The sequence below is a fragment of the Erythrobacter neustonensis genome (assembly GCF_001663175.1).
In the GTDB taxonomy this organism is placed as follows: Bacteria; Pseudomonadota; Alphaproteobacteria; order Sphingomonadales; family Sphingomonadaceae; genus Erythrobacter; species Erythrobacter neustonensis.
This window is the reverse complement of sequence record NZ_CP016033.1, coordinates 1,642,133-1,752,650: the sequence shown is the minus strand read 5'-3', so window position 1 is coordinate 1,752,650 and position 110,518 is coordinate 1,642,133. Positions and strand designations below refer to the sequence as shown.

Here is a 110,518-nt window from a genome sequence, read left to right as displayed (position 1 = left end):
GGCTGTCAGTTCCTTGAGGTCTGTCACCGGCAGGCCGCAGTGCCCCTCCCCCATCGCCTGTGTGAGCGCGAAGGACACCCCTGCCCTCACCCGCACCATGGCGGTCTTCTCGATCCCGAGCTTCTCTGCAATGGTGTCGGCGGTTCTGAATCCGATGCCCCGAATGTCGCGCGCCAGGCGATAGGGATTATCGCTCATCACCTGGACGGCATCGGCGCCATAGGTCTTGAATATGCGCACAGCTCGGGCTGTCCCGACACCATGGCTATGCAGAAAGACCATGATCTCGCGAATAACCTTCTGATCCGCCCAGGCGGTAGTGATCTTCGCAGCGCGCTTCGGACCAATCCCTTCGACCTCGCGCAACCGCTCTGGACTGGCCTCGATGACGTCAAACACATCCTTGCCGAACAACCTGACCATGCGTTTGGCATAGACCGGCCCAATGCCCCGGATCATGCCCGAGCCCAGATACTTCTCGATCCCTTCGATCGATGAGGGCTCCGATGTCTTGAGAAACCTGGCCCGGAACTGGAGCCCGTGGTGGCGATCATTGACCCACTCGCCGGAGGCGGTGATCCACTCCCCGGCTGAAATCATCGCAGCATGGCCCACGGTCGTAACCAGATCACGATGGCCACGGGCCTTGACGCGCAGGACACAAAATCCGCTCTCGTCACTGTGGAATGTGACCCGTTCCACATGCCCGACCAGCACTTCGGTCGCAGGGGACGCTGCCTGGTTCATCGCAGCTGCCGAGGCTCCTCGATTTCGTCAGCGTCCCCCGTCGCCTCATGGACCTCCTCGCGGATGATCTTCTCCGTGATCTCTGCAAGATGCAGGGTCAGTGCGTTACTCAATTCCTCAAACTCGGGCCACAGGACGCCGTTCACGAAACTGGCCGGCGCGCGGATGAGCACGCTCTGGCGATGCATGCGCCGATAACGAAAGGGCCGGATCCCGTACCGCCTGCATAGGGCTGTAAACAGCTGGCGGGACCATAAATCAGGGATCGAGAACTTGAACTCTTCCGCACGCTCTTTCTTGCTGGCCGTGTCAAACTGCTTGCGAATGCGTTCCGCCGCGGCCCCCGCGGCCGCCCTCTCCCCCGCCGTTGCTGCCCCTGCATAGAGCGCCTCGATTTTGCGAAGCCTGTCTCGCAGGCGCTGTTCCGAATCCATACCTTCCTTCATTGTGGCCTCGGGCGTACTGGCCACATGCGCCCTACCCTCACCCTGCGGAAAAGCCCCGCAGGCCAGGTTTGCCCCGTGTCCTTCAGCGCAAGCGCCGCCCGATACGACGCCGCCGATGGCATTTTGTCGGTCTGATCTGTGGAATTGGCGAGCATGCGATGCCTATAGCATCGACATTCTGATCCAGCACGGCAAGCTCAGCCGAGATCGCGGATGCGGCAAGGCAGCTTCCACGGGTTTCTCGCTGAAAGCGGAAATTCGCAAATCGAGCCCATTGCGGACGCGGCTCAGGTTCATCAGCTTGCCATAGCTTAATTGTTAGACTTAAAGGAACTTTCAGATCCTTAGGGGCGGAGAGGCAAGATATGAGGTGGTTTGCGTCGACAATCGCGCTCACAGGATACGTCCTATTCGTTCCATCCGTGTTCGCGACTGGTCAGCGCATTCAGCCCGTCCATCCTGAGCGTGAACGCATGTCGGAGGTGGCCCGACGGAAGGCTGTGGTTGATGATCTCACAGGGCTGCTCTCTGGCCCCGCTGATCCGGCCAAAATCGCTACCGCACCTTACGTGGCAGACGATGGCCTATGCAAACGCGATGTCATCAGTTTGGAATATCGTCAAACGCAGCACCGTGATGGCAGAACCATAACTAAGCCGGTCCGCATCGCCAGTTTGTCCAGCCAATATCATTACCTCGGAGAAGGTTATGAGATGTCGGGCGATAAGGTGAAAGAGGCGTGCCGAACTCTCGAAGGTGTCCGTGATTATTGGGTCAATAGCGAGAGCGACCGCACCGCAGGTTTTGGCCTCCCAAGGCTCAAACAAGTCGCTGCAGCAGTTAGGGCGAAGGAACCAGTCTCACTGGACTGCAAATCGCTAAACGACACGTGGCTAGAGGCGCGCTGCGCGGCAGAGTTCCTCATGATCGCGGATCGGCCAACTTATGTAGGAAATTGCAGCGAGTCTGGCGACGACGGTAAACGAGATTGCTTTGTCTATGGTCTTGGCAACTACGACGTGACAATCATTTGGGATTGGACAAGCCGTTCCGCCATACGACCCGTGATAACAGTCAGGTTGGAGTCTGGGGCAATCATTGTCTGATCCCTTGGCAAATTTCCGATGCAGGCGCAGCCGAGCAGCTTCGATATGTCCGCTTTCCACCCATCCCCGGTCATGAGCGGGCGCGCGCCGGGATCCCGAAAGCTGCCCTTTTTGCCTGTGCTGGCCCGAGGTGGCGGAGCCTGCTTTCAAGCTGCCTAGGCACGGCAAGGGCGACGTTGCTGGAGCGACACCCGTTCTTTCTCCTTGGCCAATCAAGGCTATGGAGAATGATGATGACCTACTCTCACCTCGACCCTGCCATGCAGAATCGGGTCTCGTGGAATGCTGGCAAGACCGTCGGCACCAAGCGGCCGCTGACACAAAAGCAGATTTGGGCGATCCGCTTCTTCCTCGACCGCGAGGAGCGGCTCCGGGACCGTGCCCTCTTCGACCTTGCGATCGACAGCAAGCTGCGGGGCTGCGATCTGGTCAGGCTCAAGATCGGCGACCTCGTAGCCGGATCTGAGGTTCGCGACCGCGCGATGATCATTCAGCGGAAAACCGGTCGACCCGTGCAATTTGAAATCACCGCTGACGCCCGCTCGAGTCTGGCGACATGGCTTCTGCGACGGGGCGGCACCATCGATGATTTCGTGTTCCCGAGCAGAATTTATTCCGGCCAACCGATGAGCACGCGGCAGTATGCCCGGCTCGTCGATGAATGGGTCACCGCAGTCGGGTTGCGGCGTGAAGACTACGGCACTCATTCCATGCGGCGCACCAAAGCGGCCATGATTTACCGCACAACCGGGAACCTGCGTGCGGTCCAAATTCTGCTTGGCCACTCCAAGATCGAAAACACGGTCAGGTATCTCGGGGTCGATGTGGAGGATGCTCTTGTCCTGGCGGAGCGCATCGAGATTTGACAATGTTGGCGGCCGTCGGGCGAGCTCCGATGGCCGCATTTGTCGAGGCTGGACGTTCACCGAACCGGCAACAAATGGGTGGTTTCGCGACAGTCCGCCTTCTTGGCTGCATGAGAAAAAGCGGTCGTTCGTTGGCCTCCGATCAGCGCTTCATCGTAGATCTGGGTTGATCGTAGACACTTTCATCGACGTTGATGGACACTGACCCGTAGAAGGCTGACCAATTGTTCAGGCACTGCCACGCTGCATCAGTCGTGCCCGGCGCAACCAGCGTAAGCACCTCGAATTCGTAGCTGACATCGTATTCAAAGCTTTTCTTTTCGCGGCGGTAATGTGCAGGGTTGGCTCCACAAAAGGCCATCGCTTGGGGTAGCGTGCGCATCTCGCACTTCTGTTGGCGCGAGTTCTCGTGATCGATGGCAGCATCCTGGACCAGTAGTGCCATAATAGGAACCGCTACCGCTCCGACAAGCAAACGTAAGTTTGGGCGGCGCAACACACATATTTGGAGAAGCAAACCAACGACAAGGAGGACGGCCTCTAAACCGTTCGAAAGGTGATAGAGCCTGTCAGCAGACTCGCAGGGAGCCTTCGCGAGCTTGGGAACGTATTCGAGGGCGAGCCGCCCAGCTACATAGAGAAGCAGAGCGACGCCGGGTAGAGATGCTGCGCGAATTGCTAAAGCGGAGAAGCCTTGTAGCCGGTTCATTTGGTTGACCAATTTTAGTTTTGGCATCCTCTATCAGCTTGCAAGCCCATTTACGATGACCGGTTTTCCGCAAATTATCATGATCGAATTTCGTCGACTTCGGGCTCGATTGCTGAATGGCAGGAATTTTTCAGAAGCGAGGTAAAGCGGCCATGCCGGGGTTGAGTAGCAACGGAACAGGAAACCTACATAAGGCGCGTCCTTTCGCGCCAGCAATGCCGGTGAAGGGCAGAGCGCGGAAGGTACGCTAAACAACGCTAAGCAAGAACAAGGCGAAAACATCACGCTGCTGGCATCGCAATTGCTCGCCCGAAGGCGAATGCTCACCTGACGAGTTGCACCTCAACTCCAATGCCAGGCGGCAGCCCTCCCCATACGCGATCGCATGTCAATGCTGGCAGCGCCAGAGAGCGGGCCAGAGCAAGACAGCACCTGTCGCCGAGCGATAAGCCCTTGTCGGCCGTAAGCAGGCGAAGAGCACTCGCTTGATAAGCCTGATCTTCATCGAGCGGCACAATGCGAATTGGCAGCTCGCGTAATGCAAGCTCAACCTCGTCAGCGGGCATGCCGCCATGGATGAACGTGGTCGCAACCTCCGCCAGATTGATGGCAGACATTATGGAGGTCGGCATCAGCTGCCTCACAGCGCTGCCGCCGGGCTCATCTTTTAGAAATGCGAGCAGCGCGGACGCGTCGAGCACAACCTCGCTCATTCACCGCTCTCCGCGTGCCTGTTCGCCAGAAAGTCATCGACCGACGTGCCCGGCAAATCGGCATACTTGGCAAAAGTCGCCTTCACTTTGTCGAGCACCTGCTCAACGGAACGAAGCGTTACCTCCTCGTCGCCTACCTCTACGATCACTGTTCCGCCCTTTTCGAGGCCGAGCCGCTTCCGGATGGCAGCTGGCAGGACCATTCGGCCATTTTCCATTACTCTGACCTCGACACCCATAAATGTCACTCCAAAGGCTTCATGACATAAAATTCTCCTTAGCACATTACCCCGCGAGTGCCAAAGAATCTCAGCTATGACTATTCTTTGCTGATCAGGCGCTGCGGCGCCACTTTCCACATTGTCCGAAAGGGATCGCTCACCGGACACTTTTGGGTTGCCGAAGGGCAGACCCCCTTGCCCTCCGCAAATCCGGCTTGCCCGCCCTCTCATTAAGGTGGTACGCTTTATTTTCTCACACGGGGGCCTCATCCGTTACAAATGACCAACACCCTCATCGGATATGCCCGCTGCTCGACCGACAAGCAGGATCTCACCGCACAGCGCCGGGCTCTCATCGAACTCGGTGTGCTGGAGGACCGCATCTACACCGACCATGGCCTCACCGGCCGCAACCGCGATCGCCCCGGCCTCGCCCAGGCACTGGCCGCGGTCCGCGCCGGCGAGACGCTCGTCGTGCCCAAGCTGGATCGCCTCGCCCGATCAGTGCCCGACGCCCGCGCGATCTCCGATGAGCTGGAAAAGCGCGGCGTGAGCCTGGCGCTGGGCAAGCAGGTATACGACCCCAATGATCCCATGGGCCGGATGTTCTTCAACATCCTCGCGACCTTCGCCGAGTTCGAGAGCGACCTCATCCGCCTGCGCACCCGCGAAGGCATGAAGATCGCCCGCGACAAGGGCAAGCTCCGCGGCAAGCCTCCCAAGCTGTCCGACCTTCAGCAGCGCGAACTGCTCAAGATGCACGCCACCGGCGAATACTCGATCAGCGACCTCGGCAAGCTGTTCAAGGTCTCACGGCCGACCGTGTATCGGACGATCCGGCGAGGTGATGGTTCGCCAGCTGCAGGCGCATCACCTTAAATTATAGTCCTGCTAGCGGAGAAACTACTGGTCCAATGCCAATCGAAGTTGCCGATCTTCTGAGGATGGCTGAAAGAGGCTCTGTTTCGTCGATGCGGTCCGGAAGAGTCGATAGAGAGAGATACCAGGACGCTCCTTCACAAATTTTGCCATTCTAGACTCGGCGTCTTGCACCAAATCCTTCACCGCATGAAAATCGAAAATATCGATATTTGAATACTCAGCCAGTTTTTTAACTGCAAACGCGAGATGGTAGATGCCTTCGACGATCCAAAATGATTCAACAACCTCCTCTGAAGCTGACCGCCCAATTCGGCGAGCCTCCTGAAGTTTGATCCGTCTTTGCGCTTCAAGCTCGATGTAAAGGTTCCAAACACTTATCACGCGCAAAGCGTCCATCTCGGTTGGATCGAAAATCAGCGGGAAATACTCGCCGAAGATTCTGTCTGATGCCGTTTTAGCCTTATCGGGTTCCCCTCGGACATAAGCCAACCAGATTTGGCCAAGCTTTAAAGCATCGATGCGTTTGTTCTCCGGAATTTCAGAGTGCTGATCTCGTTTGCGATCAAGGTACCAGCCATGTGCAAGCAGGGCTGCTTCTAACCGAGCGAGAATGGGGTCATTTGACCGCAAGTCGCGGCTTCGGATCGGTGTCTGGCTATTGGTCGCTTCGGCGACCTTTGCGTATAGGCTTTTGTCCTGTGTCTCAATTATCCGAACAAGTAGTCGGATACGCTGCAAGGAATCAAAGCTGACCTTGGATGCTTGGAAGAGGGCATGAGATGTCTGCCCCCCGTTCACAACCTGAGGGTTGAGCAACTTCAGGGGTGCATTCTTGAAACCTGGCTGATAGCTGAAGCGCTCACAAACAATTGTGATGCCATTGTTGAAATACCAAAACAGACCAGCCTCATCTGAGACAGCAGTATCAAATATCCTTCGGTTAATGTCATTTTGCTCGCCCAGATATACGCGTACGTTCTCCTCGAATAGATCAGGGTCGAGCTGACTCCTTTTGACTGGGTCGGTCAGCGCCTCGATAAACTCGTCAGCACGGACGCTGCCAATAACGGCGCGAACATTGCCATCAGTACGCTCGAAGACCTGTTCCTCAATGATCCGCAGCTGGATTTCTCGCTCAGTCGAGGAGCGTCGCGAAAGAGAATCTGACAGCGCATCTAGATCCGTCTCGCGGAGCTGAATGAATTTGAATTTCGCCAGAGACGCTTCGAACCTGGCCTTCTGCTCTGATATGAGGCGCTCGCCGTTGGAGCAAAGATGCACCTCCACCTGACAGGATCCGTTCCGCACAAAGTCCCAAATATCGATGACCTTCTGCTGCAATAGCGGATTGCAGGTGCTCAGAAACCCGTCGACCTGAGCGAAGCAGTCACTGATAAAGGAATGGATTTTATCGATTTCCGTTGAGGGGAAGTTCCGGCCACTTCGAGAAAATTTTCCATGGCATTTGATCTGTACGAGGTGGATGACGCGCCTTCCGAACCTTTCATCAAGGTATACGGCATCGACACCCCTATCCTCTGCGCCATCGGTAATGCAGCCGCGAGCCTCATCGAAATCGATCCGGAGCAATGACGACAGTGCGAGAAGCGTGAAAGCTTCCCGACGATCTGTCAGGCCAAGAGCCTGCTCAATCTGAGCCGCTGCGGCATCGACGTTACCCCAATCCAGAAGTGTTGCCATAGTTTGCTAATTCCTAAATCAGGGTCGATTCATCATGGGCGCCCGATAACTTACCGACCGCGGAGAAGGAAGCTAGCGGCCACGATCATGCTGGAATAACTGACATTTGCGATTGCAGTTGGTGCGCACTCGCATACCGCTGTAGGTCTAGTAACTAGACTGACCCAGTTTCGGGACGGTCATTGCGGCGGGGGCCTTGTGGAAGCAGATAACGCTGGACTTAGGTGGGGTGTCGAGCGGCGGCTCGAATTCATCGAGTTCCGCCTGTTTTGGGAGGGTCACGTCAATCGGAGCGACCTGATAGACGCATTCGGCGTATCGGTGAACCAGGTGTTCCACAGATCTGAACCGTTACATCGCCATGGCTCCCGACAACATGGCCTACAACAAAAGCAGCCGGACCTATATCCGCTGCAGCGGGTTCCAGACCCTCGTCGACAAGGTCTACCTGAACCTGCCGATGATGAGAGGCGTGGGTTACGTTGAGGCGGATAGGCGTCGAGTGCTCGCAAGGCGAGCTGACTGCGGCGAGACCGACACTATGGTTTAGCTGAACGTAACATTTGCGCCTAGGTCGGTGACTGCCGCGCAGGTAATTCAGTCTCCTGTAGTTTTTCAAGGCCGCCTTGGAGCCTTTTTGCGGCGATGAGGAAGATTGTTCGCTCTGCCTCCAAGTGCTCCACAGCCTGTCGCTGCCCTTCTACGTCATCAAGCCGATCGGACCAAAGGTTTACGAAATGGTGCACGACACCAACCCTCCTCCGGTTGATCTCGCCAATTTCTTCAACCATGCGTTCGGGCAGTAGTCCGAGGCTGCTAATCTGCCCTTTCAATTGGCCAATCGGCAGTCGATCGACGTGATCCAACCATTTTCGGACGGCCGCCTCGTCGGGAAACTTGCTCCGGTCGCCCCTCGCTATTGTCAACGCAATCAGGGTTGTCGCTAAGTTCATCTCGAATAGTTGCGCCGCAAAGACGGCGTGCCCGAGAGATAGCATCACCTCTTCAAACTGATCGCCGTCCATATGCAAACTCCTCTTCGTTCGGCTTGGGTTTCGCGGTTTGGCAAGGCGGTAAAGCCGAACCCTGCACATGTAATTCTAGGGCAATGGGCGAGCAGCGGAAACTATATGGCGGCGCGGGGCACCGCAACCCGAACCGGAAGGCCTATGATGGGCATAGGCGGCCCGAAAGAGCGCGCCCAATGCCGGCAGACTTCCGCGAGGAGTACATCAAGACTGGCTGGGATGCCCAGTACTGGTACGGCACCAACTGGCGCGTGATGGTGAGGTGGATCGAGGAGGCCGGCGGCGATGGACTTCGGGTAGCGCGGCGCGAATGGATGCGCGCGAATGGCCGCAACAGGATCGCGCAACCGATCTTAAATGAGCGGCAATGCCTCATAGCTGCGTAAACCGCATTTTACCGGAATCGCGGCTTACCCTGACTCGAAGCAAATTTCTCTTTCACGACGCAAATGAACGGCGATCAGCGATTGCTCGAAGTTTTCCTTCAATTGACCCGCACCAGCGGCGCTTCTTTGTGGGACCCGCTTCGCACCAGCGAAGAAGGGCCGAGTCTGACGGCTTCGACCGCTACACGCCGGACCCGCCCAGCAGACCGGAAGAAAGGCATCTGACGAGAAGGGATTTTTGAAATCCCTGAAAGAAGGGAAAAAGTTTAACGCGCCTGCGGGCGCAGCGGAGCCGTCTATGAAACATGCAAAGCATTTTTGCGATCCGAAGTCGCAACGCATGATATCGCGCAGCGAAGCTAGCAAAGCTTCAACGAAAAAAGCCCGACATCGGGCTTTTTCACCGCAGCCGCCCTAGGCGGCCGCGGTAAGTTTGGGGACGCAGAGCTTCATTTCTCTGCGTCCCCAAACTTACCACTGGCCAGAAAATCGCAAGGTCGTTTACGAAATCTACATCTTTACTAGGTTATGGCGAAGCCACGGGGCCGGGCTCGGCCTCCGCCTTTTCCCTTCCCCCCCTTCATTCCGCTTTATCTTCTCATTTGTCGGGCCTTTGGGCTCGGCGCTAAAGCGCCAAGCCCTCTTTCAGCCTAGTTAATCAAGTTTGAGGTGTCGATCCCTCCAAAGCCCGATGAAGGGTATGCGCGTCCATCGTGCATGGAACTGTACCGATTGCAGTCAACACTGCGAACCTGCGATTGTCACGTTCCTGCTTCTTTCGCAAAGCGTTCAGAGCCAACTCGTATCCCTCCGGTGCGAACGGATGAGTTTTTTCACGAACCACTATCTTGCCATGTGGGTCGACGGTGAGCTTCAGATGGAGCTTCCCGTCACTGAAGGCGATTGCGAGCCTGCCGGAATTCTTATCGACCCACAATCGTCCAGTATTTAGAAAGATCGGTGCGTAAGCGTCAGTCGAGAGCACGCAAAGGAAGCGTACATTTGCCGGATCAAAGGCATCGATTCCTCCGAGAGGGTTGTAGGCATAAAGAAGATGCCAGTTGCTGGTTTGGCTGAACGTCTTGAGGGCGGAAAACTCGGGATGCGAAGGAGTAGCACCTGCCACGGTCAAAAAGTTACAGTCAACTGGTCCCTGTTTTACGCGAGCGGCAATGAGGGCTTCGGTGGCAGCGAGAAAGGCGGCGACGTCAGCATGGTGAGATTGATCTGCAGAAATATCATTTTGCATTATAGTCATATTTATTCCCTTGAAATATAGAGTTTAGAGAATAATCTAAGGATTTTTCCATCCTCACTTTATTCTCACTCCTCTAATTCAAGAAATTATCTTATTTTCTATCTGACATTTTCGGTATTTTGATTTGTCTTTTGCTTTTCATTTAAAACCCTATTTTAAGATGTTCATTTTCACTTCAAAGGGTTTAAATGCCTGATGGGCCTTTCAAAAAAGAGCCACACTGTCGCCCTCCTACTTAGGATAAAATTGGTTACTCAACTCTTCACAGTTTTGAGCTCAGTACAGAGTGAAAAGGTGCTCGGTCAGCGCTCTCGGGCGCTGTTCGCGGGCAATCATTAGCCAATGCGGCCATCGATTTGCTTGTGCAAGCAACCGAGCGTAACGTAAGGGTTTCGGTTCTAGGCCTGAGCAAAGCCAATCGACCAATGGGTTTCAACCATCGGTATCCTTGCATTTGTCACGCTGACCAGAATAATTGTCGATCGGCCCGGTGCGCCGTTTCGAAGGAACCCTGTGAACTCTTCTGGCAATTTTTGTTCTTACCGCCTGAATATCCGCCTCCTTTGCAAATTTGGCTGGTGCGGGCAGCAGGCGCAACGACGTTGCATCCATAAGGTTCAATAGGTGCCTAAGACCGGTCATTTGGTCTGGTGCTTGCGACCGTGGTAGCAATTTGACGGTGTTCATAAGTATGTTCCTGATACGATTGTGGCGGCGCCGCCGTGTGGAGACGGCGCTGCTGGAAGGGATGGCTGGATGAAGCGGGTTCAGGCGATTGCTGCTGCGTGACCCCGCTTGGGACGGAGCTGGATGCTGGGATAAGCGGCAATTTCCTCAGAATCGTAATTAAGTAGCTTGGGCATCTCAGCAACACCCGGGGAAATGCTGGCTTCGCACTTCGCTGTGCCTGGTATGGCGACCGAGCGCAGCCGACCTCCAACAAGCTGCCACGCTTTGCCAAGACGCTACCTGACCAGCACCATGGGCGACCCTCTTAAATGGGTACCGGCCCGACGCTGTATGCCGTCGCGCTGCAGGCCTCCGTGACTGTAAGGACGCGGGAGCGGACGAATTTGCCCGTCGAGCACCTTTTAGTCGCACCAATGAGCATATCGTCACCCTAGTCATACATGATCGCGCCGACGACGAATGGCGCGTGTTTGATTGGCAGCGATGGCAAATCCATCAGGCGCGCGAGTATGATCGTAAGCCCCCGGTACAGGGCCACGACGTCAGGTTCGGTATTCATACTTTATTGCTTGCAGACGATCTGCCGGAAGTCTTTTCCCTTCCACTTCTTAGATCACTTCCAGCTCACCCCTTAAGCATCTCTTTGTATGCGAGATCCTCTGCAACGATAGCCGTGACTCCCACTTCCACTCCCACCGCGTCTACTATACCTGTGCCCTGCAGCACGACCAATCTGTGCGCTCCGGTGCCGCCGCCGGACGGCTATACGATCATGCCCAAGGATCAGCAGCTGATCTGTTCGGCAAAAAAACACGGTCGAGTTCCGTCGCAATTACGGCGCAACCGAATTATTCAATTCAGTCTGCGCATCAAGAACGGCTAGACGAGTACTGTGGCCGCACTGAGTGCGTGCAGTTCGCTCCTGCCCGGCGGATGGCGCGAGGAATTATCGGGCGCTGCTCTTCCTGCGACCGACGTCGTCGCTGACTGGATCGCCTTCGCCGATGCACAGACAGACCAGTTCGGAAAGGCCAACGAACGCACGCGCGAGGCAATCGACATCGTAGAGCGATGCGAGGAAAGCGATCGGGCGGCGGTGCGCAGCGCGCGTCCGAAGGCGTTGAGGGTGTTCTAGGATTTCGAGCGGGATTCGAGGACTGTCTCGGCCGCCTGCCGCAGCTCCAGCCACCGCGCGCGCTCGTGAGGTTTGAACTCGGGCAGATCCTTTACCCGGTCGAATGCTGCCTGCAGCCGCAACATCGCCTCATCCATGGCCGCACCATCCCTTGCGCCGCCCGCCCCATTCCCGCGCGAGTCTTTCGCGCACCAGCTGGTCGCCCACCCCACCAAGCTGTGCGAGCGTTCGGCCGTACCGGTCCTTACCCTCCCGCCTGATCGTGATTTTGCGCTCGGCGAAAAGCTGCACAAGGCGGTTACGCGCGCTTAGAGCCAGCGCGCGCTCGGCCGGGCACTTGCCGTTCATTTCCGGCGCATCGATGTTCGACAGCCGGATCTTCTCCCGCGCGATCCAGACGGTATCCCCGTCGACGACGCAGGTGACCCGATGTGCGGGGGGCGGAGAGCAAACGGCAATGGCCAGAGCAACGATGATCATGCTTGTGCTCATAGCGTTGTTTCACTTTTGTTCTATAGCCGATTTGATCGGGGCTATCGGAGGCGAACGGTCCGCGACGTCATCCAGTAATGAGACAGAACCCATGCCCCATTTGGGTGTCTCCGAAGAAACTTGGGGTTCGAAGCGTGCCGAAAGCAGGTCGATTGTGCCGAGTATTCGCCAAGATCGACTTTGGTCGCGATATTCTGCGTCATGATGTGGCTAGGTATCATTACCGATCAACCGCTTAGGGAACCAACTTCGTTAGTCTGTGTTAGCATAGGTAATCGCCCGTGGGGGGTCTATTTGGGGGCTTCAGTATGTTCGCACCAAAACCGCTTAACGACACTGAGGATCAGCGCAGCGGAGAAAATGTCATCCATTCCGTCGTTTCCGATCTCGTTACTATCGCCGAGCGTTTGGCGAACATGGGGTCGATCGGCGCTGGCCATTTCGCCGCGGCTACGGCACCCTCGTCAGTATCCGCCGACCAAGCTTATCTCGTTGCCCTTGCCGAAGAAGAGTTGCGTCGCCGAAAACTGCGTGCGCGTTTCCTCCCCGCCCAGTTTTTTGGCGAGGCAGCTTGGTCGATGCTTCTCGATCTTTACGTCTCGGAATTCCGCAAGCGCCCCGTTGCGACCACCAGTGCATGCATTGCTGCCGAGGTTCCCGCTTCGACTGCGTTGCGGTGGCTCGATCTTCTGGAGCAGCGGTCCCTAGTCGAACGCTATGACAGCGACCAAGATCGGCGAGTGAAATTCATAAGGCTTTCGAACGAGGGCCGGCGGGCCCTCGAAGCGATCTTGCGTAGCTATTGAGCATTTGTTAACCTGAATTAAGTCGCAAGCACGGGCGTCCTTTCGGACGCCCGCTGGAGTGTGACATGAAGAAAGTTAGTATGGTCCAGGATTATTCGAAACGTCTGTCCAAGCTCGCTGACGAGCTTGGAGATATGGGCCAACTTGTGGCGGCCGCTCATACGCAAGCGGCGGCAGACAGCCTTGAAGAAGGTATGCAATAGCCACCTGACATACGAACACCGCCACTTTAAGGGCTGCGATGCAATCCTGAAAGCACGGATGGCATCCGAGCATATCTTGCGGTGTCAGCAAAAGGGCGTTTTTCGCAGCCGCGCTCAAGCAAGCTGGTGATCACCCAAAAGCAGCGCGTCAATTGGACGAACGACCTTGTATCAGTCAGCGACCGGTGTAGAAAAACCGCGCGCTCTCGACCCAGAGCGTGTCGGGAGGGGGGCATGGCCATTCGGCTAGGCTCCCCTTTCGTACAAGTGGCGTACAGCTATTGTGTCGACCACGACCGTTTCCGATGTAAATTGCGGATGTTGGGGATCACAGGCTTAATCCCTGTCGCGCCCACCATCTTTTCAATGACTTGGAAGAGATGGTGCAGGTTTCCCATGAAAAAACATGAAATACCCAGTGCGTGAGTGCGGCTCGCGTGTGCCGATCTACCCCGTCAGATCTGCCCACCGACGCCCTTAAACTTGGAGACAAAATTTGAGATTCGCTGAAACAGTGTAGCTTTCTTGCTTAGGTAGGGGAGCAATCGCGCCCAGGAGCCCTCGACTGCGAGTATCGCGTGGAAAAGGTCAAAAACTTGGTGACCTTGGTGAACACCAAAATGAAGGATGCGCCTCAGCCTCCGCCACTGGCCTTCACGCTTGAGGATGTGGACATAGGCAACGGTGCATCCAGTGTTGTGCTGGTCGAAACAAAGGCGCCGCCGCCAATGTCCCAAGCATCCTCGAACCACAGGTTGGCGCGGGAAACCTACATCCGCGCGGCAGTCGCAGGTAACTCCTGGTCCTGCGGCGAAAATGCCGGCCTGCACGTCGACGAATGGCGAGAGCGGTTCAACGCTATGCATACAGCGGATAGCCCCGCCACGAAGCGCCAAGGGTTTAGTCGCGCCCGGAGAAAGCTTCAGTCCGAAGGCGTAATCTTAGTAGAGGATGACATCTACATCTGGCACGATCCGGAGGTCGTGGACGCGATCAACTTGCAGAGGAACTTGCGATTCGCCAATGAAGAGGGACCGCAACGCTGATACAATCGCCTACAGTTCCGTGAAACGTGTCACACGTGTCGCGGCATTTTCACCGCCGGTCACCTGATCGGGGGTCGTCGCGACAGGCCTAAGCACGGTTAATGTTGAAGCTCCGGCCGCTGGATAAGCGAGCCGCTACCACAGTTCAGGGTGGCTGATAGTTTTGGGTTCTTTGAATATTTGGCGCGACCCCGATGATTCCGAGGCCGCGCCACAATGTAGCATCAGGCGGCGTTGCTGTACTGCGCGGATATCTCACCTTCTAGATGGCGCTGATATCGGACGAGTTGTTCGGCTAGCCCGTGCTCCGGTCGCCGCCTCAGGAAAGCCGCAATCTGCATCACCGCGGCCGTGTGATAACGGATCCCATCGCGCCCTTGGGCTTCGCACCACGCGAACCAGGTAAGCGCCAGCAACAGCGTATCCAGTTCGACGTGGTGCCGAAGCTGCTCCCACTGCTCAGGGCTCGTCGGCCGCACCGGTTCGGCCTTCGCAGCGATGAGGGCTGGCGGGACGCCCAGGCGCAGGCAGACCTGTGACAGGTGCGACCAGGATTTGCCCGCGCCTTTGATCAGCAGGCCAAGATCGATGTGGGACCGGTCCCACGGAGCGTGCTTGGCCTGTAACTGGGGCGGCAGGGCGATCCCGTGGCGCATGGCTGCCAATACGACGACGGGGACATCGACGCCCACTCCGCCGAAGGTCAGCACCTTGTGCTGCGGGCGACGCCGGATGAAATCGAGCGCCTGTTCGAGCAAGGCCCCTTCATCGGTCCAATCGGCCAGTGTCCAGCTTGCCAGCGTTCCGATGACGATCTCGCCGCTTGTCCCGATCGTGAATTCGAGCGCGGCTGCTGCGGTCACCGTTTTGATGGCGACAGCCTTTCGGCTGGACTTGGGATCGATTTGGCGATGCATGTCGAACAGGGCTTCGTCAGAGGCGAATTCGAGGTCGAAAGCGATGTAGGACTGGGTCATCAGAAGATCTCCGTGGGACCAAATTCGCCCAAGGGGCGTGCGCGCTGCAGGGCAGACCACGCCTGGTAGGCTGCAGTGAGACGGTTTCGCTCGACCCTGTAAGGGGTGGTATAAAGCTGGCTGAGGTAAAGGGTCTGAGCCTCCCCCTCGCAGCAACGGGCCTTTTCCGCGGTGGTGTCGCCCTTGCCTGCGCGCCAGATTTTGAAATAGCTTGCGACACCCTCCATCGCGTCTTCAGCAACGGCAATGGAACGCACGTCGCAGTCTGGCCTCAGCGCTGCCAGTGCCTGCGCATCGGTGGGAGCCGGCATTGGCCGCCCCTTGGACAAATGGCGAACCAATCCGCGCGGCAGGCGGGGCGAGCGCATGATGACCCGGGCCCCATGGGGGATCATGCTGGCGATATGCTCGATCGATTGCTGGCGTGACAGGTCTGGCAGGATAACGGCCGTGCGAACATCAAAGGCGGTCGAAACAGTGTCATCGGTGACAACAAAGGCGCTCGCTGCGACGGCCCGGCTGACAGGCGCCAGTTCGATGCAATCGCGCACAATGGACAATGCGCAGGTGACGGATGGTGGCAAATCGAAGGTGTTCATGAGTGTGTTCCTGATACGATTGCGGCGGCGCCCCCGTGTGGAGACGCCGCCGCTGGAAGGGATGGCTGGATGACGGAGGTTTAGGCGGCTGCTGCGTGACCCCTCTTGGGACCGAGCTCGATACCGGGATACGCGGCCCCTTCCTCACAGCCGTAATCAAGCAGCTTGGGCATCTCAGCCGCTACCCGGAGGATGCCGGCTTCGCATTTGGCTGCAGACGGCATGGCGGCCGAGCGCAGCTTGCCCCCAACGAGCTGCCACGCTTTGCCAGGACGCTGGCTCACCAGCACCACAGGCTGACCCGGCTTGAGGCGTGCCGGTTCGACGTTGTATGCAGTCGCACCGGAAGCGTTGGCGACGATCAGGACGAGCGAGCGGACGAGTTCGCCCGACGAGCGCCTTTTAGTCACACCAACGAGCAGATCCTGCTTCATCGTCACGGCCGATCGCATGACCTGCTCGAGCAGATCGTCGCCCTCTTCATGCATGATCGCGCCGACGGCGAAGGGTGCGTGCTTGATTGGCGGCGATGGCAAATCCATCACGCGCGCGAGTACGATCGCGAGCCCCCGATGCAGGGCCACGACTTCAGGTTCAGTATGCATTTTTTCTCCTTGCAGGCGATCCGCCGGAAAGGCTTTTCCCTTCCGCTTCTCAGATCACTTCCTGCTACCCCCCTTCAGAACATAGCTGCGCCGGTCGCCGATGAAGGCGAAGCCGAAATAATTGCTAATTGAAATTGCGCGGCAGAGATGGCGGGGCGGCTATCATCAAGGCGGTTTCGCGCCGCTTTAAACCTGCCCGGCGACTTCACCGGCCTTCTGCCGGAAAGCCGAATTTCGCAAACCGACCCCCTTGTGGTCATCGCGACGGCTGAAGTAGGTGAGGTAGATGGGAAACCGACTGGCTGGCATTGCGGCGACGCTTTGGTTCTTTTTCGCCCTGCTGAGCTTGTTCGTTGCCCTCGCTCTTTCGCCTATGGGATTGCGCTTACTGCTTCCAACGGCGCATCCAGCTTCGTGGATTTATCCGACGCTGCTTGTGGCTCCCCCCATTGCCCTGCTCTCGCAACGTCTGCTGGGGGCGAGGCTGTCCTCGCGCCTTCTTTGGCCGCTGACCCTCGCATTGGGCATAATGTTGTTAGCGCTCATCACGTTGATCGGTGCACTTTTTCTCGGGCACTGATTGTCCGCTAACCACCCATCTCCGGCCGCGAGCGGAGCCAATGCGCAGTCCCGAAAGCGGCATAGCGGCTTCGCGCCGCTCTCAAAAATTCCTACCGTTCGGCTATCGACCCCATAGCCGCCATCCCCGTCACCCCGCACTTGATCCGGGGTCCAGCTTCGTTCCAGCCCTTGCACCCGAATGAGGGCAGCGTAAAATTTTACGTCATCTCAACAACGACCGCGATAGTGGGGGCTGCAACATCAGGGTGAGTTTCGCCCAAGTCGAATGCGCAGCAGTTCCTAAACCCGAGCGCTGCCTAGACGTGGGTGATGTTGGAGATTGGGCGATGGTCTGGATTATGAGCATGCCGACAGGCTTCGGCGAGTTTTGGCCTAGCGGAGGTTTTGAGGATGCCGATCAATCCGGGTCCAAGGACTGGATTGCTCGGCTGAGGGCGCACATTAGCAGTCAGCCGGAAGAAGCTCAGAAGAAGTTGATGCCAAGCGGTGCACCGTACAGGTATGGCTATTTCGTCGCCCAGAAATTCAAGACCGAAATAGGGGAGCAGCCCGCAGCTGATTTGCCACCGGTAACCCCAGTCTTGGCGCATGAGGCACCGAAAACATTCAACACCGCAAAGACCAATAAAAAGCTCGGTGACCTTATCATGCTCAACAGCCGCATCTTGGCCGTAAGTGAGGGCCTCAAAGCGATAATCGAAGACCTGGAGCCTGGCATACACCAATTCTTTCCGATCGACATTGTCCAGCCACGTTCAATATACCCAACGCCATTCTATACGATCGTGATCGGTAATTATCGGAACAGCTTTCGTGATGTGGAAGCTGTGATGCCGGAATTACCGGATGGCGAACGTTACACATTTACGGAAGTTGATAAGGCGGCCGCATCAAAAATGTACTTTGATCGAAGTGTATTCGGAAGCGCGCATATCTGGCGAGAAAGAGCTTTCAACGAATTCATCATCAATTTTTCTGATGAATTTGTTCAAAGCGCCATTGAAGCAAACATGGGTTTGCCGAAGTTTTATCAAGCCAAAGAGTTTGACTGATGACGACGCGCGTTGGCCAAGGCCTCGACACCATCCTGAAAGAGAAAGGACGCCGAGAAAAAGCGAATCGAAGACAATCTTCCTAGCGAGGTCGCAATGATCTTCCCTGTGGCGAGGCGGGGCTGATAGCCGCTCGATGGCCCTTATTGGCAAGGTCTCCAATAGCCGCCATTCGCCTTCCCACCCATTTGTTGCCGGTTCGGTGAACGTCGAACCTTGACAAAAGCGGCCACCGGAACTTGCCCGATGGCCGCCAACATTGTCAGATCTCGATGCGCTCCGCCAGAATGAGAGCATCCTCCACATCGACCCCGAGATACCGAACCGTGTTCTCGATCTTGGAGTGGCCGAGCAGTATTTGCACTGCGCGCAGATTCCCGGTTGTGCGGTAGATCATCGCGGCTTTGGTACGCCGCATAGAATGAGTGCCGTAGTCTTCACGCCGCAGCCCGATCGCGGTGACCCATTCATCGACGAGCCGGGCATACTGCCGCGTGCTCATCGGTTGGCCGGAATGGATCCTGCTTGGGAACACGAAATCATCGATGTTGCCGCCACGTCGCAGAAGCCATGCCGCCAGGCTCGAGCGGGCGTCTGCGGTGATTTCGAATTGCACTGGTCGACCGGTCTTCCGTTGAACGATCATTGCGCGGTCGCGGACCTCCGATCCGGCCACGAGGTCGCCGATCTTGAGCTGCACAAGATCGCAGCCACGCAGCTTGCTGTCGATCGCTAGGTCGAACAGAGCGCGGTCACGGAGCCGCTCCTCGCGATCAAGGAAGAACCGAATCGCCCAAATCTGCTTCTGGGTGAGCGGCCGCTTGGTGCCGACGGTCTTACCAGCATTCCAAGAGACCCGATTCTGCATGGCCGGGTCGAGGTGAGAGTAGGTCATCATCATTCTCCATGGCCTTGATTGGCCACGAGGAAAGAACGGGTGCTGCCCCGATTACATCGCTCTTGCCGTGCCTGGGCAGGGTAAAAGGGGGCTCCGTTGCCGCAAGCACACACAGACAATAGGGCGGCTTTCGGGATCCAGAAGCGCGCCCGGCTATGACCGGAAGTGGGTGGTTTTCTGCCGTTCCGCCGGATTAATCTCGGCGCCAGCCTGACCTGCTCCCGCATTCAAGCGCATGAAGAAATCACGGACTGTCAATATCTAAGAGTTCGGTGACTAACTGGAACCACTCATCATTGCGCGGAGAGTGGATCGGTTCGAAAGACAAACGGCTCTCGGTGCCCAAAAGCGCCAGATACGTATATCCAATTACGAAACGCGGAGCGACCGGACAATGTGTTCCAATTGCCGTGACCTCGCCGATCCCGCCGGGCCCCGTCTGACCGAACTGCCGATGAGCGTTAGCAATCTCACTGTGCCTGACGCCCAGCTCGAAATACAATTGCGGCGGAATTGGATACGGAGTTGAACCGTAGACGACCACCCTTCCTTGAGGCCCTCCCTTCAGTTCTGTCCCTGTCGACGAAAGAACATAGTAGCCATCGTATCCTTCGCGAGAGTTGTCAGGAATGAACTCGGTAGCTGTAGCAAGGAAAATGGTATGGGACTTGGCAACAACCTCGTTGACCGGGCGACGCTCCCACTCGACGTAGCCAGTCTTGCATGTTGAGATTGATCGCGCAGCAGCAGCTGGTGTTGCCGCCACTTGAATGCATGCCAGTAATGGCGCGATGGCCCATAGAAGATGCCTGATTTGCATTGGGTTAGCATAAAGCCAAGCCGCATGACCGCAATGGGGTCGCTTTCAGAATTTCCGCTTCTGGCAACCGGGCGGGCCATAGCTGCCGGGCAGGTATCAGGATCCCGCAGCGGCGCCGCTCTTGGCCGGTGATGGGTGGTTTGCTGCCGTGCTTGCGCTGGTAAACCCATCAAACGGTTGCCGACCGCACAATCCTTCGCCAAGTCAGCGGAATGAAGCTGATGCGCAACCCGATCCGCCTTGTGCCGAGCCTGTTTCTGCTCGCCATCGGTATCGGCACATTGCTGCTCAGCCTTCCAGTCGCGACTGCCGACGGCACACACGCTCCATTCCTGACCGCGCTGTTCACTGCCACATCGGCCATCGCGGTCACCGGGCTGGTAACGGTCGATACCGGCACCTATTGGTCGTCGTTCGGGCAGGTGGCGATCCTGCTGATGTTCCAGATCGGTGGGCTGGGGATCATGACCGCAGCCACGCTATTCGGCATCATTGCCGGGCGCAGTTTCGGCTTGCATGAACGCCTCGCAACGCAGGTCGAACGCGGACGGTTGGAGCGGGGCGATGCCTTGTCCGTGCTCAAGCTGGTGCTGGGCGTGACGCTTGCGGTGGAGGCAGTGACAGCCGCTGTCCTCACCATCCGTATGGCCGCCACTTATGATATGAGCCTTGGCGCTGCTGTGTGGAACGGGGTGTTCCACGCCGTCAGCGCCTTCAACAATGCCGGATTTTCGACCCATTCCGACAGCGTGATGGGTTACCAGAGCGATCCGTTGATCCTAATCCCGATCATGGCCGCGATCACGCTGGGTTCGGTCGGCTTTCCGGTGATGCAGGACCTGCGCGACAAGCGCTTCGACTGGCGGCGCTGGTCGCTGCATTCCAAGGTTACGGTCTATGGGTCGGGGGCGCTGCTGGTGCTGGGCTTCTTCGCGATTCTGGCGATGGAATGGAACAATGACGCCACGCTTGGGCCGATGGGTTTGGGCGGGAGGGCGCTGAACGCCGCGTTCCATTCGGTGATGCCGCGCACGGCGGGCTTCAACAGTCTCGATGTCGGCGCATTCCGGGAATCGACGCTGATGGTCAATTACCTCCTCATGTTCATCGGCGGCGGCAGCGCGGGCACGGCAGGCGGGATCAAGGTGACGACCTTCGTGGTGTTGTTCGCCATCGTGCTCGCCGAAGTGCTGGGCCGCCGCGATGCTGGGCTGTTTGGCCGCCGCTTCGGTCACGAGGTCGAACGGCAGGCGCTGACCGTCACGGTGATCGCCGCCGCGCTGGTATTCGCAGCCACGACCTACATCGTCTCCATCACTGCCCTGCCGCTGGCCGAGGTGTTGTTCGAATGCATCTCCGCCTTCGCCACGGTCGGCATGTCGACCGGGATCACCGCCGATCTGCCGCCCTCCGCGCAGGTCGTGATTGTGCTGCTGATGTTTATCGGACGGGTGGGCACCATCACCTTTGCCACCGCGCTGGCGATGGGCAGCAGCCCGCAGCTTTACCGCTATCCCAAGGAGAACCTCATTGTCGGCTGACACGCGCAAACCCGTTCTGGTGGTGGGGCTTGGTCGGTTTGGCGGGGCGGTTGCCCGCAGGCTTGCCAGCATGGGCACCGAAGTGCTGGGGGTCGATACCGACCCCGAACTTGTGCAGGAACATGCCGAGCATCTGACCAAGGTGGTTGAGGCCGATTGCACCGATCCCGCCGTCCTGCGACAGCTCGGTGCCGCTGATTTCGCCACCGCCGTGGTCGGCATCGGCAGCGATATCGAAGCCAGCGTCCTGACCGTGCTGGCGCTGGCCGATATGGGGCTCACCAATATCTGGGCCAAGGCCAGCAACGCCAATCACGCCCGCATCCTTGAACGGATCGGCGCAACCCATGTGGTCTTCCCCGAAGAACGCATGGGCGAGCGCGTGGCGCATCTGCTCAACGAACGGTTGCTCGATTTCATCGCCTTCGATGATGAGTTCGCCATCGCGCGCCTTGCCGCGCCGGAGCCAATTGTCGGCCTGCCGCTTGTCACCAGCGCCTGTCGCAAGAAATACGACGTCACCGTGGTGGGTGTGAAGCGCAAGGGCGAGGCGTTCATCCATGCCGTGCCGGATACGATCATCTTTCCCGACGATGAACTGGTCGTCTCCGGCAAGATCAAGGATCTGGAGCAATTTTCGGCGATCTGATTCGGGAAGGGGCGGCTGTGTTGTAAGGCACTTTGGGGAATGGCCGATCCGGGGTCGGAACCTGAAGGTCAAAATTTTCCCGGCAGGGAGGCTAAGCCGCCAGGCAGCTTCCGCGATTGGCCATCGGCCCCGCTCATGACCGGTGATGGGTGGAGAGCCGCCGCAGGATCCTCCATCGGATTGACGGTAGACTGAAACCTTGGCGCGGCTACAATTCTGTTATGCAGCGCAGGCCCCCTCTCAAGCTCAAGATCCAGATCATGTGCGGCGACGAGATCGCCATGGGTCCGGGCAAGGCCGACTTGCTGGGCGCCATCGCCGCGCATCGATCGATCTCGGCGGCGGGGCGGGCTTTGGGGATGAGTTATCGCCGCACCTGGTTGCTGGTGGACACGATGAACCGCTGCTGGGCCGAGCCGCTGGTGGCAACCGTGCCGGGGAACCCTAAGGCGGGCGCCCAGCTGACGGCCTTGGGCGAGGCGATCCTCGCGCAGTATCGGGAACTGCAGAGCGCACTGGAACAGGCCAGCAGCGCGAAGCTTGCCGCGATCCTCGATCAGTCGCTTCTACCCGCGCCGCGAGCCGCGCAGCGAGAGAGCGGTGCGGAACGGACTAGCGCCGGAGCCTGAAAGTCACCCCCACAGTGCGCGGATCGCTCGGCGTGCCGAGGACCAGCCCGGAATTGCCCGCTTGGATCGTCAGGTTCTGAATGTAGTCCGCGTCCAGCAAATTGCGGGCGAAGATCGCGACCTCCCAACCCTTCCCGCTCGCGTCCTCGTGCCGGAAGCCGATGCTGGCGTTGGTGAGATTGTAGCCCTCGATCCATGTGAAGCGCGACAGGGTCGGGTCGCCGAAATAGCCGCTGCGCCAGTTGCTGTCGGCGTGCAGAAACACCGCGCCACCGCCGGTCGGCACCGCATAGTCGGCGCTCAGCGTCTCGGACCAGCGCGGCAGGCCGGCGAGGCGCGTGCCGGTGAGATTGCAGGCGGCGGTCGCGGCGGTCTGCAATTCGAGCGGGCATGGCCCTGCAGGATAATCGGTGTAAGTCCCGCCGCCATAGGCCAGCGCCCCGGTGAGTGTGAGCGCGCCGATCCGCAGCATCGCATCGGCCTCGACACCCCTCACCCGCACCTCCGGGATGTTGGATAGGTATCCGCGAAGCGCAACAGTCTGACTGGAGTCCACCACGGTCGCCTGAAAATCACGCACCACAGTGTGGTAGGCGGCGAGGTTGAGCGTCAGGCGGCCTTCCCAAAGGGTCGCTTTGATCCCCGCCTCCCACGTCGTGTTGCGCTCGGGCCGGACCACGGCGGTCGCCAAGGCGGGCTGGTTGTTCGCATCGAGCGGCAGGCCCGACATGTTGATCCCGCCCGATTTGAACCCCCGCGCAAAGCTGCCGTAAAGCAGCACGTCATCGACCGGCTGCCACGCGATATTGGCGCGGCCCGAGAAGCTGCCGTCACGGTCGCGCGCCGCATAGGTCTGAGGCCGCAGCACGCCGAGCTTGGCGTTGTTCAGCGCCGCGCTGTTGGTGGCGAGGCCGCCGAACACCTGCGTGCTGTAGTCGCCCTCTTTGTCCTCGTGCGTATAGCGCAGCCCGCCGGTTAGCGTGAGGCGGGGCCGGATGCGCCAATTGGCCTCGCCGAAAGCGGCGTAGCTGTTGGCGGCGAAGCGGGTGTCGCCGGTCTGGCCGTAGCCGTCAAGCAGGTTCGCAGGCACCGGCGTTGCGCTCGCACCCGTGGTCGGCCCGATCAGCCACGGCGCACCATAGAGGCCATAGACGGAGTTGGGATGCCCGGTGAGCACCTGACGGAACCAGTAAAGCCCCGCGACGTAGCTGACCGACCGGTCACCGCCCGAGGCGATCCGCAGCTCTTGACTTAGCTGGTCCTGCCGCGAGGGAATGCGCTGGATCAGCTGGATCGGCAGGCCAGTGTAATCGCGGTCGTTCGCCGCGTCCCAGTTCCAGAACCGCCACGCAGAGATCGACGTGACGGTGGCGGGGCCGATGTCCCATTCTGCGGTCGCGGCTACGCCGCCCTCGCTGGTCCTGACCGCCAGCGGCGCGTCAATGTCGGTGAGCCTGTCATAGGGATCGGTGCTGGGCGGCGCATAGCCTGCTACCGCCGCGAGCGCGGGAAACTGGCGCGCGGCGGGGCGCAGGCTCGTGCCGACGCGCAGATAGACCTGCGTGCAGCATTCGCTGCGGAAATTGGCGAAATCGGCGACCAGTCGCAGCCGGACGTCGCTCGACGGCTGCCAGAGCACCTGCCCGCGCAATGCCGCCGCGCCGAGAGTGTTCTGGTCCGCGCCGGTTCTCACATTGCGCAGCACGCCGTCGCGCCGGGTGAAGGTGCCGGAAAGGCGGTAGGCGAGCGTCTCCCCCGCAAGCGGCCCGGTCGCCGAAAAGCGCCCCTGCGCGAACATCCGCTCGCCGAAGCTGACTTCCGCATTCGCGCTCCGCGTGAAGCTCGGCGCGGCAGAGACGATGTTGATGGCGCCGGCCGTGGTGTTCTTGCCGAACAGCGTCCCCTGCGGCCCGCGCAGCACCTCGATGCGCTCGATATCCGAAAAGTCGAAAGCCGCCGTCGCGGGCCGCGCATGGTAGACGCCGTCGACATAGTAGCCGACGCCCGGTTCCAGCCCGTCATTCGCTTGGCTCACCGCCACGACGCTCGGTCCGAGGCCGCGAATGGTGAAGGCGGTGTTGCGCGGATTGGCCGAGGAATAGTTGAGGGCGGGCACCAGGGTCGTCAAGTCGCGGGTGTTGAGCGTGTAGGATTGCTCCAGCCAGCGCGCGCCCACCACCGAAAGAGCGGCGGGCACGTCCTGCGCCTTTTCCCGGCGTTGCCGGGCGGTGACGATGATCGGATCACCTGCCCCATCCTCCGCTGTCACATCTTCGGCTAAGGCCGGTGCCGAAAGCACAAGTGTGGCGCTGCCTAGCAAGCCGAGTGGAAGAATGGTGCGCAAAGGGCCCCCTGATCGCCTATCAAATCTATATCTGAAGATATATAGATAATCCGATCAGGCAATGGGGATTTGCGGCGGTTGGCCTCTCCGAACTACCAAGATACTAATGGCAGTTATGGGGTCGATAGCGGAAGTGCGGGAATTTTGCGTGGTCCGGGGATACCTGCCAGGTGGCTTTCGGAATTCCCCATCGACCGCGCTCATAACCAGTGATGGGTGGGGAATGGAATGGTGGCTTAGGCAGCAAACCTCGGCTCGTATGAAAATCAGCATGACCTCACGAGCACGGTGCAGTGCGGGACAATGGTTAGCTCCAGTCCACCCCCTTTGAGCGCTGCAGGTGCAGAGCCAGTCGCTGTTGCTGCAGCTTTCGTTCGGCCTCCTCTTTTCGCAGAGCCCGCTCCTCAGCTGCATCCAGATCGAAGCGGAGTGCCTCGACATCAGGGCCGGAAAGAGGCTTCAATCGGCTACGAGCGGCGGGATCGCTGACAATAGCCTCGGCGGCGGCTTGCTGGCCTGCGTCCTCACCCTTCGTTGTCGCCTCAAGCCATTGGTCAATGAGGGGATGGAGGCCCTTCCTCAGTTCCTGCACTCGCGGCTGTCCAAACTTGGCGGCCCTGATGCGCTTACGCTCCGCTTCCGGATCGAAGTGGTCGGTCGGGATTTCTGAAGGCTGGCTGCTGGGCAGGATCGGACTGGCTGGCCCAGCGGCAACATTATCAGCACCGCGCTGCTCTGTCGCAGTGGCGGCTCCCGTGATGCCGCTGTTCGTGCTGCTGCTGTCGCTGCTGCCGCTGTTGCCACCAGCGCTGAGAATCGACGACAACGCCTTGCGGACCTGCGGGTCCTCAATATGCATCCGCAGGGCAGCCTGTAAGCGTTTACCGGGCGACCGCAGCGCCACTGCTGTAAGACCATCGCCCCGGGAACGCATTTCGATTAACGCTGGGCGATCCTTGATCGCTTTGAGCAGGTCGTCACGCGCCTGGTTCTGCTCCCTGTGAATGGCGGTGAGGCGAGGCATGAGGTCGAGGTAGTTCGCCGCCGCGACAATCTCGGAAAGGCGGGGATCTGCCACTTTGGGCACGACCGCCTGATCCCGAAGCACGAGACGGACTTTCCGGTCGATCACGTCCTTCACGAAGGCGTCCATCTCCTCGGTGGTAAGCATGCGCTTGGGCGGGCTCGTATTGTTGCTGCTGAGGAGCTGGCGATCTTCCTGATCATCCGGTTGCAGCGCATCTGCCGGCAGTGCACTGGACCTGTCCGAATGTTGTCGTGGCACAGCAACAGCAGCTGGTTCTTCCATCGCGCGGTCGAGAACCTGCCCGAACTCTGCCCGCAGTCGGTTGGCATTGGCTTCGTAGCTTGCGGCCGCCACCTGCGATTGCCCGATTTGCGCAAGTTCGTCCGCAAGCAAGATATTCAGGCCAGCAAGATGCTCCTGCGCCTCGGCCAAGCGTTCGCGGTATGCCTGCTCCTCTTTGCGCAGGCGCTTGCTCGCCTTGCCAGCCTCGATAGCGGACAAATGCTTGAGGCAGACCTGCTTAGCCTTCTTCGCGCGCGAGGCGGTCCGGTCATATTGCTCTGCCAGCATTCGGGCGATGTGATGATGCTCAAGCGCGGCGCCCTTGCAATGTTCATAGTCTCGGATGAGGCTTTTGCTTATCTCGACCACCTCGCCTTTCGGCTTTCGCGCCGCCAGCATTCTGGTCAGCTGCTGCGTTTCGGACTCGAGTTCCTGCACCGCTTTGGCATATGCGGCTTCGAGGTGGCCTAGCCGATAGCGCCACTGCCGGGCCTCGTTCCGTTGCCCAACGGGGGTGGGTATGCCGCGCTCCTCGAGCTGAGACCGTTTGCTCGACAGGTGCTCGTCCGGTTCACGGTCGATCCCCATTTGTTCGAACGTGCGCGGATCCACCCTCCTGTTGGCGCGAGCACGTTCGAGTTCGATGTTGGTAAGCTCGGCCAATCGGACCCGCTGATGCGCCGGGTTGAAAATGGAAGCACCCCGAAGCTTTGTCTGACCGAAGGGAAAGGACGTCTTGGTGTTCCGAGACTTCGTTTTGGTATGAAGCGGGACGTCGAAGTTCCACCGACCGACGAACTGCTCCATGTGTGGCAGCCCGATTTGGGCAAGTGCCTTTGCCTTTCTCGCGCTTGTTTTGGGCCCGTCGTTTGCGCACGGGCGAAGATGATCGTGCATCGGATCAGCCGGATCGTTGACGAAGCGGGCGACGGGCCGATCATGATAGATCAGGTGGAAGTGCCAGTTCTTGTCGTTGTTGCTGTGGTCAGGCGCATGCATGACGATCATGTAGGGCAGATTCTGCTCAGCGAATGGCTTGGTTAACTCGCGCATGATGCGCAGGCGTGCTTCATGGCTCACCTCGGCTGGCAGTTCGCCCACCACACGGAATTGTGTCTGGCCACCGCGGGCATCATGGAACTTGATCCCGGTCTCCGCCTCATGCCGATTGACCTCGGCATTATAGTCTTCGCGGGTCTCGCCTTCGCGCTTGCGGCGTTGCTGTTGCCATCCATGCCGCTTCAGCAACTTGCGCAAGTCGGTGTTATTGGCGACGGCAATGTTGATCTGCTGCCCAGCCAAGGCCGTGTTGAGCGCGCCCCTTAAACTCTCCGGGCATTTGGGGTCAGCCCTGACCTTGCCCCAAAATTCAGGATTGGCGTGGGGCGCAATGGTCACACGATCCATCCCCCGCTCGTTGGCGTGCTGTTCGACGAGCAGCCAGAATTCGCGGCGCTCTTCCGGATCGTCGGATATGCTCGTGAACAGAGCCAACTGCCCGTTCTGGCCGACCGCCAACGCTTCCTGACGTTCGATATAGTCGTTGCCTCCAAGCGCGCGGCTTTCCGTGGTGTTCGATCCATCAGGATGCAGCAGTGTCTCACCTTCCCCGTCTGATTGGGCTACGGCACCTTCACGCTCGAGATATCGCGAATGCTCGCGTGCGGCTCCTGGCCGAGATCTGGTGCCCGATGGGGAGATCACCTCCTTCGAGACCTTCGAAATCGTTGAGCAGCTGAAGTGAAAGCTGGTGACGCCTTGCTGAGTGGCGGCGCGGATGGGCCGGCTGATGGGAGCCCAAAAGTTCGGGGTCAGGGCAATGGCCGAGCCCTTGGCCGTCTCGCGCGACAGATCTTCTGCGCCCCAATCAGCCGCCCAGGTCTTACGATAGGTTGAGGCCTTCCCGGTGATGTGCTGGTCGGACGTGATGCCAAGATCGGGCACCGAGCTCATTTGCTGCCCGCGCAAGGACCGGCGGGCGGCGGCGCCATCATTTCGCATCGACGTGGCCGGGGATGTAGCTGTTGTTGCTGTGCGCGCCGTTCGATTGTCCATGGGCGACCCTGACGGGGTCAGGTTGGGCCCCTGACTGTGTTGCGCGATCTTGGCCTCCATGCTGGCCAGAGCAGCACGGGCGCGGGCGATATCGTTGTCATGTTGATTGGGCATCTACCGTTCTAGGATAGACGCCCCAATTTTGAGAAGGGCCTAAGAAATATTTCCGAACTTCGTAGAGCATCCCTGCCAGCCATCTGTTGTTGCTGCTTACCGCCGGAGGCTACCCCATCGGAGCCTGCGAAGATGCGCAGCAAACATGGATGAATGACTATGCATCCCTGTTTGCAATATTGCGCCTAAAATATTCTTGTTGACGTTTATGTAGCTATATAATTCCTTAAACGCAAACGATTGATCCACATATCAAGATTAGAATTTTCATAATTGTTGTTGTTGTGTTGCGCGATAGATTTGCCGTCATTGGCAATTTTCCTTCACGCACTAAAAATCGACCCGATAAAGCCATCGCCAACCGTGCATCCCGAATTGTTGTGGTTGTTGCCCTCCTCGGTCTGATGTTGGAGCCATTCCACTCCGCTGCCAGACTAGCCGGAGATTGCAGGGCTTGGCAGACGCAGTAGAAATGCGCTGGGAGCTGAGCGGTGGCATCGACGAGAATGTCGTTCGATCGCTCAAATTTTCCTTCCAGAGCGGCAAAAAAAGAGGGGCCTTTCGGCCCCTCATGGGAATTCGGTAGGCTATCTGATATGGGTCTTCTTGAAATCTTCGAGCGCTCGCATCATCGCATCCACATCACCAAGGGTGGGCCAGATCGCGCGTAGATGTTTGGCTTTCCAAACGGTCTCGAGATATTCTTCATCGGCGAGTGGTCTTTCGATCCGCATGGGGTCGACCCGTTTGACAGTCCGGTTTAACAGGGCGCTCAAGCTGTTGATCTGAGCGTCACCAAATAGCTTTCTGATCCCTTCTTGATCCGCAAAAGACCAAAGGTATGCGCTGATGTAATCGCTGCTATGCTGGTGGCCATCAACGCCGTGAAGCACAATTGGCGTGAACCCACCGGCATCATGAACCAAGGTGACGAAACCCGGATCGAGGTTCCGCACCGTGATGTCAGCGACAAAGCCTTCCGGAACGCGATTTGAACCGTCACGGTCGTTGAAGACCCAGAGCAATTTAAAGTATGGAGTGAAGCGGGTCACGAGGCGTTTCAGTGCAGCCGCTGCTCCCGGCTTGTTGGCCGAGACCACGCATAGACCATAGGCCTCGTAACCATCGCCGCGTAATGTCTCGGCTGTCTCTGCCAACATGTTGTTGAAGTTGACGGAGCTGGCAAGTGCATTCGCGCCGCAATCAATGAGGAGGGATTGCCCGCCTTCAACTTGCGCCATCAACTTCGCCGCGCTCGCCTCAGAATCTTCGGAAATGTCGATCAGGTGAACCTTCCCTAGGACAACCCGCGCTGCTCTGTTTCCTTGATCGGCGTCCGCCACGACGATTGGTTCGTGGAGCAACTGGAAAATCGACTGGATCATCATCGACACCCAGGTCTTCCCTTCCCCACCGGCGTTCGTGAGCGGCGCTACCACACACCGCATTCGTTGCTTATGCTCCTTGGTGGTCATTTTACGCCTCCATTCAATTCGGCGTCGAAGCGATCATCGGCAGCCGGTGTGTCGAAATAGCGCTTGGTCGCTGATTGCGTCTTCGGAACAGTCGGCGGCAAGCTTGGCTCAACGCCAGCAGGGGCCTGCCCGACTGGCTGGCCGACCATTGATGCGACGTCGGCAGGTGGTGCGTCATTCGGTAGGGCTGTGAATGACGGGGTTTCGAATTCAAATTCCGAAACGACATTGTTGAAGTGCGATGCACTTATCGGAGGGATCGCGCCTTCTTTGATCAGATCTTTCCTGACCTCATTCTTGTGACGACCTTGCTGAAATTCGCGTTCGATCCGACTTCGATGACGCCTGATTCGTGCAGCTGCACCGTTTTTTCGTGGTTTCATTTTGGTGTCTCCTTTGGTTTCAAACACTGCGAACTTTGGCGTTATTGCAAAAGTTTTTATGTTTTAGGATGGAGACTCAAGAAACAACAAATGGCCGTCTTAGGGCCTTTGACCACATGGGCCAAATAGAGGTCTAGCATTTCATCAAATCAAAAAACCCGAGGATGACCATCCATTTTTGCTTCCACTCAAGACGGCCGCACTTGGGTAAAATCAGCGCCTTTTAACCAAGAATATCATTGCGGATCCAGCCGACCTTTAGTGAAGAGAAAAATCATCTATGACGAAGTTTCTGACACCGTCATGCAAACCACGCGTCGCTGGAGACGAGGCATAAAACGAGCAATTGCTCAAATTTTTTAAGCAATTGCTCAAAGCATCTACGCACATCCGGTTGAAAAAATAATTGATGAACAATCCGGTTTAGATCTTTTCGATAGCCTTCCTTACATCAAAAAACTGCTCCATAATAAGACAAGTTACTTTTTTGTCTATCTGGTCGCTTGGTGCTGCAGCTCGCAAATCCTACTAGCACACAAGTCCGAAGCCAAGAACAAATGCCCAAGGGTAGGTTTAGAAATGAAGATGAAGCATCCCCAGAAAGCGAAGCGAGCTAATGAATACATATCGTTGCATGCGGCTCGCAATCTCCACCACGGATCGCGTGTATGTGAAATCATCGGAACAGATCTCTCTCGATGGCGTCAGCCAAAAGCTAACATCAGCACTGGAATCGCCCTGAATGTCTTTGTGACCATAAATTACTCATTGAGCGAAAGCGGTATCGATAATTTTGACAAGCTTAGAAACGAAAGGTTTTGCCGTTGGCTTCGCACTAGAAGCGAGAAGATCGGACGTAAGATTATTCCCTCTTATAAATATGTAAGGGAAGGACTTCACGTGCATTGGGTAGTTCATATACCAGAAGAGCTTTATGAGGAATTCTGCGACCTAGTTCCTAGGTGGGTAACAAGTCTCGATGACAAAGCAAAGCTTCAAAGAAAATCTTCAAAAAATCATCATCAATCACCGAAGGGTTGCGTCGATATACAAAAGGTCAGATCTTCCCTTGCTGTCCGTCGATATATGCTCAAAGGAATCAATCCGGAGCACGCAGGCCGATTTGGTATTCGGAACCCCGAACCTCAGGGTGTAGTCTACGGTAGGCGCTCCGGGGTCAGTCGAAGCCTTTGCCAATCGGCTCGCAAAAAGATGGGTTACAAGCCCTTTCCCGTGCCCAGCAAGCGAGGCAACGGCAAGGTAATTGGCATAGCGTCCAGCAACTACGATGGCTTCCATCCACCAAGCGCACCGTAGAGTGGCTGGTGCGTGCAAAAGTTTGGGACACGTTTAGCCGAGCGAGGCGTCAATCACCACTGAAGGCACTTTAAGGCGCTTCGTTCTGCATACGAGGTAAACGTAGGTTCCGCTTTATTTGGCCGAACGATCGGCGGGTGGTCGATTTCGCGTGCGTCCATACTCGGGCATGAATTATCTACGTTACCTTCGTGATCGACGTCTACTGCTCTCTCGGGGGGGGGATGTGCCGGCGTCGCACCAGATTGTTCCCACCGCGGCAAGAGACGGTCTGCTGGTCTATTCTTGATCGCAGACGCGCGCTGGCGTCCCATTCCGCCCTTGCCCCGGTTCGCTGGCTGCGGCACTAACTGCCTCGAGCAAGGGAAATATCGTGAACCATCAATCGCTTTCGGCATTCATCTGGTCCGTCGCAGATCTGCTGCGTGGGGATTACAGGCAATCGGAATACGGGCGAGTTATCCTGCCCTTCACGGTGCTCCGGCGGCTTGATTGCGTGCTTGCTCCTACCAAGCCTGCCGTGGTCGAAGCCGCGGGCAAGAACCTCCCCGATCCCATGCTCACGCGGGCATCGGGCACCACATTCTTCAACCGCAGCCCGCTCGATCTTGTCAAGCTGATCGGTGATCAAGACAACATTGCCACCAATCTGCTCAGTTACATTCAGGGCTTCTCGCCCGAGGTGCGCGACATCTTCGAGCAGTTCGAGTTCGCCGCCCAGATTGATCGCCTTGCCAAGAATGGCCTGCTCTACCAAGTAACCGAACGCTTTGCGGGGATCGACCTCCACCCGGATCGGGTCGACAACAACCAGATGGGCCTCGTGTTTGAGGAGCTGATCCGCAAGTTCGCCGAAATCTCGAACGAAACCGCCGGGGAGCATTTCACCCCTCGTGAAGTGATCCGGCTGATGGTCAACCTCATCTTCGTCGAGGATGATGATGTGCTGTCCAAGCCCAGCGTCGTGCGCTCGATCTACGACCCCACGGCAGGCACCGGCGGCATGCTGTCGATCGCGGGCGAATACCTGCACGAGCACAATCCCAAGGCGCAGCTCACGATGTCGGGGCAGGAGCTGAACCCCGAATCCTACGCCATCTGCAAGGCGGACATGCTCATCAAGGGGCAGGACATCGCCCGTATTGTGCAGGGCAACACCCTGTCGGATGACGGGCACCCGGCGCAGACCTTCGACTATATGCTCTCCAACCCGCCCTTCGGTGTGGAATGGAAGAAGGTGCAGAAGGAGGTGCAGGATGAGCACCAGCGGCTCGGGCACGCCGGTCGCTTCGGCCCTGGCTTGCCACGTGTTTCGGATGGCTCGCTGCTGTTCCTCATGCACCTGCTGTCGAAGATGCGCCCCCATGCCGAGGGTGGCTGCCGCTTCGGCATCGTCCTCAACGGCTCGCCCCTGTTCACAGGCGGGGCGGGCAGCGGGGAGAGCGAGATCCGCCGCTATGTGCTGGAGAACGATCTGGTCGAGGCGATCATCGCCCTGCCCACCGACATGTTCTACAACACCGGCATCGCCACCTATGTCTGGGTGCTGTCCAACAAGAAACCCGCCGCACGCTCTGGCAAGGTGCAGCTGATCGACGCCAGCAGCTTCTGGCAGAAGATGCGCAAGTCCTTGGGCTCCAAGCGCAAGCAGATGAGCGACGATCAGATCGCCGAGGTCACGCAGCTGTTCGGGGCCTTTGTCGAGGCGGAACTGGCAACGGTGCTGGATGCGAGCGGCAAGGAGATCGCCCGCCATGTGGTGCGCGCCGGGGAAACACTGCCAACGGCACCGGAGGGCGGCAAGGTCAGGATCGCCCCGCTCTCCCGGATCTTCGACAACAAGAGCTTTGGCTATCGCACCATCACGGTGGAGCGGCCCTTGCGCGATGAGGCGGGCAAGATCGTGCTCGGCCAGCGCGGCAAGGCCAAGGGCAAGCCGCAGGCGGACAGCGCTTTGCGGGATACCGAGAACGTACCGCTGTCGGAGGATGTTGCCGCCTATTTCGAGCGCGAGGTGAAGCCCCACGCGCCGGACGCATGGATCGATCACGACAAGACCAAGATCGGCTATGAAATCCCCTTCAACCGGCATTTCTATGTCTTCGAGCCACCGCGCCCGCTGGCCGAGATCGATTCTGACCTCGCCGAGGTGACTGCGCGCATTCAGGGGATGCTCAAGGAGCTGGCGGCGTGAGCTTTCCCGCCTACCCTGAATACAAGGATAGCGGGGCGCAGTGGCTCGGGCAAATCCCAAGCGGGTGGGCTTCCATCCCGTTCGGCGCGCTCTTCCGCAGGACAAAGCGCACTGGGTTCGCGGGCGAGGAATTGCTATCGGTCTACCGGGACTACGGCGTCATTCGGAAGTCCGACCGAGACGACAACTTCAACAACGCCTCCGACGACCTGTCCACCTATCAGCTTGTCGAACCCGGCGACCTCGCCATGAACAAGATGAAGGCATGGCAGGGCTCGCTTGGCATCTCATCCCATCGCGGCATCGTCAGCCCGGCATACTTCGTGTTCTCGCCAAGACGCGAGTTCCACCCACCGTTCCTACACTACCTCCTCCGATCGCCGCCCTATGCTGCTGGGTATATGACGATCTCAAAGGGTATTCGGATCAACCAGTGGGACGTTGATCCTGATCACCTGTCGTCGCTGCCAGTGATGTTTCCCAGCCTCGATGAACAAGCCGCCATCGCCGCCCTCCTCGACCGGGAGACGGCCAAGATCGACGCGCTGGTGGCCGAACAGGAGCGCTTGATCGCGCTGCTCAAGGAAAAGCGCCAGGCAGTCATCTCTCACGCCGTCACCAAGGGCCTCAACCCCCACGCCCCCATGAAGGACAGCGGCATCGAATGGCTCGGCGAGATCCCGGCGCACTGGAGTGTCCGCCCAATCAAAAAGATGGCCACGCTGGAAAGCGGACACACCCCGAGCAGATCCAGGCCGGAATACTGGGTGGAGCAGGAATGCAAGATCCCGTGGGTGACGACGGGGGACGTGAAGCAACTACGCGACGGAAGGACGACCTACCTTCACACGACTGCGGTGAAGATCAGCTCGCTCGGTCTGGCGAACTCCTCGGCGCGGTTGCTGCCCAAGGACACAGTCTTTCTTTCCCGCACAGCATCGGTGGGCTTCAGCGGGATCATGGCCGATGACATGGCGGTGTCACAGGATTTCGCGGCTTGGATCTGTGGTGACGAGTTGCTCCCCGCCTATCTGCTGTTCTGCCTTCGCTCGATGTCATCAGTGTTCGCAAGCTTGATGATCGGCTCGACCCACAAGACCATCTACATGCCCGACATCGAGGCATTGGTAATACCGCACCCGCCAGTCGAAGAGCAGCAGCGCATCGTAGACTCCATTCTGAGCGGCAAGGAAGCATCGGAAGATCTTCTAGACAGCTGCCAAGCCGCCATCACCCTCCTGCAAGAGCGCCGCGCGGCGCTGATCTCCGCCGCCGTCACCGGCAAGATCTACGTGCGCGGGCTGGTCGATGCCCCTGCCACCGCCGAACTAGAGGCTGTATGACTGCGGAAAGCGGCGAAACTAGCCTCGAAGCAACCGTCATCAAAGGCGGCAGCGCCAAATGGTGGCTGCTCGGCACCGGCGCATTCCTCACGCTGTTCTACACCTTCTGCGGCCTCTACACCGTGCAACCCATCGGTGCCCTCCCCGAAGGCGCCACAGCCATTGTATGGCGCGAAAGCGGCGAACCCTTCTTCAATTCAGCGGATGCGCTCTGCCTCGAACGGACAGGCGGCGTATCGCTGATGTGCCGCGGCATGTCTATGGCGCAGGCTCCCACCGATCGCAGCATCCTGCGCCTGCCCTACCTACACTTCGCCTATACCATGAGCACTGGCGGACAGGAGTTCGAAAAGTAATGGACGTGGAGAAGATCATAGAGGGTCTGCCGCGCAGAACGCCCGAACAGCGCAAGCAAATGCGTCTCAACGCCATTGAACAATCGGAAAGCGCCGATCCCAAGAAGGCAGCCGAAGCGCAGCAGTTCCTGTCTGCTCTCGCCGAGATGGAGGCCACCGAGCACGCAGAGCTGATCGCCGAAGTGGCGGGCATGGAACCGGCGGCACGGGTCATCAAGGCATTCAAGGCCGAGCCGATGACCGACACCGAGCAAAAGCTGATCCAGGTTCTGCTGGACAACCCGCACTCGACATCCGGGGAACTGACCGAGAAGATCGGCTGGAAAGGCATGAGCTGGCACCTGCACTTCGGCACCATGTGCGCCAATCGCGGGGTCTATCTCGGCCAACCGCCCAAGGCGACGACGCCGAACGGCAAATTCTACACCGGCATTCTGGCCGACTTCGACAATGCCACAAGCCGCTTCACCATGAAGCCGGATGTGGCCGCCGCTTTTGCGCAGCTGGGGCTGAAGGGGAAACACTGATGCCGATCTATGCGCTGACCGAGAACGAGCTGGTGCCGGTATCGGCGACCAGCTTCAGCGCCGAAAACATCCATGAGCGGCGACACATCCAGCAGTTGTTGAAGGCCAACATCAGCGTGCTCGACCCCGGCCTGATGGTCATCGCCGAAGAGTTCGGCGACTGGGTGGACAGCTCGCGGCGGATCGACCTGCTGTGCATCGACACCGATGCCAACCTCGTCGTCGTCGAATTGAAGCGAACCGAGGATGGCGGCCACATGGAGCTTCAGGCGCTGCGCTATGCGGCGATGATCTCCGCCATGACCTTCGAACAGCTGGTCGAGACCTATGCCCGCTACCTGAACCCCGGGCAGCCGGATCATGACGATGCTCTGACCGGGGTCCTGCAATTCCTCGGCTGGGATAGCCCGAACGAAGACCAGTTCGGTCAGGATACGCGGATCATTCTCGCCTCGGCGAATTTCAGCCGGGAGCTGACCACCACGGTTCTGTGGCTGCGTGACCGCAACATCGACGTCCGCTGTGTGCGGCTTCAGCCCTACAGGCTCGCCGATGGCCGCGTGCTGCTGGATGTGCAGCAACTTATACCGCTGCCCGAAACGGCAAGCTTCCAGACTCGTATCGGCGTGAAGCGGCAAGCGGAGCGCCGGGAGCGCACGGAGCGTCACGACCAGAGGATGCAGTTCTGGTCGGAACTGGTCGCCCGCCCCGATGCGACGCACCATGGGCACATAACGCCGGGCATTTATTCATGGATTGGAACATCGGCTGGCGTGCGCGGGATCGGCCTCAACCTCTCCGTCAGGAAGCAGGACTGCCAAGCAGAGATTTACATCGACCGTGGGAGAGGCGCCGACGACGACAATCTGGCGATCTTCGATCAGCTGTTCGCCCAGCGCGAGCAGATCGAAACAGCGTTCGGCGGCGAGCTGCGCTGGCAGCGCCTCGAAAACTCCCGCGCTTGCCGGATAGCCGCGCCCTGCCCCGGAGGTTGGCAATCGCCAGAGGAAGACTGGGATCACATCCATCAGGAGCTGCTGGCGACGTGTGACGGGCTGCACAATGCGATCGCGCCCTATCTCCAACGCCTGACGATCAAGGGCTAACCAGCATGAGCCTGCACAGGGAAATCAGCTTCGAAAACGAGATCTGCGGGCACCTTGGTGCGGCAGGCTGGATTTATGAAGATGGGGCAGCCGCGCGCTATGATCGCGGGCGGGCGCTGTTTCCGGAAGACCTGCGTGAGTGGCTGAAAGACACGCAGCCCAAGGTATGGGAGTCGCTGGAGAAGGCGCATGGGGCAGCGGCGCTCGACGTGCTAGGCGACCGCCTGCGCAAGCAGTTGGATGATCGTGGTACACTCGATGTCCTGCGCCATGGGTTGGAGCTGATCGGTGTTCGCGGGCTGGTCAGCCTTGCCCAGTTTGCCCCGGCATCGGGCATGAACCCGGAGATCATCTCGCGGTATCAGGCAAACCGGGTGCGGGTGATCCGGCAGCTGCGCTATTCTCGCTCGAACGAGAACAGCATCGATCTGGGGCTGTTCCTGAATGGCATTCCTGTCGCCACCGCCGAGCTGAAGACCGATTTCACCCAGAGCATCGGCGATGCGATCGACCAATACAAGTTCAACCGGAACCCCAAGAACGAACCCCTGCTGACCTTCGCGCGCGGAGCTTTGGTGCACTTTGCGGTGTCGAACCGCGAAGTGATGATGACCACCAAGCTGGAGGGCGGCAAGACGCGCTTCCTGCCCTTCAACCAGGGCAATGACGGCGGCGCTGGCAATCCGGTGAGCCAGACCGGCCATGCAACGGCCTATCTGTGGGAAGAGGTCTGGCAGCGTGACAGCTGGCTGGAGCTTATCGGCCGTTACATGATCGCCCGACGCGACAAGAAGAAGCAGATCAGCACGGTGATCTTCCCGCGCTATCACCAGCTAGATGCCACGCGGAAGTTGCGGCAACAGGTGCGCATTGAGGGCGCTGGCGGTCGGTTCCTGATCCAGCACAGCGCCGGATCAGGGAAGACTAATTCAATTGCCTGGACCGCCCACTTCCTCGCCGACCTTCACGACGAGAACGACAAGAAGCTGTTTTCCAGCGTGATCGTGGTCTCTGACCGCAATGTCATCGACGCCCAGCTTCAGGAAGCGCTGTTCGAATTCGAGCGGACTAAGGGCGTGGTGGCGACCGTTACCAGCGACAGCGGCAGCAAGAGCGCTGCGCTCGCCGATGCGCTTGATGCGGGCAAGAAAATCATTGTCTGCACCATGCAAACCTTCCCCTTCGCGCTGGAAGCAGTCCGCGAACGGGCGGCGACCGATGGCAAGAAGTTCGCCGTGATCGCGGACGAGGCGCACAGCAGCCAGGCAGGCGTGACAGCCTCCAAGCTCAAGGCGGTCCTGTCGCCTGAAGAGGTCGCGGACCTTGGCGATGGCGGGGAAGTGAGCGCCGAGGATATTCTCGCAGCCCAGATGTCGGCGCGTGCCGCCGAAGATGTCGTGACCTATGTCGCCTTCACCGCAACGCCCAAGACCAAGACCATGGAACTGTTCGGGCGTCGACCCAACCCGCACACACCAGCAGGCGAGACCAATAAGCCAGCGCCCTTCCACGTCTATTCGATGCGGCAGGCGATTGAGGAAGGCTTCATCCTCGATATCCTGAAGAACTACACCCCCTACAGTCTGGCGTTTAAACTGGCGAGCGAGTCCGAAGCGTGGGATGAGCTAGAGGTCGAGCGCAGCACCGCCGTCAAAGGCATCATGCGCTGGGTGCGCCTCCACCCCTACAACATCGCGCAGAAGGTGCAGATCGTGGTCGAGCACTTCCGCGAAAATGTAGCTCCCCTGCTCGATGGCCAGGCCAAGGCGATGGTTGTGTTGGGAAGCCGTCTGGAAGCTGTGCGCTGGCAGATCGCCGTAGAGAACTACATCAAGTCGCAGGGCTATCGCATGCGGACGCTTGTGGCCTTCTCCGGCGAGGTGAATGACCCGGATAACAAGGGCGAAACCTTCACCGAGGCCAGTGCCAGACTTAATCCCGGCTTGAACGGGCGCGACATCCGCGCTGCCTTCACCGACGATGATTGCAAGCTGCTGCTGGTGGCCAACAAGTTCCAGACCGGCTTCGATCAGCCTCTGCTGTGCGGGATGTATATTGATCGCCGCCTTGCCGGTATCCAGGCGGTCCAGACGCTATCGCGCCTCAACCGCGCCCACCCCGGCAAGGACACGACCTACATCCTCGATTTCGTGAACAGCTCCGAGGAAGTCATCGCGGCGTTCCGGCAGTATTACGAAACCGCCGAGATCGAGGCGGCGACCGATCCCAATCTGGTCTATGACCTGCGCCAGAAGCTGGATAGCCAAGGCTACTATGACCAGTTCGAAGTGGATCGGCTTGTGGCGGTCGAACTCGACCCCATTGCCACGCAAGGCCAACTCGTTGCGGCGATTGAGCCGATCGCCCAGCGCATGCTCACGCTTTTCAACAATGCGCGCGATCGTCACGAGGCAGCCTCCGAACGCAAGGATATGACGGCGGCGGGCGATGCCAAGGAGGAGATGGATGCGCTGCTGCAGGCGCGCGGCGATATGGCGGCGTTCATTCGCATCTACGCCTTCCTGTCGCAGATCTTCGATTATGGCAGCACCGAGATCGAGAAGCGTTACCTGTTCTTCAAGCGGTTGGTCCCGCTGCTCCAGTTTGGGCGGGAGCGCGAAACCGTCGATCTATCTGGCGTCAAGCTGACCCACCACAGCTTGAAGGATCAGGGCGCGCGCCAATTGCACCTGAACAAAGATCCGGTCCATCTCCCGGCCATCACCGGGGTGGGGTCGGGAGCTGTCCAAGAAAAGGAAAAGGCGTTGCTCGCCGAGATCATCGCCAAGGTGAACGACCTGTTCGAGGGCGAGCTTACCGATGGGGATCAACTGATCTACGTAAACAACGTCATCAAGGGCAAGCTGCTTGAATCTGAGGAGCTACGGGCGCAAGCCATGAACAACAGCAAGACACAGTTCGCCAATTCTCCCACGCTCGCAGAGGAACTGGTCAACGCCATTATCGATGCCATGACCGCGCACGAGACAATGAGCCGCCAAGCCTTGAGCTCAGCGAAGGTGCGGGAGGGCCTGCGCGATGTGCTATTGGGCCCAGGTCAGCTTTACGAGGAGCTGCGCAAAACCGTGCAGTAAGGAATATGCTATGACTGCGCCAATCGAACCTTGGTCCCCCTACGGCGGCGGTGACCCGATCGTCTCGGCAGGAAGACGCACTCTCGTCTCGGCGTTCGGTGACCTTGTGCGTTGTCAGGCGGGATTCGAGCCGAATGAACTCACGGATATTTTTTCCGCTCCGGCGGATGAGGGCGAAAACGATGTATGTCGCCATCTAGTCCGAGAGGACGCGATTTTCCTGACCATGCAGTTCGTAAACGGAAGACTTTCCTCCTCCGCTCGGCCTCTAGGCGGGGGCGAGCTAACGGCGATCCCGGCTGCACATTGGGAGATAGATGATCCGTTGCCGCGCTTTGCCATCGGCGTGTTCAACGCGACCGAATGGGCAGATGCCGATGCCCCGGCGACCCACCGGATATTCGTGGATGCGAAGGAATTCGAGGAATGGCTTGCTGGCCTTAAATCCCCCGGGCCGCTCAGCGACCGGGAACTGGAAGAAGTAATAAACCCACGACTGCGGGCGGCTCGGGCGATCGCCGCACGGCGCGTGAAGCCTATGATCGATCCAAATGGAGAAGAGGCCGCTGCTGTTGTGCCCCCGTCCCTGTCGCAGGCCTTAAGGGCCGGCGACGAATATCTTACGCGCCCACAGGTCGAGGCATTGGTTAAGCTCAAGCGTAGTTCGATCTACACCAAAATCAAGGAAGACGGGTTCCCCGACAAAATCCTACTCGGCGGTCGGGCCGTCTGGCGTAAGAGCGCAGTGATCGCTTGGGTCGAAGAGAAAGCAGCCCAAGGCCGATGGCCGAAGCGCTAGCGGGGCTTGCGCCTCGGGCTGTCAATAACTTCGAGAGGTGATAGTGCGCCTTCCATGATCATATCGGCCCAACGTTGCGCAAGTTCACGCCGCCGATCAATATAGCGTGCGCGGTTATATCGCAGCTCGGTTGCGCTCATGCCCGCGGGCGCGTGAGCTAACATCAGATCGATGATCAACCGGTCGCCAAGCAGTCGCAGGTCAGTGCCCAATTCACGTTCGGCCTGCTCGTTCATGATGGTCGAAAAGCTCGAACGCCAGCCATGCGGTACATGGCGCCCCTTATAGCCCTCGCGGTTGTAAAGGTAACCGATCGCATTCTCGGTCATCGCCACAGTGCCCGCACGTGCATTAGGGAACACGAATGGGACCTTGCCGGTCAGAAGGCGAACTGCCCGCAATGTCTCGACGGCCTGCTGCGACAAGGGGATCTTGTGGTCAAACGCCTCGTCGCTGCGCAGGTGCAGCTCCTGCTTGATCTTGCCGGCAGGCACCGTCCAGAGCGCCTCGCTGACATCCGCCACGGGATTGCCCCAGTCGACACCGCTGATCTCGCGCCATTCCATATGGCGGACCATGCCAGGGCGCTGGGCTGTGAGCGCAAGAAACCGGCCCGCGAGCCGAGTCACAGGTGACGCACCCGCCCGGTCGATGTCGCCGAGCATCCGCCTGATTGCCTCAACCTCCAGCAAAGCGGGATAGCGCTTTGAGGGCGGCAGTGGCGCGAGCGCATCGTTGATATCGTTTGCGGGGTTCTCGAGCCCAGCGCCATGCGCGTTCACGTAGCGATAGATGGCAGCAACCCGCTGTTTGACCCGGCGGGCGGTCTCGATCGACCCGCGTGCCTCGATCTTCTTCAGCACCGAAAGCAGCAGCGGCTTATCGATCGCGCCCATCGGCATAGTGCCCAGATGCGGAAAGATGTCCCGCTCAAGGCTGGTGATCACATCATCGGCGTGAACCGGTTTCCACCTCGGCTTCTGGACCGCGTGCCATTCTCGGGCTGCTTGTTCAAAGGCTTGGAAGGTGCCGCTATCGCCTACCAGCTTTGCCCGCTTGGCAGAAACTCGTGGGTCGCGGCCCTCTCGCAGCAGCTTGCGAGCATCGTTGCGCTTCTCACGCGCCTCGGCGAGCGAAACGTCTGGATAGGTGCCCAAGGTAAGAAGCTGTTCCTTGCCCTCGCTCCGGTATTTGAAGCGCCACGATTTGTGATTCTTCGGCGAGACATGCAGGAAGAGCCCGCCGCTATCGGACACCTTGTAAGCCTTGTCCTTGGCTGTTGCGGCGCGAACCGCCTTGTCCGTAAGCATCCGATACCCCCAACCGCTAGAGTTCCATGTCCCCAATCTACCCCGATATGCATCTGGCTAAGGTTGAATTGGGTTGGAGCGGATTGGACGGCAAAGCCCTGTATTGTAAAGGGCCAGCAAGGATCTCTGGTGAATTTTGGACTGGCTTGGAGGGGTCGGTGGCGGAGCAGGAGGGATTCGAACCCTCGATACGCTTTTGACGTATACACACTTTCCAGGCGTGCGCCTTCGACCACTCGGCCACTGCTCCGATGCCCCCGGCGGCGCGGCCGGATCGCTGCGGCAAGGCGGCGATGCGGGTGCGTTGTGAGGCAAGCGTGGGCCGATAGCGGCGAATGCCCGGCTTCGCAAGGCGGCGCGGCGCGGCATGGGTGCGATTTGTCCGCGCCTTTTGCGCAGCGCGGCGCGGCAGCCGTCTTGCTTGGGACGCGTCCCTACAGCAGCGCCGCGTCTGCCCCCCCGCAAAACTGCGGGACGAAGGCCGTCAAACAGGGGTCTGGCGCAGGTTTGCGGGGGGTCAGGCGGGGGTCTGAAAGAGGCTAAAGGGGGTCTGGAAGGGGTCTGAAAGCGCCTGAAACACGCGCCGGGTTGTAGGTTTCACACGTGATTTTCGGCAGAAGTGCGCGGGTTTTCGGCGCGGCAACCGATGTTTCACGCAGCGGCACAGCGCACCGCCTGCCGATCAGCCTGTGCCCCATTCTAAGCCAACGACCGATTTGTAGGAAAGCCCCGCCATCGGTGCGCAAAAACCACGCTGGCGGCAGCGCGGCGGGCGTGGCAGACAGGGCGCATGATCAAGGCCATCCTCGCCGCATCGGCGGCACTCGCGCTGACGTTCCCGCTTGCGGCTGAGGAGGCCGCAAAGCTTGCCCACCCCGCCCCGTCCGAGATCGTCGCCGCTGCCCCGGCCGCGGACTGGACCGCGATCCCGGCGGAAGACCTGCTGGTCATGACCCTCGCGCCGGACGCCGAGGGCAGACCGCGCACCGTGGTGATCCAGCTAATGCCCGCGCCTTTCTCTGAAGGCTGGGTCCACAACATCCGCCTGTTCGCGCGCGCCAAGTGGTATGACGGCATTTCGGTGAACCGGGTGCAGGACAATTACGTCACCCAGTGGGGCGACCCCAATTACGACAACCCGGAAGCGACGGGTCAGGTGAAGCCCTTGCCCGAGGGGCTGAAGGTGATGGGGGAGGCGGAGTACCTTACTGCGGGCGAGCCGTTTAGGGCCTTTGCTCAAAGGAATTTGGAACTCGCCAAGCGGCGCGTCGCTGTTGATGCTGCCAACACGCGAACCCTAGCATCTGCGACAGAACTGACACGCGCCGGGAAGCCCGCTATTGGCATCGCAGTTCCTTTGCCTCCGATGGTGCTCATTCAGAAAGACAGCTATGCCCCCGGCGCGACTTTCGAGAAAGGATGGCCCGTGGGCGTGGGACAGGAGAGCCTTTGGCCCACCCACTGCTACGGCATGGTCGGCGTCGGCCGGAACTATTCCCCTGACACCGGATCGGGCGCGGAACTTTATACCGTGATCGGCCATGCCCCGCGCCATCTTGATCGCAACATCGCGCTGGTGGGCCGGGTGATCGAGGGGATGCAGCACCTCTCATCACTGCCGCGCGGATCGGGCGATCTGGGGTTCTACACCGCCGCAGAGGCCGCCAAGCGCACCCCGATTGTCAGTGTAAGGGTGGCCAGCGACCTGCCGAAGGCTGAGCAACCGCGGTTCGAATACCTTTCAACCGACAGCACAACCTTCGCGGCCTATGCCAATGCGATCGCCAACCGCCGCGATCCGTTCTTTATCGCGCCTGCAGGCGGCGCAGATGTCTGCAATATCCGCGTGCCGGTGCGGCGGGCGGCTGAGGCGGGCTAGAGCCGCTCCATCAGTTCGATCCGGTTGCCGAAGGGGTCTTGGGTGAAGAACCGGGCATAGCCTTCGACCGGCTTGTCTTCGCGGATCGGATAGCCATCGGCTTCCAGCCGGCTGCGCAAACTGGCAAGGTCATCGACCAGAAATGCCGGGTGCGCCTTGGCAGCGGCACGGAAATCGGGATCGACACCAATATGCAGCATCGCCGATTTACCGGCGAACCAGCAGCCACTGGGCGACAGGTTGGAAGGCTTGGGCACTTCGGTCATCCCGAGCAGCCCGGCGTAGAATTCGCGCGCGCGGTCTTCCCCGCCTGCCGGAATGGCAAGCTGGACATGATCGAGCCCGACAACCGCCACGCTACTGCCGTTCCGCCTGCGCCACCGCGTCGCTGGCGCGCAGCGCGGAGACGATGCGGTTCAAATGCGCGACGTTTTCGACCTCGACCTCGACATCATAGGTGACGAAGGGCGGGTCGATATGCGCCTGCATCAGCGTGATGATGTTCGCCTTGTTCTGCGCAAAGATCCCCGCCATTTCCGCGAGCGTCCCCAGCCGGTCGTAGATCGTCACCGACAGCTTGCCCGTCGCACCGCTCGACTGCTTGCCCCAGGCAAGATCGATCCAGTCGGTATCGACCCCGCTGGCCAGTTCGAGGCAGTCGATCGCGTGCACCAGCACCGGTTCGCCCTTGCGGCGGATGCCGACGATGCGGTCGCCCGGCACCGGATGGCAGCACGTTGCAAGCTCGAAGGCGACCCCGGGGGTGAGGCCGCGGATCGAGATTGCGCGTTCGCGTCGCTCCCACTGCTCGTCCTCGGCAAGGTCGGCGGTGCAGCCGGGGACGAGCGCTTCCATCACCTCGCGGTCGTCGATCTTGGCTGCGCCGATCGCGTACATCAGGTCGTCGGGCTCCTCCATCCCGAGCCGCTCGGCCGCTTCGCGGATCGCTTTCTTGCCGATCCGGGCCGGAACGCGCGCGGCGATCTCGTCGAACAGCTTGGCGCCGATCGCGGCAACCTCGTCGCGTTCCTTCATCCGCACCGCGCGGCGGATCGCCGCGCGCGCCTTGCCGGTGACGACAAAGGCGAGCCACGAGAGAAGCGGGGATGCGTGCGGGTTCTTGATGATCTCGACCACGTCGCCGTTCGCCAGCGGGGTGCGCAGCGGCATGTGCCGCCCGTTGATCTTCACGCCCGCGGTCTGGAGGCCCAGATTGGTGTGCACCGCAAAGGCGAAATCGACCGCAGTCGCGCCCTTGGGCAACTGGAACAGCGCGCCCTTGGGGGTGAAGGCGAAGATGCGATCCTGATAGATCGCCATGCGCGTGTGTTCGAGCAGTTCCTCGGCATCGTGGCTGGCATCGACGATTTCGATGAGATCGCGCAGCCAGCCTACTTCGCCATCGGGCTTGTCGCCCTGCTTGTAGGCCCAGTGCGCCGCGAGACCGAATTCGTTGGTGCGGTGCATTTCACGCGTCCGCACCTGCACTTCGACCCGCATCGAATTTTCGAACAACAGCGCGGTGTGCAAGGAACGATAGCCGTTCGATTTGGGCGTGGAGATGTAATCCTTGAACTTGCCTTGCAGGAACTGCCAGGTGGTGTGGAGGATGCCGAGCGCGCGGTAGCAGTCCTCCTCGGTCTCTGCGATCACGCGGAAGGCCATGATGTCGGTCACCTGTTCGAAGCTGACATGGCGTTCGGACATCTTGTGCCAGATCGAATAGGGGTGCTTTTCGCGGCCGTAGACCTCGACCTTGAGGCCCGCTTCGGCCAGCCGCTGCTTGATCTTCAGCGCGATGTCGTCGACCTGCCCGCCATCCTGCGAGCGCAATTGTTCCAGCCGCGCGGTGATCGTGGCGTGGGCTTCGGGTTCGAGCTCGCGGAAGGCCAGCGCCTGCATCTCGTGCATGTATTCATACATGCCCACGCGCTCTGCCAGCGGGGCGTAGATATCCATCGTCTCGCGCGCGATCCGCAGCCGCTTTTCGGGCTTCTTGATGAAGTGGAGCGTGCGCATGTTGTGCAGCCGGTCGGCAAGCTTGACCAGCAGCACGCGGATATCTTCCGACATCGCGAGCAGGAACTTGCGCAGGTTTTCGGCCGCCCGCTCGTTCTCGGGCATGGCCTCGATCTTGGACAGCTTGGTGACCCCGTCGACCAGTCGCGCCACCTCGGGGCCGAAATGGGCCTCGATATCGTCGATCGTGGCGAGCGTATCCTCGACCGTGTCGTGCAGCAGCGCGGTGATGATCGTCGCCTGATCGAGTTTCAGGTCGGTCATCAGCCCCGCGACTTCGACCGGGTGGCTGAAATAGGGGTCGCCGCTCGCGCGCTTTTGCGTGCCGTGCTTCTGGACGGTGTAGACATAGGCGCGGTTGAGCATCGCCTCATCGGCATCCGGATCGTAATCGAGGACCTTTTCGACAAGTTCGTACTGGCGCAGCATGGGTGAGAATATGTGGCCCCGGCAGCCTGCGGGCAAGCGGCATCTGCACCTGCGGCACGTTTCGGCAGCGCCGGGCTGGCGTGACCGTCACACTCTGCTAACGTTCTCAAAACTGCCGAGAGGGATTTTGACCATGCGCCTTGCGATCACCCGCCCCGCGATTGCCGCCGCCTTGCTGCTTGCCGGTGGCTGTGCCTCGGCCCAGCCCCCCGCCCCGCAATCAGCGGCGCCCCCTCTCCCACCCGAGCGCGCGGTCGTCTTTGCCGACGAATTCGACGGCGGCGTGCTCGACCGGGCCAAGTGGAATGTGGTCGGCATGGATTTCTGGGTGAACAACGAACAGCAGGCCTACGTCGACAGCCCCGACACGATCCAGTTCGCCCGCGTCGACGGCGCCGAGGACGGCGCGCTGGTGCTGCGCCCGGTCTATCGCCCCGGGGTCGATACCCGCAAGGACCGCAAGGCCGATTTCATCGCGGGCCGAATCCATTCTGCGGGCAAGGCCGAATTCACCTATGGCCGGATCGAGGCGCGGATCAAAATGCCCGATGCCGAAGGGGTGTGGCCCGCGTTCTGGATGCTGGGCGGCGGCGCGTGGCCCGACACGGGCGAGATCGACATCATGGAATATGTCGGCGAAAAGGACTGGATCGGGGTCGCGCTCCACGGGCCGGGCTATTCGGGCGAAACCCCGCTGGTGAACAAGTTCACCTTCGACCCCGGCACCGATGCGACCGATTGGCACACCTATGCGGTCGAATGGACCAGGGACGCGCTGCTGTTCGAAGTCGACGGGCGGCTGACCTACCGCGTCACCCGGCCGATGGTCGAGAATTACGGCAATTGGCGCTTCGACAATCCCAAGCACCTGATCCTCAATTTCGCGCTGGGCGGGGCCTATCCGTTCAAGACCGGCGGCATCGCCAAGCCATACAACGGCGTGCCGCAGGCGACGGTCGACCAGATCAAGGCGGGCAAGGTGGCGATGTATGTCGACTGGGTGCGGGTCTATGCCCCGCTCCCCGACACCGCCGCCCCCTGAACCGGCTCGCGACCAGGTGGCGCGCTTATGACCAGGTGGCTCTGGGCGGCAGGCTCATCAAAATCGCGTCGATATTGCCGCCGGTCTTCAGCCCAAAGATCGTGCCGCGGTCATAGACGAGGTTGAACTCGGCATAGCGGCCGCGGTATTCGAACATCTGCGCCTCGTCGGCGGCATCGAAGGGCGTGTGCATCCGCTTCCTCACGATCGCCGGGAAGGATGCGAGGAACTGCCTGCCGATGTCCTGAATGAAGGCGAAGTTCGCTTCCCAGCTGGCATCGTCGGTGCATTCCAGATGGTCGCAGAACAGCCCCCCCACCCCGCGCCCAACCTTGCGGTGCGGGATGTAGAAATATTCCTCCGCCCACTTCGAATAGCGGTCGTAATAATCTGCGCCGTGCGGATCGCAGGCCGCGCGCATCGCGTTATGGAAGGCGTGCGTGTCCTCGGCATAGGGCAGCGGCGGGTTCAGGTCCGCCCCGCCGCCGAACCACGCCTTGGTGGTGGTGAGGAAGCGCGTGTTCATGTGGACCGCGGGCACATGTGGGTTGGTCATGTGCGCGACGAGGCTGATCCCGGTGGCGACAAAGCCCGGTGCCTCCGCGCTCGCCCCGTTGATCGAGCCTGCAAATTCCTTGGCGAAGCTGCCGCGCACGGTGGAGATATTGACCCCGACCTTTTCGAACACCTTGCCCTTCATCAACCCCTGCGTGCCGCCGCCGGGATCGGGATTGCCCTCTTCTTCACGGTTCCATTGGGTGTACCGGAACGCCGCATCCGAACCCGCCTCGCGCTCGATCGCCTCGAATTCGGCGCAGATCTGGTTGCGCAGGTCTTCGAACCACGCGCGCGCGCGCATCGTGTAAGGTGTCCAGTCGGTCATACATCCCCATCCGTCAGATTGGCGCGCACCATAGGGCCTGGGGCGCCCCGCACAAGATGGGCCCGGCATTTCAAGATGGTTGCCAAGCGCCCGGTTTGGCGGCAGGGAACCGGCATGGTTCCCGCTATGTTCGCATCTTTCGCCTTTGCCGGGCACGAAATGGCGCTTGGCCCCGCGCGCGCGCTCTACTGGCCGGCCGAACGCGCGCTGCTGGTTGCCGATCTGCATCTTGAGAAAGCCAGCTGGTTTGCGCAGCGCGGGTCGATGCTGCCGCCCTATGACAGCCGCGACACGCTCGAGCGGCTGGCACAGGCAGTCAAGGCAACGGGCGCGCGGCGCATCATCACGCTGGGCGACAATTTCCATGATGATGCGGGCGCGCACAGGCTGGATGCGCATTGCACCGGGATGCTCGAAGCGCTCACCCGTTCGCTCGACTGGGTGTGGATCACCGGCAACCACGACGAGGCGCTGCCCAAGGGTTTCGGCGGGACGATCGTGCCCGAGCTTGAAGTAGGCGGGGTGATCCTGCGCCACGAAGCGCGCCGCGGCGAGACCGCGCCCGAAATGTCGGGGCACTTTCACCCCAAGCTGCGCGTCAACGTGCGCAATCGCCACATCGCACGGCCCTGTGCAGTGATGGGCCGCAGCGCCAGCGGGGCGGAGCGGATGATCCTCCCCGCGTTCGGCACGCTGACCGGCGGGCTCGATGCAGGCCATCCCGAAATCCTCGGCGCGCTGCAACCTGCGCGCCGGATCGAGGCGCTCATGCCCGCCGCTGGGCGCATCGCGCGCTTTCCGCTGTGGCAGGCGGCGGCCTAGACCTCGGCGTCCATCAGCGCGGAGCCCACCGCGATCACGCCCTCGCGCGTCAGGCTCACCAGTGTCACACGCTTGTCTGTCTGCGAAGGTTCGCGCTCGATCAATGATGCGGCCTCTAGCCGGTCCATTATCCGCAAGGCGGTGGTATCGGGCGCGCCCGAGGCGATTGCGAGGCTTTTGGTGGATACTCGCGCTCCGCCAGCGAACTGGATGAACAATTCAAGCAGCATCTCCCAGGCCGGTTCGCCAAACCATTCAGCCGCCAGATGGCGTCTGCGTCGATGCGCGGTCGCTCTCATCGCTGCTGCCACCTGCGCCAACCGCAGCGAATCCCGCTCGATCCTGCCCTCTTTGGTTAGCCAATTAGAGCTCGAATGAAGTTCGCCGGCACCCCGGTTGTCGCCTATTGCGTCTGCGAGCTTTAACAGCGTCAATCCCAATTGCCGCATCTGTCCGGCGGAGATCTGGCCCGTAAGTGCATCGAGCGCAAGATCGGGCGGAATGGACGATTGTTTTGGAAGTATCGGCTCTCCGTCGGGACCCTGCCAATTTTCGGCGAGCGTGATGAAATCGTCGGCAATACCATCATTGGCCCCAAGGCCGAGGCGGTTACTTGCAGTGGGTATGACCCCCGCCGTTTCTGGACACAGCTTCGATGCCGACGAAGTCTTCTGATGATTCTTGCGGCCCGCGGCGTGGAAAAAACTCATATCGCTTCCCCCAAGGCTGTCAGCTCCAAGCTGGCTTGGCGGGGTGGCGGAAATCCCTTTCGTCACCCTCGTTGCCTAACCGATGAACACGCTGTTAGTTCCTTGAAATCGTTGAACCGACATGCACAATTCATATTGGATAGGTGGACCCCAGTAAGAATCCCGGTGCTCCGGCCAAACTGCGCCCTTTAAAGACTCCACCTAGCGCTTCGCTCCGTTTCGCACTACATAGCCGCCAACACGAAGCCACCACAGGAGAATACCCTATATCACGTCCACCCCGGCGCTCGTTGGCCCCGCCTGTAAAAAGCGGCCCTCGATTTGATAACATGATCAACGTCCCCAAGGTCCGCGTCATCGACGATGAAGGCGAGAACCTCGGCGTGATGTTCACCCGCGAAGCGATCGAGCAGGCCAACGAGAAGGGCCTGAACCTCGTCGAAGTGTCCCCGAGTGCGGACCCGCCGGTGTGCAAATATCTCGATGTCGGAAAATTCCGCTTTGAAGCGCAGAAGAAGGCCAATCTGGCGCGCAAGACGCAGAAGACCCAGGACATCAAGGAAGTGAAGATGCGGCCCAACATCGACACGCATGATTATGACGTGAAGATGCGCAACGTCGCCAAGTTCATCGGCAACGGCGACAAGGTCAAGATCACGCTGCGCTTCCGCGGACGCGAAATGGCGCACCAGCATCTCGGCATGGACCTGCTCAAGAAGGTGCAGGACGACGTGGCCGAATATGCCAAGGTCGAAGCCTTCCCGCGGCTCGAAGGCCGCCAGATGCTGATGGTGCTGTCGCCCAAGTAAGCGGCACGGCCCGGCAGACATACCCGAAGGGCGGAGCCGCGGATGCGCAGCTTCGCCCTTTTGCTTTGGTCGCGACGAACGACATGTGGGCCGGATCAGCGCGTTACACCGTCCGATGGCGGGCGACACATCGGCGCGCAGGTCCGCTATAACCGCGCTTGCGATCCGGACGGGCGGCTATGTTGGTCCCCGCCCCGGCCTCCGTCCGGATTGCATCCCCCCTTCGTGCGCCCCGCGCTCTTGCGCCGTGGCGGCTGCGGCTGATAGGCCCTTTGCGAAGAACAAGGCGCCCGAACAGCGCGCCGGAGGGGAACACCGCCAGACATGACACCGCGCCGGATCGGGCTTGCCTTGGGGCCGCTTGTCTTTGCCGCGACGCTGATCGCCGCGCCGCCTGCCGGGATGGCGTGGGGCGCATGGGCGGTTGCGGGGCTGACCGTGTGGATGGCGGCGTGGTGGATGACCGAGGCGGTGCCGCTTGCCGTGACCGCGCTGCTGCCCTTCGTGGTGCTGCCGCTGGTGGGCGTTGCCACCGCCGAGGCGACGGCTGCGACCTATTATTCGCCGATCCTGTTCCTGCTGCTGGGCGGCGCGTTCATCGCGCTCGCGATCGAGCGCACCGGGTTGCACCGCCGGTTGAGCCTCGCCATCCTGCGCATGGTGGGGACGTCGGGCGGGCCGGTGCGGCTGCTGCTCGGCTTCATGATTGCCGCGGCGCTATTGTCGATGTTCATCTCCAACACCTCGACCGCGCTGATCATGATGCCGATGGCGCTCGCGGTGCTCGATGGCGGCGGCGGCGGCGACCGCTCCGATGGCGAGGGATTTCGGCAGGACGGTATTTATGGGGCGCTGCCGATGGGGATCGCCTTTGCCGCGAGCATCGGCGGGCTGGGCACGATCGTCGGCTCGCCCACCAATGCGATTGCGGTGGGGCTGCTCGACACGATCGCCGGCGTGCGGATCACCTTTGTGCAGTGGTCGCTTTACGGCGTCCCGCTGGTGGCTTTCAGCATCCCGCTCGCCGCGTGGATCGTCGCGCGGGTGCAGAACGTTGCCGCGCACCCCTTCGACATCGACGCCGCGCGCGCCGCGATTGCGACCCACGCGCGCTGGTCCGCGCCCGAAAAGCGGCTGGTACCGCTGTTCGCGCTGACCTTCCTCGCGTGGGTGACGCAGCCCCTCGTCGCGCCGCTGCTACCCGCCGGATCGTGGACCGACGGAACGATCGCGGTGATCGCGTCGCTGGCGCTGTTCCTGGTGCCCGACGGCACGGGGCGACCGCTGCTGATCTGGCAGGAGGCCGACCGCGCGCCGTGGAGCGTGATCTTCATGTTCGGCGGCGGCCTTGCGCTCGCGGCGGGGATGCAGGCCTCGGGGCTGGCGGCGTGGACGGGGCAGGCGCTGCTGCCGCTCGCCGACTGGCCGCTGGTGCTCGTCGCGCTTGCGGTGGTGGCGCTGGTGATCGTGGTCACCGAATTTGCCAGCAATGTCGCGACCGCCACGGGCATCGTGCCCGTCGTCGCGGCGCTGGTGGTGGCGCTGGGGGCGGACCCGGTGCTGCTGGCGCTGCCCGCGGCGCTCGCGGCAAGCTGGGGCTTCATGCTGCCTGCAGGCACCGGCCCCAATGCGATCGCATGGGCGACCGGGCGCATCCGGATCGGCGCGATGGTCAAGGCGGGTGCGCTGCTCGATGTGGCGGGGATCGCGTTGATCGTGGCGGTGGTGTGGACAATCGCAACGCTGACGTGAAATGATCGCACCGAGGCTTGAAACGATCATGCGCGCGCGATATTCCTGCGCCAGCATTGCGGTGGCAGCGGAGAGGCGTTCCTGCGGAGGTTAGGAACGGGCGCCCTGATCCTTCGCACCCTGCTCCCGCCTTCCTGGGAGCATGAGCACAAGGAAGGATGCGCCGTCATGACCGACGCCGTGAACGCTGCCACGACCCCCACCCCCCGCCGCAAACCCAAGCCCGCCAAGCGCGAGATCGGCGGCCGTCCGCTCAAGCCCTCCACCCTGATGATGGGCCACGGCTATGATCCGGTTCTGTCCGAAGGGTCGCTGAAGGCGCCGATCTTCCTCACCAGCACCTTCGCCTTCGAAAGCGCGGCGGCCGGCAAGCGCCACTTCGAAGGCATCACCGGCATTCGCGAAGGCGGTGCGGAAGGCCTCGTCTATTCGCGCTTCAACGGGCCGAACCAGGAAATCCTCGAAGATCGCCTTGCCGTGTGGGACGGGGCTGAGGACGCGCTGACCTTCTCGAGCGGGATGACCGCGATCTGCATCCTGATGATGGCCTATGCCAGCGCGGGCGACGTGATCGTGCATTCGGGCCCGCTGTATGCCGCGTCCGAAGGCTTCGTCGCCAAGACGCTGTCGCGCTTCGGGGTGACCTATGTCGATTTCCCCGCCGGGGCGACGCGCGAGGAACTCGATGCGGTGCTGGCCAAGGCCCGCGCGCAGGCCGACGCGCAGGGCGGCAAGGTCGCGATGATCTATCTCGAAAGCCCGGCCAACCCGACCAATGCGCTGGTCGATGTCGAAGCGGTGCGCGATGCGCGCGATGCGGCGCTTGCAGGCACCCCGATCGCGATCGACAACACCTTCCTTGGGCCGCTGTGGGCGCGCCCGCTCGATCAGGGGGCCGATATCGTCGCCTATTCGCTGACCAAGTATGTCGGCGGCCATTCCGATCTGGTCGCGGGCAGCATTGCCGGCGCGAAGAAATGGATCAACCCGGTGCGCGCGCTGCGCAACACGATGGGCGGGATTGTCGATCCCCACACCGCGTGGATGTTGCTTCGCAGCCTGGAAACGGTCGAACTGCGGATGCAGCGCGCGGGCGAGAACGCCGCCAAGGTGTGCGCTTTCCTGCGCGATCATCCCAAGGTCGAAGGGTTGGGCTATCTCGGTTTCATCACCGATCCGCGCCAGCAGGACATCTATGACCGCCATTGTCTTGGCGCGGGCAGCACGTTCTCGGTGTTCATCAAGGGCGGCGAGGCCGAATGCTTCCGCTTCCTCGACAATCTGACCATCGCCAAGCTCGCGGTCAGCCTCGGCGGGACCGAGACGCTGGCGAGCCACCCGGCCTCGATGACGCACCTTTCGGTGCCGCAGGCGCGCAAGGATCTGCTGGGCATCACCGACAACCTCGTGCGGATCAGCGTCGGGATCGAAGATGCCGACGATCTGATCGCCGATTTTGCGCAGGCGCTCGAAACGGTCTGACCATCATCCCCTTGCCGCCGTGTTGGCAGTGCGCCAGTGTGGCGGCAAGGGAGACAAGCCATGACCGATCGCCGCAAACCCGTTTTCCTCGTGATAGGCGCGGGCGCCGGGATCGGGGGCAATGCCGCCTTGCGCTTTGCCGCAGGCGGCTATCACGCGGTGCTCGCGCGGCGTTCGGACGAGGCGGGCCTTGCGCGCATGGTCGCTGAAATCGAGGCCGCGAGCGGCACGGCGTCGGGCACGCTACTCAACGCGGCCGAGGACGGCAGCATCGAGGAACTGGTCGAACGCACCGAACGCGACATCGGCCCGGTCCATACCGCGCTCTACAACCTCGGCGCGCAGATCGGCACCCGCGCGCTCGACCAGACGCCGCACCGCACCTTCGAGCTTGGCTGGCGGCTGGGCACCTATGGCGTGTTCCGGCTTGCGCATGCGCTGCTGCCGCACATGACCGCGCGTGCCGCTGAGGGCACGCTAGGCACATTGCTGGTGACATCGTCGACCGCCTCGGTGCGCGGCAATGCCGGGCAGCACAGCCACGCCGCAGCGATGGGCGGGCGGCGGATGCTGTGCCAGACGCTAAATGCCGAATTTGCCGCGCAGGGCATCCACGTTGCGCACGTGATCGTCGATGGCCCGGTCGATGCACCCGATACGCTGGGCAAGCTTCTGGGCGACAGTTTTGGCGCCTTCAAACAGGCCAAGGGCAAGGACGGCGTGATCGACCCCGCCGCGCTGGCCGAAACCTATTGGCATCTGGCGCACCAGCCGCGCAGCTGCTGGACGCACGAGGTGGATGTGCGCCCGTGGACCGACACGCCGTGGTGGAACGACAATCCCGACCCGCAGGTCGCCGTGACGCGCCGCCCTCAGATTTAGCGCGAAATTGATTACCCTCGCGCAGAATGGCGGCAACAGACCGCCCGTTTGCCGCGGTTTCGCTGCGTGGGGGTGCGAGAATGCCGGACAGTTTTGCAGACAAACTTGCCTTTGCCGCCATTCTGATGGTGGTGGTTATCGGGATTGCGGTGGTGCAGGCCGTTATCCGGCTGGCGCGAACCGCAGCGGCGAGACGGGCAAGCTTGACGGACGAGATTGCCGATCCCGAAAGTCTGGACCAGCAATCCGTGCGAACCTCCGGCTTCGGACGCAGGCGTGCGGCCGGAAACCTTGCGGGCGAAGCGGATCCATTCGATCAGGCGGCGGCCCCTGCCCCGGCGGCAAATCCGCTGGCAGGGATGGACGCGGCGACGCTGCTGGCAAGGATCAACGCGGACAACGCACCCCCGCCCCCGCACGAGGGCCCCCTGCCCCGCGCAATCGAGGCGGCGCGCCGGCGCCCGATCGTGTTCCGCGTGTCCGCGCCCGGGGGGCCTGACACGGACGGTCTGTCATTTTATGGCGGGCAGCCGATCGGCCCGGCAGATTTCATCTGGCCGCGTTCGCAGGGGGCAGACGGCGTGCCGCTGACCTTCATCATGCAGTGGGACTGCGCGCAACTTGCGCCGCTCGACGCGACCGGATTGATGCCCGATGAAGGGGTATTATACTGCTTTATCGACCTGTCGTGGGGCAACGGCGACGCGCAGGCGCAGCTCGAAGCCTTCCTCCACCATTCCGGTCCAACCGAAGGCTGGGCCGAAATTCCCGTGCCCGACGTTGCGCCGCCAATCTTTGGCGACCAAGGCCCTCGCTGTGTCGCCGGATGTACCGACAAGGTCGACGACGCCGCCGTTTTCGTCCCGCGCATCATGCCGCGCTTCCCCTTTGCGCCCGCCGCGTTCGATTATCCGCTCACCGCGCTCGATCCTGCGGAAGGCGAGCGATTGTTCTGGGGCGATGCATCGGCGGCGCCGCGCTTGCTCGCCGTGCAGAACGAAGGCCGCGCCGATACTCGCCCGGTCCGCGACATCGACGCGCCCCGGCCTGATTTTGCCCGCCCCTTTGCCGCATTCCCGCACGATTTCGGCGCCGTCCGGGTGCTGGCCGCGGCGATGCTCGATCAGACCCGCAGGCCCGACCGGCCCACATCGAAGCACCTGTTTTCCGATCTTTCCGACGAAGAACGCGTTGCGCGCATCAACGGCTGGCACAACGAAGCCAAGGAACTGTTCGCGCTCGGTTGCCAGCGCCCCGCCGGCACCGCGATCGAACAGCAGATTGCGGACGATGTGTGGCGCTGGGCCGAAGAACGGCAGGGAATGCTGCGCTTCGGCTTCGACAATCTCGTCGTCCGCTCGGTCGATTTGAGCCTCGGTGTCGGCAGCGCGGCAATCGGCCGGATCCCGGCGGAATGGATCGACAAGGCGATGGCGGTCCACGCGCTCGCCAGCGAATATATGGCCGACGAAGCGCCCGACCATTCGCGACCGGGCGGATATGACGAATGGCGGGCGAGGAAGGAGGCGGGCGAACTGCCGCGCGTGCGCAATACCCATGCACCCACACCGGCGCACATGTTCGGCCCGCCCAGCTACGTGCAGGGCTATGTCGAGGAACTGGTCGACGATCACCTGCTGCTGCTCGAACTGACCAGCGGTTCAGGGCCTGAGCATCATTTCGGCGAAGGCGTGCTGCAATATCTGATCAGCCCCGAAGATCTCGCCGCGCGGCGGTTCGACCGGGTGACATCCGTGCTCAGCGGTTACTGACCGGCGCGGATCAGCCCTTCCATTCGCGGCGTTCTTCGGCGGCGCGCAGCACTTCGTAGGCGGTCTGGATCACCTGGAACTGCTTGGCCGCCTCGGCATCGCCGGGTTTCACGTCGGGGTGCACTTCTTTCGCCCGCGCGCGGTAGGCTTTCTTGATCGCGTCGAAATCGGCATCGGGATCGAGGCCCAGCGCTTCCAATGCGCGCATTTCATCGGCGCTGCGCGACCCGTCGCCCGACCCTGCCCAGCCATAATGCGAGGCTTCGGAATAGCCTGCGCTTTCGGCGCGTTCGGCCTTGGCGCGCTCTTCCTTTTCGGCCGCTTCGAGCCCTTCGAAATAGTCCCAGCGCGAATTGTATTCGGCAGCATGTTTCTGGCAGAAATACCAGCGGTCGCGGCTGTTGGGGGCCTTGGGCGCGGGGCAATTGCCCGGCTCGTCGCAGCCGTGGCGGTCGCAGATGCGCACATTGGCGGCTTCCTGCGAAGCGCCATAGGGCCGCCAGCGCGGGAAACCCCAATCCATCGACCGGCGCGCGCGGCTCATCGGGGCAGGCCCTGCATCATGTCGTTGGTCGATTGTCTCACGCGCTCAATCTAGGCGCAGTGGGACCGAATGGAAAGGCGTGAGAGGGATGGAACAAGTTGCAATGTGAAATGTTGCATTGCAAAAGGACCACCGATCATGAGCCAGCAACTGACCCTCTCAAGCCTGTTTTGCGTTCTCGCGCTCGCGGGGCTGTGCGTGGTGACGGGCGTGCGCGATCTGGCGGGCATGGAGCCGCCGGTGGCGATGCAGCAGGCCGAACTTGCGCCGGGCCTGCTGCACGGCTGATCGATCAGTTGATCATCACGCTCGCGGCGCGGCGGTTCTGCGCCCAGGCGGTTTCGTTCGATGCCAGCGCGACGGGGCGCTCCTTGCCGTAGCTGACCACCGCGATGCGGTTAGGGTCGACGCCCATGCTCACCAGATAGGCCTTGGCCGAATTGGCGCGGCGTTCACCCAGCGCGATGTTGTATTCGCGCGTGCCGCGTTCATCGGCGTGGCCTTCGATCGTGAAGGTGAGCTGCGGATAGCGCGCGAAATACTGAGCCTGCGCCTGCAGCGCGGCGGCATCCTGCGAATCGATGTTGTAGCGATCTGTATCGAAATAGATTGTCGTGGCCGAACCAACGGCGCCTGCGAAATGCGCCTGCGTGCCCGGCGCGGCGGTGCCACCTGTGTCGGTGGTGGGCTGCGTCACCGGGGCGGTGTTGTCGACCGGTGCGGGCGGCAGTTCGGCGGGCGCCTTTTTCGAGCAGGCAGCAAGTCCGGTGGCCGAAGCCAGCAGCAGCATGGTGGCGATCTTGGCGTTCATGTGTGACGTCCTTTGATACGGTTGCGGGGGAAGAAAGAAGCCGCCCATTGTAACGGCAATCGGGGCCAAAAATGGGCCGGGCGGCTTACGGACGGATCGGGCCCCATGCCGGGTCCGAGGCATCGGCATAGGTCGGCAGGCGGCGTTCGTTCTGGCCGGTCAGGTCGACCTGCCAGATCGCCGAACGCCCGGTGTTCCTTTCGGTGCGGAAGAACTGGATGATCCGACCGTTGGGCGCCCAGGTGGGGGCCTCGTCCTGCCAGCCCTTGGTCAGCACGCGCATGTTCCCGCCGCTGGTGTTCATCACCGCGACGTTGAAATCGCCGGCGATGCGCGTGAAGGCGATCTGGTCGCCGCGCGGGCTCCATTCAGGCGTGGCGCAGCGGCCGCCGAAGAAGCTGATGCGCTTCTGGTTCCTGCCGTCGGCATCCATGATGTAGCATTGCTGCGTGCCCGAACGGTCGCTTTCGAACACGATCTTGGTGCCATCGGGCGAGAACGATCCGCCGACATCGATTCCCGGATTGTCGGTCAGCTTGACCGGTGTGCCGCCGGTTGCCGGGATGCGGTAGATATCGGTGTTGCCCGCCACCGCCATCGAGAACAGGATATATTTGCCATCGGGCGACCAGCGCGGGGCCATCGTCGGTTTGCGGTTTTCGGTCACCACCACCTGCTTGCCGCTGTTGATGTCATAGACATAGATCCGCGGATTGCCGTCGACATAGGAGAGATAGAGGATCTTCGAATAGTCGGGCGAATAGCGCGGGGTGAGCGCGGTGGCGCTGCCCAGCGTCAGGAAGCGGTGGTTCGCGCCGTCGCTGTCCATCACCGCCAGCCGCTTGACCCGGCGGTCCTTGGGGCCGGTTTCGGCGATGTAGGCGATGCGGCTGTCGAAGAACGGGGTTTCGCCGGTCAACCGGCTGAAGATCAGGTCCGAGCACTTGTGCGCCGCGCGGCGCCAGTCGCCCGGTGCGACCACCCAGCCCTCGCGCACCAATTGCTGCTGCAGCGCGACGTCGTAGAGATAGCAGCCGACCACCAGCCGCCCGTCGTCGCGCGCGGTGACATAGCCCTGCACCAGCATTTCCGCGCCCTTCCCGCCCCAGGTCGCATAGGTGGGTGCGCGCACTTCGCCAAAGGCGGGCTGCGGCAGGCTGTCGGGGCCGACCGGCTTGAACAACCCGTTGTTGCGCAGGTTGGCAGTGATGACGCGCGCGACCTCGCGGCCCAGCGCGCCGGTGCCCGCGTCGTTGGCGGGGGTGGCACGCTCGCGATCTGTCGCAAACGCTGGGATCGCGATGCCGATATCGGACCATGCAGCCTCGTCGGTGATGCGGATTTCGCCGTCATCGGCCCCGCTCTCGATCACCTCGACCGGGGCCTCGCGGGCTTGCGGCGCGCCCAGATCCTGCGCCGAGGCAAGGGTTGCGGTTCCGGCAAGCAGCACGGCGAGCAGCGACTTCATCACGAATTCCTATCGAAGACCAGAGTGAAGGTATTTTGGCCGGAAGGCACGGGGAACGGCACCGTGAACTTGCCGACCAGCTTGATCGCGCGCACGGCCTCCTCGCGGTGGCGGGCAACCTGCGCGCGGTTGAGATCGGTCACCCCGGTGGTCGCGCCGACCAGTTCGGGCTCGCCCGCTAGCGTGCCATCGGGGTTGAGGCGGAAACGCACGCGGGTCACCAGCAATTCGGCATCGGGGCCTTGGGGGACGCGGCCCTGCCATTTGATCTTGACCTGCCGCCCAACCGCGCTGCGCAGCGAGGCGATTTCGCTCGCCCCCACGGTGGTTGCCGGCGCGCGGGTTTCGGTGGCGGTGGCGGAAGACCCACGCCCTTCGAGGAAATCGTCGCCGATCCGGCTGCCGCCGCCGCTTTTGGGGGCGGTCTGCCGGGCGGGGGTGGGCGCGGTCTGGCGCGACGGGCTGGAAGCCGCGCTGGGCCGGGCTGCGGGCGTGCGGGATGGCTGCGGCTGCTGGCGTGCGGGCGCGGCGGTGGTAGGCCGCGGAACGGGGCGCGGTGCAGTGGTGGGTTGCGGGCGCGGCGCGGGCGCACGCTGCTGCGGCGGCGTCGGCGGAACGGGCGCGGGCGCGGGCTGAACATCCGGCGCTGGCGCAGGATCGGGTGACAATGTCGGCGCGGTCGATGCGCGGCTTTCGGCGACGGGTTTGGGCGCGGCGGACTGCATCCCGACATCGGTCGCAAGGCTCACCGTGATGCGTTCGGGAAAGACATCGACCTCGCTGCGCATCGTCTGCGTCGCGAGCACACCGACCAGCGCCACGTGCAGCACGAGCGCGGCACCGAGGCCGATCTTCTCGTCGTTGCGCAAGGCGAGCGTTCCCATCATCCTGCCTATCGCTATGGGGCCGAAACTGAACCATCGGTGACCAGCGAGATCGAGGTGAAGCCCGCACGGCCAAGCTCGCCCATCACCGCCATCACCCGGCCATAATTGAGACTGCGATCCCCGCGCAGCACCACCAGCGGCTGTTCGCCCCCGCGATTCAACACTTCGAGCGCGGCGGGCAGCCCGCCCTCGGGCACGGGGGTATCCTCGATATAGATCGTGCCTGCGGAATCGACCGAGACGGTGATCTGGTCGGGCTTTTCCTCGACCGGCGCGGCGCGGCTTTCGGGAAGGTCCACCGGCACGCCGACCGCAGGCAGCGTCACGGTTACCATGAAGATGATCAGCAGCACCAGCATCACGTCGACCAGCGGCGTGACGTTGATTTCCGCCATCGCCGCGCGGCGCGAGCGCTTGCCCTTGCGGCCGCGGCTGGAGACACCCATCCCCATTACGCGCGGTCCAGCTCGCGGCTGAGGCCCGTGTGCAGCTTGTCAGCGAAGCGTTGCAGCCCCGCCTCATAGCGGTCGACCGATCCGCCGAAGCGGTTGTAGGCGATCACCGCGGGAATCGCGGCAAACAGGCCGATCGCGGTCGCGAACAGCGCCTCGGCAATGCCGGGGGCGACCACGGCAAGGCTCGCGCTCTGCTGCGCGCCGATCTGGAAGAACGAATTCATGATCCCCCACACCGTGCCGAACAGGCCGACGAAGGGCGCGACCGAGCCGACCGTGGCGAGGAAGTTCAACCGGCCCGCCAGCGCGTCGGATTCCTCGGCGATCTGGCTGTCCATGACAGCGGCGATCCGCTGGCGCGCGGCATCGCGGTCGACCGGCTGCTTGACGGTGGATTTGCGCCATTCGTCGATCCCGGCCGCCGCGATCCGCGCGGCGGGGACTTCCTTGCGCACCTGCTTGGTCAGCAATGCCTCGCGGTCGCCCTGATCCCAGAACTCGCCTTCGTATTCGCGCGATTTCTTCGCAAGGCTGCCAATCCGCATGGAGAAGGAGACGATGATCATCCACACCCACACGCTGGCAAGGATCAGGCCGATCATCACCGCCTGGACGATGATGTCTGCCTGCAAAAACAGCTCGACCGGATCGAGCCGGGTCGGGGTGGCAGCAGGCACGGCGGCGGCAAGCAGGGCGAGCGTCACGGGGTCAGGCATCCTTGTTCATGAAAGTCGTAAAGGCAGCGCGCCATTCGGCAGGCTGGCGGCGCGGGCGGCCATCCAGGGTGATGAAACCGACGCGCAGGGTTCCCTCGCACAGCACATCCTTGCCGCGCCGCGCGATCTGGTGCATCCGGCACGAGGCTGCGCCAAGGTCGGTGCAGCGGGTTTCGATCACCACGTCATCATCTAGCCGTGCGGGCGCGCGGTAACGCAGGTTCACCTCGCTCAGCGCATAGGCACCCTCGCCGCTCTCGATCGCGGCGCGCTGGTCGATGCCGAGCATGCGGAGCAGATCGCTGCGCGCGCGCTCGAACCAGCGCAGATAATTGGCGTGATAGGTGATCCCCGACAGGTCGGTGTCCTCGTAATAGACGCGAACGGCATACAGGTGCCGCGCGCCATCAAGGACGCCGCCGGGAGGATGCGGAGAGGTCATGCAGGGTCACCTAGCGCAGCGGGGAATCGCTGCAAAGGGCGCTGTTTGCGATTTGTCGATGAACGGCAGACTATCGGGGTCAGGCGGGGTCAGCGCCGGGCGATCATCGGGCCCAGCCGCTCGCCGCCGAAGATATGCACGTGCAGATGCGGCACTTCCTGCCCGCCATGCGCGCCGATGTTCGCCAGCAGCCGATAGCCCGGCTCGACCAGTCCCTTGGCCCGCGCCACTTCGCCCACCGCGCGCACGAAGCCGCCGATTTCGGCATCGGAAGCCTTGGCGGAAAAATCGTCCCAGCTGACATAGCGCCCCTTGGGGATTACCAGCGTGTGATTGGCAGCCTGCGGGTTGATGTCCTCAAAGGCGAAGGCCCAGTCATCCTCGTAAACCTTGGTCGAGGGGATTTCGCCGCGCAGGATGCGGGCGAAAATATTGTTGTCGTCGTAGGGCTGGGTCGGGTCGATCGGCATCTATGCGCTCCGGCTGGCTTTTTCATCGAGACCCGAGACACCCTCGCGCCGGTCGAGTTCGGCGAGCACGCGATCGAGCGGCACGCGCTTTTCGCCCAGCAGCACCATCAGGTGAAAGATCAGATCGGCGGCCTCGCCCACCAGTTCGGCCTCGTCTCCCGCCAGCGCGGCGATCACGGTCTCGGTCGCTTCCTCGCCCACCTTCTGCGCGATCTTGGCAAGGCCTTTGGCATGCAGTTTCGCGACGTAGCTCGTCTCGGGCGAGGCGGCGAGGCGCTGGGCGATCGTGGTTTCGAGGCGCGTCAGAGTGTCCATGCGGGCCTTGTGGTTCAATCCCCGCGCGCGGGCAAGCCTGCCGCGCGCAAGGCCGCGTGCGCCTCGGCGATGGTGTGCTGGCCGAAATGGAAGATGCTTGCCGCGAGCACCGCGCTGGCGTGGCCCTCGGTTACACCCGCCACGAGGTGTTCGAGGCTCCCCACGCCGCCGCTCGCGATCACCGGCACGCTGACGGCATCGGCAATTTCGCGGGTGAGTTCGAGGTCATAGCCGCGCTTGGTGCCGTCGCCGTCCATGCTCGTCACCAGCAATTCGCCCGCGCCAAGGTCTGCGACCTTCAGCGCATATTCGACCGCATCGATCCCGGTCGGCTTGCGGCCGCCGTGCGTAAAAATTTCCCAGTTCCCGCGCGGCGTCCGGCGCGCGTCGACGGATGCGACGACGCACTGGCTGCCGAAGCGCTCGGCAATCTCGCCCACCAGTTCGGGCCGGGCGACCGCAGCGGAGTTCACCGCCACCTTGTCGGCTCCGGCAAGCAGCAGCGCGCGCGCGTCCTCGGCGCTGCGGACGCCTCCACCGACGGTGAGCGGCATGAAGCACACCTGCGCCGTGCGGCGCACCATGTCGAGCAGCGTCCCGCGCCCTTCATGGCTGGCCGAAATATCGAGGAAGCACAGCTCGTCCGCGCCCGCCGCATCATAGGCGCGCGCCTGTTCGACGGGATCGCCCGCGTCCTTCAGGTCGACGAAGTTCACGCCCTTGACCACGCGGCCATCGGCCACGTCGAGGCATGGGATGACGCGGATGCGGACGGTCATTGCGCCCGCTCTGCCATCGCAATCGCTGCGGCAAGATCGAGCCGCCCTTCATAGAGCGCGCGGCCCGTAATCACGCCTTCGATCCCCTCGCCCGCGTGGAGCGCAAGCATGTGGATGTCATCCAGCCCCTTCACGCCGCCGCTGGCGATCACCGGGATGTCGACCCGGCGCGCAAGATCGACCGTGGCCTCGATGTTCACGCCTTTCAGCAGGCCATCGCGGCCGATGTCGGTGAACAACAGTGAGGCGACGCCGGCATCCTCGAACCGGCGGGCAAGATCGGTGACCGGCACGTCGGAGACTTCCGCCCAGCCCTCGGTCGCGACCATGCCGTCTTTCGCGTCGACCGCGACGACGATCCCGTTCTCCCACTCCTTCGCCATGTCCTTGACGAAGTCGGGGTTCTTGAGCGCCGCCGAACCCATCACCACGCGCGACACGCCGAGGTTGAACCAGCCTTCGACCGCCGAAGCGTCGCGGATGCCGCCGCCCAGTTGCACATGGCCGGGGAAGGCCGAAAGGATCGCTTCGACCGCTGCGCGGTTGCGGCTTTCGCCCGCAAAGCTGCCGTCGAGATCGACCACATGCAGAAATTCAGCCCCCGCATCGGCGAAGATCATCGCCTGCGCGGCCGGATCATCGCCGTAGATCGTGGCGCGGTCCATGTCGCCTTCGGCAAGGCGGACGACTTGGCCGTTCTTGAGGTCGATGGCAGGAAAGACGATCACGGGAACCACTCCAGAAAGCGCCGGAGCGTGGCAAGGCCGTAGGCCTGGCTCTTCTCCGGGTGAAACTGCACACCGATAATGTTGTCGCGCGTGACTGCTGCGACCAGCCCCTCGCCGTGATCGGTCATCGCGGCGATATGGTGCGGGTCGTCTGCGGCAAAGTGATAGGAGTGGAGGAAATAGGCCTCGCCCTCCTCGATCACTGCATCGCCGCGCGCGTGGGGGAGCATCGCGACATCGTTCCAGCCCATGTGCGGCACCTTGATCGCGGGGTCGGAGGGCGCAATCAGCCGCACCTCGCCCGGCACCCAGCCCAGCCCCGCCGTCTCGCCATGCTCGAGCCCGCGGGTGGCGAGCAATTGCATGCCGACGCAGATGCCAAGAAACGGCGCGCCGCCCACGTGGACGCGCTCGGTCATCGCCTCGACCATGCCGGAAATCGCGTTCAGCCCTTGCGCACAGGCCTTGAAGCTGCCGACACCGGGCAGAACGATCCGGTCCGCGGCGCGCACCACGTAAGGATCGGCGGTAACGGTGACATCGGCGCCTGCCGCCTTCAGCGCATTGTGGACGGAATGGAGATTGCCCGCGCCGTAATCAACGAGCGCGACCACCTCACCCACCGAGCTGCCCCTTGGTGCTCGGGATCGCGCTGCCCTTTCTCGGGTCACGCTCGACCGCCTGCCGCATCGCGCGGGCAAAGCCCTTGTAGAGGCTTTCGCAGATGTGGTGATTGTTCGTGCCGTGGAGCAGCTCCATGTGGAGCGTGATGCCAGCGGATTGCGCGACCGAATGGAACCAGTGCTCGATCAGCTCGGTGTCCCATTCGCCCAGTTTTTCCTGCGTGAACTTGGCCTTCCACACCAGATAGGGCCGCCCCGAAATGTCGAGCGCGACGCGGCTGAGCGTCTCGTCCATCGGCGAATAGGCCGCGCCATAGCGCCCGATCCCGGCCTTGTCGCCCAGCGCATCGCTGATCGCCTGCCCCAGCGCGATCGCCGAATCCTCGGTGGTGTGGTGCTGGTCGACATGCAGATCGCCGTCGACATGCATCGTCACGTCGATCAGCGAATGGCGGCTGAACTGTTCGACCATGTGGTCGAGAAAACCGATGCCGGTGTGCACGTCATAGGCACCCGTCCCGTCGAGATTGACGGCGATGGCGATCTTGGTTTCGGTGGTGTTGCGGTTCACCGATCCGGTGCGGGGAGCTGTGCTGGCCATGCCCCGCGCTATAGTCTGCCGTGCGCGCAAGACAAGCGCGCGCGCATCGCGGGCGCGGCGCGGCGATTCCGGCTAAACGCGCCAAACCACTTGACCAAGTCGCCGAGTGCAGCCACCACTTGCCCCGTTATGACCAGTGATATGCCCGACAGCCTGATCCCTTATGACGAGATCGTGCAGGAAGCCCTGCGTGCGGTTGTCGGCAGGGTGCTGGGCTCGATCGTCAGCAGCGGCAGCACGCTGCCCGGCACGCACCATTTCTACATCACCTTCAAGACCGCCGCCCCCGGCGTATCGATCCCGCCGCACCTGCGCGAACGTTTCCCCGACGAGATGACGATCGTGCTGCAGAACAAGTTCTGGGATCTCGAAGTCGGGCCGCAGGGCTTCTCGGTCAGCCTGACCTTCAATCAGGTGCCCGCCAAGCTGTCGATCCCCTATGCCGCGATCACCGCCTTCGTCGATCCGGCGGTCGATTTCGGGCTGCAGTTCCAGGCCGCAGCCGACGAGCTCGAACCCGAAGCGCATGACGATGCCGAAAACGATGGCCCCGATGTCGATCCCGATGGTTCGAACGTGGTCTCGATCGATTTCGGCCGGAAGAAATAGGCGCCCGCACGATGGCCAGACGGACACGGCGCGTCAGGCGTGGCAAGGGATCGGCCGCTGCTGGTGGCGAGACTGCCGTGACCCCGGCCGGCAAAAACCGCGTGCCGCTGCCCAGCCCCGATGCGGGCACCAATCTTGTCATTGCCGATGTCGTGCTGCGCGCGGCAGGCGGCTTGCTGCGCGACCGGATGGAAAAGGGTCTGCTCTCGCAAACCCACGGCAAGTCGAGCGCGCACCGGCTGGTCGAGAAGCGCGGGATCGTCTCCAGCCTTGCACTTTACGGGGCGAGCCGGCTGGCGCGGAAGTCGCCGCTGGGCCTTGCGGTGGTGGTCGGCGGAATGGCGGCCAAGGTGTTCTACGACCGCGGCAAGCGCGCCGAGAAAACCGCGCCGCGGATCAAGCCGCCCAAGCGCAATGGCTGACCGCGCTTGATTTGACCCCCGCTGATGGTGCAACGGGCGCCATGGGCGATTCCTCACACACTTCCGATGACCGGCTGCACCGCCGGGGCCTGATGTTCATCCTGTCCTCGCCCTCGGGTGCGGGCAAGACGACGCTGTCGCGGATGCTGCTTGCGCGCGATTCCGAGATCAAGCTGTCGGTCAGCGCCACCACCCGCCCGCCGCGTCCCGGCGAGGTCGACGGGGTGCATTACCATTTCGTCAGCCCTCAGGAATTCGACCGGATGGTCGAAGAGGACGACTTCTACGAATGGGCGCATGTCTTCGGCCACCGCTATGGCACGCCCAAGGGCAAGATCCGCGCCGGTCTGAAGGACGGCAAGGACGTATTGTTCGATATCGACTGGCAAGGAACCCAGCAACTTTACCAGAAAGATCAGCAGGATGTGGTGCGCGTATTCATCCTGCCCCCCTCGCTCGAAGAACTTCACCGCCGGCTCACCGGACGCGCGACCGACAGCGCCGAAGTCATCGCCGCACGGATGGAACGTGCGCGCGCGGAAATCAGCCACTGGGACGGATACGACTATGTCATCATCAATGACAACGTCGATGTCTGCTTCGAGAAGGTTCACGCGATTCTCGAAGCCGAACGCATGAAGCGCCAACGCCAGACCGGGCTGATCCCGTTCGTGCGCGGGTTGATGGGCTGAGGCGCGCGAGCCGGCCGCATGTTTCACGTGAAACATGGCCTTAAAGCACCGGCAAAGCCCCTCTTCGGCGCAGCAAACATGGCCCGGGACGGGGTCTAAACGGGGCTGGAGGGGGTCTGATCGGGGTCAAGACTGGAGACCTTGCGCATTTGTCATAATTCATCGCAAAGCGGTCGCATTTGTCACATGAGTGAAACGTAGCGGCCATAATGGCCCCGCATCCGGCCGGTCGTCGACGGGCCTTTTGCGAAAGCTCCTGCGTTATGTCGCCCCGCGCTCCGATTGCCGCAATCCGCCTTGTCGCCGCAGGTTTTCTGCTTTCCGCCAGCCTTCCCGCGATTGCGCAAGGCACGGCCCCGGCAGTGGGCGAATCGGCCGATGGCGCAACAATTGCCGATCTCCAGCGCCAGATCGACGAATTGAAGGCGCTGGTCGGCGCGCTTCAGGCGCAGCGCGCGGCCCCTGCCGCGCCCGCGCCCGCGCCCGCATTGGCGGTGTCGCAGACCCCCGCCGCGGCCCCCTCGCCTGCACCGCTCGCCGGCCCGGCTGCCGATGCCCCCGTTACCGCCGCCCAGCTTGCCGCCGCGCCTGCGCCGGCCAAGCCCAAGGCGTGGTATGAAAAGCTGCGCCTGCGCGGTTACACGCAGATGCGGTTCAACCAGATCGTGTCGGGCGATGCCGATGCGCCGGCGGGCATTTCGCGTCTGCGCACGATCGGCGACGGCGACGTGCGCCCGGGCAACAATTTCAGCTTCCGCCGGATGCGGCTGGTGCTGCAGGGCGATATTAACGAGCACGTCTCGCTTTACTTCCAGCCCGATTTTGCCGCCGCGGTATCGAACCAGTCGGCGGGAGAGCGGCGCGAAGGCAGCGTCAGCCTGCGCGACATGTATGCCGATGTCTTCCCCTTCGATGACAAGTCGTTCCGCGTCCGGCTGGGCCAGTCGAAAGTGCCGTATGGCTGGGAGAACATGCAGTCCTCCTCGAACCGCCTCGCGCTCGACCGCACCGATGCGATCAATTCGGCGGCCTCGGGCGAGCGCGATTTGGGGATCGTCGCCTATTACACGCCCGCACGCGTGCAGGCGATCTGGAAGCGGCTCGAGGATGACGGGCAAAAGCTTTTCGGCAATTACGGTGCTTTCGGGTTCGGCGCTTTCAACGGGCAAGGGCTCAATCGCACCGAAGGCAACGACGGGGTGATGCTGGTGGGTCTGGCGACCTGGCCGTTCGAACTGGGCGGCATCGGGCTTGACGGGCAGGTCTTCGAAATCGGCGGATCGGTGATGCACAACCGCATCCGCCCCGAAGTGCGCACCGGCGGCCTCAGCGCCGCAAGCTTCAAGGACGAACGCGTCAACGTCCACGCGATCCTCTACCCGCAGCCCATCGGCGTGCAGGCCGAATGGAACTGGGGCACCGGCCCGGAATTCGTTCCCGCGACCGGCCAGATCGAGGAACGCCCGCTCAACGGCGGTTATGTGCAGGTGATGGGCAAAATCGACGAAAGCCCGCTCGGGACGATCTATCCCTTCGCGCGCTGGCAGTATTACCGCGGCGGTTTCAAGGCGGCGATCAATTCCCCGCGGCTCGAAACCGAGGAACTCGAACTCGGGCTCGAAATGCAGATCGACAAGGCGCTGGAAATCACCGCGACCTATGGCTTTGCCAAGCGCAAGGAAGCCGACGAGCGCCGCACGGGTCAGGCCGAGGGGCAGATCCTGCGCCTTCAGGCCCAGTGGAATTATTGAGGATCATCCACCGGGCCTGATGCGAAGCCGTTACTCGGGCGGAACTTCGTCAGGCCCGCGGCCCGGCTGGTCGATATCGGGCGCGGGCGGCTCGGTTTCGGGCGGGCTTGCGGGCTCGATCGGGTCATCCATCGGCGGCGGGGTTTCGATCGGCGGCGCGGCGGGTTCAACCGTATCGGGATTGGGCGTGGGTATCGATGCCATGGCTTTGCGCTCCTTTTCGGGCTTGGTCAGGAGATAAGCGCGCAAAGTGCCAGCCGGTGCCATCGCCCAGCGACATTTTGCCGCACGCCCGCGCCGCCCGGGCATGAAAAAGGGGCCGGAAGATCGCTCTCCCGGCCCCTTTTTTTCATCGCCGCAGGATCAGTGCCCGCCGCCCGCCGGATCGGCAAAGTGGTTGGGAAGCAGCGCGTTGACCACGCCGCCATCCACGGTCAGCGTATCGCCCACCACGTAATCGCCTGCGCGGCTGCACAGGTAGATTGCGGCTGCCGCCATGTCTTCGGCCGTGCCGATGCGCTTGGCCGGGATGCCGCTCGCCGATGCATCGGGCGCGTCCTTGGCGGCCTTGTTCATCTCGGAGGGGAAGGCGCCGGGCGCGATCGAGGTGACGACGATATTGTCCTGGATCAGCCGCGCGGCCATGCGCCGGGTCAGTTGGATCACCGCCGCCTTCGATGCCTGATAGGCATAGGTTTCCCACGGATTGATCCGCTGCCCGTCGATCGAGGAGACGTGGATCACCTTGGCCGGGCGCCCCTGCTTGCCGCCCGCGACCAGCAGATCGTGGAGCTTCTGCGTCAGGAAGAACGGGGTTTTGACGTTCAGATCCATCGTCCGGTGCCAGCCGGCCTCGGTGAATTCGAGATAGGGCTGGCCCCATGCCGCGCCCGCGTTGTTGATAAGGATATCGAGATGATCCTCGCGCGACTTCAGCTCGTCCGCCAGCGCGATCATCCCGTCCATCTGGCTGAGGTCAGCGGGAATACCGATCACCCGATCCGCGCCGAATTGGTCGATCGTCGCCTGCATCTGCTCGATCTTGCGCGCCGAGATATAGACCCGCGCGCAGCCTGCGGCGAGCAGGCCTTCGACGAACATCTTGCCGATCCCGCGGCTGCCGCCGGTGACGAGTGCAACGCGGCCCTGAAGGCCGAAGAGTGATTGAATGTCCATGTGATCAATATCCGCTGAGTTCGGCCACGCGGTTGGCGTGGAAATGGGCATCGCCCAGGAATTCGGCCAGAGCGCGGTCGCGCTTCATGTAGAGGCCGATGTCGTATTCGTCGGTCATGCCGATGCCGCCGTGCATCTGCACGCCTTCCTGCACCGCCAGCCGCGCTGTCTTGGCGACCTTGGCCTTGGCTACGCTGGCCATCAGGTCGGCATTGGCGCTGCCCGCATCGAGCAGTTGCTGCGCCTTGATCGTCGCCGCGCGCGCGATCTCGACCTCGGAGTAGAGGTGGCTGGCGCGGTGTTGCAGCGCCTGAAATTCGCCGATCAGCTTGCCGAACTGCTTGCGCTGCTTGAGGTAATCGACGGTCATGTCCATCGCGCCGCGGGCCACGCCCACGCCTTCGGCAGCGGCGCCCACGCGGCCTGCGATCAGCATCGCATCGAGAACGGCGCGCCCCCCGTCGATCTCCCCGATCACCGCGTCGCCATCCAGTTCGACCCCATCGAAGCGGGTGTGCGTCGCCATCGCGCTGTCGACGAGGCGCACCGCATCGTGGCTCATCCCGGCGGCATCGCGCGGGACAGCGAAAAGCGTGATCCCGTCGGCATCATCGTCGCTGCCCGAGGTGCGCGTGGCGACCACGATCATGTCCGCGCTTGCGCCCTGAATGACGAAGCTTTTCGCGCCGTTCAGGCGGAAGCCGTTGCCCGATTTCTCGGCGCGGGTGGTGATGCGGCTCGGGCGATGCTTGGCGGTCTCGTCAATCGCCACCGCGAACACGCTGTCGCCCGCGATCAGCCCGGGCAGGTAGCGGCCCTTCAGATCGTCCGACCCGTGCTTCAAGGCAGTCGCCGCCAGCACGGATGACGTCAGGAACGGCGAAGGCGTGAGATTGCGTCCGATCTCTTCCAGCACGATCCCGGCCTCGACATGGCCCATGCCCAGCCCGCCATCGGCTTCCTCGACCAGCATGCCGGTAAAGCCCATTTCGGCCATCTGCTTCCACAAGGCGTGGCCAAAGCCGTCCTTGCAGTTGCGGTCGCGCCAGTGGCGCAGGCCCTTGGCGATATTGCCTTCCTCGGCGATGAAGCCGCGCGCGGTGTCGGCGAGCATCGCCTGATCTTCGGTGTGATACAGGGGCATTGGTGTTCCCTCTCCAATTCTGTGTAACCCCGGCGCCCGGCCGGGGCGGCGTGGCCCGATGAAATCAGGCGCCCGGCAAGTCGAGGATGCGCTTGGCGATGACGTTGAGCATCACCTCGGATGTCCCGCCCTCGATCGAATTCGCCTTGGTGCGCAGCCAGCTTTTGGCAGGCTTGCCGCCATCGGTCGCCTCGCTCTCCCATTCGAGCGCGCGGGCACCGCCGACCGCCATCACCAACTCGTGACGGCGCTTGTTCAGCTCGGTCCCGGCGTATTTCATCATGTTGGGCTGCGCGGGGTGCGCCTTGCCGACCTTGATCTCGTCGAGGAATTTCTCGCCCATCGCCGCGTAAGCCAGCGCATCGACATCGAAATTGGCAAGTTCGGCGCGCAGCACGGGGTCGATCTCATCGCCGGTCCTGGCGGCATGGCGCTTCATCGCCGCGCCGATCGCTGCCGCTCGTTCGCCCCCGTCCGCGCCCGAAATCATCTCGCGTTCGTGGCCGAGGAGGTACTTCGCCACGTCCCAGCCGCGGCCCACCGTGCCCACGTAAGCGGGCACGTCGTCGCCATAGGATTTGGGCACGGTGACATCATCGAAGAAGGTCTCGCAGAAGGGCGAGGAGCCGCTGATCAGTTGGATCGGCTTGGTGGTCACGCCTTCGCTTGCCATGTCGAACAGCATGAAGGTGATGCCCTGATACTTGTCGGTCTTGTCGGTGCGGACAAGGCAGAAGATCCAGTCGGCCTGATCGGCGTAAGATGTCCAGATCTTGCTGCCGTTGACGACCCAGTGATCGCCCTTATCCTCGCCATAGGTCTGCAAGGACACAAGGTCGCTGCCCGAACCCGGTTCCGAATAGCCCTGGCACCAACGGATTTCGCCGCGCGCGATTTCGTTGAGGAAGCGCTGCTTCTGGCCTTCGGTGCCGAAATGCAGCAGCGCCGGGCCGAGCATCCAGATCCCGAAGCTGCTCAACGGCGGCCGCGCATTGATCGCGCCCATTTCCTCGCGCAGCACCTTGGCTTGCGGAGCGGTCAGCCCTGCGCCGCCATATTCCTTGGGCCACATCGGCACGGTGTAGCCCTTGGCGACACACGCTTCGAGCCATGCGCGCTGGGCATCGTTCTTGAAGGTCGCGCGGCGGCCGCCCCAGTAGATATCGTCCTCGCCGCGCACGGGTTCGCGCATCTCGGGCGGGCAGTTCGCCTCCAGCCAGGCGCGGGTTTCAGTGCGGAAGTTTTCCAGATCGGTCACGGGCCGAGTCTCCTCTCTCGTCTCTCACTTGACGCTTACGTTAGGAGCAATTCGGCAAGCGCTGCAAGCGCCGATCTTGTTACCGCGCGTGCCGTAGCGTCAGGCGCAAAGACGCGTCTTGCGCGATTGACGCAGGCACCAATCGGTCTAGTCTTGCAACCCAATAAGGGAGAGAGACAGTGACCGGAACGGGTCTGGCGGCGGGCGTGCGGAGCCCCGCCACATGAGCGCTGTGCGCGCGCCGCAAACCGGGCAGCAATTGCCCACGCGGCTGCGCATCATCCACGGCGCGGGCGCGGTGGCCTTTGGCGTGAAGGACAACGGCTTTTCGTTCTTTCTGCTGATCTATTACAATCAGGTGCTGGGGATGGATGCGGGGCTGGTCAGCCTTGCGCTGCTGATCGCGCTGCTGGTCGATGCGCTGGTCGATCCCCTGATCGGCAACCTGTCCGACCGCACCTATACCGCGTGGGGCCGCCGCCTGCCGTGGCTTTATGCCGCGCCCGTTCCGCTCGCCTTTGCCTGGGCCTATCTGTGGACGCCCCCGGCGGGCGCGGAGCCTTCGTTCCTCGGGCTTGTCGGCATTGCGATCGTGGTGCGGCTGCTGCTGTCGGCGTGCGAGGTGCCGTCGATCAGCCTCGTCCCTGAAATGACGCAGGACTATGACGAGCGCACCACGCTGTTCCGCTACCGCGCGCTGGCGGGATGGATCGGGGGGCTGGGCATGATGGTGCTGGCCTACACCGTGTTCATGCCGGGCGCGCAAGGCCTGCTCGATCCCGATGGCTATTTCGCGTTCGGCGTGTTCGGCGCGGTGGTGATGGCGGTGTCGGTGATCGGTTCGGCGCTGGGACAGCACCGGCTGCTTGCCCGTCTGCCAGCGCACAAGCCCCCGCCCTTTTCGCTGAAGACCGCTTTTGCCGAGATTACCGAGGCATTTTCCGAACGCGCGTTCCTGATCCTCGCGGCGGGCGCGGTGGCGGCCTATGTCAATCAGGGGCTGATTTTCTCGATCTCGAACTATCTCAACCTGTTCGTGTGGCAGCTCACCCGCGAACAGCTGGTGCTCTATCCGCTGGTGCTGTTCGCCTCGGTGGTGCTGATGTTCGTGGTGATCGGGCCGATGCATGCGCGCTGGGGCAAGGCGCGCACTGCCGCCTTTACCGCGGTGGCGGGCGCAGCAATCGGCTTTGCGCCTTATGCGCTGTTCCTGATCGGCGCGTGGCCGCCTGCGGGCAGCTATCCCTCCACCCTCGCCTTCTTTGCCTTCCTGCTGTTTGCCAACACGCTCGGCGTTGTCTCGATGGTGTCGGCCACGTCGATGATCGCCGAAATCGTCGAGGCTTTCGAGGAGCGCACCCACCGCCGCGCGGAGGCCGCGTTCTATTCGGGCAACTGGCTGATCCAGAAATGCGCGACCGGGCTCGGCATCTTCCTGACCGGGCAAATCATCGCCTTCTCGCAGCTTCCCGCCAATGCCGCCCCCTCCAGCGTCGATCCGGCGGTGCTGACCCGGCTGGTGCTGGCTTTCGGCGGGTCGGCGGTGGTGCTGGCGCTGGCGGCGGCGTTCTGGCTGATCCGCTTCCCGATCAGCCGGCAAGAGCACGAGGCGCGGCTCGCACGGCTGGTCCATCACCGGGCGCAGGCACACGCCAGTCCGCTCGACGAGGCGGCGCGCGCCGACCCGGAAGGCCATTCGATCGGCGCGTAATTCTTGCAGAAATGAGAGCTTGGCGGGTGCGCCACGCTCTGCCACGATCACCCCAAGATTCGATTAGACGCAAGGACGAGAGGAACTCCCCCAATGGATTTTGAACCCACCGAACGCCAGGTTTACTGGCGCGATCGTGTGCGCGATTTCATCGACACGCATATCCGCCCCAACATGGACACCTACAAGACGCAGGACGCCGCCGGTGGCCGCTGGAAGGTGATCGACATCATCGAGGACAAGAAGAAGCTCGCCAAGGAAGCGGGCATCTGGAACCTGTTCATGCCGCCGCGCAACGACAGCCACCACCATGTCGACGATACCTTCGAATTCGAAGGCCCGGGCCTCACCAACCTCGAATATGCGCTGTGCGCCGAGGAAATGGGCCGCATCACCTGGGCATCGGAAGTGTTCAACTGCTCCGCGCCTGACACCGGCAACATGGAAGTCTTCCACCGCTACGGCACCGCCGCGCAGAAGGAGCAGTGGCTGCGTCCGCTGATGAACGGCGAGATCCGTTCGGCCTTCCTGATGACCGAGCCCAACACCGCCTCGTCCGATGCGACCAACATCGAGACCCGGATCGAGCGCGACGGCGATCATTACATCATCAACGGGCGCAAGTGGTGGTCTTCGGGCCTTGGCGATCCGCGCTGCAAGATCGCGATCGTGATGGGCAAGACCAATCCCGATGCGCAGCGCCACGCGCAGCAATCGCAGATCCTGATGCCGATCGACACGCCCGGCGTGAACATCCTGCGCCATCTGCCCGTGTTCGGCTATGACGATGCCCCGCACGGCCACATGGAAGTCGAGATGGTCAACGTCCGCGTTCCGGCCGAAAACATCCTGCTTGGCGAAGGACGCGGGTTCGAGATCGCGCAGGGGCGCCTCGGGCCGGGCCGCATCCACCACTGCATGCGCACCATCGGCACCGCCGAAGAGGCGCTGGCCAAGATGTGCCGCCGCCTGCAGGAACGCGAAGCCTTCGGCAAGCCGGTCTACAAGCACTCGGTCTGGGAAGAGCGCGTCGCGCGCGCCCGCATCGATATCGAAATGACCCGCCTGCTCTGCCTCAAGGCGGCCGACATGATGGACAAGGTCGGCAACAAGTCGGCCAAGCAGGAAATTGCGATGATCAAGGTGCAGGCGCCCAACATGGCGCTCAAGATCATCGACGATGCGATCCAGGCGCATGGCGGCGGCGGCGTGTCGGACGATTACGGCCTTGCCTCGGCCTATGCCCACCAGCGCACACTGCGTCTGGCGGACGGGCCGGACGAAGTCCACGCCCGCTCGATCGCGCACATGGAATTTGCCAAGCACGCGCCGGTTCCGGGGCCCACGGCCAACGCGCTGCGCGGCGACCACGGGCGCGCGGTGAATGACACCGCCAGCTTCAGCTCGGGCGACATGGGCGTCGCGCGCTAAGCGGCAACGTCTGCCGACTGCATCCGGGGCGGCCGCCGCACAGGCGCCGCCCCGGCTAACCAACCCACATCAATGAGGACACCCATGGCAAAAGCCGCCATCCTTGAGCAACCCGGCCAGGGCCTTCGCATCGCCGAAGTCACCTATGCCGCGCCCGGCCCGCACGAAGTGCTGATCGACACCAAGGCGTGCGGGCTGTGCCATTCGGACCTCCACTTCATCGACGGGCATTACCCCCACGCGCTCCCCGCGATTCCGGGTCACGAGGCGGCCGGCATTGTCCGCGCGGTCGGCAGCGAAGTGCGCACGGTCAAGCCGGGCGATCATGTCGTTTCCTGCCTGTCGGCCTTTTGCGGCCACTGCGAATTCTGCGTCACGGGCCGCATGGCGCTGTGCCTTGGCGCGGACACCCGCCGCCAGAAGGGCGATGGCGCGCGCATTGCTTTCGGTGACGGTGCGCCCGTAAATCAGATGCTCAATCTCTCGGCCCTGTCCGAACAGATGCTGATCCACGAACACGCCTGCGTCGCGATCGACAAGGCGATGCCGTTTGATCGCGCAGCGCTGCTCGGCTGCGCGGTGACGACTGGCGCGGGGACGATCTTCAACGCCTGCAAGGTCACCCCGGGCGAAACCGTCCTGGTGGTGGGTTGCGGCGGCGTGGGCCTCGCCGCGATCAACGCCGCGAAAATCGCGGGCGCAGGCAAGATCATCGCCGCCGATCCCCTGCCCGAAAAGCGCGCGCTGGCCGAAGTGCTGGGCGCGACCCACACCGTCGATGCGATGGCGGAGGATGCCGCCAAGCAGATCATCGCGATCAGCAGCGGCGGGGTCGATTGGGGGATCGAGGCCGTCGGACGGCAAGCCTCGGCCGATCTTGCGGTCGCTTCGCTGCGCCGCGGCGGGACCGCGGTCATCCTCGGGATGATGCCGCTGGACTGCAAAGTGGGCCTTGGCGCGATGGATCTGCTTGGCGGGAAGAAGCTGATGGGCGCGATCATGGGGATGAACCACTTCCCGGTCGATCTGCCGCGGCTGGTCGATTTCTACCTGCGCGGGCTGCTCGATCTCGACACGATCATCGCCGAACGCATCAGCCTCGACCAGGTCAACGACGGCTTCGACACGATGCGCAAGGGCACATCTGCCCGCACCGTGGTGGTGTTCGACTGATGGCGGACAATCAGGCAATCGACTTCGACAAGGAAATGGTCGGCACGGTCGCAGTGACCGAGAAGGACGCGCTCGACCTGCCCGCATTGACCGCGTGGTTCGAAGAGCACGTCGAAGGCTTCGAAGGGCCGATCAGTTACACCAAGTTCAAGGGCGGGCAATCGAACCCGACCTACCGGATCGACACGCCGGGCGCGTCCTACGTGCTGCGCCGCCAGCCGTTCGGCAAGCTGCTCCCCAGCGCCCACGCGGTCGACCGCGAATATGCGGCGATGACGGGACTTTATCCCACCGGCTTCCCCGTCCCGCGGACCTATGGCCTGTGCGAAGACACGGACGTGATCGGGTCGAAGTTCTTCGTGATGAGCATGGCCGACGGGCGTAGTTTGTGGAACGGCGCGCTGCCGGGCCTCACGCCCGAGGAACGCCGCGAACATTACCACGCGCTGATCGACACGATGGCCGATCTGCACCTCAACGATCCGCAGGCGATCGGCATGGGCGATTATGGCAAGCCCACCGATTACTGCGCGCGCCAGATCGCGCGCTGGACCAAGCAGTACAAGCTCTCCGAAACCGAGCACATGCCCGAGATGGAGCGGCTGATCGCATGGCTGCCGCAAACCATTCCGCCGCAGCATGGCTCGTCTGTGGTGCACGGCGACTACCGGCTCGACAACGTGATCTTCGCGCATGACGAGCCGAAGATCATCGCAGTGCTCGACTGGGAGCTATCGACACTGGGCGATCCGATTGCCGATTTCAGCTACCTGATGCTCAACTGGTATCAGCCCGCCGACGGGCGCGCCGGGCTGTCGGGGCTCGATCTGGAGGCGCTGGGCATTCCCACGGTCGAACAGGCAGTCGAACGCTATGTCGCGCGCACCGGCTATCCCGTGCCGCCCATGGACTGGTATTTCGCCTACAACCTGTTCCGCTTGGCCGGGATCATGCAGGGCATCAAGAAGCGCGTGATCGATGGGACGGCGTCCAGCGCCCATGCCCAGGCGATGAGCGAGCGCGTGCGCCCGCTGGCGGAACGCGCTTACCAGTTCGCGCTTGCCGCAGGGATGGAGGAATAGTCTTTCCGGGCAGGCCCCTTACGGGACGAGCGCGCGTGCCTTTGCGGCGCCTGCCTGTGACCCTTCCCGCTTTGCATCATGCGCTTGCCGAGCCTGCGCGGCGCGGCTAGGCGCGCGTTGGAACAGACCGCCGGAGACACCCATGCACGAAGACCTGATCGCCGCCATCGAAGCCGCATGGGAAAACCGCGCCGACATCGCACCGGGCCACGAAGTGCGCCATGCGGTGAGCGATGCGCTCGCGCTGCTCGACAGCGGTGAGGCACGGGTCGCCTCGCCCGATGGCAATGGCGGCTGGCAGGTCAACCAGTGGCTCAAGAAGGCGGTGCTGCTCAGCTTCCGCCTCAACGACAACCGCGTGATGGATGGCGGCGCGGCGGGCGCGCCCGCGTTCGACAAAGTTCCGCTGAAATTCGCCGGATGGGGCGAAAACCGCTTCAAGGATGCAGGCTTCCGCGTAGTGCCCGGCGCAGTGGTGCGGCGCGGGGCGCACATCTCCAAGGGCGTCGTGCTGATGCCGAGCTTCGTCAACATCGGTGCCTATGTCGGCGAAAACACGATGATCGACACCTGGGCCACGGTCGGGTCGTGCGCGCAGATCGGTGCGAATGTGCATATTTCGGGCGGCGCAGGCATCGGCGGCGTGCTTGAGCCGCTTCAGGCCGGACCGGTCATCATCGGAGACGGTGCCTTCATCGGCGCCCGCGCCGAAGTCGCCGAAGGTGTGCGTGTGGGCGAAGGGGCCGTGCTGTCGATGGGCGTCTATCTCGGCGCGTCGACCAAGATCGTCGACCGCGCGACCGGCGAGGTTCACATCGGCGAAGTCCCGCCCTATGCGGTGGTCGTCCCCGGTTCGCTGCCGGGCAAGCCTCTGCCCGATGGCACCCCCGGCCCCAGCCTCTATTGCGCGGTGATCGTCAAGACCGTGGACGCGCAGACCCGTTCCAAGACCGGGATCAACGAATTGCTGCGCGATTGAGGCGGCGCGAGCGACGCACCTCCGTTCATCGCACCAGAGCACCGGCTCGTCGGCAGGTCTGAACATTCGGGCAAGCGCATGGCTTCTGTCTTTCCAACACAGGACAGGAGAATTCGATGCACACCGACCCCAACACCCCCGACGCGCCGATCGTGATCGACGATGTCGATGCCAAGGCCGGCACCAAGGGTGGCCACGTGCGTTGGGTGCTGATCATCAGCCTTGCGCTCGCCGCGATCGCGATGACGGTGATCTGGTTGACCGGCGCCTTGAGCCAGGACCCCGTCGAAAGCCAGATGAACGTCGAACGCCGCGTCGAAGCGCAGGCCGAACAGGCTGCCGACGACGGCAGCTCGATCGACGGCGTGACCAGCGACGCCGCCCCCACTGCCGCAGCGCAGTAACGCCAGGTGAGCGACACCTTCCGCAAGGGCCAGATGGTCAGCTGGTCGTGGGGCAACGGCACCGCGACCGGCAAGATCATCGACCGCTACGAGCGCAAGGTGACGCGCACCATCAAGGGCTCTGAAATTACCCGCAACGGTGGCAAGGACGATCCCGCCTATCTGATCGAACAGGATGATGGCGATGAGGTATTGAAGCTCTCCAGCGAGCTGAAGCCCGCCGCCTGACTTTGCCAAAATTTCCCGCGGAAGCGCTCTGCGGGAACGCATCTTCCGCATGATGGTTGATTGACGTTACGGAAATATCTTCCGTAGCGTCAATGATGCATGGGGAGAGCAAAAATGACCGATCTTGACGGCACCGTCCATATCGATGAAACCGCAGCGCGCGGCGCGGTGAGCAACACCGGCCTGCGTTATGTGCTGGGTTTCAGCCTCGCTTTCGCGGTTATCGCGATGAGCCTGGTGTGGATCATCCCCGCGCTCGCCCACGCGCATTGACCGGCGATCACCCCGCCGCGGCAGGCGGGGTGATCAGCGTTTCGATCGGCGGCTGACTGGCCTGGCTCGCGGCATAAGCCTCCGCCGCGCGCATCACGCGCAGGATATTGCGGCTCGCGATCATTTCGAGTTCGGCCTGCGAATAGCCGCGCTTGGCCAGTTCGGCGAACAGCAGCGGATAGCCGCGCACATCCTCGAAGCCGACCGGCCCGCTCGGCATGCCGTCGAAATCGCCGCCGATGCCGATATGTTCGGTGCCCGCGACTTTCCGGATATGGTCGATGTGATCGGCCATGTGGCTGATCGTGGTCGCAGGCTCGGGACTGGCCTTGTCCCATGCGGCCATCGCCTCGGTCACCTTGGCAGGCTGTCCCTGCCACAAGGCTTTCAGCCGCGCTTCCTCGGCCGAGCGGCGCGCGAACCACTGGCGGCGCTCCTCGTTGAGGAAGCCGGGAAGCGCGACCACCATCACGATCCCGCCGTTTTCGGGCAGGCGCGCCAATACGCTGTCGGGCACGTTGCGCGGATGGCCATTGACCGCGCGTGCGCCCGAATGGCTGAAGATCACCGGTGCGCGGGCCGCATCGAGCGCGTCCATCATCGTCGCCTCAGATACGTGGCTGAGATCGACCAGCATACCCAGCCGGTTCATTTCGCGCACCACGTCGACGCCGAACGGGCTGAGGCCGTCGAACTTCGGATTGTCGGTCGCCGCATCGGCCCAGGGCGTGTTGCTATTGTGCGTCAGCGTCATGTAACGCGCGCCCAGCGCATGCAGCTGGCGCAGTACACCAAGGCTCGACCCGATCGAATGGCCGCCCTCCATCCCCAGCAACGAAGCGATCTTGCCATCGGCCATCGCGCGTTCGACCTGATCGGCGGTGGTGGCAAAGGCCAGCGCCTGCGGGTTGCGCGCGATCAGCCGGCGGGTGACGTCGATCTGCTCGATCACCTGTTGCACCGCTTCAGGCTCATCGGGGTTGGAGGGGACATAGACCGACCAGAACTGCGCGCCGACCTTGCCCTGCCGCAGCCGGGCAAGATCGGTCTGCATCGCCGCGCCCGAGGGACTGGGTGCGATTGCGGTGGTATCCTCGAAATCGATCGTGTTGATCTGGTTGGCGAGCCGCGCGCGCAGCTGGTTGGGAACGTCGTTGTGCCCGTCGAAGATCGGCGCGGCTTCCAATGCGGCATTGGCCGTCGCGGTGGCGGCCGGATCGTCGATCGCCGGGGCCTTGGCCTTCTGCGCGGCGAGCGGGCTGGCGACCAGCAGCGCGGCGGCAAGGGCAAGACGCGAGGGCGCGAAAAGTTGCATGTGGCAAGCTCCCGAAGCTAGAGCGCCTGAAACATCAGGCAAAGGTCACGGCATGGATAGCGCGGACGCATTGATCGGACAATTGGCGCTTGCGCCGCACCCCGAGGGCGGATGGTACCGCGAGACATGGCGCGCCGCGCCGGGCCCCGATGGCCGTGCGCAAGGCACCGCGATCCTGTTCCTGCTGCGCAGCGGCGACGCCTCGCACTGGCACAAGGTCGACGCGGCCGAGCTGTGGATCTGGCAGGCGGGCGATCCGCTCGACCTGCGGTTGGCGGCAAGCGATGACGGCCCCGAACGTTCGGTCACGCTGGGCGCGCAGGTTGCGGCAGGCCAGCAATTGCAGGGCCTCGTCGCGCCTGGCGAATGGCAGGCGGCCCGCGCGGTCGATGGCGGCGTGCATGGATACAGCCTCGTGACCTGCGTGGTCGTGCCCGGCTTCGACTTTGCCGGCTTCACGCTTGCCGCCCCCGGATGGGCGCCCGGCACGGGAGCGCACGCATGATCCGCACCGTGCTGCGCTGGGTGCTCACGCTGTTCTATTTTGTCGCGGGGGTGATCCACCTTGCCAACCCTGCGCCGTTCCTCACCATCATGCCCGGCTGGGTGCCCGCGCCCGAAGCGGTGGTGTGGTGGACGGGGGTGGCCGAAATTCTCGGCGCGGTAGGCCTAGCGCAGCCCTTTTCCGAACGGCTGCGGCAATGGGCCGCATGGGGGCTGGCGGCCTATGCGCTGTGCGTGTTTCCCGCCAACATCAACCATTTCGCGATCGACATGGCGCGCAGCGATGGCGGCGGGCTGGGTCTTGCCTATCACGTCCCGCGGATGTTCGCCCAGCCGGCGATCATCTGGCTGGCGCTGTGGACCGGCGGATGCCTGCCGCTGCTGCGGCGGCGGCGCGGCGAGACGGCGTGACCCCGCCCGAGGCGATCCTCACCCTCCTCGCACGCCGCGCGCCGGGCGCAACGATCTGCCCGAGCGAGGCCGCGCGGCTGCTGGCCGGGCCTAATGGCGGCTGGCGCGCCCGGATGGACGCGGTGCATGCCGCTGCCGAGGCACTGGTCGCCGACGGCACGATCGCGCTGTCATGGAAGGGCGCGCCGGTGCCATCCGGCCCCACGCAAAAGCGGCGCGGACCCTACCGGATCGCGCGCCGCTGATGTTGCAAGTCCAATGAGCGCCGGCAGGCGCCCCGGAGGCTTACTTGAGATGCTTGGAGACCGCAGCGGTCATCTTGAACATCGAGATCTGGTCCTTGCCGATCACCGCGCCGAGCTTGTCGTCGGGGTTGATCTGGCGCTTGTCCTTGGCGTCCTGCAGGTCATTCGCCTTGATGTATTCCCACACCTTCGAAGTCACCTGAGCGCGGGTCATCGGGCCCTTGCCGATCACCGCTTCAAGGTCACCCGAAAGGGTCACCGGCTTCTGCAGTGCATTGGTCGATCCAGCCATCATCTACTCCCTTATGTCAGTGGCAGGTTGATCAGAAATCGTCGTCTTCCCAGTCCGCATCACCGTCTCCGCCGCCGGTGAAGGTGGCATGAAGCACTGCGCAGGCGGTAATCGACCCTTGCAATGATGCGAGCAGTTCCGCCCGCCCCGCGCCGGGCATCAGCACCAGCGGAAGGTCAGTCGCGAAAAGTTGAAACAGGTAATGGCGCGTCTCGCCTTCGGGCGGGGACGGCAGCAGCCATTCGGAATTGCCCTGCGCGTTCTTGCCCGCACGCGGCGGGGTTTCGCCTTCGAGCAGCTTGCCGCGCTGTCCGGCAAGGCCCCACACCAGCCAGTGACAGGCAGGGTCGGCCGCTTCGCTGCTGGCATCTTCGACGATCAGCACAAGTTCGGCCGTGCCCGTGGGCGGCGCGCTCCATTCGAGCGGCGGGGCGACCGCGTCTTCCTCGAATGCGGTAAAACTGGGATCGAGCGCCTCGCCCGAGGCAAAGGCCGGGCTGGTCAGCGCAAAGCCGCCGCGCGCCAGCGTCGCCGCAGCCCCCAGCTTCGCGATGGCGAGGCCAGAATGACGTGCGGGTGCGGGCACATGGGGTGCGAGCCAGGCGGGAAATTCGGTCATGATTCTGTAAGGTCCTTCGCCTCGTGCTAGTCCGTTCGGGCAGCGGATACGAGACTTGCCGGAGCAATTTTCGGCGGTTTTTGCGGAAAACCCTGCGAATGCAGGCAAAAAGGTCACGCTTTTCGTCTCCGAAACCGCGATTTTGCAACGCATCGCTTGCTCTTGGGCCTTCGCCATTGCATCTCGGCGAGTGTGGCCGGTCGCAGCGGCCCCGCTCCTCAACACCTGCGAGACTTGCCGGAGTTGCCCCCAGAATGACGATCGCACGCACTGCCCTCAGTCTTGTTCTTGCCTTCCAGCTGGCCGCATGCGGCGGCGGCGATGGCTCTTCCTCGACCCCGCCCCCCACCGGCGGCGGCGGCGGAACCCCCACCCCGACCCCGACATCGGCGACCTGCGGATTGAGCGCGAAGCAGGACTTTGCCGACCGCGTGCTCAACGAATGGTATCTGTTCCCCGATCTGCTGGCGACGGTGAACCCTGCATCCTTCACCAATCTCGACGATTATCTCGACGCCCGGGTAAAGCCCGCGCGCGATCTGGGCCGTGACCGGTTCTTCACCTTCGCCACCTCGATTGCCGAGGAAAACGCGCTGATCAATTCGGGCTCCTCGGCAGGTTTCGGCATCCGTCTGGCCTATGACACCGCGAACCGGCGATTGTTCGTGGTCGAAGCCTACGAGACCGCCAACGGCTTTGCCGCCGGGCTCGACCGAGGGAGCGAGATCACCGCGATCGGCACCGATGCGTCCAACCTGCAAACGGTCGCCAGCCTGTTTGCCAGCGGCGGCACCCAGGCAGTGGTCAATGCACTCGGTGCCTCCGACCCGGGCGTGACCCGCGTGCTGCGCTTTACCCAGCCGGGCGGCGCGGTGGTCGAGCGCAGCATCACCAAGACCAACTTCGCGCTCGATCCGATGTCGGACCGCTACGGCGCGCTGGTGCTCGACGATGGCGGCAAGAAGGTGGGCTATATCAACCTTCGCACCTTCATCATCGCCGATGCGGCCGACCAGCTGCGCACCGCATTCGGCCAGTTTTCCGCACAGGGCGTGACCGAGCTGATCCTCGATCTGCGTTACAACGGCGGCGGGCTGGTCAGCGTCGGGGACACTTTCGGCGACCTGATGGGCCGCGGCCGCGTGGGTCAGGTGTGGAGCAAGGAAGTGCTGCGCCCCTCCAAGTCGTCCGAAAACAGCACCCGCCTGTTCCGCAGCGAAGCCAACGCGATCGCGCCCACCAAGGTAGCGGTGATCACCACCGGGTCGAGCGCATCGGCGAGCGAGCTGGTCGCCAATTCGCTGATCCCCTATCTCGGCAGTAACATGGCGCTGGTCGGGGCCAATTCCTTCGGCAAGCCGGTGGGCCAGTTCGGGTTCGATCTTGCCTCGTGCGATCTGCGCGTGCGGGCGGTGGCGTTCCGCACGGTCAATGCCAACGATAGAGGCGATTACTACACCGGGCTTGCCAGCGTGGTGCCCAACACGTGCCGCGCGGGCGACGATATCGGCTTCCCGCTGGGCGACCCGCGCGAGGCATCGATCGCGGCGGCGCTCGGCTTCCTTGGCGGGCGCAGCTGTTCGCCGATCACCGCGACCAGCCGCACGGCGAGCGCGACCGGCGGCACGACCCAATCCGACAGCACGTTCGGCGGCGCAGGCCTGCCCGAACGCGAACCGCTCCAGCCGCGCCGCCCGCGCCCGGCACAGCACGAACTGCCGGGGCTTTACTGATCCTGCGCTGCCGGAAGGGCGGTCAAAGCCCTTCCGGCACCGTTTCAAAGGCGGGCGTATCGCCGAGGTCGACCCAGTCCTGCTTGCTCTTGGCATAGCAGTGGAAGGCGGGCTTCAGGATGCCGGTATCGTCCAGCGTGCCCGCTTTGATGAACAGCATCCCCGGCGGACTTTCGACCCGCGTGAACACCGGCGATCCGCATTCGGGGCAGAACTGCCGCCGCACCGCCGCGCCGCTGTCGCCGATGTCGTGGTAGGTCTTCAAAGTCCCTTCGAAGCTCACCGCAGCTTCTGGCACGCCGATGATGACCGACAGCGCGCTGCCCGCCTGCCGCTGGCAGTTCTTGCAATGGCAGGTCACGCACAGCAGCGGCTCCGCGTCGCAGGCATATCGCACCGCGCCGCACAGGCATCCTCCGGTGATGGTCATGGCCTTGTCTCCCCCTTGTGACCGTGCGCCTTATGGCGCTGCGGGGCCGGTGAACGGCTGGCTGGTGGTATAGCCGCAGCCCTGCAGAGTCTCCCCGTCCAAAGCGATAGTGGCGACGAACGGAAACACCCGGTCGCTCATCCCGTCGCTGCAATTGCCGGGCGTCAGCGTGGCGGTCAGGCTTTTGCCGTCGAGCGTGCCCGACAGCCCCAGCCCGCCATTGCCGGCAAAGCGGGTGACGGCGAAGGGGGTGCCGGACTGGTTGCCCGGTGTGGTCCAGACGCCTTGCGCGCCGGTCGCCTCAAGGCGCCAGAACGGTTCGGTGCCCACCAGCGTGATCGTCTCGTCCGGCGCGACCGCGTCAAAGGCCTGACCTTCGGGATCGATCCCGTCGGTCTGCGCCGGCGTGCAGGCGCCAAGCATGGCGGCGGACAGGGCGAATGCGAATGCGCGGGCGGTCATGCGGGTTCTCCTTCAACGGCTGAAGAATAGGCCGGAACCATGCCAGCGCCAAGGCATTGGGCGCGCATGGACTTTGCCCCCACCCGCGCCGCCGCGCTTGCCCGCCTTGCCCGGTTCCTTCCCGCCGCAGGGCGCCGCTATGCCGAAACCCGCAATGCCGATAATGGCCCGGCGGCCGGCGGGCGCGGCAATGTCAGCCAGTTGTCGCCGTGGCTGCACGCGGGGATCATCGGCGAGGCCGAAGTGCTCGACGCCGTGCTGGCGGCGCACGGCCCGCGCGCATCGGAGAAATTTATCGCCGAGGTGTTCTGGCGGATCTATTTCAAGGGCTACCTCGAACAGCGCCCGCAGATCTGGGCAGATTATGTCACGGGGCGCGACGCCGCGCTCGCCGCCACGGATGCCAATGCGGGCCGGCGCACGGCCTATGCCCGGGCCATCGAGGGCCGCACCGGGATCGAAGCCTTCGATGTCTGGGCGCACGAACTCGTCGAAACCGGCTACCTCCACAATCATGCGCGGATGTGGTTTGCGAGCATCTGGATCTTCACGCTCAAGCTCGACTGGCGGCTGGGCGCGGACTTCTTCCTGCGGCATCTGATGGACGGCGACGCTGCGTCGAACACGCTGTCGTGGCGCTGGGTCGCGGGTCTGCACACCAAGGGCAAGCACTATCTCGCCCGCGCGGACAATATCGCGCGCTATACTGCCGCACGGCCCGGCGGCGCGCTCGCCGCGTTCGGGCTTGCGGGCGATGATACGCCGCCGCTGACCGAGCCGCAGGACTATCCGCGCGCGATGCCGGGCCTGCCCGGCGCGGTGAGTGCGAGCGACCTTGCGCAGCCCTTTGCGCTGCTGCTGCATGACGAGGCGGCGCATCACGCCCCGCTTGGTCTGCCGGCCGAGCCCGCGCTGGTGATCGGTGCGCAGCGGGCAGAGGCGCGCTCTCCCGGTGCGATCGGCGCGCCGCTGCGCGTCTTTGCCGAAGGTGCGGTCGCCCACGGCATGGCCGAGGCGGCAGCGGCCTTTGGCTGCGCTGCGATGCAATGGCAGCCCGGCGCGCCGCTTGCCCCGCTGCTCGGCGCTGCTCGAGTGGAGCGGATCGCGGTGCCTTACCTGCCGACTGGCTGGACCCGCGATGCGCTGTGGCCCGAGCTTGCGCCGCTCGCCGCGCAGGGCCGCATCATCACGCTGCTGGGCGAGCTTGACCGGGTGACTTGGCCGCTGGCGAAGGCGGGGTTCTTCCCCGTGGGCAAGGCGGCGGGGACGCTGCTTGCCGAATGCGGGATCACCGGCAGGGCGTGAGAGGCGTCTCAACCCGGCCTTAACCTGCCAGCCCCTATGCCAAGGGCGGACCGATCATTTGCCGGGGCTCCCTCTCCCATGCTCTACCCCAACCGCATTCAGGCCGCGCTTCTGTTCGACCAGCCAGTCACGCAGCTGGCCACCATCGTCCGCGACTTTCAGCGGATCGAAGGGATGCGTTCGGGCGCGCAGTTCAATGTGCCAGAGGAAAATCCGGGCCGCTTCGTCCGCCTGTTCAACGGGGCGGAGGAACTGATGGTGACCTTCGAATATTGCGATTACCCGTGCGACACCGCTCTGTTCCGGCCCGCGCTGTCCTCGGCCTTTGTCGGGATCGCGACACCCGACATCCGCGAACGCATTGCCCGCAGCCGCAGCCACATCCTGATCGAAGTCTCGCACGGCGTGATGGCGGGGGTCGAGGACAATCCCGAGATCGCCGCGATGTTCGAAGCGATCGGCCGCCCGCGGGCGGGCGCGACCCAGGCGCAGTTCGAACGCCGGATCGCAATGCTTGCCCTGATGGGACGGATCGCGGCCGAACATGCCATGCCGCTCGCGGTGCACTGGACCCAGTCCGACATGCTGTTGGGGGGCGACCTGTTCGATGCGCTTGCGGGGAATGATGCGGTGCCCGGAGCGCTCCACATCCACCCCTTCCTGTTCGGCCCGCACCCCGCGCCGGGTGAGGATGCACTGGTCGGCATCCGCACATTCGGCGCGCGCCACTGGCTGGGGCGCGAGGTCATCGTCCAGCCGAGCGCCTTGCCCTGGGCGACCAACCTCGAGACGATCTTCGCCTTCCTCAAGATCGCGACCATGCCGGGCGGCTATGTCATTCCCGATGGCGACAGCTTCGGCCCCGAGGACCGCAGCCTGTCCTACCGCGTGCGCCACCACGACGAAGGGGCCGATATCGGTTACGCCGAGCCCGAGCCGGCCGATGTGCCGTTCTACGAGCTGATCCCGCTCAGGCATGTCGCGCACGGCTTTACCGCGCCCGATCATGTCCCCGACGCCAACGCCTTCGACGACCGCGCCTTCCCGGTGGCGGTGATGCCGCCCGATCAGGACGAGCGCATGACGCTCGCCAACGAATGGGCGGGCAAGCGGCGGATGGCCGAAGCGATCGGCGGGCGCTTCGAAGTCCGCAAGGCTGGCCTTGCCGCGCCTGCTGCGCCGCCCTCCCCACCGCCGGCGGGAGGCCCCCCGCGCACCGCGCCGCCGACGATCGGCGGGCACGGGCCGCGCGGAAGGGTGTTCGGGCGCAAGGGTTTGTAGCGCCCCCGCGCCCGGGATGTCAGATCACCTTGTCGGGCGAAGGATTGCGCCGGCCGCGTTCGGCCCTTCCCAGCACCCGGCCAAGCCGTTCTGCCATCGTGCCGGCCGCGATCCGCGCCGCAGCGTCGACATCGGCGGCCTTGCCCGTCACCCCGATCGGGCGCGCGCCGCGGGGGCGGACCTCGATCGTGCAATGCTTGTCGTCCGCGCCGTGCTTGCGTCCGTTGACGTCCGAGACATGCACCTCGATCCGCGTCAAGCGGTCCGCAAACCGTGCCAGCCGCTGGCGCACCTGCGCCTCGATCCGCTGGGCCACATCGCGGGTTCCCATCACCGAGCTGTCGGTGTTGAACTGGAACTGCATCGTGCTCATGGCATCGTCTCCTTTGGGTTCAGTAGCCTGTTGCCCAAGGGAAATATGGCGATCCCGATCCCCGCGTTCCAGCGCAATCGGGTGAAGCGTTCACGAGGCGAGGCTTTCTGCCGCGCGGCGTTCGGCGCGGGCGATATCGGCTTTCTCGCGCTCGGCAACGGTCTTGCGCGCCTGTTCGGCGAGGCCCCGCCAGGTCTTTTCGGAACGCAATTCGCGGTCGCGCACATTGTCGAGCGTTGCCTTGGCGGCAAGCGCGGCGGCTTCGTCAGCACGCTCGCAGTAGAATTCGTAGGTCTGGGCCATGTTCGGTGTCCTGCCGCGGGAGAGAGGGGGAGGCGGGATTCGGTAGGCGTCGTCGTGGGGCAGTCTTGTCCCCGAAATGAGAGCGGCGGGGCGCGCCGGAACGCACCCCGCCGCAATCGGCGCGATTACGCGGCCGAAAGGTTTACGGCGCTTTCCTTGCCGTTGCGACCGCGCTCGAGCTCGAAGCTCAGACGCTGGTCCTTGTCGAGGGTCTGCATGCCGGCTGCCTGAACGGCAGTGATGTGGACGAAGCTGTCCGACGAACCGTCGTCGGGCTGAATGAAGCCATAGCCCTTGTCGGTGTTGAAGAACTTCACGGTGCCGGTCTTGGTAGTCATAGTCTGTTCCTTTCAAGAACATCGTAAATTCCCGCCGCAACGCGCAGCGGTTTTCGTGCGTTATCGTCCGATGAAAGGAAGTCGTCGTCTGGTTTACGCCGGGGGCCAAAGGGTTGAATACCAAAAGGCCAGGCGGCGGAGCGCAAATTTCGAAGTCCGTCGCAAATTTCGACGTCAGCAAGCACCTTCTAACACAGCTTTGCCCGTTCACCTAATCGCGCCGCGCAAGGCTTGCTTTGGGACATCGGCGAGGGCGCGCGTGCTTCCCCGTTTGCCGGGCGCAACCGGATCGGGCAGACGGCCCAGGAAAGTTGACGAAAGTGACACCGTGTCACTTTGCCTTTCTCCACCCATACTCCTGTAATGTCTGCATGATTTCATCGTCCGACCAGCCGGACGGACACGGGTTTTCGCGCGCGCCATCGTCCGATCGGCCGAATTCGTCGGGGTCTTCGGGAGTCAGCGCCCCGGTGTCCACCCCCGCCCCGCTGGCGATCTTGGCCAGCAGCCCCTCGAAATCGCGCGCGTGCCGCTCCGCCATCGGTTTCAGCCGCCCGAACACCGGATTGCCGGCGAAGGTGCTCGACCGCAGCAGCGCCAGCGTCAGGCTCTCGTCGAAGCGGCGATAGGAGCCGACCTGTTCGCCCTTGTAGAACACCGGCCGCTCGACCCCGTTCAGCGCGCGTTCGAGCGCGGCGTGGGCGAGCACGTCATAGGAATGATGAAACGCCACCTCCCACGCGAGATCGAAGGGCTGGCCCTTCAATCGCGAACGCAAGCGATAGGCCGACTGCCGCGACCGCCCCACCGACTTCGCCGCCTCGCTCACCGAATGCGTCGCCGAGAGCGCGCGCAGGAACGCGGTCTGCCGTTCGAGATCCCAGCCATCGACGCGGGTGGTCTGGTGTGGAGGCTCGGCGTGAGCCCCGGCGGCGGGTCCGGGGACGGAGCGGAGCTTTGCGCGGGTTGCGGGGTGGGGCGAGCGGGGTTTCTGGGCGCGGGTCATCGCGGGAGAATGACTTAGGGTGGGGGGTGTAGGAAAGGGGGCAACTATCGTGAATGACAGTGCTTAAACTTCTTCCCTGAGCCACACGGACATTTTTCGTTACGTCCGATTTTTCTAACCCCGCCCTCTGACAAATGAGGTGCAGGAAACTCTGAAGCCCTTATTTTTTTGACCTTTCCAATCTTGAAAAACTTGAATTCTTCATTAACTTTTTCATATGATTTCTTGATTGAATTATTCCATTTTGAAAAATCCATAATCATGAAATCCTCGGAATTAGAGGCAGCATATTTGGGTGCGTCGATTGCAATTCCCACGATTTTTTGCAATCGCGGGAACTTTATTTTTGCCGAAGCGCATGCAATTTCTAGGATTTTTGTTCTAATCATTCTGTATTCATTTAGGTTCTGATCCTTTAGATCAGACTTCAATTGGAGGAAAACATATCCAAGTCGATCATAAAACGATGGCAAAAGAGTGACATTACGCGTGGTCGGGGCATCATTCTCCGGAAACGCCTTGATAGCCGCTTCAATTCGTTCTGAAATAACCCTACGGATAAATCGCGGCTCCTTCGCCATATAATGCATCGGATTTTCAGTACTAAATGGATCAGAATCTCCCAATAGAGCCCCTGACAATGCATTTTCTGCCGTCATTTGTATAAGATTATCCCAGGTCCGCGATTTCTCATTTGCCAATTTTCGTCGTCGATATGCTTCGGTCCCCCTAAAATCTTCGTATTCACCCTCTCTAATATGGACAAAGTCAAAATCAGGTCCGACACCAATTATGTGGCGCCCAGCTTTTTTGTCGTAATTTAAAAGATAGTGGGCAACCAAATCCTCTTCACCGCAATACGTGATTGCAGTATAGCGTTCAATAGCATCCAACTTTGCATTTAAGTACCAAATAAAATCTGATATTGTATCGAGTTCATTTAGTACTATTCCAAGATTCTCAGAGTCAAATACATGAAATGGATCGCGCTTGTCTATGGAAACAAAAAAGGGTGGATCAAAATTCTTATCATTGAACGGCGAATAGGCGACTGCTAAACTTCCAGTTACATTAGCGCCACTGTAGCGCTTGCACGCCTCCTTAGCGCCATGTGCGACAATAATTTTATGAACCCTCGCTGTTGGAGATATCTTTATCGGCAGCGGAATCTTTGCTTCAAGATCCAAGAACACACCACGGCCAGCTTTCAGATAGCGAGCAGCGCCAGAAGCATTCTTAGATTGTTTATCAATTACTTCTTTCCGCCATCGCGGCCATTCCACCTCGATCTTGGCATCGGTGCTTTTTAGCCGGTTACTCTCTCGGTCAAAGAAAACTAGAACGTCATTCTCAAAAACAACCAAGAGATCACAAAGCTCCTTTCCGTCATATTTCCAAGGGTTTGGGTAACTCCACAGCTTAAGGAAGCTACGCTCACAGAGTTTTGCAAGGAACTCTTCAGTGGGCGTAACGCCCGGAGATTTAGTGATTTCCATAGCGCCAATTAATTACCGAATTTCTTTGTTATTTCAATGGGATTTTCGTGTCATTCTCGATCAATGCGCCAATCACCTCTTAGTCATTGATCGTTGCACAGCACTTCGACCACTTCTTGGATGCACGCGCTTGACGACTTGTCGCAAGCGCCCTCCGCGCCTCTGTTGAATCTAAGTCTCTACGTAAAACCTTGCTAGAATGAGGGCGCACACCCCTCTCGCCCTTACGCCCCCCGCCCCACTCCGCTAAACCGTCCCCATGCCCCCCATAACCATCCTGATTGACGCCGATGCCTGTCCGGTGAAGGACGAGATCTACCGCGTCGCGGAGCGCTATCGCGCCGAGGTTCGCGTGGTCAGCAACGCGCCTTTCCGCATCCCCGACAGCCCGCGGGTGAAGCGTGTGGTCGTCTCGGACAGCTTCGATGCGGCGGATGACTGGATCGCGGAGGCGGCGGATGCGCGGAGCGTCGTCGTCACCGGCGACATCCTGCTCGCGGAACGCTGCCTCAAGGCGGGCGCGCGGGTGCTGAAGCACAATGGCGAGGAGTTCACCCCCGCCAGCATCGGCGGCGCGATTGCGACCCGCGCGATTCTGGCCGACCTGCGCGCCGGGATGGATGGTATCGGGGGCGGCCCTGCCCCGTTCGGCAAGGCGGATCGCTCACGATTCTTGCAGGCGCTCGACCGGGTGATGGTAGGAATGCGGCACCGGGCGTCCTGATCGGTCAGGGGGCGGCTCGCCTCAGTCCTGCCTGCTCTCTCCCACCACGAAGCGGTCCGTATCCACGTCCGCACCGCCAGCCTTGCGCATGCTGCGGATGCGGGACGCAAGGGCTGCGATCGACCCGCGGTAGGCAGCGCGGCGAATCAGTGTGGTCTCGCGGGACTTGCCGACGAGGGCGATCTGGTGGGCGCGCAGCAGTGCGTTCATGTCCATGGCGGAGGCCTTTGCGATTTGCGATGGGGGGCGGTTCGGGGGCGGACATGACCATGGGCTCCCGGTGGGTCCGGAAGCCCATGATGCAGCGTCAGGCCGGTGCGTCAGCTCTGCTGTTTGGCCGAGCTGTCACTGGTGCCGGCTTCCATCTGGAGATTGACGGCGTGCGCCTTGCCGCCATCGATCTGCCGGGTGTCGTAGCCGTAACGCTGGTCAGCGCGCGGCTCCTGCGCCTGCTGTTGCAGGTCGGACTTGTTGAACGACAGCGCATCGCCGCCCTTTTCGGGTGTGATCATCCCAGCGCCCTTGGCGCTGTCGTAGGACTTGATCTTGCCATAATGGGTCATGATGGTGCTTCCTTTCGTGTCCGCGCGGGCAGCCGGATATGGTCACTTGTGCACGGGGCCAAGAGTCGGACTGAAATAGCGCACCAATTTTACTTGGATGCATCGAATTTCTGTTTGACCGGTAGCCATACTGATGTGGGCATGAATTGACGATCTACAATGCAATTCTCAAACCGATTGTCGTATTTATTTCAGATTTATTGACTGCCGTTGTTATTTGATGCAGGCCAGCATCGGGCATCTCGCCCGATGGAGACATCCGATGGCCAAGGGCCAACAGAAGAAAAGCCGCGAAGCGCGCAAGCCCAAGGCGGACAAGGGACCCAAACAGAACGCCAGCCAGCCGAGCCTCAAGCCCGGCGGGATCAAGGGGTTGGAGAACATGAAGAACGCCTGACACACGAAGGGGCAGGGGTGCATCATGCACCGCCCGCCCCTCCGCGTGCTGCGAATGGCCCCCTCCCCCGGACGAGCCGGGGAAGGATCGCGCCTCAATCGTGTTCGCGGTCGCCTGCGCCGACGTAAAGCTGGTTGCCGACCTCGCGGAACTTCTCGCTCATTTCCGCCATGCCGGCCTCGGCTTCTGCCTCGGATGCGACGAAGGTTTCGATCCCGGCGTTCTGCTTCGCGGCGAAATCGCGCACTTCCTGCGTGATCTTCATCGAGCAGAACTTGGGCCCGCACATCGAGCAGAAATGCGCCGACTTCGCGCCTTCGGCGGGAAGCGTCTGGTCGTGGTATTGCTCGGCGGTTTCGGGGTCGAGGCTGAGGTTGAACTGGTCTCGCCAGCGGAACTCGAAGCGCGCCTTGGAGAGCGCATCGTCGCGCACCTGAGCGGCCGGGTGGCCCTTCGCCAAGTCGGCGGCGTGGGCGGCGAGCTTGTAGGTGACCACGCCGACCTTCACATCGTCCCGGTCGGGCAGGCCCAAGTGCTCCTTGGGCGTCACGTAGCAGAGCATCGCCGTGCCATACCACCCGATCTGCGCTGCGCCGATGCCGCTGGTGATGTGGTCGTATCCCGGCGCGATGTCGGTGACGAGCGGCCCGAGGGTATAGAACGGCGCCTCGCCGCAGGCCTGGAGCTGCTTTTCCATGTTCTGCTTGATCTTGTGCATCGGCACGTGGCCCGGCCCTTCGATCATCACCTGCACGTCCTGCTCCCAGGCGCGCTTGGTGAGTTCGCCCAGCGTGTAGAGCTCGGCGAACTGCGCTTCGTCATTGGCGTCGCGGATCGATCCGGGGCGCAGGCCATCGCCGAGGCTGTAGGCGATGTCATAGGCCTTCATGATCTCGGTGATCTCGTCGAAATGCTCGTAGAGGAAGCTCTCCTTGTGGTGGGCGAGGCACCACTTGGCCATGATCGAGCCGCCGCGGCTGACGATCCCGGTGACGCGCTTGGCGGTCAAGGGGATGTAGGGCAGGCGCACGCCGGCGTGGATGGTGAAATAGTCGACGCCCTGTTCTGCCTGCTCGATCAGCGTGTCGCGGAAGATTTCCCAGGTCAGCTCCTCGGCGATGCCGCCGACCTTCTCCAAGGCCTGATAGATCGGCACGGTGCCGATCGGCACGGGGCTGTTGCGCAGGATCCATTCGCGCGTGTCGTGGATGTTGCGCCCGGTCGAGAGGTCCATGATCGTGTCCGCGCCCCAGCGGGTCGCCCAGACCATCTTGTCGACTTCCTGCGCCACGTCGGAGGCCACGGCGGAGTTGCCGATATTGGCGTTGATCTTGACGAGGAAGTTGCGCCCGATCGCCATCGGTTCGCTTTCGGGGTGATTGATGTTGCTGGGAATGATCGCCCGGCCGCGCGCGACTTCGCTGCGCACGAATTCCGGCGTGATGACATCGGGGATTTCCGCGCCCCAGCTTTCGCCATCGCGCAGGTAATCGGCGGCAAGTTCGCGACCCAAGTTCTCGCGTTCGGCGACATATTCCATCTCGGGCGTGATGATGCCGCGGCGGGCGTAGTGCATCTGGCTGACGTTCATCCCGGCACGCGCGCGCAGCGGGCGCTTCACGACATTGGGGAACTGCGGGACGCCGCCCGAACGGTCCGGACCGAGCTGGCCGTTGTCCTCGGGGCGGACCTCGCGGCCATCGTAAGCCTCGACATCGCCGCGCGCCATGATCCAGTCACGGCGCAGCGGGGCAAGACCGGCGCTGATGTCGATGCGCGCCGCGGGGTCGGTGTAGGGGCCCGACGTATCATAGACCCGCACGCTGGGCTCGTTGCCTTCCAGATCGATCTCGCGCATCGCGACACGGATGCCGCTGCCGGTGCGCGCGCCGACGTGGACCTTGCGGCTGCCGCGGATCGGGCCGGTGGTGACGCCGATTTCGACGGGGGAATTGATGTCGGCCATGTCGCACTCTCTCTTCCGTGATGACGGACGGAGTGCGGGCGCAGAAACGCGTGCGACCGGACCACTCCCTCCGCCTGTGTTAACAGGTTCAGGTTCGACGGGTCGTGGGGTGCTTACGCCCACCTCTCAGCCTCAGCAGGCTCCCCGGGGATGGCGCCGGATTAGGACAAGGCGGGAGCCAAGTCCAGTCCGGTCAGGCCACGCCGCCCGCGGCCTGCCATGCCGCAATCGCATCGAGCGGATAGACCAGCATGATGACATTGAGCGTGAGATTGTCGCGCACCATGTAGCCTGCGACCAGTTCGCCGATGATCGCCAGGGCCACCGTCAGCCGCACTGGCAGCCTGAGCGCGAGCCAGAAGCCCAAGCCCATCCACCCGATATCGGCGGCGGAGTTAATCACGCTATCGCCCGAATAGCCGAAATTGGCAGTCACCGCGCGGAACCGGGCGATCACCATCGGCGTGTTTTCGAGCACCTCCCAGCCCGCCTCCAGCAGCACCGCGAGCGGCAGGCCCCAGCATCCCCCCTGTGCCCCGCTCAGCCCGCGCCGGACGAACAGCCACCAGCCAAAGGCATAGAAGATCATCCCGTGGATGATGTGGCTGGGCGTGTACCAGTCGGCGAGATGCTGGCTGTTGCCCGCATCGTTGATCTGGCCGTGCCACAGCTTGACATAACCGCATTCGCAGATCGGGGTGCGGCCCATTGCGAGCAGCACGAGGATCGCGGCCGCAGTTATCGCACCGGCCACCAGCCACGCCCGGCGATCGGGGACGAGCGCGCCCGTCCCCGCAAACCGCAGCCTCACTCGATCACGCGCCCGCGCACCATCACGAAATCGACCTTTTCGAGCACGGTGACATCGGCGAGCGGATTGCCGTCGACCGCGATGATGTCGGCCGAAAAGCCGGCGGCGAGCTTGCCGATCTGGTTTTCCATGCCGAGCACGCGCGCCGCGCCCGTGGTCGCGCTGGCGAGGACTTCGCGGTCGGTCATGCCCTGCTTTTTCATCAGGCCCAGTTCCTCGGCATTGCGGCCGTGCTGATAGACGCCCGCATCGGTGCCGAAGGCGACCGTGACGCCGAACTGCCGCGCGCGGGCCACAAGCGAGTTCATCAGCGGCTGCACCGCCCGGATCTTGGTTTCGACCACGGGGGTATAGACACCCTTGCCCAGCCCTTCGCTGACGCCCTCCAATGCCATCAGCGTGGGCACCAGCACCGTCCCGCGCGCCTTCATCGCCTTTGCCGCGGCCTCGTCGAGATAGGTGCCGTGTTCGATCGTGTCGATCCCGGCTTCGGCGGCCTGCTGTATACCGCGTGCGCCGTGCGCGTGGGCCATGACCTTCAGGCCGAGGCTGTGCGCGGTGTCGGCGATCGCCTTCATCTCCTCGGGCGAGAAATGCGCTTCGAGCCCGCGGCCCTGCTGTGACAGCACCCCGCCGGTCGCGGTGATCTTGATCACATCGGCCCCGTTCTGGCTGGCGAGCCGCACCTTGGCCGCGCATTCGATCACGCCGGTGCAATTGAACCCGGTATCGAGCAGCGCGTTGACTTCGGGGCGGAAGCCGTTGGTGTCGCCGTGCCCGCCGATGATCGCCAGCGCAGGGCCGGCCGCGATGATCCGCGGCCCGGGAATGATCCCTTCGGCGGTCCCGCGCCGCAGCGAAAAGGCGGTTTCCTGTCCGCTGCCCGCTTCGCGCACGGTGGTGAAGCCTGCCAGCGCGGTGACGCGCGCGTTCTTGGCCCCAACGACCACACCCCATTCGTCGGGTTCGACCGCTTCCTTCCAGAAATCGCCCCCCGGATCGCCGGTGAGATGGGTGTGCAGGTCGATCAGTCCGGGCAGCACGGTCTTGGCCCTGAGGTCGATCTCGCGGTCGGCGGTGATTGCGCCATGGCCGGGCGTGATGCTGGTGATCGTGCCATCGGTGACGAGGATCGTCGCCGGCCCGGTCGGATTGGCACCGGCATCGGTGATGACGCTGCCCGCGCGGATCGCCACAGTCTCGGCCATGGCGGGCGCGCCGATGGCAGCCAGCAGCGAAGCGCCGGCCATCAGACGCTTGCAGAAATGCTTCATGGTGTCTCTCCCCTCGTGTCTCTCGCGACACCTGATGGCGCGCGCGCGAACCCAAGGCAAGGGCGCGCAGCCTCAGAAGGTGTAGGCGACCCCCGTGCCGAGGATGAACTGGGTCGCATCGCCGCGCGCGGCGGTGAAGGGCGTGCGCGCGCTGTCCCCGATCAGGCGCGACACCCCGCCGATCCCGGTCAGCGACCAGCCGCCGTTCAAGGGGTTGCGGTCGAGATCATAGGCGAGGATTGCGGTGGAGCCGACGCGGTTCAGCCCGCCATCGGCGCGGAACTGCGGCAGACCCGTCGCCAAGGCCTGATCCGGGTTCACCGAGAAATAGTAACCGGCAAATTTGTCGTCGACGAACTCGGCGCTTGCATGCGCTTGCAAGGTGATGCCCTTGCCCACCAGCGCGCGGTAGCCCACCTGCGGTTCGACGATCAGCCCGTCATGCGCGCCCAGCACGTCGCGGCGCGCCTGCACGCCCACACTCAGCGCATCGAAGGGCTTGAACACCCCGGAAAAGCTGACCGCGACATTCGCGCCGATTTCCAGCGCGGGATCGAGCCTGCCTGCGCGCGCCACCACTTCGTCGCGGATGCGGTTGTTGCGATCGTTGCGGAAGCGGAAGGCGGGACCAAAGGCGAGCCGCGGGCCCTTGCGCGGCGCGAACGACGGCGCGGGCGAGTTGAGATCGAGCACGAAGCCCGGCCCGTTGGGGCTGATCCCCACCCCGCCGATCCGTCCCACGATCAGCGGCAAGGGGAAGGCAATGTAATCATCCGATCCGGCATAGCTCGGCACCATCGCCGCGCCGATGCCGATGGTGGCCCAGGTGCGGTCGAACACCGGCTTGGCAAAGGCGAAAGCCGCGGGCGGGGTTGCTGCCGGCGCGTCCTCGCGCGCGATTTGCGGTTCTGCCTCCCCGGCCAGTGCGGGGGCTGCGAGCGGGCCAAGGGTCAGGGCGAGCGCCAGTGATGCAAGCGTTGTGCGAAAAGGCATGGCAATCTGGTCCTGCAATCGGGGGATGATGGGGCGAAACCCGCGGGCGCCTTAAAGTTTCCGCGTGATGTTGCAACATCGCAAAACATGCCGGATTGGTGCATTCGATTGCCGTTCGTGTATGCCTCGCCTAGGGCATTGATGATGGTCGATTCACCTCCCGTTTCCGGCGCGCCAGACGCGGCACCCTTCGATGTGGTGATCGTTGGCGGCGGGCTGGCGGGCGGCTTGATCGCGCTGGCGCTGCACCGCCATGCGCCGGGCTGCCGCTTCGTTGTCGTGGAGGCGGGGCGCACGCTTGGCGGGCATCACCGCTGGAGCTGGTTCGAGACGGACATTCCGAAAGCCCAACGCGCGCTGGTCGCCGGGTTCAAGGTCAACGGCTGGGACGAAGGCTATGACATCGCCTTCCCGCGCCTTGGCCGCACGCTGCCGACCGCCTATCGTTCGCTCGCCAGCGCCGAATTTCACCGCGCGCTGACCGATGAACTGCCGCCCGAGCGGGTGATGCTGGGAACGAAGGCCGTCAGCCTCGATGAAAGCGGGGTGACGCTGTCCGATGGCACGTGCATCTCTGCGCGCCGGGTGATCGATTGCCGCCCGTTCGCACCATCGCGCCATCTATCGGGCGGCTGGCAGGTGTTCCTCGGCCAGCATTTCAAGTGCGAACAGCCGCACGGCCTCACCCGCCCGATCATCATGGATGCGGGCGTCGACCAGCTTGCCCCCCACGGCAACGGCGAAGCCTACCGTTTCGTCTATGTCCTGCCATTGTCGCCGGACGAGGTGTTCATCGAGGACACCTATTACGCCGACCAGCCGAAGATGGACGCCGCGGTGCTCAAGGGCCGCGTTGGCGAATATGCCCACCGCATGGGGTGGAAGGGCGAAGTGATCGATCAGGAGGCGGGCATCCTGCCGGTCGTTTCGGGCGGCGATTTTGCCGCGGCGAGCGCCGAGGTCGCGATCCCCGGCGTTGCGCTGGCCGGTGCGCGCGGGGGCTTCTCGCATCCGCTCACCAGCTACACCATTCCCTTTGCGGTCGCCAATGCGCTCGCCATCGCGAAACTGCTCGCCCGCCGGCCCGACATCTCAGGGGCCGAGCTTGCCGCCTTCTGCAGCGCGCGGGCCAGACGCCACTGGCGCGCGACCGCCTATTACCGCATGCTCAGCCGGATGCTGTTCGATGCTGCGGAACCAGGCAGGCGCGTAATCGTTTTCGAACACTTCTATGCGCTCAAAGGCAATCTCGTCGAACGCTTCTATGCGGGTCGTTCCACCTGGCCCGACCGGCTGCGCATCCTCACCGGGAAACCCCCCGTAGCTATCCCGCGCGCCATCCGGGCGCTGTTTTCACGCGGCACGCCGCTCGACACCAAACCCCTGGACACCAAGCTTCTCAACATGGAGACCCCGGCATGAACGCCGATGCGAAACTCAATCTTTCGGGTGCCAAGGGCGTGAACGCCGCGCTCGCCGCCCGCTATGACGGCCGCACCGCCTGCGTGATCGGCGCAGGGTTCGGCGGCATGGCGCTCGCCATCCGGCTGCAATCGGCGGGCATCGCCACCACCGTGATCGAAAGCCGCGACAAGCCCGGCGGGCGCGCCTATTTCTGGGAAAAGGACGGCTTCACCTTCGACGCCGGCCCCACCGTCATCACCGATCCCGATTGTCTGAAGGAACTATGGGGTCTCACCGGCCACGACATCGCCGACGATGTCGAGCTGATGAAGGTCATGCCCTTCTACCGCCTCAACTGGCCCGACGGCACGAACTTCGACTATTCGAACGACGAAGCGCAACTGAACGCCGAAATCGCCAAGCTGAACCCGGCGGACGTGGCGGGCTACGCGCGGTTCCTCGAATATTCCGAGCGGGTGTACAAGGAAGGCTACCTTAAGCTCGGCACCAAGCCGTTCCTCGATTTCAAGTCGATGCTCAAGGCCGCGCCCGCGCTGATCAAGGAACAGGCGTGGCGTTCCGTGTACTCGATGGTGTCGAGCTACGTCGAGAACGAGAAGCTGCGCGAGGCTCTGTCGTTCCACACGCTGCTGGTCGGCGGCAACCCGATGAACACCTCGTCGATCTACGCCCTCATCCACAAGCTGGAGAAGGACGGCGGCGTGTGGTGGGCGCGCGGCGGGACCAACCGGCTGATCGCCGGAATGGTGCGCCATTTCGAGCGGCTGGGCGGCACGATGCGCGTCGGCGATCCGGTGGTGCAGGTGCACACGCTGGGCACCCGCGCAACCGAGGTCGAAACCAAGTCCGGCTTCCGCCAGCGCTTCGATGCGGTCGCATCCAATGCCGACATCATGCATTCCTACAAGGAATTGCTGTCGGGCAGCGACCGCGGCAAGCAGATGGCCAAGAGCCTCAATCGCAAGAGCTACAGCCCATCGCTGTTCGTGGTGCATTTCGGGCTGGAGGGCACCTGGCCCGGCATCCCGCACCACATGATCCTGTTCGCCAAGCGCTACAAGGGCCTGCTCGACGACATCTACAAGAACGGCGTGGTGCCCGAGGATTTCGCGATCTACCTCCACCACCCTACCGTCACCGACCCGTCGATGGCGCCCGCGGGCCAGAGCACATTCTACGCGCTCGTCCCCGTCAGCCACATGGGCAAGATGCCGCTCGACTGGGATGAGGTCGGCCCGCGTCTGGAAAAGATGATTTTGGACGAGCTGGAGCGGCGCCTGATCCCCGACATCCACAGCCGGATCGTCACCAAGTTCAGCTATGCGCCCAAGGACTTCAAGCAGGACTTGAACGCACACATGGGCAGTGCCTTCAGCCTTGAACCCGTGCTGTGGCAGAGCGCCTGGCTGCGCGGCCACAACCGCGATGACGTGATCGACAATTACTATCTGGTCGGCGCAGGCACGCATCCCGGCGCCGGCATCCCCGGCGTTGTCGGCAGCGCGAAAGCGACTGCCGGGCTGATGCTGGAGGATCTGGCGAAGGTGCCTGCGTGAGCCTCGTCGAGGCGGTCAATGAAGGCTGGGGATGGACCGGCCTGACCGCCAAGCGGGTGGTCGCTCAGAGCCCCATGGGTCATCTTGTTGTCAGCGACGCCGACGGCGGATTCTTCTATGTCGATCCCGATGGCATGGCGATTATCGCCCTGGGCACGGAGGCCGAAGCGCAAGCACATCTCGCAAGCGACGAAGCAAAGGAACTGTGGAGTGGCGGCGCATTGGTCGAGGAGGCGAAAAGGCGTTTTGGCGAGCCGCCCGCAGGTTCGGTCTTTACAATCAAGCCCCATGCCATGATCGAGGGTCGATACGAACCGGAGAACCTTTGCCTAATGTCGCTCGTTGAACTCATTCGGTTCACCGGCGATATCGCGCAACAGATCAAGGACCTTCCGGACGGGTCGCAAATCCAGCTTAAAGTGACCGACTGATATGAAACGTCTTGCAGTCTATTGCGGCTCGGCCTCGCCCGAGGACGCGCGCTATGTCCAACTGGGTTACGATGTCGGCGCCGAATTGGCGCGCCGCGGGATCGGGGTGGTCTATGGCGGGGGCAAACTGGGCCTCATGGGCGCAGTGGCCAAGGGCGCGAAGGACAATGGCGGCGAGGTGATCGGGATCATCCCCGAAAGCCTGGTGCGCGCCGAGGTTGCCAACCACGATTGCGACGAGCTCGTCACCGTGTCGGGCATGCACGAGCGCAAGCAGCGCTTCACCGATCTGTCGGACGGGTTCGTCACCATCCCCGGCGGAGTGGGCACGATGGACGAATTGTGGGAAGCGATGAGCTGGTCGCAGCTGGGCTATCATTCCAAGCCCGTGGGCATTCTCAATGCTTTCGGGTTCTACGACGATCTGCTCGCCTTCAACGCGAAGATGGCGGCAGTCGGATTCGTCCGTCCGGCGCACCAGAACATCCTGATCGCGGCCGATGCCCTGCCCGAGCTTCTGGCGAAGATGGAGGCCTATGTGCCGCACACCCCGATCTTCAGCATGAAGTCCGAGGACCTCTAGGACGCTTCGCGATGGCGGTCGATCCAGCCACTCGCGCCGCGCTGGTCGAACATGCGCGGCTGACGATCAAGCAGGGTTCGCAGAGCTTTTCTGCCGCCTCGCAATTGTTCGACAACGAAACCCGCGAGCGCGCCTGGCTGCTCTATGCCTGGTGCCGCCGCGCGGATGACATTGCCGACAATCAGGAACTGGGCGGCGAACTCGGCGCGCAGACCGATCTTGCGGGCCGCCTTGCGCATATCCGGCGGCTGACCGCGCTTGCCTTTGACGGCGTGCCGACGGGCGACCCTGCCTTCGATGCGCTCGGCGTGGTGGCGGCCGAAGTCGGCCTGACCCCGGAAATGGCCGAGGACGTGATCGCGGGCTTCCAACTGGATGCGGAAGACTGGCGCCCGCGCACCGAGGCCGACATGCTGCGCTACTGCTATCACGTGGCAGGCGCGGTCGGCGTGATGATGGCGGTGGTGATGGGCGTCGATCCGAAGGATCAGGAAACGCTCGACCGGGCGAACGATCTGGGCCTTGCGTTCCAGCTGTCGAACATCGCGCGCGATATCGTCGAGGATGACGCCGCAGGGCGCTGTTATCTGCCGATCGAATGGCTGGTCGAACAGGATATCGAGCCCGGCCAGCACACCAAGCCGCACCACCGCGCCGAGCTTGCCGAAATGGCCGCAAGGCTGGTCGCGCTGGTCGAAAAGCACGAGGCCGCCGCGCGCGTGGGGGCAGCAAAGCTCCCGTTCCGCAGCCGCTGGGCGGTGCTGTCCGCCGCACGGATCTATGGCGCGATCGGGCGCAAGGTGCGCGCCCGCGGAGCCGATGCCTGGGCCAGCCGCACCTATGTGCCGCGCAGCGAAAAGGCGCTCTACGGCGTGCGCGCGTTTCTTTCTGCCGTGCTCAACCGCGAAAAGATGCCCGCTGGCGGGATCACTTGGGGTATCGCGGATTACCGCCCTGCCGTGCGGCCTCCGGCCTGAGCCTTTCGCACTTTCGCCGAGACGGTTTCCTTTGCAACCAAGTGGAGCTAATCCGGCGCGCATGATTACCAAGCTTCTGATCGCCAATCGCGGCGAAATCGCCTGCCGGATCATGCGCACCGCCCGCGCCATGGGTGTGGCGACGGTCGCGGTCTATTCCGATGCCGATGCCAAGGCATTGCATGTGCGAAGCGCCGACGAGGCGGTGCATATCGGCCCCTCGCCCGCTGCCGAAAGCTATCTGGTGGGCGAGAAGATCATCGCGGCGGCCAAGCAGACGGGCGCGGATGCGATCCACCCGGGCTATGGATTCCTCTCCGAGAACGCCGATTTCGCACAGGCCGTGATCGACGCAGGGCTGATTTGGGTCGGCCCCAAGCCTGCGAGCATCCGTGCGATGGGTCTGAAGGACGCGGCCAAGCAGCTGATGCGCGCCGCCGGCGTGCCGGTGACGCCGGGCTATGACGGGTCGGACCAGTCCGTCGAGCGGCTGACCAAGGAGGCCGAGGCGATCGGCTATCCCGTCCTCATCAAGGCGGTCGCGGGCGGGGGCGGCAAGGGGATGCGCAAGGTCGATGCGCCCGAGGATTTCGTGGCCGCGCTGGAGAGCTGCCGCCGCGAGGCCAAGGCGAGCTTTGGCAATGACGAAGTGCTGCTGGAAAAGTGGATCACCTCGCCCCGCCATATCGAGGTGCAGGTGTTCGGCGATGCCCACGGCAACGTCGTCCACCTGTTCGAGCGTGACTGCTCGCTCCAGCGCCGCCACCAGAAGGTGATCGAGGAAGCCCCCGCCCCTGGTATGGACGAAGCCACCCGCGAAGCGATCTGCGCCGCCGCCGTGCGCGCGGCACAAGCGGTCGATTACGAGGGCGCAGGCACGATCGAATTCATCGCCGACGCCAGCGAAGGCCTGCGCGCGGATCGCATCTTTTTCATGGAGATGAACACCCGCCTTCAGGTGGAGCATCCGGTCACCGAGGAGATCACCGGGGTCGATCTGGTCGAATGGCAACTGCGCGTGGCGAGCGGCGAGCCGCTGCCCAAGCGGCAGGAAGAACTGTCGATCAACGGCCACGCCATCGAAGCGCGGCTCTATGCCGAGGACCCGGCGAAGGGGTTTTTGCCGAGCCCCGGCCCAATTCACACCTTGTCGTTCATGCAACCATCACTGCCTGTCACCGACCCGGCCTCCTACGATTTCGAGAAACCCGCGCGCATCGAAACCGCGGTGGAAGAAGGCGACGTCGTGTCCGCGTTCTACGACCCGATGATCGCCAAGATCATCACCTATGGCGATGACCGAGAAGCGGCGCGGCGCAATCTGCTTTGGGCGCTCGATGCCATCTACGTTCTGCCAATCACAACCAACAAGCCGTTCTTGTACGAGTGCCTGTCGCTTACCGACTTTGCCGACGCCCGGCTCGATACAGGCCTGATCGCACGCCACGAAACCGAACTGACAGAGCCGCGCCCGATCACTGCGGTAGGCGGCGCCGTCGCGGCGAACACAGTATGGATGAACCGGTGGACTTACGGAGAAGCGCATTCGCACGCGCTTCAGGGGCTGACCCGCGACATGTTCGGGCTGCGTCTCAACGCGCCGCCGCGTCGAACTATCACGCTTTACGAAGGTGCCAAAGCAGTTACCGCCTCCCCCTTCGATGAGGATCGCGACGGGGGCGGTCATGCTGCACCGATGGGCGATGCCCCGAGCGATGCCGTGGTCGTAACCGAACGAGGGCGCACCTTCGTCCTGTCGTTGCGCGCCGACGGCACCGGCCAAGCCTCCGCCGCCGATGGCGCGATCATCGCGCCGATGCCGGGCAAGGTCATCGCGGTCGATGTGAGCGAAGGCCAGGCCGTCACCGCCGGGCAGCGGCTGATGGTGCTCGAGGCGATGAAGATGGAACACGCCCTCACCGCGCCCTTCGATGGCAGGGTCGAGGGGCTCAGCGTCAGCGCGGGGAGCCAAGTGCAAGTCGATGCGGTGCTCGCCAAGGTGGTACCACTCTCAGAATAGCCACTGCGTCACCCTGAACTTGTTTCAGGGTCCATTTCGCCCCACACACCTTGGCATAAAGCCGAGAGATGGATGCTGGACCAGGTTCAGCATGACGGGAGTGGGTTGTGAGCTGGGCCAAGGAACTCGAAGAACTGCGCCGCCGCGAAACATTCGCCGAGCAGATGGGCGGCGTGGACAAGGTCGCGCGGCAGCACGGGCGGGGCAAGATGGACGCCCGCGCGCGGCTCGCGGCCCTGTGCGACACCGGTTCCTTCCGCGAGATCGGCAAGATCGCAGGGTCCGCCAGATATGACGCGAGCGGCGACCTTGCGCACGTCACCCCCGCCCCTTTCCTGTTCGGCAAGGCGCTGATCAACGGCCGCCCGGTGGTCGCCACCGCGGACGACTTCACCATTCGCGGCGGCGCGGCGGACGCTGGCATCGCGCGCAAGATGGTGCAGGCCGAGCGCATGGCGCACGAGCTGAAGCTTCCGATCATCCGCATGATCGACGGCACGGGCGGCGGCGGTTCCGTCAAAACGCTCGAACAGATCGGCGCGACTTACATTCCTGCCGTGCCCGGCTGGGGCGATGTGGTGACAAACCTCGACACCGTGCCGGTGGTCGCGCTGGCATTGGGGCCGACGGCGGGCCTCGGCGCGGCGCGGACGGTGGCGAGCCACTATTCGATCATGGTCAAGGGCCTCAGCCAGATCTTCGCCGCTGGCCCCGCCGTGGTCGATGGCTTGGGCGATGCCTACAAGGGGGCTGCAGCCAATCACGAGGAAGCCAAGGAAGCCCTCGGCGGCTCTGCGATCCACACCCGTAACGGGGTGGTCGACGACGAAGTGGGAAGCGAGGCCGAGGCCTTCGCCCGCGCGCGGCATTTCCTGAGCTTCATGCCCGAATATGTCGGCCAGCCCGCGCGCCGCATCGCAACCGGCGACCCGGCGGACCGGCGCGAGGAGGCGCTGCTCAGCCTCGTGCCGCGCGAGGAGAAGCAGGTCTATTCGATGCGCCGCTGTCTCGATCATGTTTTCGACCACGGCACCGTCTTCGAAATCGGCCGCCACTGGGGCCGCGCGGCGATCACCGCATTGGCGCGGCTCGATGGCTGGCCGGTGTTCGTCATCGCCTCCGATCCCAGCTACCTTGGCGGATCGTGGGAGGCCAAGACGTCCGAGAAGGTCGAGCGGTTCGTGCGCCTCGCCGACCAGTTCCGGCTGCCCATCGTCCACCTCGTCGACAACCCCGGCTTCATGATCGGGCGCGAGGCGGAGATGGCGGGGACGATCCGCTACGGCGTCGACGCGATGAACGCGATCTATCGCGCGACGGTGCCGCTGGCGTCGGTCGTGCTCAGGCGCGCCTATGGCATCGCGGGGAGCGCGATGAGCAACGCCGAGCGGTATCAATACCGTTATTGCTGGCCGTCGGGCGACTGGGGCAGCCTGCCGATCGCGGGCGGGCTCGAGGTCGCCTACAAGTCCGAGCTGGAAGCCTCGGATGATCCGGCGGCGTTGCTTGAGGACATCCGCGAACGCCTCGCCAAGGTTACCTCGCCGTTCCGCTCAGCCGAACGGTTCAATGTCGAGGACATCATCGACCCGCGCGACACGCGCCCGCTCTTGTGCGAATTTGCCGGATTGGCGTGGCGCCGGCTCGGCGCGGATCAGGATGGTTTGCGGCGGTAGAGTTCGGCCGGGCGGAAGTTCGACACTGCCTCGCGCGTGCCGGTCGCCTCGATCCAGCCAGTGTCGATCATCCGGCGACGGAAGGCGGGCTTGTTGAGGCTTTTGCCGAGGATCGCCTCGTGCACGCCTTGCAGGTCGCGCAAGGTGAAGGCATCGGGGAGCAGCGCGAGCGCGACGGGGGTGTAATCGAGCTTGCCGCGCAGCCGGTCCTGCGCCGCACAGAGGATCGCGGCGTGATCGAAGGCGAGCGGTTCGGGCAGATCGCCCACCGGTGCCAGCATCAGATCATCGGCATCACCCACGGCGCTCGCCAGCCGCTCTTCGGGCAGCAGCGCGAAATAGGCGACGCTCACCGTGCGCATGCGTGGATCGCGTGCCGGATCGCCGAAAGTGTAAAGCTGTTCGAGCCAGCCGCCCTCGCCCGGCGCAAATCCCGCCTTGGCTGCCAGCACGCGGCGCGCGGCGGCATCGAGCGGTTCGTCAATACCGACAAACCCGCCCGGCAGCGCGAGGTGCCCGGCAAAAGGTTCCTCCGCCCGGCGTTGCAACAGCACTGCAAGGCCGGACCCAGTCACGGTCATCAGCACGAGGTCAACAGTCACGGCGAAAGGCGGGTGGCTCATGCCACTATCCATATAGCTTGACTGCTTATATGCAAATTGAATATAAGACATTCAGCGAGTCGGGGAGTCCGGTTCGCGCAATCATTTCGGGGGAGCCTCGAAGCCATGACAACCATCGATTTCGGCGTCTTTATCGGACGTTTCCAGCCGCTCCACATCGGCCACGAACATGTCATCGCCCGCGCGCTCGAACAGGTGGAACGCCTGATCGTGCTGGTCGGTTCGGCCAATGTCGCGCGCGATCCGCGCAATCCCTTCACCTATGCCGAACGCGAAGCGATGCTGCGCGGCGCCTTCCGCCATGAAGTCGCGCAAGGACGGCTGATCATCGCGCCGCTCGACGATCACCCCTATTCGGACACCGCCTGGACCGCGCAGGTCCAGCGGCAGGTTCGCGCGCTGGTGCTCGATCACGGCAACGCCCACGGCTTCCAGAACCACGGGCTGGCCGATTTCCGCATCGCGCTCGCCGGCTTCGGCAAGGACGCATCGAGCTATTATCTCAAGCTCTTCCCCGAATGGGAAAACCTGCAGATCGCCAGCCAATATGGCACCTTTTCCTCCAGCGACGTGCGAGCGGGCTATTTCCAGCGCATTGCGCAAGTGCCCGAAACGATCCTGTCGCCCGGCGTTGCTGCCTTCCTACGTGAATTTGCGCTGGGCGAGGTGTTCAAGGGATTGCTGGAAGAGGCAGAATATCTTGCCGCCTACCCCGCGCAGTGGGGGCCGGGGCCGTTCGTCACCGCCGATGCGGTGGTGGTGCAGGCCGGGCACATCCTGCTGGTGACACGCGGCTCGGCGCCGGGCAAGGGGCTGCTCGCGCTGCCCGGCGGCTTCGTCAACCCGGCCGAGCGCATCCGCGACGCCGCAATCCGCGAACTGCGCGAGGAAACCGCGATCAGCGACGGCAAGGGCCAGATCCCGCCCGCGATGCTCGCCAGTTTCATCGAGGATGCACGCACCCGCGTTTTCGATGCGCCGTCGCGCTCGCTCAGGGGCCGGATCATCACCCACGCCTTCCTGTTCCGCCTGCCCGAACGGCGCAAGCTGTTCAGCGTCAAGGGCGGCGACGATGCCGCGCATGCCCGCTGGTATCGCCTGGGCGATCTCAGCCCCGACATGCTGTTCGAGGATCACTGGGCGATCATCACCGCGATGGCCGATCTTTGATTTTCACACCTTTGCAAGGGGAGCCCTTGCAAGGCCGCACCAACCCCTGTGAGGAGTTCACAGCCATGACCGACAACCTGATCCTTGCGACCGACAGCTACAAACAAAGCCACTTCCTGCAATACCCGCCCGAAGCGCGCGCGATCAGCGCCTATGTCGAGGCCCGGCCCAACGATTTTGCGGACGAATTGCTGTTCTTCGGCTTGCAACCCTTCCTGCTGGAACGGCTCGGCAAGCCGATCGCCCTAGCAGATATCGACGAGGCCGAAGCGATCTGCACCGCGCACGGCGTTCCGTTCAACCGCGCGGGCTGGCAAATCGTGCTGGACGATCACGGCGGGTTCCTGCCGCTCGAAATCCGCAGCCTGCCCGAAGGCATGATCGTGCCGACCGGGGTGCCGCTGATTGAGGTCGAGACCACCGATCCGCGCCTGCCCTGGCTTGCTACCTTCATCGAAACCGCGCTGCTGCGCGCGGTGTGGTATCCCACCACCGTCGCGACGCTCAGCCGCCAGTGCCGGTTGATCATAGCCGCCGGGCTTGAGCAGAGCAGCGACGATCCGGCAGGCCAGCTGCCCTTCAAGCTCCACGATTTCGGTGCGCGCGGTGTGTCGAGCGGCCAGAGCGCAGGGATCGGCGGGATGGCGCACCTCGTCAACTTCATGGGCACCGACACGATGGAGGCGTTGGTTGCGGCACAGCGGTTCTATGGCGCGGAAATGGCGGGCTTTTCGATCCCCGCAGCCGAACACAGCACGATGACCAGCTGGGGCCGCGCGCGCGAGACCGCGGCGTATGAGAACATGCTCGATGCCTTCGAGGGCGAGGGGCGCATGGTCGCGGTGGTATCGGACAGCTATGATCTCGACGCGGCGCTGACCGGCATCTGGGGCGGCACCTTGCGGGACAAGGTGCTGGGCCGAAAGGGTACATTGGTGGTGCGCCCCGACAGCGGCGATCCGGTCGAAACGCCTTTGCGGGCGGTGAAGGTGCTGTGGGAGGCATTCGGTGGCACCGTCAACGCCAAGGGTTTCCGCGTGCTCGACCCC

At 62.7% G+C, this 110,518-nt stretch carries 119 protein-coding genes, 1 tRNA gene and 1 riboswitch (2 of these 121 cut by a window edge); of the genes, 59 read left to right on the top strand and 61 right to left on the bottom strand.

Annotation, left to right across the window (positions count from 1 at the left end; genetic code table 11):
• Positions 1-747, bottom strand: the beginning of a protein-coding gene (gene recD2, locus A9D12_RS08135; protein ID WP_068350828.1) for an SF1B family DNA helicase RecD2. It extends 1,482 nt beyond the left edge of the window; only the first 747 of its 2,229 coding nucleotides appear in the window; its start codon is at positions 745-747; the stop codon falls past the left edge of the window.
• On the bottom strand, positions 744-1,217 hold the full coding sequence (locus A9D12_RS08130; protein WP_230962557.1) for a hypothetical protein: 474 nt from the start codon (positions 1,215-1,217) through the stop codon (positions 744-746). Before A9D12_RS08130 ends, recD2 begins: the two co-directional genes overlap by 4 nt.
• Before the next feature lie 398 nt (positions 1,218-1,615).
• Here A9D12_RS08130 and A9D12_RS14720 point away from each other — a divergent pair, with 398 nt between their 5' ends.
• Together A9D12_RS14720 and A9D12_RS08120 are read left to right on the top strand one after the other, a co-directional pair.
• On the top strand, positions 1,616-2,299 hold the full coding sequence (locus A9D12_RS14720) for a hypothetical protein (RefSeq protein WP_197489796.1): 684 nt from the start codon (positions 1,616-1,618) through the stop codon (positions 2,297-2,299).
• 233 nt (positions 2,300-2,532) lie between these two features.
• Positions 2,533-3,165 carry a tyrosine-type recombinase/integrase gene (locus A9D12_RS08120; protein ID WP_068354053.1) on the top strand — a complete coding sequence of 211 codons (633 nt, stop codon included), beginning with the start codon at positions 2,533-2,535 and terminating at the stop codon, positions 3,163-3,165.
• Positions 3,166-3,307: 142 nt separating this feature from the next.
• Here A9D12_RS08120 and A9D12_RS14715 read toward each other — a convergent pair whose 3' ends face one another.
• The 3 genes from A9D12_RS14715 to A9D12_RS08105 all read right to left on the bottom strand — a co-directional run bounded on the left by A9D12_RS14715 (position 3,308) and on the right by A9D12_RS08105 (position 4,826).
• The gene (locus tag A9D12_RS14715; protein ID WP_156522843.1) at positions 3,308-3,901 is read right to left on the bottom strand and encodes a hypothetical protein; all 594 of its coding nucleotides are present in this window, start codon (positions 3,899-3,901) and stop codon (positions 3,308-3,310) included.
• A gap of 296 nt (positions 3,902-4,197) precedes the next feature.
• Positions 4,198-4,587, bottom strand: a complete 390-nt coding sequence (locus tag A9D12_RS08110) for a PIN domain-containing protein (protein ID WP_068350825.1) — start codon at positions 4,585-4,587, stop codon at positions 4,198-4,200.
• On the bottom strand, positions 4,584-4,826 hold the full coding sequence (locus tag A9D12_RS08105; RefSeq protein ID WP_068350824.1) for an AbrB/MazE/SpoVT family DNA-binding domain-containing protein: 243 nt from the start codon (positions 4,824-4,826) through the stop codon (positions 4,584-4,586). The genes A9D12_RS08110 and A9D12_RS08105 overlap by 4 nt, the downstream gene beginning before the upstream one ends.
• Before the next feature lie 261 nt (positions 4,827-5,087).
• Here A9D12_RS08105 and A9D12_RS08100 point away from each other — a divergent pair, with 261 nt between their 5' ends.
• On the top strand, positions 5,088-5,687 hold the full coding sequence (locus tag A9D12_RS08100) for a recombinase family protein (RefSeq protein WP_068350823.1): 600 nt from the start codon (positions 5,088-5,090) through the stop codon (positions 5,685-5,687).
• 24 nt (positions 5,688-5,711) lie between these two features.
• On the opposite strand, the gene A9D12_RS08095 is transcribed toward A9D12_RS08100, so the two are convergent.
• The gene (locus A9D12_RS08095) at positions 5,712-7,391 is read right to left on the bottom strand and encodes an AIPR family protein (protein WP_068350822.1); all 1,680 of its coding nucleotides are present in this window, start codon (positions 7,389-7,391) and stop codon (positions 5,712-5,714) included.
• A gap of 198 nt (positions 7,392-7,589) precedes the next feature.
• Between A9D12_RS08095 and A9D12_RS15205 the strand changes: the two genes are divergently transcribed.
• On the top strand, positions 7,590-7,877 hold the full coding sequence (locus A9D12_RS15205) for a BrxR family helix-turn-helix transcriptional regulator (protein WP_472311183.1): 288 nt from the start codon (positions 7,590-7,592) through the stop codon (positions 7,875-7,877).
• An 83-nt stretch (positions 7,878-7,960) separates the two neighbouring features.
• Here A9D12_RS15205 and A9D12_RS08085 read toward each other — a convergent pair whose 3' ends face one another.
• Complete coding sequence (locus A9D12_RS08085) at positions 7,961-8,416, bottom strand: hypothetical protein (protein ID WP_068350820.1); 456 nt, start codon at positions 8,414-8,416, stop codon at positions 7,961-7,963.
• A 179-nt stretch (positions 8,417-8,595) separates the two neighbouring features.
• On the opposite strand from A9D12_RS08085, the gene A9D12_RS08080 reads away from it, so the two are divergent.
• Positions 8,596-8,805, top strand: a complete 210-nt coding sequence (locus A9D12_RS08080; protein ID WP_068350819.1) for a hypothetical protein — start codon at positions 8,596-8,598, stop codon at positions 8,803-8,805.
• A 658-nt stretch (positions 8,806-9,463) separates the two neighbouring features.
• Here A9D12_RS08080 and A9D12_RS14710 read toward each other — a convergent pair.
• From A9D12_RS14710 to A9D12_RS15100, 3 genes are all read right to left on the bottom strand, one after another.
• A complete protein-coding gene (locus A9D12_RS14710) occupies positions 9,464-10,054 on the bottom strand; it encodes a hypothetical protein (protein WP_197489795.1) in 591 nt (196 codons plus the stop codon).
• Between the two features lie 441 nt (positions 10,055-10,495).
• Positions 10,496-10,750 carry a hypothetical protein gene (locus A9D12_RS14705; RefSeq protein WP_156522841.1) on the bottom strand — a complete coding sequence of 85 codons (255 nt, stop codon included), beginning with the start codon at positions 10,748-10,750 and terminating at the stop codon, positions 10,496-10,498.
• 433 nt (positions 10,751-11,183) lie between these two features.
• The gene (locus A9D12_RS15100) at positions 11,184-11,312 is read right to left on the bottom strand and encodes a hypothetical protein (RefSeq protein ID WP_257737032.1); all 129 of its coding nucleotides are present in this window, start codon (positions 11,310-11,312) and stop codon (positions 11,184-11,186) included.
• Between the two features lie 333 nt (positions 11,313-11,645).
• Between A9D12_RS15100 and A9D12_RS08075 the strand changes: the two genes are divergently transcribed.
• Positions 11,646-11,888, top strand: a complete 243-nt coding sequence (locus A9D12_RS08075) for a hypothetical protein (protein ID WP_068350818.1) — start codon at positions 11,646-11,648, stop codon at positions 11,886-11,888.
• On the opposite strand, the gene A9D12_RS14700 is transcribed toward A9D12_RS08075, so the two are convergent.
• Both A9D12_RS14700 and A9D12_RS08070 read right to left on the bottom strand, forming a co-directional pair.
• Positions 11,885-12,025 carry a hypothetical protein gene (locus A9D12_RS14700; RefSeq protein ID WP_156522840.1) on the bottom strand — a complete coding sequence of 47 codons (141 nt, stop codon included), beginning with the start codon at positions 12,023-12,025 and terminating at the stop codon, positions 11,885-11,887. The two genes, A9D12_RS08075 and A9D12_RS14700, sit on opposite strands and share 4 nt — an antisense overlap.
• The gene (locus A9D12_RS08070) at positions 12,018-12,368 is read right to left on the bottom strand and encodes a thermonuclease family protein (RefSeq protein ID WP_068354052.1); all 351 of its coding nucleotides are present in this window, start codon (positions 12,366-12,368) and stop codon (positions 12,018-12,020) included. The genes A9D12_RS14700 and A9D12_RS08070 overlap by 8 nt, the downstream gene beginning before the upstream one ends.
• A gap of 320 nt (positions 12,369-12,688) precedes the next feature.
• On the opposite strand from A9D12_RS08070, the gene A9D12_RS08065 reads away from it, so the two are divergent.
• On the top strand, positions 12,689-13,186 hold the full coding sequence (locus tag A9D12_RS08065) for a helix-turn-helix domain-containing protein (protein WP_082925465.1): 498 nt from the start codon (positions 12,689-12,691) through the stop codon (positions 13,184-13,186).
• Positions 13,187-13,967: 781 nt separating this feature from the next.
• Positions 13,968-14,435: a hypothetical protein gene (locus A9D12_RS08060; protein ID WP_068350817.1), complete on the top strand. Its 468-nt coding sequence runs from the start codon at positions 13,968-13,970 to the stop codon at positions 14,433-14,435.
• Between the two features lie 224 nt (positions 14,436-14,659).
• Here the strand turns inward: A9D12_RS08060 and A9D12_RS08055 are convergent, their stop codons facing one another.
• From A9D12_RS08055 to A9D12_RS08045, 3 genes are all read right to left on the bottom strand, one after another.
• Positions 14,660-15,412, bottom strand: a complete 753-nt coding sequence (locus tag A9D12_RS08055) for a 3'-5' exonuclease family protein (protein WP_068350816.1) — start codon at positions 15,410-15,412, stop codon at positions 14,660-14,662.
• Complete coding sequence (locus A9D12_RS08050) at positions 15,412-16,011, bottom strand: hypothetical protein (protein ID WP_068350815.1); 600 nt, start codon at positions 16,009-16,011, stop codon at positions 15,412-15,414. Before A9D12_RS08050 ends, A9D12_RS08055 begins: the two co-directional genes overlap by 1 nt.
• Before the next feature lie 80 nt (positions 16,012-16,091).
• Positions 16,092-16,616: a hypothetical protein gene (locus A9D12_RS08045; protein ID WP_068350814.1), complete on the bottom strand. Its 525-nt coding sequence runs from the start codon at positions 16,614-16,616 to the stop codon at positions 16,092-16,094.
• Positions 16,617-16,902: 286 nt separating this feature from the next.
• On the opposite strand from A9D12_RS08045, the gene A9D12_RS08040 reads away from it, so the two are divergent.
• A complete protein-coding gene (locus A9D12_RS08040) occupies positions 16,903-17,196 on the top strand; it encodes a hypothetical protein (RefSeq protein WP_068350813.1) in 294 nt (97 codons plus the stop codon).
• Between the two features lie 304 nt (positions 17,197-17,500).
• Positions 17,501-18,250 carry an imm11 family protein gene (locus A9D12_RS08035; protein WP_197489794.1) on the top strand — a complete coding sequence of 250 codons (750 nt, stop codon included), beginning with the start codon at positions 17,501-17,503 and terminating at the stop codon, positions 18,248-18,250.
• A 262-nt stretch (positions 18,251-18,512) separates the two neighbouring features.
• On the opposite strand, the gene A9D12_RS08030 is transcribed toward A9D12_RS08035, so the two are convergent.
• Both A9D12_RS08030 and A9D12_RS14695 read right to left on the bottom strand, forming a co-directional pair.
• Entirely contained in the window at positions 18,513-19,145 is a 633-nt protein-coding gene (locus A9D12_RS08030) for a tyrosine-type recombinase/integrase (protein ID WP_068354045.1), read from the bottom strand.
• A gap of 247 nt (positions 19,146-19,392) precedes the next feature.
• Entirely contained in the window at positions 19,393-19,968 is a 576-nt protein-coding gene (locus A9D12_RS14695) for a hypothetical protein (RefSeq protein WP_156522838.1), read from the bottom strand.
• A gap of 212 nt (positions 19,969-20,180) precedes the next feature.
• Between A9D12_RS14695 and A9D12_RS08025 the strand changes: the two genes are divergently transcribed.
• The 3 genes from A9D12_RS08025 to A9D12_RS08015 all read left to right on the top strand — a co-directional run bounded on the left by A9D12_RS08025 (position 20,181) and on the right by A9D12_RS08015 (position 22,787).
• Positions 20,181-21,509: a TrkH family potassium uptake protein gene (locus tag A9D12_RS08025; protein ID WP_068350811.1), complete on the top strand. Its 1,329-nt coding sequence runs from the start codon at positions 20,181-20,183 to the stop codon at positions 21,507-21,509.
• Entirely contained in the window at positions 21,499-22,158 is a 660-nt protein-coding gene (locus A9D12_RS08020) for a potassium channel family protein (protein ID WP_082925464.1), read from the top strand. The genes A9D12_RS08025 and A9D12_RS08020 overlap by 11 nt, the downstream gene beginning before the upstream one ends.
• A 221-nt stretch (positions 22,159-22,379) precedes the next feature.
• Entirely contained in the window at positions 22,380-22,787 is a 408-nt protein-coding gene (locus A9D12_RS08015; RefSeq protein WP_068350810.1) for a winged helix-turn-helix domain-containing protein, read from the top strand.
• Here A9D12_RS08015 and A9D12_RS08010 read toward each other — a convergent pair.
• The 4 genes from A9D12_RS08010 to A9D12_RS14690 all read right to left on the bottom strand — a co-directional run bounded on the left by A9D12_RS08010 (position 22,771) and on the right by A9D12_RS14690 (position 30,494).
• Positions 22,771-25,131 carry a TonB-dependent receptor gene (locus A9D12_RS08010; RefSeq protein ID WP_068350809.1) on the bottom strand — a complete coding sequence of 787 codons (2,361 nt, stop codon included), beginning with the start codon at positions 25,129-25,131 and terminating at the stop codon, positions 22,771-22,773. The genes A9D12_RS08015 and A9D12_RS08010 overlap by 17 nt on opposite strands.
• Positions 25,132-25,438: 307 nt before the next feature.
• Positions 25,439-28,609 carry a MobA/MobL family protein gene (locus tag A9D12_RS08005; protein WP_082925463.1) on the bottom strand — a complete coding sequence of 1,057 codons (3,171 nt, stop codon included), beginning with the start codon at positions 28,607-28,609 and terminating at the stop codon, positions 25,439-25,441.
• A gap of 587 nt (positions 28,610-29,196) precedes the next feature.
• Positions 29,197-30,084 carry a hypothetical protein gene (locus A9D12_RS08000; protein WP_068350807.1) on the bottom strand — a complete coding sequence of 296 codons (888 nt, stop codon included), beginning with the start codon at positions 30,082-30,084 and terminating at the stop codon, positions 29,197-29,199.
• Positions 30,081-30,494 carry a hypothetical protein gene (locus A9D12_RS14690; RefSeq protein WP_156522837.1) on the bottom strand — a complete coding sequence of 138 codons (414 nt, stop codon included), beginning with the start codon at positions 30,492-30,494 and terminating at the stop codon, positions 30,081-30,083. Before A9D12_RS14690 ends, A9D12_RS08000 begins: the two co-directional genes overlap by 4 nt.
• 552 nt (positions 30,495-31,046) lie before the next feature.
• Here A9D12_RS14690 and A9D12_RS14685 point away from each other — a divergent pair.
• The 8 genes from A9D12_RS14685 to A9D12_RS14885 all read left to right on the top strand — a co-directional run bounded on the left by A9D12_RS14685 (position 31,047) and on the right by A9D12_RS14885 (position 41,204).
• Positions 31,047-31,784 (top strand): hypothetical protein, encoded by a 738-nt coding sequence (locus A9D12_RS14685; protein ID WP_156522836.1) that lies wholly within the window; start codon positions 31,047-31,049, stop codon positions 31,782-31,784.
• Positions 31,785-32,157: 373 nt separating this feature from the next.
• Positions 32,158-33,978: a type I restriction-modification system subunit M gene (locus tag A9D12_RS07995; protein WP_068350806.1), complete on the top strand. Its 1,821-nt coding sequence runs from the start codon at positions 32,158-32,160 to the stop codon at positions 33,976-33,978.
• Entirely contained in the window at positions 33,975-35,321 is a 1,347-nt protein-coding gene (locus A9D12_RS14680; RefSeq protein ID WP_156522835.1) for a restriction endonuclease subunit S, read from the top strand. Before A9D12_RS07995 ends, A9D12_RS14680 begins: the two co-directional genes overlap by 4 nt.
• A complete protein-coding gene (locus A9D12_RS07985; RefSeq protein WP_082925462.1) occupies positions 35,318-35,677 on the top strand; it encodes a hypothetical protein in 360 nt (119 codons plus the stop codon). The genes A9D12_RS14680 and A9D12_RS07985 overlap by 4 nt, the downstream gene beginning before the upstream one ends.
• Positions 35,677-36,204 (top strand): hypothetical protein, encoded by a 528-nt coding sequence (locus tag A9D12_RS07980; protein WP_068350805.1) that lies wholly within the window; start codon positions 35,677-35,679, stop codon positions 36,202-36,204. The genes A9D12_RS07985 and A9D12_RS07980 overlap by 1 nt, the downstream gene beginning before the upstream one ends.
• Positions 36,204-37,310, top strand: coding sequence for a DUF4268 domain-containing protein (locus A9D12_RS07975; protein WP_068350804.1), 1,107 nt, complete (start codon positions 36,204-36,206; stop codon positions 37,308-37,310). Before A9D12_RS07980 ends, A9D12_RS07975 begins: the two co-directional genes overlap by 1 nt.
• A gap of 5 nt (positions 37,311-37,315) precedes the next feature.
• On the top strand, positions 37,316-40,405 hold the full coding sequence (locus A9D12_RS07970; RefSeq protein ID WP_068350803.1) for a type I restriction endonuclease subunit R: 3,090 nt from the start codon (positions 37,316-37,318) through the stop codon (positions 40,403-40,405).
• Positions 40,406-40,415: 10 nt separating this feature from the next.
• Positions 40,416-41,204, top strand: coding sequence for a helix-turn-helix transcriptional regulator (locus A9D12_RS14885; RefSeq protein ID WP_068350802.1), 789 nt, complete (start codon positions 40,416-40,418; stop codon positions 41,202-41,204).
• On the opposite strand, the gene A9D12_RS07960 is transcribed toward A9D12_RS14885, so the two are convergent.
• Together A9D12_RS07960 and A9D12_RS07955 are read right to left on the bottom strand one after the other, a co-directional pair.
• Positions 41,201-42,514: a tyrosine-type recombinase/integrase gene (locus tag A9D12_RS07960; RefSeq protein WP_068350801.1), complete on the bottom strand. Its 1,314-nt coding sequence runs from the start codon at positions 42,512-42,514 to the stop codon at positions 41,201-41,203. The genes A9D12_RS14885 and A9D12_RS07960 overlap by 4 nt on opposite strands.
• A 159-nt stretch (positions 42,515-42,673) precedes the next feature.
• Positions 42,674-42,764 (bottom strand) — tRNA-Ser (locus tag A9D12_RS07955).
• A 540-nt stretch (positions 42,765-43,304) separates the two neighbouring features.
• On the opposite strand from A9D12_RS07955, the gene A9D12_RS07950 reads away from it, so the two are divergent.
• Positions 43,305-44,393, top strand: a complete 1,089-nt coding sequence (locus tag A9D12_RS07950; protein WP_068350800.1) for a peptidylprolyl isomerase — start codon at positions 43,305-43,307, stop codon at positions 44,391-44,393.
• Here the strand turns inward: A9D12_RS07950 and A9D12_RS07945 are convergent.
• Positions 44,390-44,749, bottom strand: a complete 360-nt coding sequence (locus A9D12_RS07945) for a VOC family protein (protein WP_068350799.1) — start codon at positions 44,747-44,749, stop codon at positions 44,390-44,392. The two genes, A9D12_RS07950 and A9D12_RS07945, sit on opposite strands and share 4 nt — an antisense overlap.
• A gap of 1 nt (position 44,750) precedes the next feature.
• A complete protein-coding gene (locus A9D12_RS07940) occupies positions 44,751-46,841 on the bottom strand; it encodes a RelA/SpoT family protein (protein WP_068350798.1) in 2,091 nt (696 codons plus the stop codon).
• A 133-nt stretch (positions 46,842-46,974) separates the two neighbouring features.
• Here A9D12_RS07940 and A9D12_RS07935 point away from each other — a divergent pair, with 133 nt between their 5' ends.
• Positions 46,975-47,883, top strand: a complete 909-nt coding sequence (locus tag A9D12_RS07935) for a glycoside hydrolase family 16 protein (RefSeq protein WP_068350797.1) — start codon at positions 46,975-46,977, stop codon at positions 47,881-47,883.
• A 25-nt stretch (positions 47,884-47,908) separates the two neighbouring features.
• Here A9D12_RS07935 and hemF read toward each other — a convergent pair whose 3' ends face one another.
• Positions 47,909-48,766 (bottom strand): oxygen-dependent coproporphyrinogen oxidase, encoded by an 858-nt coding sequence (gene hemF, locus A9D12_RS07930; protein WP_068350796.1) that lies wholly within the window; start codon positions 48,764-48,766, stop codon positions 47,909-47,911.
• A gap of 126 nt (positions 48,767-48,892) precedes the next feature.
• Here hemF and pdeM point away from each other — a divergent pair, with 126 nt between their 5' ends.
• Positions 48,893-49,588 (top strand): ligase-associated DNA damage response endonuclease PdeM, encoded by a 696-nt coding sequence (gene pdeM, locus A9D12_RS07925; RefSeq protein WP_231889573.1) that lies wholly within the window; start codon positions 48,893-48,895, stop codon positions 49,586-49,588.
• Here the strand turns inward: pdeM and A9D12_RS07920 are convergent.
• On the bottom strand, positions 49,585-50,298 hold the full coding sequence (locus A9D12_RS07920; RefSeq protein ID WP_068350795.1) for a helix-turn-helix domain-containing protein: 714 nt from the start codon (positions 50,296-50,298) through the stop codon (positions 49,585-49,587). The genes pdeM and A9D12_RS07920 overlap by 4 nt on opposite strands.
• A gap of 329 nt (positions 50,299-50,627) precedes the next feature.
• Between A9D12_RS07920 and infC the strand changes: the two genes are divergently transcribed.
• The 5 genes from infC to A9D12_RS07895 all read left to right on the top strand — a co-directional run bounded on the left by infC (position 50,628) and on the right by A9D12_RS07895 (position 56,995).
• Positions 50,628-51,107, top strand: a complete 480-nt coding sequence (infC, locus tag A9D12_RS07915; protein WP_068350794.1) for a translation initiation factor IF-3 — start codon at positions 50,628-50,630, stop codon at positions 51,105-51,107.
• 324 nt (positions 51,108-51,431) lie between these two features.
• The gene (locus A9D12_RS07910) at positions 51,432-52,859 is read left to right on the top strand and encodes an SLC13 family permease (protein WP_068350793.1); all 1,428 of its coding nucleotides are present in this window, start codon (positions 51,432-51,434) and stop codon (positions 52,857-52,859) included.
• Between the two features lie 168 nt (positions 52,860-53,027).
• Positions 53,028-54,341 carry a cystathionine gamma-synthase family protein gene (locus tag A9D12_RS07905; protein ID WP_068350792.1) on the top strand — a complete coding sequence of 438 codons (1,314 nt, stop codon included), beginning with the start codon at positions 53,028-53,030 and terminating at the stop codon, positions 54,339-54,341.
• A gap of 60 nt (positions 54,342-54,401) precedes the next feature.
• Positions 54,402-55,223 (top strand): SDR family NAD(P)-dependent oxidoreductase, encoded by an 822-nt coding sequence (locus A9D12_RS07900; protein ID WP_068350791.1) that lies wholly within the window; start codon positions 54,402-54,404, stop codon positions 55,221-55,223.
• Between the two features lie 80 nt (positions 55,224-55,303).
• Positions 55,304-56,995 carry a DUF1963 domain-containing protein gene (locus tag A9D12_RS07895; protein ID WP_068350790.1) on the top strand — a complete coding sequence of 564 codons (1,692 nt, stop codon included), beginning with the start codon at positions 55,304-55,306 and terminating at the stop codon, positions 56,993-56,995.
• A 10-nt stretch (positions 56,996-57,005) separates the two neighbouring features.
• Here the strand turns inward: A9D12_RS07895 and A9D12_RS07890 are convergent, their stop codons facing one another.
• On the bottom strand, positions 57,006-57,539 hold the full coding sequence (locus A9D12_RS07890) for a J domain-containing protein (RefSeq protein ID WP_068350789.1): 534 nt from the start codon (positions 57,537-57,539) through the stop codon (positions 57,006-57,008).
• Between the two features lie 138 nt (positions 57,540-57,677).
• Between A9D12_RS07890 and A9D12_RS14675 the strand changes: the two genes are divergently transcribed.
• Positions 57,678-57,827, top strand: a complete 150-nt coding sequence (locus A9D12_RS14675; protein WP_156522833.1) for a hypothetical protein — start codon at positions 57,678-57,680, stop codon at positions 57,825-57,827.
• Between the two features lie 4 nt (positions 57,828-57,831).
• On the opposite strand, the gene pal is transcribed toward A9D12_RS14675, so the two are convergent.
• The 12 genes from pal to hisB form a co-directional block, all read right to left on the bottom strand.
• Positions 57,832-58,350: a peptidoglycan-associated lipoprotein Pal gene (pal, locus tag A9D12_RS07885; protein WP_197489793.1), complete on the bottom strand. Its 519-nt coding sequence runs from the start codon at positions 58,348-58,350 to the stop codon at positions 57,832-57,834.
• Positions 58,351-58,435: 85 nt separating this feature from the next.
• Complete coding sequence (gene tolB, locus A9D12_RS07880; RefSeq protein ID WP_068350788.1) at positions 58,436-59,818, bottom strand: Tol-Pal system beta propeller repeat protein TolB; 1,383 nt, start codon at positions 59,816-59,818, stop codon at positions 58,436-58,438.
• Positions 59,818-60,705 (bottom strand): energy transducer TonB, encoded by an 888-nt coding sequence (locus tag A9D12_RS07875; protein ID WP_156522832.1) that lies wholly within the window; start codon positions 60,703-60,705, stop codon positions 59,818-59,820. The genes tolB and A9D12_RS07875 overlap by 1 nt, the downstream gene beginning before the upstream one ends.
• 11 nt (positions 60,706-60,716) lie before the next feature.
• A complete protein-coding gene (locus A9D12_RS07870; RefSeq protein WP_068350787.1) occupies positions 60,717-61,157 on the bottom strand; it encodes an ExbD/TolR family protein in 441 nt (146 codons plus the stop codon).
• Positions 61,157-61,876: a protein TolQ gene (gene tolQ, locus A9D12_RS07865; protein WP_197489792.1), complete on the bottom strand. Its 720-nt coding sequence runs from the start codon at positions 61,874-61,876 to the stop codon at positions 61,157-61,159. Before tolQ ends, A9D12_RS07870 begins: the two co-directional genes overlap by 1 nt.
• Positions 61,869-62,318, bottom strand: coding sequence for a YbgC/FadM family acyl-CoA thioesterase (locus A9D12_RS07860; protein ID WP_068350786.1), 450 nt, complete (start codon positions 62,316-62,318; stop codon positions 61,869-61,871). The genes tolQ and A9D12_RS07860 overlap by 8 nt, the downstream gene beginning before the upstream one ends.
• 89 nt (positions 62,319-62,407) lie before the next feature.
• The gene (locus tag A9D12_RS07855) at positions 62,408-62,788 is read right to left on the bottom strand and encodes a histidine triad nucleotide-binding protein (protein ID WP_068350785.1); all 381 of its coding nucleotides are present in this window, start codon (positions 62,786-62,788) and stop codon (positions 62,408-62,410) included.
• Positions 62,789-63,103 (bottom strand): phosphoribosyl-ATP diphosphatase, encoded by a 315-nt coding sequence (locus A9D12_RS07850; RefSeq protein ID WP_156522831.1) that lies wholly within the window; start codon positions 63,101-63,103, stop codon positions 62,789-62,791.
• 14 nt (positions 63,104-63,117) lie between these two features.
• Positions 63,118-63,882 (bottom strand): imidazole glycerol phosphate synthase subunit HisF, encoded by a 765-nt coding sequence (gene hisF / locus A9D12_RS07845; protein WP_068350783.1) that lies wholly within the window; start codon positions 63,880-63,882, stop codon positions 63,118-63,120.
• On the bottom strand, positions 63,879-64,610 hold the full coding sequence (hisA, locus tag A9D12_RS07840) for a 1-(5-phosphoribosyl)-5-[(5-phosphoribosylamino)methylideneamino]imidazole-4-carboxamide isomerase (RefSeq protein ID WP_068350782.1): 732 nt from the start codon (positions 64,608-64,610) through the stop codon (positions 63,879-63,881). Before hisA ends, hisF begins: the two co-directional genes overlap by 4 nt.
• Positions 64,607-65,233, bottom strand: a complete 627-nt coding sequence (gene hisH / locus A9D12_RS07835; protein ID WP_068350781.1) for an imidazole glycerol phosphate synthase subunit HisH — start codon at positions 65,231-65,233, stop codon at positions 64,607-64,609. Before hisH ends, hisA begins: the two co-directional genes overlap by 4 nt.
• The gene (hisB, locus tag A9D12_RS07830; protein ID WP_068350780.1) at positions 65,226-65,834 is read right to left on the bottom strand and encodes an imidazoleglycerol-phosphate dehydratase HisB; all 609 of its coding nucleotides are present in this window, start codon (positions 65,832-65,834) and stop codon (positions 65,226-65,228) included. Before hisB ends, hisH begins: the two co-directional genes overlap by 8 nt.
• 129 nt (positions 65,835-65,963) lie before the next feature.
• Here hisB and A9D12_RS07825 point away from each other — a divergent pair, with 129 nt between their 5' ends.
• The 4 genes from A9D12_RS07825 to A9D12_RS07810 all read left to right on the top strand — a co-directional run bounded on the left by A9D12_RS07825 (position 65,964) and on the right by A9D12_RS07810 (position 69,308).
• A complete protein-coding gene (locus tag A9D12_RS07825) occupies positions 65,964-66,443 on the top strand; it encodes an SspB family protein (protein WP_068350779.1) in 480 nt (159 codons plus the stop codon).
• Between the two features lie 11 nt (positions 66,444-66,454).
• On the top strand, positions 66,455-66,865 hold the full coding sequence (locus A9D12_RS07820; RefSeq protein WP_068350778.1) for a hypothetical protein: 411 nt from the start codon (positions 66,455-66,457) through the stop codon (positions 66,863-66,865).
• Between the two features lie 41 nt (positions 66,866-66,906).
• Positions 66,907-67,557, top strand: coding sequence for a guanylate kinase (gene gmk / locus A9D12_RS07815; RefSeq protein WP_068350777.1), 651 nt, complete (start codon positions 66,907-66,909; stop codon positions 67,555-67,557).
• Positions 67,558-67,820: 263 nt separating this feature from the next.
• The gene (locus tag A9D12_RS07810) at positions 67,821-69,308 is read left to right on the top strand and encodes a porin (RefSeq protein WP_082925459.1); all 1,488 of its coding nucleotides are present in this window, start codon (positions 67,821-67,823) and stop codon (positions 69,306-69,308) included.
• 30 nt (positions 69,309-69,338) lie between these two features.
• Here A9D12_RS07810 and A9D12_RS14880 read toward each other — a convergent pair whose 3' ends face one another.
• The 4 genes from A9D12_RS14880 to A9D12_RS07790 all read right to left on the bottom strand — a co-directional run bounded on the left by A9D12_RS14880 (position 69,339) and on the right by A9D12_RS07790 (position 72,886).
• Positions 69,339-69,512 carry a hypothetical protein gene (locus A9D12_RS14880; RefSeq protein WP_197489791.1) on the bottom strand — a complete coding sequence of 58 codons (174 nt, stop codon included), beginning with the start codon at positions 69,510-69,512 and terminating at the stop codon, positions 69,339-69,341.
• Between the two features lie 159 nt (positions 69,513-69,671).
• On the bottom strand, positions 69,672-70,484 hold the full coding sequence (locus tag A9D12_RS07800) for an SDR family oxidoreductase (RefSeq protein ID WP_068350775.1): 813 nt from the start codon (positions 70,482-70,484) through the stop codon (positions 69,672-69,674).
• A 4-nt stretch (positions 70,485-70,488) separates the two neighbouring features.
• Positions 70,489-71,628, bottom strand: a complete 1,140-nt coding sequence (locus tag A9D12_RS07795; RefSeq protein WP_068350774.1) for an acyl-CoA dehydrogenase family protein — start codon at positions 71,626-71,628, stop codon at positions 70,489-70,491.
• Positions 71,629-71,692: 64 nt separating this feature from the next.
• Positions 71,693-72,886 (bottom strand): acyl-CoA dehydrogenase family protein, encoded by a 1,194-nt coding sequence (locus tag A9D12_RS07790; protein WP_068350773.1) that lies wholly within the window; start codon positions 72,884-72,886, stop codon positions 71,693-71,695.
• Positions 72,887-73,109: 223 nt separating this feature from the next.
• Here A9D12_RS07790 and A9D12_RS07785 point away from each other — a divergent pair, with 223 nt between their 5' ends.
• The 8 genes from A9D12_RS07785 to A9D12_RS14670 all read left to right on the top strand — a co-directional run bounded on the left by A9D12_RS07785 (position 73,110) and on the right by A9D12_RS14670 (position 80,167).
• Positions 73,110-74,597, top strand: a complete 1,488-nt coding sequence (locus tag A9D12_RS07785) for an MFS transporter (RefSeq protein ID WP_068350772.1) — start codon at positions 73,110-73,112, stop codon at positions 74,595-74,597.
• Positions 74,598-74,690: 93 nt separating this feature from the next.
• Entirely contained in the window at positions 74,691-76,028 is a 1,338-nt protein-coding gene (locus tag A9D12_RS07780; RefSeq protein ID WP_068350771.1) for an acyl-CoA dehydrogenase family protein, read from the top strand.
• An 84-nt stretch (positions 76,029-76,112) separates the two neighbouring features.
• Positions 76,113-77,201, top strand: a complete 1,089-nt coding sequence (locus A9D12_RS07775; RefSeq protein WP_068350770.1) for a Zn-dependent alcohol dehydrogenase — start codon at positions 76,113-76,115, stop codon at positions 77,199-77,201.
• Positions 77,201-78,283, top strand: a complete 1,083-nt coding sequence (locus A9D12_RS07770; RefSeq protein ID WP_068350769.1) for a phosphotransferase family protein — start codon at positions 77,201-77,203, stop codon at positions 78,281-78,283. The genes A9D12_RS07775 and A9D12_RS07770 overlap by 1 nt, the downstream gene beginning before the upstream one ends.
• Positions 78,284-78,425: 142 nt before the next feature.
• Positions 78,426-79,262, top strand: coding sequence for a 2,3,4,5-tetrahydropyridine-2,6-dicarboxylate N-succinyltransferase (dapD, locus tag A9D12_RS07765; RefSeq protein ID WP_068350768.1), 837 nt, complete (start codon positions 78,426-78,428; stop codon positions 79,260-79,262).
• A gap of 116 nt (positions 79,263-79,378) precedes the next feature.
• A complete protein-coding gene (locus A9D12_RS07760; RefSeq protein WP_068350767.1) occupies positions 79,379-79,666 on the top strand; it encodes a hypothetical protein in 288 nt (95 codons plus the stop codon).
• Positions 79,667-79,672: 6 nt separating this feature from the next.
• Positions 79,673-79,894 (top strand): hypervirulence associated TUDOR domain-containing protein, encoded by a 222-nt coding sequence (locus tag A9D12_RS07755; RefSeq protein ID WP_231889572.1) that lies wholly within the window; start codon positions 79,673-79,675, stop codon positions 79,892-79,894.
• A 114-nt stretch (positions 79,895-80,008) separates the two neighbouring features.
• Positions 80,009-80,167, top strand: a complete 159-nt coding sequence (locus A9D12_RS14670) for a hypothetical protein (protein WP_156522830.1) — start codon at positions 80,009-80,011, stop codon at positions 80,165-80,167.
• Positions 80,168-80,174: 7 nt separating this feature from the next.
• Here the strand turns inward: A9D12_RS14670 and A9D12_RS07750 are convergent, their stop codons facing one another.
• Positions 80,175-81,482, bottom strand: coding sequence for a dipeptidase (locus tag A9D12_RS07750; protein WP_068350766.1), 1,308 nt, complete (start codon positions 81,480-81,482; stop codon positions 80,175-80,177).
• Between the two features lie 52 nt (positions 81,483-81,534).
• Here A9D12_RS07750 and A9D12_RS07745 point away from each other — a divergent pair, with 52 nt between their 5' ends.
• The 3 genes from A9D12_RS07745 to A9D12_RS07735 are packed head-to-tail and all read left to right on the top strand — an operon-like array spanning position 81,535 to position 82,642.
• Positions 81,535-81,987: a cupin domain-containing protein gene (locus A9D12_RS07745; protein ID WP_068350765.1), complete on the top strand. Its 453-nt coding sequence runs from the start codon at positions 81,535-81,537 to the stop codon at positions 81,985-81,987.
• Positions 81,984-82,397, top strand: a complete 414-nt coding sequence (locus tag A9D12_RS07740; protein ID WP_068354008.1) for a DoxX family protein — start codon at positions 81,984-81,986, stop codon at positions 82,395-82,397. The genes A9D12_RS07745 and A9D12_RS07740 overlap by 4 nt, the downstream gene beginning before the upstream one ends.
• Positions 82,394-82,642 (top strand): DUF3253 domain-containing protein, encoded by a 249-nt coding sequence (locus tag A9D12_RS07735; RefSeq protein ID WP_068350764.1) that lies wholly within the window; start codon positions 82,394-82,396, stop codon positions 82,640-82,642. The genes A9D12_RS07740 and A9D12_RS07735 overlap by 4 nt, the downstream gene beginning before the upstream one ends.
• A 40-nt stretch (positions 82,643-82,682) precedes the next feature.
• Here A9D12_RS07735 and A9D12_RS07730 read toward each other — a convergent pair whose 3' ends face one another.
• On the bottom strand, positions 82,683-82,934 hold the full coding sequence (locus A9D12_RS07730) for an SWIB/MDM2 domain-containing protein (RefSeq protein WP_068354003.1): 252 nt from the start codon (positions 82,932-82,934) through the stop codon (positions 82,683-82,685).
• Between the two features lie 31 nt (positions 82,935-82,965).
• Entirely contained in the window at positions 82,966-83,553 is a 588-nt protein-coding gene (locus tag A9D12_RS07725) for a YbhB/YbcL family Raf kinase inhibitor-like protein (RefSeq protein WP_068350763.1), read from the bottom strand.
• Positions 83,554-83,807: 254 nt separating this feature from the next.
• On the opposite strand from A9D12_RS07725, the gene A9D12_RS07720 reads away from it, so the two are divergent.
• Positions 83,808-85,286 (top strand): S41 family peptidase, encoded by a 1,479-nt coding sequence (locus tag A9D12_RS07720; RefSeq protein ID WP_068350762.1) that lies wholly within the window; start codon positions 83,808-83,810, stop codon positions 85,284-85,286.
• A 22-nt stretch (positions 85,287-85,308) separates the two neighbouring features.
• Here the strand turns inward: A9D12_RS07720 and A9D12_RS07715 are convergent, their stop codons facing one another.
• Both A9D12_RS07715 and A9D12_RS07710 read right to left on the bottom strand, forming a co-directional pair.
• Positions 85,309-85,716: a GFA family protein gene (locus A9D12_RS07715; RefSeq protein ID WP_068350761.1), complete on the bottom strand. Its 408-nt coding sequence runs from the start codon at positions 85,714-85,716 to the stop codon at positions 85,309-85,311.
• 30 nt (positions 85,717-85,746) lie between these two features.
• A complete protein-coding gene (locus tag A9D12_RS07710; RefSeq protein WP_068350760.1) occupies positions 85,747-86,178 on the bottom strand; it encodes a COG3650 family protein in 432 nt (143 codons plus the stop codon).
• 66 nt (positions 86,179-86,244) lie between these two features.
• On the opposite strand from A9D12_RS07710, the gene A9D12_RS07705 reads away from it, so the two are divergent.
• A complete protein-coding gene (locus tag A9D12_RS07705; protein ID WP_068350759.1) occupies positions 86,245-87,483 on the top strand; it encodes an FAD-binding domain-containing protein in 1,239 nt (412 codons plus the stop codon).
• A gap of 78 nt (positions 87,484-87,561) precedes the next feature.
• On the top strand, positions 87,562-88,764 hold the full coding sequence (locus tag A9D12_RS07700; protein WP_068350758.1) for a hypothetical protein: 1,203 nt from the start codon (positions 87,562-87,564) through the stop codon (positions 88,762-88,764).
• A gap of 19 nt (positions 88,765-88,783) precedes the next feature.
• Here the strand turns inward: A9D12_RS07700 and A9D12_RS07695 are convergent, their stop codons facing one another.
• The 5 genes from A9D12_RS07695 to A9D12_RS14505 all read right to left on the bottom strand — a co-directional run bounded on the left by A9D12_RS07695 (position 88,784) and on the right by A9D12_RS14505 (position 92,280).
• Positions 88,784-89,137, bottom strand: coding sequence for an HPF/RaiA family ribosome-associated protein (locus tag A9D12_RS07695; RefSeq protein ID WP_231889571.1), 354 nt, complete (start codon positions 89,135-89,137; stop codon positions 88,784-88,786).
• Positions 89,138-89,227: 90 nt separating this feature from the next.
• Positions 89,228-89,440 carry a hypothetical protein gene (locus tag A9D12_RS07690; protein WP_068350757.1) on the bottom strand — a complete coding sequence of 71 codons (213 nt, stop codon included), beginning with the start codon at positions 89,438-89,440 and terminating at the stop codon, positions 89,228-89,230.
• A gap of 125 nt (positions 89,441-89,565) precedes the next feature.
• Complete coding sequence (locus A9D12_RS07685; protein WP_068350756.1) at positions 89,566-89,778, bottom strand: cold-shock protein; 213 nt, start codon at positions 89,776-89,778, stop codon at positions 89,566-89,568.
• A gap of 331 nt (positions 89,779-90,109) precedes the next feature.
• Positions 90,110-90,784: a hypothetical protein gene (locus A9D12_RS07680; protein ID WP_068350755.1), complete on the bottom strand. Its 675-nt coding sequence runs from the start codon at positions 90,782-90,784 to the stop codon at positions 90,110-90,112.
• Positions 90,785-90,828: 44 nt separating this feature from the next.
• On the bottom strand, positions 90,829-92,280 hold the full coding sequence (locus tag A9D12_RS14505) for an SEC-C metal-binding domain-containing protein (protein WP_082925458.1): 1,452 nt from the start codon (positions 92,278-92,280) through the stop codon (positions 90,829-90,831).
• 259 nt (positions 92,281-92,539) lie between these two features.
• Here A9D12_RS14505 and A9D12_RS07675 point away from each other — a divergent pair, with 259 nt between their 5' ends.
• Positions 92,540-93,004 (top strand): YaiI/YqxD family protein, encoded by a 465-nt coding sequence (locus A9D12_RS07675; RefSeq protein WP_068350754.1) that lies wholly within the window; start codon positions 92,540-92,542, stop codon positions 93,002-93,004.
• A 21-nt stretch (positions 93,005-93,025) separates the two neighbouring features.
• On the opposite strand, the gene A9D12_RS07670 is transcribed toward A9D12_RS07675, so the two are convergent.
• Both A9D12_RS07670 and A9D12_RS07665 read right to left on the bottom strand, forming a co-directional pair.
• The gene (locus A9D12_RS07670; RefSeq protein ID WP_068350753.1) at positions 93,026-93,220 is read right to left on the bottom strand and encodes a hypothetical protein; all 195 of its coding nucleotides are present in this window, start codon (positions 93,218-93,220) and stop codon (positions 93,026-93,028) included.
• Between the two features lie 104 nt (positions 93,221-93,324).
• Positions 93,325-93,567, bottom strand: coding sequence for a cold-shock protein (locus A9D12_RS07665; protein WP_068350752.1), 243 nt, complete (start codon positions 93,565-93,567; stop codon positions 93,325-93,327).
• Positions 93,568-93,829: 262 nt separating this feature from the next.
• On the opposite strand from A9D12_RS07665, the gene A9D12_RS15095 reads away from it, so the two are divergent.
• Entirely contained in the window at positions 93,830-93,964 is a 135-nt protein-coding gene (locus tag A9D12_RS15095) for a hypothetical protein (RefSeq protein ID WP_257737031.1), read from the top strand.
• A gap of 94 nt (positions 93,965-94,058) precedes the next feature.
• Here A9D12_RS15095 and thiC read toward each other — a convergent pair whose 3' ends face one another.
• The 4 genes from thiC to A9D12_RS07645 all read right to left on the bottom strand — a co-directional run bounded on the left by thiC (position 94,059) and on the right by A9D12_RS07645 (position 99,008).
• Positions 94,059-95,930: a phosphomethylpyrimidine synthase ThiC gene (gene thiC / locus A9D12_RS07660; protein ID WP_068350751.1), complete on the bottom strand. Its 1,872-nt coding sequence runs from the start codon at positions 95,928-95,930 to the stop codon at positions 94,059-94,061.
• A 48-nt stretch (positions 95,931-95,978) separates the two neighbouring features.
• Positions 95,979-96,087: riboswitch (TPP riboswitch) on the bottom strand.
• A gap of 36 nt (positions 96,088-96,123) precedes the next feature.
• Positions 96,124-96,741, bottom strand: coding sequence for a DUF2585 domain-containing protein (locus A9D12_RS07655; RefSeq protein ID WP_231889570.1), 618 nt, complete (start codon positions 96,739-96,741; stop codon positions 96,124-96,126).
• Entirely contained in the window at positions 96,738-98,015 is a 1,278-nt protein-coding gene (locus tag A9D12_RS07650) for a metal-dependent hydrolase family protein (protein ID WP_068350750.1), read from the bottom strand. The genes A9D12_RS07655 and A9D12_RS07650 overlap by 4 nt, the downstream gene beginning before the upstream one ends.
• A 72-nt stretch (positions 98,016-98,087) precedes the next feature.
• Positions 98,088-99,008 carry a MipA/OmpV family protein gene (locus A9D12_RS07645; RefSeq protein ID WP_068350749.1) on the bottom strand — a complete coding sequence of 307 codons (921 nt, stop codon included), beginning with the start codon at positions 99,006-99,008 and terminating at the stop codon, positions 98,088-98,090.
• A 144-nt stretch (positions 99,009-99,152) separates the two neighbouring features.
• On the opposite strand from A9D12_RS07645, the gene crtY reads away from it, so the two are divergent.
• From crtY to A9D12_RS07610, 7 genes are all read left to right on the top strand, one after another.
• Positions 99,153-100,430 (top strand): lycopene beta-cyclase CrtY, encoded by a 1,278-nt coding sequence (gene crtY, locus A9D12_RS07640; protein WP_068353994.1) that lies wholly within the window; start codon positions 99,153-99,155, stop codon positions 100,428-100,430.
• Between the two features lie 107 nt (positions 100,431-100,537).
• The gene (locus A9D12_RS07635; protein ID WP_068353992.1) at positions 100,538-101,989 is read left to right on the top strand and encodes a phytoene desaturase; all 1,452 of its coding nucleotides are present in this window, start codon (positions 100,538-100,540) and stop codon (positions 101,987-101,989) included.
• Positions 101,986-102,420 (top strand): T6SS immunity protein Tdi1 domain-containing protein, encoded by a 435-nt coding sequence (locus A9D12_RS07630; RefSeq protein WP_068350748.1) that lies wholly within the window; start codon positions 101,986-101,988, stop codon positions 102,418-102,420. The genes A9D12_RS07635 and A9D12_RS07630 overlap by 4 nt, the downstream gene beginning before the upstream one ends.
• Position 102,421: 1 nt before the next feature.
• A complete protein-coding gene (locus A9D12_RS07625) occupies positions 102,422-103,003 on the top strand; it encodes an LOG family protein (RefSeq protein WP_068350747.1) in 582 nt (193 codons plus the stop codon).
• Between the two features lie 11 nt (positions 103,004-103,014).
• Entirely contained in the window at positions 103,015-103,980 is a 966-nt protein-coding gene (locus A9D12_RS07620; RefSeq protein ID WP_068350746.1) for a phytoene/squalene synthase family protein, read from the top strand.
• 61 nt (positions 103,981-104,041) lie between these two features.
• Positions 104,042-106,000, top strand: coding sequence for an acetyl/propionyl/methylcrotonyl-CoA carboxylase subunit alpha (locus tag A9D12_RS07615; protein WP_068350745.1), 1,959 nt, complete (start codon positions 104,042-104,044; stop codon positions 105,998-106,000).
• Positions 106,001-106,107: 107 nt separating this feature from the next.
• Entirely contained in the window at positions 106,108-107,676 is a 1,569-nt protein-coding gene (locus tag A9D12_RS07610) for an acyl-CoA carboxylase subunit beta (protein WP_068350744.1), read from the top strand.
• Here A9D12_RS07610 and A9D12_RS07605 read toward each other — a convergent pair.
• On the bottom strand, positions 107,655-108,299 hold the full coding sequence (locus A9D12_RS07605) for an NUDIX hydrolase (protein WP_231889569.1): 645 nt from the start codon (positions 108,297-108,299) through the stop codon (positions 107,655-107,657). The two genes, A9D12_RS07610 and A9D12_RS07605, sit on opposite strands and share 22 nt — an antisense overlap.
• 105 nt (positions 108,300-108,404) lie before the next feature.
• Here A9D12_RS07605 and A9D12_RS07600 point away from each other — a divergent pair, with 105 nt between their 5' ends.
• On the top strand, positions 108,405-109,469 hold the full coding sequence (locus tag A9D12_RS07600; protein ID WP_068350742.1) for a bifunctional nicotinamide-nucleotide adenylyltransferase/Nudix hydroxylase: 1,065 nt from the start codon (positions 108,405-108,407) through the stop codon (positions 109,467-109,469).
• Between the two features lie 65 nt (positions 109,470-109,534).
• Positions 109,535-110,518, top strand: partial view of a nicotinate phosphoribosyltransferase gene (locus A9D12_RS07595; protein ID WP_068350741.1) — the 5' portion only. Its footprint extends 399 nt past the window's final position; the window shows 984 of its 1,383 coding nt (coding positions 1-984); the start codon lies at positions 109,535-109,537; the stop codon falls past the right edge of the window.

Bases quoted from the DNA above. Each gene is read 5' to 3' on its own strand.
- A9D12_RS08120 (WP_068354053.1), top strand. From the start codon at position 2,533: ATGACCTACTCTCACCTCGACCCTGCCATGCAGAATCGGGTCTCGTGG.
- A9D12_RS14715 (WP_156522843.1), bottom strand. From the start codon at position 3,901: ATGCCAAAACTAAAATTGGTCAACCAAATGAACCGGCTACAAGGCTTC.
- A9D12_RS08110 (WP_068350825.1), bottom strand. From the start codon at position 4,587: ATGAGCGAGGTTGTGCTCGACGCGTCCGCGCTGCTCGCATTTCTAAAA.
- A9D12_RS08105 (WP_068350824.1), bottom strand. From the start codon at position 4,826: ATGGGTGTCGAGGTCAGAGTAATGGAAAATGGCCGAATGGTCCTGCCA.
- A9D12_RS08100 (WP_068350823.1), top strand. From the start codon at position 5,088: ATGACCAACACCCTCATCGGATATGCCCGCTGCTCGACCGACAAGCAG.
- A9D12_RS08095 (WP_068350822.1), bottom strand. From the start codon at position 7,391: ATGGCAACACTTCTGGATTGGGGTAACGTCGATGCCGCAGCGGCTCAG.
- A9D12_RS08085 (WP_068350820.1), bottom strand. From the start codon at position 8,416: ATGGACGGCGATCAGTTTGAAGAGGTGATGCTATCTCTCGGGCACGCC.
- A9D12_RS08080 (WP_068350819.1), top strand. From the start codon at position 8,596: ATGCCGGCAGACTTCCGCGAGGAGTACATCAAGACTGGCTGGGATGCC.
- A9D12_RS14710 (WP_197489795.1), bottom strand. From the start codon at position 10,054: ATGCAAAATGATATTTCTGCAGATCAATCTCACCATGCTGACGTCGCC.
- A9D12_RS14705 (WP_156522841.1), bottom strand. From the start codon at position 10,750: ATGAACACCGTCAAATTGCTACCACGGTCGCAAGCACCAGACCAAATG.
- A9D12_RS15100 (WP_257737032.1), bottom strand. From the start codon at position 11,312: ATGAATACCGAACCTGACGTCGTGGCCCTGTACCGGGGGCTTACGATC.
- A9D12_RS14700 (WP_156522840.1), bottom strand. From the start codon at position 12,025: ATGGATGAGGCGATGTTGCGGCTGCAGGCAGCATTCGACCGGGTAAAG.
- A9D12_RS08070 (WP_068354052.1), bottom strand. From the start codon at position 12,368: ATGATCATCGTTGCTCTGGCCATTGCCGTTTGCTCTCCGCCCCCCGCA.
- A9D12_RS08065 (WP_082925465.1), top strand. From the start codon at position 12,689: ATGTTCGCACCAAAACCGCTTAACGACACTGAGGATCAGCGCAGCGGA.
- A9D12_RS08055 (WP_068350816.1), bottom strand. From the start codon at position 15,412: ATGACCCAGTCCTACATCGCTTTCGACCTCGAATTCGCCTCTGACGAA.
- A9D12_RS08050 (WP_068350815.1), bottom strand. From the start codon at position 16,011: ATGAACACCTTCGATTTGCCACCATCCGTCACCTGCGCATTGTCCATT.
- A9D12_RS08045 (WP_068350814.1), bottom strand. From the start codon at position 16,616: ATGCATACTGAACCTGAAGTCGTGGCCCTGCATCGGGGGCTCGCGATC.
- A9D12_RS08040 (WP_068350813.1), top strand. From the start codon at position 16,903: ATGGGAAACCGACTGGCTGGCATTGCGGCGACGCTTTGGTTCTTTTTC.
- A9D12_RS08030 (WP_068354045.1), bottom strand. From the start codon at position 19,145: ATGACCTACTCTCACCTCGACCCGGCCATGCAGAATCGGGTCTCTTGG.
- A9D12_RS14695 (WP_156522838.1), bottom strand. From the start codon at position 19,968: ATGCAAATCAGGCATCTTCTATGGGCCATCGCGCCATTACTGGCATGC.
- A9D12_RS08025 (WP_068350811.1), top strand. From the start codon at position 20,181: ATGAAGCTGATGCGCAACCCGATCCGCCTTGTGCCGAGCCTGTTTCTG.
- A9D12_RS08015 (WP_068350810.1), top strand. From the start codon at position 22,380: ATGCAGCGCAGGCCCCCTCTCAAGCTCAAGATCCAGATCATGTGCGGC.
- A9D12_RS08005 (WP_082925463.1), bottom strand. From the start codon at position 28,609: ATGCCCAATCAACATGACAACGATATCGCCCGCGCCCGTGCTGCTCTG.
- A9D12_RS08000 (WP_068350807.1), bottom strand. From the start codon at position 30,084: ATGACCACCAAGGAGCATAAGCAACGAATGCGGTGTGTGGTAGCGCCG.
- A9D12_RS14685 (WP_156522836.1), top strand. From the start codon at position 31,047: ATGAAGATGAAGCATCCCCAGAAAGCGAAGCGAGCTAATGAATACATA.
- A9D12_RS07985 (WP_082925462.1), top strand. From the start codon at position 35,318: ATGACTGCGGAAAGCGGCGAAACTAGCCTCGAAGCAACCGTCATCAAA.
- A9D12_RS07980 (WP_068350805.1), top strand. From the start codon at position 35,677: ATGGACGTGGAGAAGATCATAGAGGGTCTGCCGCGCAGAACGCCCGAA.
- A9D12_RS07975 (WP_068350804.1), top strand. From the start codon at position 36,204: ATGCCGATCTATGCGCTGACCGAGAACGAGCTGGTGCCGGTATCGGCG.
- A9D12_RS07970 (WP_068350803.1), top strand. From the start codon at position 37,316: ATGAGCCTGCACAGGGAAATCAGCTTCGAAAACGAGATCTGCGGGCAC.
- A9D12_RS14885 (WP_068350802.1), top strand. From the start codon at position 40,416: ATGACTGCGCCAATCGAACCTTGGTCCCCCTACGGCGGCGGTGACCCG.
- A9D12_RS07960 (WP_068350801.1), bottom strand. From the start codon at position 42,514: ATGCTTACGGACAAGGCGGTTCGCGCCGCAACAGCCAAGGACAAGGCT.
- A9D12_RS07950 (WP_068350800.1), top strand. From the start codon at position 43,305: ATGATCAAGGCCATCCTCGCCGCATCGGCGGCACTCGCGCTGACGTTC.
- A9D12_RS07940 (WP_068350798.1), bottom strand. From the start codon at position 46,841: ATGCTGCGCCAGTACGAACTTGTCGAAAAGGTCCTCGATTACGATCCG.
- A9D12_RS07935 (WP_068350797.1), top strand. From the start codon at position 46,975: ATGCGCCTTGCGATCACCCGCCCCGCGATTGCCGCCGCCTTGCTGCTT.
- hemF (WP_068350796.1), bottom strand. From the start codon at position 48,766: ATGACCGACTGGACACCTTACACGATGCGCGCGCGCGCGTGGTTCGAA.
- pdeM (WP_231889573.1), top strand. From the start codon at position 48,893: ATGTTCGCATCTTTCGCCTTTGCCGGGCACGAAATGGCGCTTGGCCCC.
- A9D12_RS07920 (WP_068350795.1), bottom strand. From the start codon at position 50,298: ATGAGTTTTTTCCACGCCGCGGGCCGCAAGAATCATCAGAAGACTTCG.
- infC (WP_068350794.1), top strand. From the start codon at position 50,628: ATGATCAACGTCCCCAAGGTCCGCGTCATCGACGATGAAGGCGAGAAC.
- A9D12_RS07910 (WP_068350793.1), top strand. From the start codon at position 51,432: ATGACACCGCGCCGGATCGGGCTTGCCTTGGGGCCGCTTGTCTTTGCC.
- A9D12_RS07905 (WP_068350792.1), top strand. From the start codon at position 53,028: ATGACCGACGCCGTGAACGCTGCCACGACCCCCACCCCCCGCCGCAAA.
- A9D12_RS07900 (WP_068350791.1), top strand. From the start codon at position 54,402: ATGACCGATCGCCGCAAACCCGTTTTCCTCGTGATAGGCGCGGGCGCC.
- A9D12_RS07895 (WP_068350790.1), top strand. From the start codon at position 55,304: ATGCCGGACAGTTTTGCAGACAAACTTGCCTTTGCCGCCATTCTGATG.
- A9D12_RS07890 (WP_068350789.1), bottom strand. From the start codon at position 57,539: ATGAGCCGCGCGCGCCGGTCGATGGATTGGGGTTTCCCGCGCTGGCGG.
- A9D12_RS14675 (WP_156522833.1), top strand. From the start codon at position 57,678: ATGAGCCAGCAACTGACCCTCTCAAGCCTGTTTTGCGTTCTCGCGCTC.
- pal (WP_197489793.1), bottom strand. From the start codon at position 58,350: ATGAACGCCAAGATCGCCACCATGCTGCTGCTGGCTTCGGCCACCGGA.
- tolB (WP_068350788.1), bottom strand. From the start codon at position 59,818: ATGAAGTCGCTGCTCGCCGTGCTGCTTGCCGGAACCGCAACCCTTGCC.
- A9D12_RS07875 (WP_156522832.1), bottom strand. From the start codon at position 60,705: ATGATGGGAACGCTCGCCTTGCGCAACGACGAGAAGATCGGCCTCGGT.
- A9D12_RS07870 (WP_068350787.1), bottom strand. From the start codon at position 61,157: ATGGGGATGGGTGTCTCCAGCCGCGGCCGCAAGGGCAAGCGCTCGCGC.
- tolQ (WP_197489792.1), bottom strand. From the start codon at position 61,876: ATGCCTGACCCCGTGACGCTCGCCCTGCTTGCCGCCGCCGTGCCTGCT.
- A9D12_RS07860 (WP_068350786.1), bottom strand. From the start codon at position 62,318: ATGACCTCTCCGCATCCTCCCGGCGGCGTCCTTGATGGCGCGCGGCAC.
- A9D12_RS07855 (WP_068350785.1), bottom strand. From the start codon at position 62,788: ATGCCGATCGACCCGACCCAGCCCTACGACGACAACAATATTTTCGCC.
- A9D12_RS07850 (WP_156522831.1), bottom strand. From the start codon at position 63,103: ATGGACACTCTGACGCGCCTCGAAACCACGATCGCCCAGCGCCTCGCC.
- hisF (WP_068350783.1), bottom strand. From the start codon at position 63,882: ATGACCGTCCGCATCCGCGTCATCCCATGCCTCGACGTGGCCGATGGC.
- hisB (WP_068350780.1), bottom strand. From the start codon at position 65,834: ATGGCCAGCACAGCTCCCCGCACCGGATCGGTGAACCGCAACACCACC.
- A9D12_RS07825 (WP_068350779.1), top strand. From the start codon at position 65,964: ATGACCAGTGATATGCCCGACAGCCTGATCCCTTATGACGAGATCGTG.
- A9D12_RS07820 (WP_068350778.1), top strand. From the start codon at position 66,455: ATGGCCAGACGGACACGGCGCGTCAGGCGTGGCAAGGGATCGGCCGCT.
- gmk (WP_068350777.1), top strand. From the start codon at position 66,907: ATGGGCGATTCCTCACACACTTCCGATGACCGGCTGCACCGCCGGGGC.
- A9D12_RS07810 (WP_082925459.1), top strand. From the start codon at position 67,821: ATGTCGCCCCGCGCTCCGATTGCCGCAATCCGCCTTGTCGCCGCAGGT.
- A9D12_RS14880 (WP_197489791.1), bottom strand. From the start codon at position 69,512: ATGGCATCGATACCCACGCCCAATCCCGATACGGTTGAACCCGCCGCG.
- A9D12_RS07800 (WP_068350775.1), bottom strand. From the start codon at position 70,484: ATGGACATTCAATCACTCTTCGGCCTTCAGGGCCGCGTTGCACTCGTC.
- A9D12_RS07795 (WP_068350774.1), bottom strand. From the start codon at position 71,628: ATGCCCCTGTATCACACCGAAGATCAGGCGATGCTCGCCGACACCGCG.
- A9D12_RS07785 (WP_068350772.1), top strand. From the start codon at position 73,110: ATGAGCGCTGTGCGCGCGCCGCAAACCGGGCAGCAATTGCCCACGCGG.
- A9D12_RS07780 (WP_068350771.1), top strand. From the start codon at position 74,691: ATGGATTTTGAACCCACCGAACGCCAGGTTTACTGGCGCGATCGTGTG.
- A9D12_RS07775 (WP_068350770.1), top strand. From the start codon at position 76,113: ATGGCAAAAGCCGCCATCCTTGAGCAACCCGGCCAGGGCCTTCGCATC.
- A9D12_RS07770 (WP_068350769.1), top strand. From the start codon at position 77,201: ATGGCGGACAATCAGGCAATCGACTTCGACAAGGAAATGGTCGGCACG.
- dapD (WP_068350768.1), top strand. From the start codon at position 78,426: ATGCACGAAGACCTGATCGCCGCCATCGAAGCCGCATGGGAAAACCGC.
- A9D12_RS07760 (WP_068350767.1), top strand. From the start codon at position 79,379: ATGCACACCGACCCCAACACCCCCGACGCGCCGATCGTGATCGACGAT.
- A9D12_RS14670 (WP_156522830.1), top strand. From the start codon at position 80,009: ATGACCGATCTTGACGGCACCGTCCATATCGATGAAACCGCAGCGCGC.
- A9D12_RS07750 (WP_068350766.1), bottom strand. From the start codon at position 81,482: ATGCAACTTTTCGCGCCCTCGCGTCTTGCCCTTGCCGCCGCGCTGCTG.
- A9D12_RS07745 (WP_068350765.1), top strand. From the start codon at position 81,535: ATGGATAGCGCGGACGCATTGATCGGACAATTGGCGCTTGCGCCGCAC.
- A9D12_RS07740 (WP_068354008.1), top strand. From the start codon at position 81,984: ATGATCCGCACCGTGCTGCGCTGGGTGCTCACGCTGTTCTATTTTGTC.
- A9D12_RS07730 (WP_068354003.1), bottom strand. From the start codon at position 82,934: ATGGCTGGATCGACCAATGCACTGCAGAAGCCGGTGACCCTTTCGGGT.
- A9D12_RS07725 (WP_068350763.1), bottom strand. From the start codon at position 83,553: ATGACCGAATTTCCCGCCTGGCTCGCACCCCATGTGCCCGCACCCGCA.
- A9D12_RS07720 (WP_068350762.1), top strand. From the start codon at position 83,808: ATGACGATCGCACGCACTGCCCTCAGTCTTGTTCTTGCCTTCCAGCTG.
- A9D12_RS07715 (WP_068350761.1), bottom strand. From the start codon at position 85,716: ATGACCATCACCGGAGGATGCCTGTGCGGCGCGGTGCGATATGCCTGC.
- A9D12_RS07710 (WP_068350760.1), bottom strand. From the start codon at position 86,178: ATGACCGCCCGCGCATTCGCATTCGCCCTGTCCGCCGCCATGCTTGGC.
- A9D12_RS07705 (WP_068350759.1), top strand. From the start codon at position 86,245: ATGGACTTTGCCCCCACCCGCGCCGCCGCGCTTGCCCGCCTTGCCCGG.
- A9D12_RS07700 (WP_068350758.1), top strand. From the start codon at position 87,562: ATGCTCTACCCCAACCGCATTCAGGCCGCGCTTCTGTTCGACCAGCCA.
- A9D12_RS07695 (WP_231889571.1), bottom strand. From the start codon at position 89,137: ATGAGCACGATGCAGTTCCAGTTCAACACCGACAGCTCGGTGATGGGA.
- A9D12_RS07690 (WP_068350757.1), bottom strand. From the start codon at position 89,440: ATGGCCCAGACCTACGAATTCTACTGCGAGCGTGCTGACGAAGCCGCC.
- A9D12_RS07685 (WP_068350756.1), bottom strand. From the start codon at position 89,778: ATGACTACCAAGACCGGCACCGTGAAGTTCTTCAACACCGACAAGGGC.
- A9D12_RS07680 (WP_068350755.1), bottom strand. From the start codon at position 90,784: ATGACCCGCGCCCAGAAACCCCGCTCGCCCCACCCCGCAACCCGCGCA.
- A9D12_RS14505 (WP_082925458.1), bottom strand. From the start codon at position 92,280: ATGGAAATCACTAAATCTCCGGGCGTTACGCCCACTGAAGAGTTCCTT.
- A9D12_RS07675 (WP_068350754.1), top strand. From the start codon at position 92,540: ATGCCCCCCATAACCATCCTGATTGACGCCGATGCCTGTCCGGTGAAG.
- A9D12_RS07670 (WP_068350753.1), bottom strand. From the start codon at position 93,220: ATGGACATGAACGCACTGCTGCGCGCCCACCAGATCGCCCTCGTCGGC.
- A9D12_RS07665 (WP_068350752.1), bottom strand. From the start codon at position 93,567: ATGACCCATTATGGCAAGATCAAGTCCTACGACAGCGCCAAGGGCGCT.
- A9D12_RS15095 (WP_257737031.1), top strand. From the start codon at position 93,830: ATGGCCAAGGGCCAACAGAAGAAAAGCCGCGAAGCGCGCAAGCCCAAG.
- thiC (WP_068350751.1), bottom strand. From the start codon at position 95,930: ATGGCCGACATCAATTCCCCCGTCGAAATCGGCGTCACCACCGGCCCG.
- A9D12_RS07650 (WP_068350750.1), bottom strand. From the start codon at position 98,015: ATGAAGCATTTCTGCAAGCGTCTGATGGCCGGCGCTTCGCTGCTGGCT.
- A9D12_RS07645 (WP_068350749.1), bottom strand. From the start codon at position 99,008: ATGCCTTTTCGCACAACGCTTGCATCACTGGCGCTCGCCCTGACCCTT.
- crtY (WP_068353994.1), top strand. From the start codon at position 99,153: ATGGTCGATTCACCTCCCGTTTCCGGCGCGCCAGACGCGGCACCCTTC.
- A9D12_RS07635 (WP_068353992.1), top strand. From the start codon at position 100,538: ATGGCGCTCGCCATCCGGCTGCAATCGGCGGGCATCGCCACCACCGTG.
- A9D12_RS07625 (WP_068350747.1), top strand. From the start codon at position 102,422: ATGAAACGTCTTGCAGTCTATTGCGGCTCGGCCTCGCCCGAGGACGCG.
- A9D12_RS07620 (WP_068350746.1), top strand. From the start codon at position 103,015: ATGGCGGTCGATCCAGCCACTCGCGCCGCGCTGGTCGAACATGCGCGG.
- A9D12_RS07615 (WP_068350745.1), top strand. From the start codon at position 104,042: ATGATTACCAAGCTTCTGATCGCCAATCGCGGCGAAATCGCCTGCCGG.
- A9D12_RS07605 (WP_231889569.1), bottom strand. From the start codon at position 108,299: ATGAGCCACCCGCCTTTCGCCGTGACTGTTGACCTCGTGCTGATGACC.
- A9D12_RS07600 (WP_068350742.1), top strand. From the start codon at position 108,405: ATGACAACCATCGATTTCGGCGTCTTTATCGGACGTTTCCAGCCGCTC.